The sequence below is a fragment of the Caulobacter endophyticus genome (assembly GCF_003116815.1).
GTDB lineage: Bacteria > Pseudomonadota > Alphaproteobacteria > Caulobacterales > Caulobacteraceae > Caulobacter > Caulobacter endophyticus.
The window spans coordinates 53,712-150,764 of sequence record NZ_QDKQ01000033.1 but is presented as its reverse complement, the minus strand read 5'-3'; the positions used below and the strand labels follow the sequence as shown (position 1 = coordinate 150,764).

The window sequence follows — 97,053 nt, the reverse complement described above, 5'->3', positions numbered from 1 at the left end:
CGCCGCGCCCGCTGATCAGGCCGCGCCTGCCGATCAAGCCGCGCCCGTCGTCCCGGCGCCCGCCGCCGGCACCCCGGAAGCCGCCGCCGCCGCGGCCGCCCCCGAAGCGGTGCGTCCGCCCCCGCCGACCGACCCGGTCTCGGTGAAGATCCTCAGCGTCCTCGACACCATCTGCAAGCCGGCCGTCGTCGGCGGCGACTTCAACGCCCTGGCCAAGGCCGCGGGCTTCAAGAAGAAGAAGGACCTGTGGACCCTGGACCTGGGCAAGCCCTACCAGATCGTCCTCGACAACCCGGGTTCGAACAAGAACGTCTGCACCCTGAACGTCCAGCACGCCCAGGGCCCGGACCAGGCCCAGCACCTGGCCACCGCCCTGCACGACTGGGCGACCTGGGAGAACAGCCCGCAGCTGAAGCTGATCCGCAACGACCAGCTGGTCACCGACGTCAAGCGCCTGACCGTGACCTGGGACAACAACGCCGCCGGCGGCAAGGCCGGCCTGGTCTACGTCCGTATCAAGAAGCTGGACGACAGCTCGGTCGGCAAGAACTTCGAACAGGCCCAGATCCTCTACACCACCCAGTGATGAGGATCGGCTCTCGAAGCTGACAAGACAAAGGCGCGGAGGGAGACCTCCGCGCCTTTTTGTTTTTGATCCTCCCCCCGAAGGGGGAGGTGGCCCGAAGGGCCGGAGGGGGAAGGTCCTGCTGACGTCGAGGCGGCTGTTGGCTCACAGGCCACATCCCCCTCCGTCGGCTTCGCCGACACCTCCCCCTTCAGGGGGAGGATCTTCGGCCTTACGCCGCCGCCCGGTTCTCTTGCGCGATGAAGTCCAGGCACAGCGCCGCCACGGCTTCCCAGCCCGGCTCGCCCGGCAGCCAGTGGCTCATCTCGGGGAATTCGTGGAACACGCCGCCCAGGCGCGCGGCGGTCTGGCGAACGGTGGCGGGCGGGTGGACCACGTCCTGGCCGCCGGCGATGGCCAGCACCGGGGCCTTCACCTGGCCGGGGCTGGTGGTCATGAACGGGTCGAGCCACCAGTTCAGCGTCTCCCACAGCGCCCGCCCGCTTTCCGAGGTCATGCGGGCGTAGAGGGCGCGACGGGTCTCGCGCGGCAGGCGGTCGAGGCTGTAGCGGCGCACGACGCCGTAGTCGGGCGCGATGGCCTGCAGCCAGTAGGGGCCCAGGGCATAGAGACTGACGGCCGAGACCGCCTCCTCCAGGCTCGCGCCATGCACGCCCCAGGGCGGGGAGGGGGCCAGCAGGATCAGGCGCTCCACCGGCGCGCGGCCGGCGGCCAGTTGGGCCACAAGGCCGCCCATCGAATGGCCGATCAGGATCGGCGGGCGCTCGCAAGAGCGGATCAGGCGGGCGATCTCGCGGGCGTAATCGCTCATCGACAGGCCCACGACCGAGCCCCCGGGGCCGCGCCCGGGCAGGTCGGGAGTCAGCACCTGATGGCCGGCGGCCTCGAACGGCTCTCGGAAACTGTCGAACGTCCAGCCGCCGCAGAAGGCGCCGTGGACCATGATCACCGGAGCCTTCACGCCCGCCTCTTAGGTCAACCCCGCCCGTGTGACTGATACGGGCGTTTCAATGGAGCCTACACGCTCTTCTTGCCGCGTGGCGAAGTTTTGGCGGGCGTCGTTGTCGCAGTCTTCGGTTTGCGAGCGGCCTTGGCCTTGGCCGGCTTGGCGGCGGAGGTCTCGGTCGCCTTCATGAGGTCCGGATTGGCGTTGTTGCGCATCTTGGCCGCTGGCGGCTTGCCGGACGCGGCCTTGACCTTAGGCGCCCCTTTGACGGCCTCGGGCTTGGCGGGTGCGGCCGCCGGAGCGGCTTTCGACCTGGCTGGGACCTTGGCAGGAGCCTTCGCAGCGGGCTTGGCGGTCGCCTTTGGCTTGGACGCGGCCTTCGCTGGAGCCGGCTTGGCGGCCGACCTGGTCGCCTTCGCGGCGGAGGCCGGGGCCGGCGCGGCTTCGGGAGCGGCCTTGGCCTTCGCCGGCGTCTTCGACTTGGCTGGAGCCCTGGCGGCGGGCTTGGCGGTCGGTTCGGCGACCACGGCCTTGGCGCGGCTGGGCGTCTTGGCCTTGCCCGGGGCGCGGGGCTTGGTCGCCGCCGGGGTGGCGACGGCGTCCGGCTCGGCTGAAGGCGCTTCAGGCTCGATCGGGACCGCGGCGGGCGCCCGTTCGGCCTTGGCCTTGGCCGGCGGGGCCGAGGACGCCGGGCCCAGGCCCTTTTCCAGCAGCCACGCCTGCACGGCCGCCAGCAGGGCGTCGCTGCCCGGCTCGTCGATCAGCCAGTGGGCGTGGTCGGGGTACTCGCGATAGTCGGCTCCGGCGTACTTGCGACCGACCAGGCGCATGTCCTCGACCGGCGTGGTGCGGTCGCGCGCCCCGGCCAGCACCAGCACGGGCACGGTCACCTTGGCGGCGTCGACGTGGACGGTGCGCGAGGGATCCTTGTCGGGATAGGCCAGGTCCTGCAGCACCCGGCCGGAGTCGTAGACGGCCTTGGCGTAGAGCGCGTCATGGCGGGCGGCGGGTACGGCGTTGACGACGCCGAACTTGAAGCCGGTCTTCCACATCTTCACCGGCTTGGGCGCGCCGCCCTGGGTCAGCACGGCGTTGAGGAAGGTGATCAGCGGCGACAGCTTGGGCTTTCCGCGCGCGTCGGCCGGCGAGGCGGGAGCAAACAGCACGATGCCGGCCGTCAGGCCGCTCTCGGCCAGCTTCTGGGCGATCAGCCCGCCCATGGAGTGTCCGAAGACGATCGGCTTGACCCCGTCGCGGGCCGCCGTCACCGCCGCCGCGGCGCTGAGTTCGGCCACGTAGTCAGCCAGTGACAGGCCAGCCAGCTCGGGCGAGGGCGGCCCGGCCGTGCGCAGGGCGGGCCGGATGGTCGGCGTCTCGACCGCGTAGCCCGCCTTGCGGAAGGTCTCGGCCACGGGCTCCCAGCTGTCGCCAGCCATGCCGTAGCCATGGATCATCAGGATGGTTCTGCTCAAGCCCGCGCCTCCGAACCCCATGAAGGGCCGGCGCGCTGAGCCTTCGGTGTCAGGCGACGCGCGCGAACCCCGAGAAAGCGGCGACCATCTGTTCGTAGACGCCGCGCTTGAAGGGTACGATCAGTTCGGGCGTTTCGTCGAGAGCGCCCCAGCGCCAGGCGTCGAACTCGACCTCGCCATGGGCGGCCAGGTCGATCTCGCTTTCCTCGCCGGTGAAGCGGAAGGCGAACCATACCTGCTTCTGGCCAAGGTACCCGCGCGCGCGTTTTGAGCCCATGAAGTCGGCCGGATAGTCGTAGGTCAGCCAGCCCTCGGTGCGGCCGATCAGGTCGGCCGACTTCACGCCGGTCTCCTCGTAGAGCTCCCGGCGGGCGGCGGCTTCCAGGTCCTCGCCGTCGTCGACGCCGCCCTGCGGCAGCTGCCAGTTGTAGGGCGGCGCCTGATTGTGGCGCATGCCCAGCCACACCCGGCCGTCGGTCGGATGGAAAAGGGCGACGCCCACGTTCGGGCGGTAGAGCGAAAGGTCGTTTTCGGCGGTCATCGCTTGGCGATAGCCGAAGCCGGCGCCAGTTGCACGCCCCGCGCATTGAGGCCGCCGGCCCAGTTGCGCACCTGGCTGATCGTCACGGGATAGGCGAAGCCGACGCCCAGCGACTGGCCCCGGGCGCTGGCGCCCGACTCCAGGGCCCGCAGCTGGCCCTCGATGGCCTCGGCCGACAGGTCGTCGTCGATGCCGCGCTCGGCCGAGGCGCGGGGGATGGGCCCGCCGCGGCGGGCGGCCGCGCCGTCGTCGACGAAGGCCAGGCCCCGGGCCTTCAGGGCCGTGGTGAAGGTGGCCATGGCCGGATCGGAATCGAGGAATTTCGAGCCCAGATAGTTGGTCAGGCCGAAATAGCCGGTGGCCCGCGACATCAGCCATTCCAGCTTGCGCACCGTCTCGTCGGGGCGGTTGGCGGCGATCAGGGTGTAGGGCCCCGGGTCGTTGGCCGGATAGTCGTTGGGCTCCATCGGCGTTTCGAGCAGCACCTCGTGGCCGTGCGAGCGGGCGAGATCGATCCAGCCCTGCAGCCCTTCGGCGTAGGGGGCGAACGAGAGGGTGATCTCGGGCGGCAGGGTCTCGATGGCGGCGCGGGTGGTCTGGGCGTTGAGGCCCAGGCCCCCGATCACCAGGGCCACGCGCGGGCGGCCGTCGGGGGTGAAGGGGCGGGCATAGGCCTCGGCGACCGTGCGGCCGTCGGGCGCGATCACCGGCAGCGGACCACCGCCAGGGCCGGGGGCCGACAGGCCGGGCAGGGGAGCCTGGACTAGGGCGCCGCCGGTCGGGACGGGCGCGGCGGCAAGGTCGGTGAAGGCCTCGGCGGCGTCGTCAGTGGCGGCCTGGCGGGCGAACGGATGATCCGACAGGTCCATCTGGCCGGGCAGCAGCGGGGCTTCCTCGGCGCCTTCCGGCGCCAGGGCCTCGCGCCAGCCGTCGGGCGCGCCCTTGGTGGCGCCGATCTCCGACAGCGACAGGCGGATGGTCGGCGAGCCGGCCTTGGGATCGCCGGTGACCAGCACCAGCACGGCCAGGCTCAGCAGGAACAAGAAGGCCGCGGCGCTGGCGCCGATATAGGGATTGGCCGCGGCCGCCAGCAGGCGCGCGCGCAGGTCCCCGCCGTCGGCGGGTTCGGGCGCGGCGGCGGCATAGGCGGGCTTGCGGGAAAACACGGCGGCCATGGGATGGGCTTAGCGGGCAAGCTTCCAAGATATGGTTAACAGGGTTCGCCCAAGGCTGCGGCGAAATGGCGGACCGCTGCTTTTCTCAGCGAAGCGCGGCGCGGAAATGACCGCCAGGCGAGGTGTGTCACGAAAAGTGTGGCGCAGCGGTTTCCCCGGCCGATCCTCGGACGCAAGCTTCTCGTGAGGAGACCTCGCCATAAGCCTGACCGAGCTGTCCCGCTTTTCCGATCCCGCCGAGGCGGAAGGCCGCGCCGTGTGCCTGGCCGCCGTGCTTCGCGCGGGGGCGGGGTTGGTCATCGGCCTGGCCGTGGTGGTGATCGCGGCGCTGGGGATGGCGGCCTAGAAAACCTCTCCCCCGGAGACGTGTTTGAGAGAGGCGGGAGGCCCCAAGGAAAAAGCCGCCCATCTTTCGACGGGCGGCTCGTCTTCGGAGGCCTTGAAAGGCTCCTATTTCTTCTCGACCGGGGGCTTGCCGCCGGCGGCCGCGGCCTTGGCGGTGACCTCGGCGATCTTCGGCTGCGGCTTGGGCAGCTTCGGCACGGCCTCGACCGAGCCGGCCTTCAGCACGGCCAGGGCGCGCGACAGCTGGAAGTCGTCCTTCTTTTCGTCGAAGCCGGCAGGCGGCGCCTCGGCCGGGACGTGGGCGCCCTTGCGGGTCTTGCCCTCGTCGGCGTTGAGCGCGTTCTTGAAGCTGGCCTCGCTGAACCACACGCGGTTGGCGATGTCCTGGGCCTGGTCCTTGGTCTGGGCCACTTCCAGGTCGGGTTCGATGCCGGTCTTCTGGATCGAGCGGCCCGACGGGGTGAAGTAGCGGGCCGTGGTCAGCTTCAGCGCGCCGTCGGCGCCGCCGCGCAGCGGGATCACGGTCTGCACCGAGCCCTTGCCGAAGCTGGTGATGCCCACCAGTTCCGCGCGGTGGCGGTCCTGCAGGGCGCCGGCGACGATTTCGGCCGCCGAGGCCGAGCCCTGGTTGATCAGCACCACCATCGGCAGGCCGTTGAGGATATCGCCCGGAGTGGCGTTCAGGCGCTGGATATCGCGCGGATTGCGGCCGCGCTGGCTGACGACCTCGCCGCCCTCCAGGAAGAGGTCGGCCACGCCGCGCGCCTGGTCGAGCAGGCCGCCCGGGTTGTTGCGCAGGTCGAAAACCAGGCCCTTCATGTGCGGGTTCTTGGCCTGCAGGTCCTTGATGGACGCGGCCAGGGCGTCGGTCGACTTCTCGTTGAAGCCGGGCAGACGCACATAGCCGTAGTCGCCTTCCATGCGGGCGATGGCGGCCTTGGGCTTGATGACCTCGCGCACCAGCTTCAGTTCGATCGGGTCGGACTTCTCGCGGGCGATGGTGATGGCCACCGTCTCGCCGGCCGGGCCGCGCATCTGCTTGACGGCTTCGTTGACCGTCAGGCCCAGCACCGACTGGCCGTTGACGGCGGTGATGTAGTCGCCGGCCTGGACGCCGGCCCGCGCGGCGGGCGTGCCGTCCATCGGCGAGATGACCTTGACCACGCCCTCTTCGCTGGTGACCTCGATGCCGAGGCCGCCGTATTCGCCGCGGGTGGTGTCCTGCATGTCCTCGAAGCTGTCGGGCGACAGATAGCCCGAGTGCGGGTCGAGGCTGGTCAGCATGCCGTCGAGGGCGGCCTCGATAAGCTTCTTGTCGTCGACCTCGGTGACGTACTGGTCCTCGACGGTGGCGAGCACGTCGCCGAACAGTTCGAGCAGCTTGTAGGTCCTGGCCTTCTGCGAGGGGATGGTCGCTTGGGCGATGGGGCTTACGTAGGCCATGGTCCCCGCGCCGAGGACGAAGGCCGAAACACCGATGAGCAGGTACTTGCGCATAAGGCCAGAATGGCTCCCTGGCGGCGCGGACGCCGCGTTCGATACTCAAGCGGCGCGAACGCCGCCTCTTATACTCCGGCCCCGTCCATCCCCGACGCGGGCCGCGTCATGATGAACACCCATCATTGCTGAAAAAGTCGTCTACCGCGACTCCTGCTTCAGCCAGCGCCCCGGATCGGCCGGAACGCCGTTCTCACGCACCTCAAGATAGAGCTCCGGCTCCAAAGGTCCACGGTCCGTCATGCGTCCGAGGCTGGCGCCGGCTGCGACTGATTGTCCGGGCGCCACCGAAACGTCGGCCAGGCCCGCCATGACCAGGTGGTAGGCGCCCTGGGCGCGGACGATCACCACCATGTCCCAGCCGTTCAGCGGGCCGGCGTATTCGACGACGCCCTGGGCGGGGCTGCCGACGCTCTGGCCCTTGGCGGTGCGGATCGACAGGCCCTCGGCCTTGCCGCCGACGGGCAAGGCGTCGCCCCAGCGGCGCACGACCTCGCCGGGGGCCGGGGTTCGCAGCGCCAGAGGGCCGGTGGCCGATCCGGTCGCCAGGCCGTCGGTCAGGGCGCCGAGGGTCTGGCGTTCCTGGTCGGCGGCGATGGCGTCCTGGGCGTAGGCGCGCTCCAGCTGGGTCTTCTCGACGATCATCCGCTCCAGCTCGCCGCGGCGGTCGGCCATGGCGCTCTCGGCGGTGAACAGCTGCTCGGAGGCGGCGGCGGCCTCGCGGCGCAGGGCCCCGACGGCGCGGGCCTGCCGCGCGTAGGCGTCGGCGCGGGCCTGCAGGTCGGGCGTCATGGCGCGGATCAGGATCGCCGCCCGCACCGCGTCGCGCGCATCCCCCGGATTGACCAGCAGGGCCGGCGGCGGGTTGCGGCGGAACAGCTGCAGGGCGCTGAGCAGGCGGGCCAGCTGCCCCCGGTCGCGGCCCAGCTCGCCGATCAGCGCCGACTCCCGGCGGTGCAGGGTCTCCAGCCGGGCGCGCTTGACGTCGACGTCGGCCCCGGCCGAGACCTGCTGCTGGTTCAGCCTCGTCAGCTCGGCCCGCAGGTCCTCGATCTCGCGGCGGGTGTCGGCGGCCTGCTGCAGGTCGCGGGTGCGCTGGTCGCCGATCTGCTGCGCGACGACGGCTCCCGCTCCGGCGAGGAGCAGGGCGCAGGCGCTGACGGCGAGGATCGCGGGGCGACGGGGCATCGAATCCCCTTCTGCCTCAATCGCGATGATAGGGCGAGCCCGCCAGGATCGTGGCGGCGCGGTAGATCTGTTCGGCCAGCATGGCGCGGGCCAGGGCGTGGGGCCAGGTCTGGGGGCCGAAGGCCAGCAGTTCGTTGGCCTGCGCCAGGATAGACGGGTCCAGCCCGTCGGCGCCGCCGATCAGGAATACGATCCGGCGCTGGCCGTCGTCACGCAGCCGCTCCAGCCGTCCGGCGAAGGCGCGCGATGTGTGGACCTTGCCGTGCTCGTCGCAGGCGACGACATAGGCGCCTTCCAGGTGGGGGCGCAGCACCTCGGCCTCGACGGCCTTGCCGGGCTTGCGGGCTTCCACCTCGAGGATCTCGACCGGACCCAGCGCCAAGGCGCGGCCGGACGCGGTGGCGCGGGACGCGTAGTCCAGCGCCAGCTGCGCCTCGACCATGCGGCCGAGCTTTCCGACGGTGAGGATGGTGATCTTCATTCTGGGAAAGCAGGGCGGAGAACCCCGCTCCGAGCCGAGCTCAGGAGCGGGACCTGCCCACGAGAGATCAGTTCGACGAAGCCGCCGGCATCCGGTGCGGGGCGTCGACAGCCCAGATCTTCTCGATGTTGTAGAAGCTGCGCACTTCGGGGCGGAACAGGTGGACGACGACGTCGCCGGCGTCGATCAGCACCCAGTCGCAGTGCGGCAGGCCTTCGACCCGGGCCTTGCCCAGGCCATGGTCCTTCAGCGCGCGCAGCACGTGGTCGGCGAGAGCGCCGACGTGACGATGCGAGCGGCCCGAAGCCACGATCAGGCTGTCGGCCACGGAGCTCTTGTCCGTAAGGTCGATGTGGACGATGTCCTGGGCCTTGTCGTCGTCGAGGCGGTCCAGGATCAGGCGCTCCAGCGCCTTGATGTTCAGGTCCGTACTGAGCGTCGGATTTTCAGTCGAGGATTCGGCCTTGGCCGTTCCCTCGTGCGCCGTCGGCGCGGGGTCGCTACGCAGCGGAATGCTCCTTATTGGCTTCGCGCAAAGCCCCTCATAGCACGGAAAGACTCGAAACGTGAGGGGGATCGTGGTCGCAGGGGGATAGCGGGCCATTGTCGGCCGCTCCGGGAAGGGGAATGGCGCGTTGGGGCGGTCACATTCGCTACGGCTCGCTTCTTTTCCGCCTTCCTGGGCCTTGTCCCCTGGATCCATTGTGCAGCCGCTCAGATCTTTCGAGCATGATCAAGGTTTGGGCCGTCGCCAGCACGGACCCTCAAGGGCGAGGGAGGCGGTGTTGAAGAGCGCTGCTGGCGGTCTTCCATTGCCATGCCGAGGCCGGGGGGCCTGGCAAAAGCACCCTAGCCCTTGGTCTGACGCGCCCGCAGGGCGGTGGACGAGGCGAAGTTCAGCGGGCCGGTGAGATAGACCCAGGCCGGAACGTCGGCGTCGGCGATGGTCGCCGCGGCGCTGGCCGGGCGGCGTGCGAAGGCGAAGCGGCGGGCGGCCGGCGAACTGCGGGCCTTGAGCGCCGCCCACGGCCGAGAGACCACGGCGACGGGGACCTCGCGCATGATCTGGGTCCAGCCGCGCCAGCGGTGAAAAGTGGCCAGGCTGTCGGCGCCCATCACCCAGACGAACTTCACGCCCGGGAAGCGGGCCTTCAGCACCCGCAGGGTGTCGATCGTGTACTGCGAGCCCAGCCGCGTCTCGGCGTCGGAGACGATCATGGACGAGCCGCGCGCCCAGCGCCGGGCCTCGTCCATGCGCTCGGCCAGGGGCCTGGTCTCGCGCGACGACTTCAGCGGGTTCTGCGGTGAGACCAGCCAGATCACCTTGTCGAGGTTCAGGCGATGCAGGGCGGTCTCGGCCACGTGGGCATGGCCCTCGTGCGCCGGGTTGAAGCTGCCGCCGAACAGCCCGACGCGCATGCCCGGCTCCAGGTGGAAGCCGAGGCGATGGGCGCTGGGGCGGCCGGCCTCAGGGACGAGTCTGGCCGGTCCCGCGAACCACATACTTGAACGTCGTCAGTTGCTCGGCCCCGACCGGGCCGCGGGCGTGAAGCTTGTCGGTGGCGATGCCGATCTCGGCCCCGAAGCCGAACTCGCCGCCGTCGGCGAACTGGGTGGAGGCGTTGACCAGCACGATGGCGCTGTCGACCTTGGCGATGAACGCCTCGGCGGCCGCGCCGTCCTCGGTCACGATGGCGTCGGTATGGCCCGAGCCGTAGGTCGCGATGTGATCGGCCGCGCCCTCGACGCCGTCGACCACGGCCACGGCGATGATCGGGGCCAGGTACTCGGTGGTCCAGTCCTCGACCGTGGCGGCCTTGAGTTCGGGCTCGATGGCGCGGGCGGCCGCGTCGCCGCGGATCTCGCAGCCGGCCTTGATCAGCACGTCGGCGATCGGCGGCAGCAGCTTGGCGGCCGCGGCGCGGTCGATCAGCAGGGTCTCGGCCGAGCCGCACACCGAGACGCGGCGCATCTTGGCGTTCAGCACGATGTCGGCGGCCTTCTTCAGGTCGGCGGCTTCATGCACGAAGACGTGGTTGAGGCCTTCCAGGTGGCCCAGCACCGGGGCCCGGGCCTCGGCCTGGACGCGGGCGACCAGGCTCTTGCCGCCGCGAGGGATGATCAGGTCGATCGTGCGGTCCAGGCCCGACAGGATGGCGCCGACGGCGGCGCGGTCGGTGGTGCGCACCATCTGCACGACCTGCGGCGGCAGACCGGCGGCGGCCAGGCCCTTCAGCACGGCGCCGTGGATGGCGAGGTTGGACTCGATGCACTCCGAGCCGCCGCGCAGGATCACCGCGTTGCCCGACCGCAGGGTCAGGGCGGCGGCGTCGGCCGTCACGTTAGGGCGGCTCTCATAGATCATGGCGATGACGCCGATCGGCGTGCGCACGCGGGCGATGTCCAGGCCGTTCGGCCGGGTCCAGCGCGAGGTTTCCACGCCCAGCGGATCAGGGATCGCGGCCACGGCCGCAACGCCGGCGGCCACGCCTTCCAGGCGGGCTTCGTTCAGCATCAGCCGCTCGATCATCGGCGGGGTCAGGCCGTTCTTGCCGGCCTTTTCCAGGTCGCGGGCGTTGGCGGCCAGGATGGCCGGCGCGTCGGCGCGGATGGCGTCGGCGATGGCGACGAGGGCGGCCGTGCGCTGGGCTGGCGTGGCGAGGCGGAGCGCGCGCGCGCCCTCGCGGGCCGCCTGGCCCATCGCCGTCATCGTCGCCTGCAGGCCCCCGGCCGCGTCGTCCATCGCTCGTCCGTCCCCGGATATGCTCAGATTGAGGCTTACCTAGGCCCTTTGGGCCTCGGGGGGAATGGCCAAACGCTGGCGACGTCGCCAGAAAGCCTGTCAGCTAGCGCGGCGCCTCCACCGTCGACTCCACCCGGAAGGCGCCGATGGTGATCGCCGGACCGCTGGGGGACTCGGGGCCGTCGACGCGGACGAACGACACCTTGACCTCGCGCAGCTGGCCCGGCGGCACGCGGCGCAGGGCTTCGGTGGCCGGCAGCACCAGGCGCACCTTGCCGTCGCCGTGGGCGGCGTGGGGGGCGTCTCCGCCGCCGCTGTGCTGGGCCCCTGCGATCTCGAAGGCGCCGACGGTGCCGATCAGGCGCGACGGATCCAGCGCGCCGCCGGCCGGCAGGTTGACATAGACCTGGTAGAAATAGCCGCCCTGCTTGCCGGCCTCGGTCACCGCGACGTCTTCGAGCACGACGTTGACGGCCACCGGCGGCCGGGCGGCCGCGGCCGCCGCTCCGCGCGGCGGCGGCAGGGTCAGCAGCCGCGTGCGGTTCTGGCCGTCGTCGCCGAGCGGCACGCGCAGGCTGAACGAGCTCTGGTCGAGCGTCAGTCCGGCCTGGGTTTCGCCCAGCGACAGGACCTGGCCGATCAGCCGCTCCTTGCGCAGCGGCACCGCCCGGATCGGCGGGGTGACGGCGGCGCGCGTGCGTCGCGGCGTGGGCAGGCGCTCGTCGTCATAGATGTAGCCCAGGCCTTCGGCGCTGTAGGTCAGGCGCTTGTTCATCTGCGGCTGGCCGCCATAGACGAAGGTCCCGTTCCAGTAGGCGTCGGCCGGGGGCGGATTGGCGCGGCCGGCGCCGGCCTTGACCCAGGCGCACCACAGCCGGTCGATATTGGCGTGGTGAAGCCAGAAGATCGGGTCCTGCGGCGACTGCAGGGTGGGCATGTAGCCGCCGATGATGTTGTGCACCTGGTTGTGCGGCACGCTCTCGACCCGCGGCTCCATGGGCGTGGGCCAGTTGCGCGGCAGCTGCTTCCAGACCGGATCGGTGAAGTCGTAGCCAAGGGCGTTGACGACATTGGTGTTCGTGCGCTGCACGTACAGCGGGTTGCCCGGCGCGGGATTGGTGAACTCGGACGGGATGTTCGGGTCGGCGAAATAGTTCCAGTAGGGCAGGCTGAAGTTGGGATCGCGCGACAGCTCGCGGATCTTCTGCTCGAACTGCAGGATGTAGCCGCGGTGCCAGGCCAGGAAATAGGGCACGCCGTGCGGGCAGAAGTTCTGGTGGATGTTGGCCCAGTAGAACCAGCTGTTCGGATCCGAGGCGTTGGTGTTGCTGCGCATGATCGCCACGGCCCGCGCATAGGACGGCCCCGACGTCGAGGTCCGGAACACCTGCCAGCTTACCCGTCGCCGCAGCGTCTGCGCCGCTGTTTCGCCAGCCGCCGCCATTCCCGCCGCCGCCAGCCCTGTGGCCAGCATCATGCGCCGATCGATCATACCGCCCTCCCGTGCATTTCAGTCAAAGCGCGCAGAGGTTGCATCATCCGGCGAGCGCCAGCAAGGGGCGACTCGCAGCCATATGTCAGGATTTCCCGACATTATGTCAGGTTGACATGACATTTGAGCCATGTCAGGTTTGCCTTACATCAACGGGAGGCGAGCCATGCTGGCGATCGGAAAGTTCCAGACCTCGGCGCACAGGCGCTACGTGATCCGCACCATGGCGTTCATGATCCCCTATGTGCTGGTCAATGTGGGCGCGATCTTCGGCGCCTTCGACGACATCAGGACGCCGGTGGCGGCCTGGATCCTGGCCCTGGTGGTCTCGGCTCCGGTGGTCGGGCAGATCTGGGCGACCCTGGCCCTGATGGCCGAGTCCGACGAGTTCGTCCGCGCCCTGGTCGCCCGGCAGTTCATCGTCGCCTCGGGCGTGGCCATGGCCCTTTTCTCGGTCTGGGGCTTCGGCGAGAGCTACGCCCACGCCCCGCACCTGCCGGGCTGGCTGATCTATCCGCTGTTCTGGGCGGTGTTCGGGGTGGTCTCGCCCTTCATCCGGAGCACGCGATGAAGAACCGCCTGAAGCTGTTGCGCGTCGAGCGCGGCTGGACCCAGGAACAGCTCGGCCAGCAGCTGAACGTCTCGCGCCAGGCGGTCAACGCCCTGGAGACCGAGAAGCACGACCCGTCCCTCGATCTCGCCTACCGCATCGCCGCCATCTTCGAGCGGCCGATCGAAGAAATCTTCGAGAACCCGCACGTCCGCTGAGGACGTTCCCCCAGACCTCAGGAGACCCCAATGTTGCTTGCCTTTCTCGGCGGCCGCGCGGTCGCGCGCGCCCTCGTCATCGTCCTGACCGCCCTTTTGGGCCTCGGAATCGCCGTCTCGGTCGCCCGAGCCCAGCCCGACTACGTCGCCGACCGCCTGACGGTCGAGGTCGTGGGGCAGGGCCCCGACGTGATCCTGGCGCCGGGCCTGGCCTCCTCGCGCGAGGCGTTCCGGCCGCTGGCCGACCGGCTGAAGCCCACGCACCGCGTGCACCTGGTGCAGTTGTCGGGCTTCGCCGGCCAGCCCTGGACCGGCGGCGAGGGGCCGTTCGTCGACCCGGCGGTCGAGGCCCTGGCGACCTACATCCGTTCGGCCGGGCTCAGGCAGCCGGCGGTGATCGGCCATTCGATGGGCGGGCTGTCGGGCCTGCTGCTGGCCCAGCGTCATCCCGAGCTCGTCGGCCGGCTGATGACCATCGACAGCCTGCCGTTCTACAGCGCCATGTTCGGCCCGACCGCCACCTCGGCCAGCGCCAGGCCCTTCGCCGACCGCATGGCCGCCAGCGTTCTGTCGGCCAGCCCCGAAGCCTTCGCCGCCCAGCAGACGGCCGCCGCCAAGGGCCTGTCGCGCACCCCGGCCATGCAAGAGACCATCGTGGCCTGGTCGCTGGCCTCCGACCGCAAGGCCGTGGCCAGGGCGATTTCGGAAGTGATGACGCTGGACGCCCGTCCGGGCCTGGCGGCGATGAAGACCCCTGTCACCGCTCTCTACGCCGTCGACGCCGAGGGCGCGCTGCCGCCGGCCGTGGTCGGGGCGCTGTGGATGCGCGAGTACGATGCCCTGCCCGGGGTGAAGCTCGTCCGCGTCGAGGGCAGCCGCCACTTTATCATGGCCGACCAGCCGGAAGCGTTCGCCAAGGCGGTGGATGGGTTCTTGAAGTAGCGCGGACTGCTCCCTTCCCCGTTGATGGGGAAAGGGCCGGGGGTGGGGGTGACGCGGCGGTTCAGTCGCTGCCGCCCAAACCACCCCGCCCAACCCTCCCCCATCAAGGGGGAGGGCTCAGGCATGGATCAGCTGTTCACCGCCAGATCATCCGCGTGGATCATCGGGCCTTCGGTGAAGCCCAGCTCGGCCTCGATGGCGTCGCTGCGCAGGCCGGCGATCCGCAGGGCGTCGGCGCTGTCGTAGCGCACGAGGCCGCGGGCGACCTCGCGGCCGATCTCGTCGCGGACGCGGACGGCGTCGCCCTTTTCGAACGGGCCCTCGACGGCGCGAACCCCGGCCGAAAGCAGGCTCTTGCCGGTCTTCAGGGCGGCTGCGGCGCCGGCGTCGACCGTCACCCAGCCCTGCGGGGCCAGGGAGCCGGCGATCCAGGCCTTGTAGGCGGCGGCGGGCGAGGCGGCGGCCTCGATCAGGGTGGCGGGCGCGCCCTCCTCGATGGCGGCCAGCGGACGCGGGCGCGAGCCCAGGGTGATCAGGGTGGCGCAGCCGGCGGCCCGGGCGATGCGGGCCGCGGCGATCTTGGTGGCCATGCCGCCGGTGCCGACGCCGGCGGCGGCGTTGGCGCCCTCGGCCATGGCGGCGATCTGCGGGGTGATCTCGGAAACGCGGGGAATGTGGGTGGCGGACGGGTCGCGGCGTGGATCGGCGGTGTAGAGGCCGTCGATGTCGGACAGCAGCACCAGCAGGTCGGCGCCCGCCAGCTGGGCCACGCGCGCGGCCAGCCGGTCGTTGTCGCCATAGCGGATCTCTTCGGTGGCCACGGTGTCGTTCTCGTTGACGACCGGAACCACGCCCAGCGACAGCAGGGTCTCGACCGTGGCGCGGGCGTTCAGCCAGCGGCGGCGGGTCTCGGTGTCGTCGCGCGTCATCAGGATCTGGGCGACGCCGACGCCATGCGGCTCGAACGCCTCCTCCCAGGCCCGCATCAGGAGGCTCTGGCCGGCGGCGGCGGCGGCCTGCTTTTCCGGCAGGGTGATCTTGCGGCCCGACAGGCCAAGCCGGCGCCGTCCCAGCGCGCCTGCGCCGGACGAGACCACCACCACCTGCTTGCCGGCCGCGCGCAGGGCCGCGGCGTCGGCGCAGAACGCCTCCAGCCAAGCCCTGTTGGCCGCGCCGGTGGCGGCGTCGACCAGCAGGGCCGAACCTACCTTGAACACGATCCTCCGGGCCTGGCCCAGAGGTCCCCCGACCCCCAGGTTCACGGCTGCCAGCCCCCCGGCGTCTCCTCGATGTGGTCCTCGTCTTCCTCTATCTCGGCCACCGCGTCGCCGCGGCGCACGCGCACCTGGCGATAGGCCGCGCGCAGCAGCTCGGTCACGCCCTCGCCCGATACGCCCGAGATCAGCAGCGGCTTGACGCCGGCCACCGCTTCCAGCTCGGCCTGCTTGGCCGCGCGGGTCTCGTCGTCCAGGGCGTCGATCTTGTTCAGCGCCAGGATCTCGGACTTGTCGCCCAGCTCGTCGCCATAGGCTTCGAGTTCGCCACGGATGGTGGTCCAGGCGCCGACGATGTCGTCCTGGGTGGCGTCTACCAGGTGGATCAGGGTCGCCGACCGCTCGACGTGGCCCAGGAACCGGGTGCCCAGGCCCGCGCCTTCCGACGCGCCCTCGATCAGGCCGGGAATGTCGGCCAGCACGAAGCGCTCGCTGGTCGACAGGTCCACGACGCCAAGGTTCGGGGTCAGGGTGGTGAAGGGATAGTCGGCGATCTTCGGCTTGGCCGCGCTGGCGGCGGCCAGGAAGGTCGACTTGCCCGCGTTGGGCAGGCCCACCAGGCCGACGTCGGCGATCAGCTTCAGGCGCAGCCACAGCCAGCGCTCCTCGCCGTCCTGGCCGGGATTGGCCCACATCGGGGCCTGGTTCACCGGACCCTTGAAGTGCAGGTTGCCCCAGCCGCCGTTGCCGCCCTTGGCCAGCAGCACGCGCATGCCCGGCTCGTCGAGGTCGACGATCAGGGTCTCCTTGTCTTCTTCCAGCACCTCGGTGCCGACGGGGACCTTCAGCACGATGTCGTCGCCAGCCGCGCCGTGGCGCTGGCGGCCCATGCCGTGCACGCCGGTGCCGGCCTTGAAGTGCTGCTGGTAGCGATAGTCGATCAGGGTGTTGAGGCCCTCGACGGCCTCGATCCAGATGTCGCCGCCGCGGCCGCCGTCCCCGCCGTCGGGGCCGCCGTATTCGATGTACTTCTCGCGTCGGAAAGACACCGACCCGCCGCCGCCGTTTCCGGAGCGGATGAAGATCTTGCATTGATCCAGGAATTTCATGGGCGTCTTTTGTCCCAACACGGGTTTCGCGTCGAGCAAAATGGGCCCGGCGCAACCTGTGGAACGCGCGACCAAGCGCCTCCCGTGTCGATATTGCGACAAACAAGCGCTGCCTTGAACGCTGTTCGGCGTCGTGACGAAATGTTAAACACGGGGTGCGACAAACGGTCTCGGGGCGAAAATTCTCTATTTCTCGTGGGAGGGGAGGCGTCCGTTGTCGACGGAAGCGAACGTCAGGGATGAACTCGATCAGGACCTCAAGGACCTGACGCTGCAGACGCTATGCCGCAAATATGCGGGCGAGGCGTCCATCCATCGCAATATCCTGATGAGCCGCGGCACCGGCGTGACCGGGACGTGGCGCGACTTCCGCGCTTTCCTCGGCGATATCGGCACGCGGCCGTCCGAAAACCACGTGCTGGTGCTGATCAACCGGCTGGAGCGCACCTATGGCCCCGGCCGCGCCCGCTGGATGACGCCCGAAGAGCAGGCCGCGCACGAAGCCGACTTCGACCGCGTCCAGGCCGAGAAGAAGCGCGAGGCCCAGAAGATCGAGCACGAGGCCGCCGCCATCCGTCGCGCCAAGGCCCCCAACGCTCCCAATTTCGGCCAGTTCACGCCGATGGCCGGCCAGCAGGTCAGCTTCACCGACGTGGCGCGCAAGCTGAACATCCCGGTCGCGGCCCTGTCCAAGACCATGGCCGGCGGCCGCAGCGCCGACGAACTGGTCAAGCGCGCGGCCAGCGCCGCCGAGGTGATCAACACCGAAGCCAGCTGGCTGCCGCCGGATCCGGTCCGCAAGGCCAACTTCTTCGAGGCCTTCCGCATCTGGCACATGCAGGTGCAGCCGCAGTTCAGCCGCGCGGCCACACCGACGTTCCTGTTCCTCTACATCGCCCTGCCGGTGATGAAGGAATGCCGCGACGAGCTCGTCGACCTGAACCTGTGGAACCCGCTGGGCCAGCGCGCCCTGACCGCCCGCGACAACCACATCGCCTGGAAGAAGTACTGCGAGTTCATGCCGCGCGCGCAGGTGGCGATGATGGAGATCCCCATCTACGCCACCTATTCGCTGCTGTCGGACCTCGACGCCCTGTGCGAGCGCATCGTCACGGCCGAGAAGCGCTTCCGCGAGGGGCCGCAGAAGGTGATCCACACGCACCGGGCGGCCTGAGGCCGCCCGGGTAGGAACCTCCCCCTGTGGGGGAGGTGATCGCGAAGCGATCGGTGGGGGGAGTAGTCACCCAGACCACCAAGGCCCGGAAAGCTGAAAACGGCCCCCCACCGGCCTTCAGCCGCCTCCCCCAGAGGGGGAGGTTCTCTATTTCGGCGCCTTCAGCCCCTTCTTCACGACCGCCTCGCGGTCCACCGCCAGCCAGCCGTCCTTGACCTGCAGCTCGCCCAGCTGGATCACCGTGCGCTGGTTCCAGACCGGATCGGTCCTTGCTTCCTCTTCCTTGCCCTGGCCGACGAAGTAGTAGAGCAGCGCCCGGCCGTCATTGACGATCACGTCGGGATGATGGCCAAGGTCGCGGTCGGTGGGCTGACTGCCCGGCTTGTCGAGGATGAAGCCCGGCTGGCGCTCCCAGGTCACGGCGTCCTTGGAGCGCAGCACCGCCAGGCCCTTCCAGGCGTCGGCGATCATCCACCAGGATCCCTGAAAGAAGAACACCTTGGGGCCTTCGCCGGCGAAGTCGGCGACGAAACCGGGCTGGCGGGTCCAGGTTTTCAGGTCCGGACTATCGGCGAAGAAGATCCGGCTGTCCTTGCGCTCGTCCTTGAACCACATGCGGTAGCCGCCCTGCGGGGCCTTGATGACCCCGGCGTCGATCACCCGGTCCGAGCCCAGCTCCAGCGTGTCGGCGCAGGTCCAGGCCTTCAGGTCGGTCGAGGTCAGGTGGACGATCTTCGCGCCCGCTTCCGGCAGGTTCCAGCGGTGGAAGACGCCGGGCACCACCGTCAGGAACATGTGGTGGACGCCGTTCTCGGTGAAGATTTCCGGCGCCCAGAGCGTTTCGCCGGTGCAGGCGGCGGGGATGCTGGCCGTGCCGGCGTAGGTCCAGGCCAGGCCGTCCTTGGACGTGGCCACGCCGATCGCGGTGGCGTGCAGCCAGGCGACGTCCTTGGGATCATCCAGCTTAAGGGTGGCGCGACGGTTGGTGTAGAACATCCGCCACAGCTTGTCCGATCTGTCCCAGGCGATGGCGACATCGGCCGCGCCGTCGAACACCGGGTCGCGATAGAGCGGCTTCCTGGCCTCGGCGAGGACGGCGGCGGGCGCCGTCAGGGTCAGAGCGAGCGCCAGACCGGCTAGAACGCGACGATGCATGATGCCTCCCATATTATGGTGTTGCATCTTACATGATGTTGCAGCTTTGCCCACTGCGGGGGCGACGCCGCCGGAGCCCTCTTCCATAGGGAGAGGCTTTTTTCCTAGGCCAGCCAGACCATCATCCGCGTCGCCACGGACGCCCCGCGCGAGACCGAGTCCTTGTCGGTGACGACGCCGGTGTAGAGGAAGCCGGCCTTGACCAGCACCTGGCCCGAGGCGGGGTTGTCGGCGAAGTGGCCCGCGACCACCAGCTTGCGCCGCCAGTCGTGCGCGGCCCAGGACAGCGCGCCTTGCAGGGCCTCGGTGGCCAGGCCCCGGCCCCAGAACGGACGGCCGATCCAGTAGCCGACCTCGAGCCGGCCGTCCTCGTTGGGGAAGAAGCCCAGCACGCCGACGACGCCGGCGTCTTCCAGGTCGATGACGAAGGTGGCGTTGCGGCTCCAGTCCTGGGCATGGACGCGGGCCACGAACTCTTCGGCGTCGGCCTGGCCGTAGGGCCAGGGCATGCGGGTGGTCATCTTGGGGATGGCGTAGTCGGCGCCCAGGCTGGCGATGCGCGGCGCGTCGGACATGTCCGGCGCCCGCAGGGCGAGCCGCCGCGTCTCGATGACGGGACTTCTTTCGATCACGCACATGGCGCGTCTCCCTTTCCCGGCCCTTCTTCACGCGAGGCGCCGATACTGCGACGCGCCTCAGATAGTGCGGGACCGTGACGCTCCAATTGCCTGGATGAGGCTTTTTCTGGAACGTGGACAAAACAAAAGCGGGGAGTCCGGCGTCCGGACTCCCCGCTTCGTATTCGTCGCGTCCGGATCGTCTTCTTGAGGAAGCACGATCCGAAGAGAGACTTCAGATCGTACTATTCGGCGGCCTGGGCCACCGGGGCCACGGTCACGTAGGTACGGTTCTGCTTCTTGGTCACGAAGCCCACGGCGCCTTCGACGAGGGCGAACAGGGTGTGATCCTTACCGATGCCGACGTTGGCGCCCGGGTAGAACTTGGTGCCGCGCTGACGCACGAGGATGTTGCCGGCGAGAACCTTCTCGCCGCCGAACTTCTTTACGCCAAGGCGCTTCGATTCCGAGTCGCGGCCGTTGCTCGACGAACCGCCAGATTTCTTGTGAGCCATGATGCTCTCCTAATCTTTGACCCGGTTTCCGACGCGCGGACCTGGGTCAGATCAATCCAAAAAGATCCTGGCGGATCTTAAGCTTCAGCTTCCGGAGCGGGGGCGGCGGCCTTCTTCGGCGCGGCCTTCTTTTTCGGAGCGGGGGCGGCTTCAGCCTTGGCGGCCGGAGCTTCCGGGATGGTGGCCGGGACAGCGGCGTCGCCGAGACCGCGGGCGCGGGCGTCGAGGATGACCTTCGGGGTCAGGTCGATCGTGCCTTCCCACTTGCTTTCCTTGCCGGCGCCGGCGACCGACGTCACGCGCAGGACCGTTTCGGTCTGGCGGTGACCGCGGGTGCGGCGGTAGCCCTGACGGCGGATCTTCTTGAAGATCTTCACCTTCTCGCCCTTGCGGGTTTCGATCAGGGTGGCGTTGACGACGGCGCCGTCAACGGTGGGGGCGCCGACCGTCACGGCCTCGCCTTCGCCCAGCAGCAGAACTTCGCCAAAGGCGACTTCCGCGCCAGGTTGACCGTCGAGCTTCTCGACGACCAGCAGGTCGCCGGCTTGGACCCGGTACTGCTTGCCGCCGGTTTTGATGACCGCGTACATAGGTTAGCGCCTTAAATAACGTGCTGTTCGCAAAATACGGAACGCCCGCTAGGAAACCCGGCGGGCGAGAGGGGCGCACTTATAGCGCCGAAAGCCTGTGAGTCAACGGCCAAGGGAGCCTCTAAAGTCCTTGACTGGATTCAAGGTGAAGCCTGTGTCGCGCCGCACGCATGACTCCTCTGGCTCGTTATTTTGTAACAGGCTATAGCGCGAGCGTGACGTCCGCTTTCTTCGCCTCGATCGCGGCCACCGGCTTCATGGTGGCCTTCCTGCACGCGGCCCTGCCAACCCATTGGCTGCCGTTCGTGCTGGTCGGCCGCGCGCAGAAATGGTCGGCGGGGCGCACTCTGGGCGTGACCCTGCTGGCGGGCCTTGGCCACGTGGCCCTGACCATCCTGCTGGGCCTTGTGCTGGTGGTCGCAGGCCTGGCGCTGGAGCCGAAGCTTGGCCACCTGTTCCACTGGATCGTCGGCGGGCTGATGGTGGCCGTCGGTCTCTTCTATATAGCGCGCGGCAGGCACAGCCACGCCCTGCCCGAGGCCGGCCGGCGGACCTACGCATCGGACCGCGCGGCGATCACCGCCCTGGTGGTGCTGCTGACCCTGTCGCCGTGCGAGGCCTTCCTTCCCTACTACCTGGCCGGCATGAAGCACGGCTGGGGCGCGTTCCTGCTGCTCAGCGTCGTGCTGCTGGCGGCGACGGCGGCGGGCATGCTGCTGTTTACGGGCCTGTCCCTGGCCGGCGTGCGCCGCCTGAACCTCGACTGGCTGGAGCGCTACGAGGAGACCATCCTGGGCGCGGCCCTGGTGCTGGTCGGCCTGGCGGTGGCGTTCCTGAAGACCTGAGGTGCAGCGCCCGGCCGTGCCTTGGTCCTCATCCTGAGCCTGTCGAAGGACGAGGGCCACGTACTGACGCTTTCGCTTCCGCCCCCGCCGCCCTAAATACCCGCCATGACCCAGACCGCTCCCGCCTCCGGCAAGATCCCCGTCACCGTGCTGACCGGCTATCTCGGCGCCGGCAAGACCACGCTGCTCAACCGCATCCTCACCGAGGAGCACGGCAAGCGCTACGCCGTGATCGTCAACGAGTTCGGCGAGGTCGGCATCGACAACGACCTGGTGGTCGGCGCCGACGAGGAAGTGTTCGAGATGAACAACGGCTGCGTCTGCTGCACGGTGCGCGGCGACCTGATCCGGGTGCTCTCGGGCCTGATGAAGCGCAAGGGCGGCTTCGACGCCATCGTCGTCGAGACCACGGGCCTGGCCGATCCGGGCCCGGTGGCCCAGACCTTCTTCGTCGACGAGGACGTCAAGGCCCGCACCTATCTGGACTCGGTCACGGCCCTGGTCGACGCCAAGCACATCATGCTGCGCCTGAGCGACAGCAAGGAAGCCGTCGAGCAGATCGCCTTCGCCGACCAGATCGTGCTCAACAAGACCGACCTCGTGGGCGAGGACGACCTGCGCCACGTCGAAGCCCGGATCCGCAAGATCAACCCGCTGGCCCCGATCCACCGCGCCGAGCGCTCGAACGTTCCGCTGGATGCGATCATCGGCAAGCACAGCTTCGACCTGGAGCGGATCACCGAGCTGGAGCCGGACTTCCTCAACCCCGCCCACGGCGAGCCGGGCCACGTCCACGACGAGCACTGCGGCCACGATCACGGTCATCACCATCATGACCACGGGCACGACAATGGGCACGTGCATGACGAGCACTGCGGTCACGATCACGACCATGGGCATCACCACCATGGGCACGACCACAAGAGCGACATCCACGACGATGGCGTGAAGGGGATCTCCCTGACCCTGGACCGCCCGGTCGATGGCCAGAAGATCACCGCCTGGCTCAACGAGCTGCTGGCCGCCAAGGGCGTCGACATCCTGCGCGCCAAGGGCATCATCGACGTGAAGGGCGAGGAGCGCCGCCTGGTGTTCCAGGCCGTCCACATGATCCTGGAAGGCGACTTCCAGCGCCCCTGGACCGACAAGGACAACCGCTACAGCCGCATGGTCTTCATCGGCCGCGACCTCGACGAGGCCGCGCTGAAGAAGGGCTTCGAGGCCTGCGCAGCTTGATGAAGATGCTCCCCCTGAAGGGGGAGCTGTCGCGGAGCGACCGAGGGGGAAGTTCCAGCGGCGCGTCAGTAGCCGCTTCCCCCTCCGGCCCTTCGGGCCACCTCCCCCTTCAGGGGGAGGATCTGGAAAGCAAAAGGCCCTCTCCAGCGGAGAGGGCCTTTGTCGTTTCTACTGACCCGGCGCCGGGCGCTGGATGGTCGGTTCGAGGTTCTTGATGATCTCGCGGGCGTCGTAGGCGCGCGGATCGCCCGAGGGCTTGGCGCCCTTGTGCAGGACGATCTCGGTGCTGGCCTCGAACTTCTCGATCGTGCGGACCTCGGCCCGATTGGCGAAGAAGGGGTCGCCCCAGAACGGGTCCCAGGCGCGCCAGCCGCCGTAGCGGGGGCCGTAATAGCGCCAGGACGGACGCCAGTAGCCGTACGGATAGCCGTAGCCGAAGCCCGGCCGCATGAACGGATCCTCGTCGATCACCGTGCGGGCCGTTCGGTCGGTGCGGCGATCGGCCGTCTCGAACCAGTCGTAGCCCTGCTCGACGGTCACCTCGGCGGCGCGGTAAAGCAGGTAGCGCTCGACGGTCTCGCGGCTGGTCAGGCTGTTGCCCGCGAAGCCGACCCGGTAGCGGTCGCCTTCGAGGCGCATTTCGGTGAAGCCGCCCGAGGCCCTCTGGCCCGGAACGGCCGGCTGGTAGGGGGTGGCGGTGGCGCAGGCGCTCAGCGCGGCGGCCACCGCCGCGAGCGCGAGCCATTTGGCCTTCTTGATGGGCATGACGCGTTCCTCTGGGACGACACTATACTCCCGTACCACAATGCATGGCTGAGCTTTGCGGTTTCGCCAAGGCGAACACGTTGCCGCGATGTAAAAAGAGATGTCAGCCGCGTGCGACGATCAGGCCGGCGGCGGTGATCAACAGAATCCCCACCAGTATGCCGAAGCCCTTGCGGAAGGCCGGCTCGTTCATCCGCGAGGCCAGGGCCGCTCCGCCAAGGCCGTAGGCGCTCATGCTGACGAGGTCCATGCCGATGGTGGCGGCCGCGAACATGACGAGCTGTGGGACCAGCGGCCGCTGCACGTCGATGAACGGCGGCAGCACCGCGCCGAAGAACAGCAGGATCTTGGGGTTGGCGATCTGCACGGTGAAGCCGTCGCGGAAGGCCGAGCGGCTGGACGACATCCGCACCCCGGCCAGGGCCGCGCCCTCGGCGCCTGCGGGCTTCAGCGCGCCGCGGATCGACTTGATCCCCAGCCAGACCAGATAGGCGGCGCCGGCCAGGGCCAGGACGTGGAAAGCGGCCGGGAAGGCGGCGATCAGGGCGCCCAGGCCCAGGGCCGCGAACACAAACCACACCAGGCTGGCGGTGTTCATCCCCACCACGCCCAGCAAGGCCGCGCCCTTGCCCTTCTCCATGCCGGTGGCGATGGCGAACAGGTTGGCCGGGCCAGGGGTGATGGCCATGACGAACATGGCCGCCAGGAAGGCGCTGTAGCGGGCGGGATCGACGGGCAAAACCATGGCCGGGGCTATAGGCCTTCGCAGACCTTCCCTCAATTTCCTTCCGACCGAACGAGGCTCGTCACAGCCCCACCGTCACGGCCACCCAGATCGCCCGGCCCAGGGCGCCCAGGAGCAGGACGAAGGTCGCCAGGGCCTGGATGCCGAAGCCGGCGAAGCGCTTCTTGGCGTCGGCGCTGTAGCCGAGGGCGTAGATGATCCGTCCGATGATCCACACCACGCCGACGGCGGCGGCGAACAGGTCGTTCCAGTAGATCGCGAACAGCCACAGCGATGGCAGGAAGATCACCAGCCATTCCAGGGTGTTGGCCTGCACGCGGATGGCGCGTTCCAGGTCCGGGTGGCCGGTCATGGCCGGGGCGTCGATCCTGGTGCGCCGGCGGGCGCCGCCTACTCGCAGCGTCATCCAGACATAGCAGAGCAGGGCGACCAGGGTGACGATGGCGACCAGGGCGTGGGTTTGCATGGGCTGGGCGGTCCTCCCCGGACCTTTGATGCGGCGCAAGGACGGCCGCGCGCGGGAAGCTTAAGCCTATTCACGCACGAAGCTCAAAGCCGTGACGCCGGTGGTCGGAACCGCCAGCCCCGCCCACGCGCTTTCAGCTTCGTAGACCTCGTCCGAACCCTTTCCGAAGAAAGGTCTCGCACATGCTCGTGGACTCCACCGCGATCCGAGCGATCGATTACGAACCCGAACACGGCAAGCTCATCGTCACCTTCATAGACGGCGACGAGTACGTCTATGTCGGCGTGCCCGAGCGGGTGACGGCCGCCTTCACGCGCTCGCGCTCGAAGGGACGGTTCTTCCAGCGGATGATCCGCGACCGCTATCCGTACAACCGGATCTGAGGCGCTTGCCGGCAGAGGGCAGGAAAAAGCCGCCGCCCCTTTTGCGGGCGACGGCTTCAGATGGTCCGCGGTGAGGAGAAGGCCTACGCCTCCTCGTCGCCTTCCTCTTCTTCCTCGGCCGCCACCGGGGCCGCGATCGCGGCCGGCTTGACCTTCCTGGCGCGGCGCGGGGCCGGAACGTCTTCGACCATGCTCGCGGCGGGAGCCGCGTCGGCCAGCGGGGCGGTGAGGCCCGGCAGGGTCGCGCCGTTCAGGCCCACCTCGGCCATCAGCTGGTCGAGCAGGGGCGCCTGGGCCCGATAGCGCAGGGCGCCGCTGACCACCTGGTCGGCCAGGCTGCCGCCGCCCGAACCGCCGGCGCCGGAGTCGTTGGCCGCGGCCCCGCCGGTCGCGCCGTTCAGGCCGTCGACCTGGACGATACGGATCGAGTCGATCGATTCCAGGGGCTTCACGGACTCGGCGATGATGCGGTCGAGGTTCTCGATCAGCTTGATGCGGATGGCCATGGCCACCTGGTCGGCCGACAGCAGGTTGGCGGCCTTGTTGAGGGCCTCCTGACCCGAGGCGTCGACGTCGTAGCGCACGCGGGCGGCCTCGGCGGCCAGGCGCACGGCTTCGGCCGTCGCTTCGGCCTCGATGCGGGTCTTGTCGGCCGCGCCCTTGGCTTCCTCGCGCAGGGCCTCGGCCCGGTCTGAGGCGGCGGTCTTTTCGGCCTCGGCCGCCACCTTGACGGCGATGGCCTCGCGCTCGGCTTCCTTGGTGGCCTCGATCAGCTCGATGATCTTCTGGCGGTCGGCGGCCTCGCGTTCGCGGACGGTCTTGACCTGCTCCTCGGCGGCGACCGCGAGGGCCAGGGCCTTGTCGGCGTCGGCCTGGGCCTCGGACTGGGCGCGCGACTTCTCGGCCACGGCGATGGCGCGGTCCTGCTCCGACAGCTCGATGGCCTTGGCCTTCTCGATGGTCTGGGTCTCGACGGCGCGTTCCTTGGCGATCTCGCGCTCGCCCAGCTCCTGCTCCATGGCGATGCGCTGCTGGGCGACCATGCGGTCAGCCGAGATCTTGGCCTGCTCGATCTGCTGCTCGCTGGCGATCTTGGCCTGCTCGGCTTCCTGCGTCTTCTCGGCCTGCTGGCGAGCGACCTCGGCGGCCTGCTCGGCGCGGCGGGTGGCCAGCTCGCGCTCCTGCTCGAGCTTGGCGTACTCCTCGTCGCGGGTGATCTGCAGGGTCTGGCGCTGTGCCTCCAGGTTCTTGGTGCGGATCTGCACCTGGGTGTCCTGCTCGATGTCGTTGCGCAGCTTCTTGCGCAGCTCGATCTCCTCGGTCAGGCGCGTCAGGCCCTCGGCGTCGAAGGCGTTCGAGGGGTTGAAGTATTCCATGGCGGTCTGGTCGAGGCCGGTCAGCGACACGGTCTCCAGCTCCAGGCCGTTCTTCAGCAGGTCTTCGGACGAGACCTGCTGCACCTTCTGGACGAAGTGGGTGCGCTGTTCGTGCAGCTCGGTCATGGTCAGTTCGGCGGCCACCGAGCGCAGGGCGTCGACGAACTTGCCCTCGACCAGCTCCTTCAGCTGCTCGGGATGCATGGTGCGCTGGCCCAGCGTCTGGGCGGCGCTGGCGATGGCTTCGGAGCTGGGCTGCACCCGCACGTAGAACTCGGCCAGCACGTCGACGCGCATGCGGTCCTTGGTGATCAGGGCCTGCTCGTTGTTGCGCGACACGGCCAGGCGCAGGGTGTTCATGTTGACGGGGATCGTCTCGTGGAACACCGGCAGGATCAGCGCGCCGCCGTTCATGACCACCTTCTCGCCGCCGAAGCCGGTGCGGACGAAGGACGTCTCCTTGGAGGCGCGCTTGTAGAGGCGGGCCAGAAGCAGGCCCAGGATGATGAGGCCGACGAGGCTTACGCCGGCGATGAGAGCGATCTCGATCAGGGCAGGCATGCGGAATTACCCCCGAAGTTTGGGAAAGCGGAAAAGGAAGAACAGCAGGAAGGCGAAGGCGGGCGTCACAGCAGGGCCTCGCTCTCGTTGCGGATGGCCAGGAACCGGGCGCCGGCGTTGCGTATGATGATGACGCTGGTCCCCTGCTCGAAGACCTCGCCGTCGTCGTCGGGCTCGACCATCACGTAGTGGGTCTGGCCATGGGCGTCGCGCACCCGGGCCTGGGCGGGCGAGCCGACCCTGGCGGCGCCGGTGACCACCACGGCCACGCGGCCGACCAGGGTCTCGCGCGAGACGGCGGTGGTCTCGTCGCCCGGCAGGATGCGGGCCAAAAGGCCGCTGAGCACGCGGGTGAAGGGCAGGGCCACGGCGGCGGCCAGCGGCCCGGCGATCCAGATCGGGGCCGGGTGGCGGAAGACGCCGGCGATCAGCTGCTGCAGCACCAGGCCCGTCACCCCGAAGGCGAACAGGAAGATCACGATCACCATCAGCAGCGGCAGGCGGCCGACGTTCAGCCAGCCCAGCAGCGAGGGATGGTCGACGTCGAGCCCGTCATGGCCCAGGGCGCCGCCCAGGCCGGCGGCCTCGACCGCGCCGATCAGCAGCATCAGCAGCAGGGCGGCCAGGAACAGCGTGTTGCCGTCGGCCGAGAGGAACCCCCACATCGGCTCAGTCCCCCGAACGGCCGGCGCGGAGGGCGGCCAGGCGCTCCTCCACGCGATGGCCGCGGGCCAGGCGCTCCAGCTCCGACAGCTTGGCCCCGCGCGCCAGCTCGGCGTCGGTGGGCGGCTGCGGGGCCTTGGCGCGGGCCGCTGTCAGGTCGGTCAGGTCCTCGGCCATCTCGCGGCGGGTGGCCTGCAGGGCGGCCAGGTAGCCTTCCAGCTCGGCCTGGCGCTGGGCGGCGTCGGCGACGGCGGTCTCCAGCACCGGGATCTGGGCCTCGATGTCCAGTTGATGTTCTAGGGCGGCGCGGATCAGGTCTTCGCGGTCCTGGGAAAGGGCCAGATCGATCTGGGCCGACAGGTCGTCGTGGCGGCTGGACTGCTCGGTCAGGCGCTTGGCGGCCAGGTGGCGGGCGGCGATGGCGCGGCCGAGCTCGGCGCGCACCTCGTCGATCGCCTGGTCGACCTCGCGCAGGGCCTGCTGGCCCAACGCGTCGGGCATCACCTCTTCCAGGGCGTCGATCAGGGCATGGGCCCCGCCGCTGACGATGCGTCCCACTCGGGCGCGCAGGGAATCTGCCATCGGGTCCTCGTCAGGCGGCTGACGGCCGGTCGGCCGTGGCGGTGATCAGGCGGGTCAGCTCGCCCAGGGCGGCGACGCGGCGGGAGACGATCGTGGGATCGTAAGCGGGGGCGCTGGGGGTGACGCCCCAGCGCAGCATCTGTTCGGTCAGGCGGGCGGCGCAGTCGACGAGGCGGGCTTCGTGCCGGGCCAGGGCCTGTGGATCCGCGCTCGCCAGCTCGGCCGGGGCGGCCAGCAGAACGGCCAGCATCTCCTCGACGGCGCTGGTCAGCGCCAGGGCGACGGTGGAGTGGCGGTCGGACGCCAGTTCGGCCGTGCGCAGGGCCTTCAGGGCCGGAGCCGCGATATCGTGGGCGGCGGCCAGGGCGGCCTCCCAGCCGGCGGGGGCCTCGGCCCGGCGGCGGGCCTGGCGGATCAGGCCGCGCACCTTGTCGCTGGCCGTGATCGCCCCCTCCAGTTCGAGACCGGCGAGAAAAAGCGCGTCCTCTTCAGACAACCTGACGCTCAGGGGTGTGTTAAGCGCGACCATGAGTGGCAATGTGGGGCGTTGTAATACGTTTGTAAACAGCTGCGCCTTTCAGCTGGAGATTACATCTTTGTCATCTGATCGCCGCGATCGCCGGACTGCCCGGCGGCGAAGCCCAGGTGGCACGGCGCTTGAGTCGCGGTCTCGTTCGCTCTGGATCAAGTTCCTTGGTCCCCCAGTGGGCGAAAGGCGCGCAAGCGGGGGCAAATCATGGGCGTCTCGAACATTTTGAGTGAAATTACAGATGCCGGCCCGGACGTCGGGAACGGGGCGAGGCGATGGTTTCTCCAAGAGGCGTCGCACTGGGGATAACCGCCGAGGGCGGGAGTGCGGCGGTCTTGAACGAGGACCGTCATGTCGAACCAAGGAATGCTGCTCGCGGGCTGTTCCGCCGCCGTTCTGCTCGCCCTGGCCGGCGGCGCCCACGCGGCCGAGCCGGATCCCGTCGCGACCGCGCCGGACGCCGTCGACGAGATCGTGGTCCGGGCCCGCGACAAGGCCGGCCTGATCGAGAAGGAACCCAACAACACCGTCTTCGGCCTCGACAAGCCGCTGATCGAGACGCCGCGCTCGGCCAGCTTCGTCTCCGACCTGACGCTGCAGCGCTATGGCATCGAGACCATCGACGGCCTGACGGCGGTGTCGCCGGGGACCTACACCGCCAGCTTCTACGGCGTGCCCGGCGCCCTCAACATCCGCGGCACCCTGGCCGAGAACTACTTCCGCGGCTTCAAGCGCATCGAGAACCGCGGCACCTACGCCACCCCGATCGGCGCCGCCGACCAGATCCAGATCGTGCGCGGCCCGCCCACCCCGATCTACGGCTCGGGCAAGGTGGGGGGCATGCTCAACTTCATCCCCAAGTCCGGCAAGGGCGAGGGCGGCTATCTGTCGGAGACGCAAGGCGAGGTCACGGCAACCTTCGGCAGCTACAACCGCAAGAACGCCACCGCTCAGGTCGGCCTGCCGGTGAACCTCGGCGACGTGGTCGGCGGCGTGCATGTCTATGGCGAGGTCGAGGACAGCCATAGCTACTATCGCGGCGTCTATCCGCGCCGTCAGACCCTGCAGGTCTCGTCCGACTTCGACCTGGGCAACGGCTGGAGCACCGCCGTCGGCGGCATGCTGTACCGCTCCAAGGGCGACGTGCAGACCCCAGGCTGGAACCGCCTGACCCAGGACCTGATCGACAACGGGACCTACATCACCGGCCGCGATACGAGCCTGGTGGACGCCGACGGCAACGGCCGCCTGACGCCCAGCGAGATCGGCTTCTATCCGTACGCCAGCGCCATGTACCTGGCCTATTACGGCTTCCCCGACAGCGACGCCAAGCACACGCTGGATACCGGCGTGGGCACGACCAAGCTGTCGCCGCGCACGGTCTACATCTCGGGCGCGGACTTCTCGAAAACCGAGACCAACACCCTCTATTTCGACGTCGCCAAGGAGCTGTCGCCGGACAGCTCGATCAAGCTGCAGCTGTTCTACGACGCCCTGGAGAACAAGCGCTTCGTCTCCTACGGCTACCCGGCCTGGTTCGACAGCGACGTCTGGGAAGCCCGTCTGACCTGGAACTTCGCCAACGAAATCCTTGACGGCGCGGTGAAGGCCAAGTCGTTCGTCGGCGCCTCGTACCGCAGCTTCGACGGCCGCCGGCGCGAGAGCTACAACAGCGGCCTGATCGCGCTGGATCGCCGCGATATCGCCTTCGGCGCCACCGCCACCGACCTGATCGGCAGCCCCTTCAACCCGGGCGACGGCGTGGCGTGGGAAAACGACAACCGCTCGGAATGGACGCAGGCCGGCCTCTTCTTCACGACCGACATCATGGTCGGCGAGTCGCTGAACCTGATGCTGGGCGGCCGCTACGACGACTACGACGTCACGTCGGAAGACACCGGCTTCCTTTCTTACACCGTGGCCGGCGTGCAGAAGGCCTCGAAGGGCAAGGGGACCTATACCGCCAGCGCCACCTACAAGGCCCCGTTCGGCCTGATGCCCTACATCACCTACGCCAAGGCCAGCGCCCTGGAGATGAGCCAGGCCGGCGACATCGCCCCGGGCCTGGTGGCCGACGCCGGCGAAGCCTGGCTGTCGGACGGCGACCTGGCCGAGGCCGGGGTCAAGTTCCAGTGGCTGCAAGGCACGCTCGTCGGTTCGCTGGCCGGCTATCGCCAGAACCGCACCCAGCTGACCGGCATCACCCAGACCCCGACCGGCACCCGCGCCAAGGGCGTCGAACTGGAGGTCCGCTGGCTGGCCAGCGAGCACTTCAGCTTCACCTTCTCGGGCAACACCCAGCACACCACGGTCAAGGGTCCCGACACCTCCTTCCAGTACGTGCCGGTGCACACCGTCGGCGTCTCGGGGGTCAACGGCTTTGGCGGTTCCTACGTGGTGTGGAGCTTCGACAGCGTCCGTCCGGGCGACTACGACTACACCCTGATCCCGAAATCGGTGGTCAGCCTCTACGGCGCCTACACCTCCAACGCCTATGCCTGGGGCAAGGTCGCCGCGACGCTGGGCGTAACCCGGGTGACCAAGACCTCGGGCACCGTGCCGGGCGCGGTGGTCTATCCGGACTACGCCGTGGCCAGCGGCTCGGTCGCCTACGAGTACGGGCCGTACACCGCCACGCTCAACGTCGATAACCTTTTCGACAAGCTCTACTTCACGCCGGTGGGCGACACCTACGCCAACCTGGCGGCCCTGCCGTCCAAGGGCCGCGAGTGGCGCGTGACCCTGGCCCGGAAGTTCTAGTTCCCCTGCGGCGCGCTCGCTGCACGGGCGCGCCGCTCCTTGTCCTGTTTTCCAAGGAGCCCTGCCATGTCGACCTCCCCCTGGCGTCCCTGGCTGATCCTGTCGGTCTTCGCCCTGCTGCTGTTCCTGATCACCGCCTCGACCTTCTCGTCGCTGGGCGTGGTGCTGCCGGCGATGATCAAGGAGCAGGGGTGGGGCTTTGGCCCGGCCTTCCTGGGCTTCACCCTGCTGGGCGCCTTCTGCGGCGGCTCGTCGTGGCTGCCGGCCCTGCTGATCCGCAAGTTCGGCGTGCGGCTGACCATCGTCGCCGGCTCGGCGGTGATGGTGGCGGGCTTTGCGTGCCTGGCCGCGACGCCGGGCCTGGCGGTCTACCTGGTCGGTACGGCCCTGCTGGGCGTCGGCTACCAGATGATGGCCCTGATCCCCGGCACCCACGTGCTTGGCATGCTGTTCAAGAAGCGCGCCCTGCCGTTCGGCATCTATTTCACCATCGGCTCGCTGGGCGGGGTCGTCGGACCCTGGATGGCGCTGTCGGGCATGGAGATCGCCAGCGGCGCCTGGCGGCCCTACTGGTGGATGCAGGCGGCCGCCTCGCTGGTCGTGGGCCTGATCTGCACGGCCCTGGTGGGCGACAAGGCCTGGCTGGCCGCCGCCGCCGCCCAGACCGACAAGGCCGTGGCCGAGGAGATCGAGAACGCTCCGGCGACCAGCAAGGTCTATCGCACCGCCGTCGACTGGACGGTGAAAGAGGCCGTCCGCACCGCGCAGTTCTGGGTGATCCTGGCGGCCTATTTCGCCCACCTGCTGGGCGGGGTCACCGCCGTCAGCCTGGCCCCCAGCCACTTCGGCGAGCTGGGCGTGCCGGCCACGGTGGCCATCGCCGCGATCAGCCTGGAGTCGCTGATGCAGGTGGCCGCCCGGGCCGGCGGAGGCCTGGTCGGCGACCGCATCGACCCGCGCTGGCTGCTGGCGGGCGCGCAGGGCGTCATGGCCGTCGGCCTGCTGGCCCTGACCCACGCCACCAGCTGGCCGGTGATGATGGTGTTCGCCGTCGGGGTGGGGATCGGCTTTGGCCTGACCGTGCTGGCCGTCAGCATCCTGCTGCTCAACTACTATGGCCGGAAGAACAATCTCGAGCTCTTCTCGATGGTCTGCCTGGTCGGCGCCGTCTCGGCCCTGGGGCCGGTGATCGGCGGCCTGATGCGCGACCAGCTCGGCGGCTTCGCCCCCACCTTCCAGCTCTTCGCCGCGGTGATCGGCCTGATCTTCGTCGCCGCCCTGTTCATGCGCCCGCCGCGCAAGGCCGCCACGGCCGAGCCCGTCGGCGAGCCCGTTCCCACCCTTCTGCAAGACGCCGCGTAACCAAGGATGTCCGCCATGTTCCACAGCCCTTCCAAGCACAAGGACTTCGGGGTGTTCCTGCCGGTGGCCAACGGCGGCTGGATCATCTCCAAGACCACGCCCGTCCTCGACGGCCTGTATCAGACCAACAAGGCCGCCGCGGTGAAGGCCGACGAGGTCGGCATGGACTTCGTCATGTCGATGGGCAAGTTCCGCGGCTTCGGCGGCGAGACCGACCACTGGGGCACGGCCCTGGAGTCCGTGACGATGATGGCCGGCATCGCCGAGGCCACCAGGAACGTCCGCATCTGGGCCACCATCCACCCGCTGCTGCAGAACCCGGCCGTGGCCGCCAAGATGATCGCCACCCTGGACCACATCAGCGGCGGGCGCGCCGGCCTCAACATCGTCGCCGGCGCCTATCGCGGCGAGTTCGCCCAGATGGGGGCCTGGGACGACGCCCTGACGCACGATGACCGCTACGTCCTGACCGAGGAATGGACCAGGATCGTCAAGCGGCTGTGGAGCGAGGACAGCGTCGATTTCGACGGCAGGTTCTTCACGATGAAGGACTGCCAGTCCAAGCCCAAGCCGCTCAGCAAGCCGCGCCCCGAGCTGATCTGCGCGGGCATGAGCGACCGGGGCTTCCAGTTCTCGGTGCGCCAGGCCGACGTCTGCTTCATCGGCGGCCGCACGCCCGAAGAACGCCGCGACGCCAGCCGCCGGGCCAAGATCGCCGCCGAGGGCATGGGCAAGACCATCAAGACCTACGCCATGTGCACCGTCGTCCACGCCGAGAGCGACGCGGGGGCGCAGGCGCTGGTCGAACGCTACAAGGGCGGGGCCGACATGGGCGCGATCCTGGCCATGCTGGAGAGCTGGGGCGTGCCGGCCGAGAAGCTGTCGACCGTGGCCGCCCAGCAGGGCGCGTTCATGACCCACACCGTGGTCGGCTCGCCCGCCACCTGCGCCGAGCAGGTGCAGGCCTTCGTGACCGACTGCGAACTGGACGGGCTGATGCTGATCTTCCCCGACTATGTGGAAGGGCTCTCCATGTTCGGCTCGGAGATCCTGCCGGGCCTGCGCTCGGTGTTCTCGTGAGCGCGCTGCCGGCCTGGATCGCGCCAGGCCGAACGTCGCTGGCGGTGATCGACATCCAGGTCGATTTCGCCTCGCCGGACGGCCTGCTGGGCCAGTACGGCGTCGATATGGGCATGGCGGCGCCGGCCGTGGACGCGGCCGGCCGTCTGGTCGAGGCGGCGCGCGCGGCGGGCGTGCCCGTCGTCTTCGTCGGCCTGTTCACCGCAGCCGAAACCGACAGCCCGGCCTGGAACGAGCGCATGCGCCGGCGCGGCGGCGATCCCGATAGCGAAGCGGCCCTGTGCCGCGTCGGCCAGCCGGGCAGCGCCTTCTACGGACCCCAGCCCGCCGACGGCGAACTGGTGGTGGCCAAGACCCGCTACAGCGCCTTCGTCGGCACGGATCTCGACGCCCGCCTGAAGGCCATGGGCGTGGATACGCTTGTGGTCTGCGGCCTGACCACCGAGTGCTGCGTGGCGGCCACCGCCGCCGACGCTTTCGATCTCGACTACCACGTCTTCGTCGCCGCCGACGCCTGCGCGGCCTACGAGCCCGACCTGCACGAGGTGGCTCTGAAGACGATGGGGCTCAACACCGCGATCCTCACCGACAGCGTCGAGGTCGCCAAAGCCTGGAAGGAGGCCGCGTGATGGCCGACGGTTTCGCCAACCTCGCGGGCGTCGCCGCCCCCTACGTCGTCACCGAAGCCGACCGCGCCGCCATCGCCGCCGCCATCAGCGAGAGCGAGATCGTCGAGCTGGCCCTGACCCTGGGCAACATCCCCGCGCCCTCGGGCAAGGAACTTGAGGCGGCAAACTACGTCTACGACTGGATGGCGCGCGAAGGTTTCTCGCCGCGCAAGGTGGGGGCCACGCCCGAGCGGCCCAATGTCATCGGCACGCACGGCGGCAAGGGTCCAAACACCATTGGGGGGAAGAACCTGCTCTTCACCGCCCACCTCGACACCGAGGCGCCGACCTGGAACCCGGACCTGGACGCCTACAAGTACAGCCCCGCCACCCTGGCCAATCCCGAGTGGGAGAAGTGCTGGCTGGAGGACGGCAAGCTCTACGGCTATCCGATCGCCAACGACCGCGGGCCGATGGCCTGCTTCCTGATCGCCGCCAAGGCCCTGAAGGCGGCCGGCTACGAGCTGGCCGGCAAGATGTACCTGACCGCTTGTCCCGGCGAGATCGGCCCCGAGCCGATCGAGGAGCATCGCGGCGTCGCCTACATGGGCAAGGATATCGGCGCCCACTACCTGTTCCACCACGGGGGCGTGGCTCCCGACTACGCCATCGCCGCCGAGGGCTGCGATTTTGGCCTCACCTGGGTGGGCTGCGGCTATGCGGTGTTTCGGATCACGGTCTGGGGCGAGGGGGTGTTCACCCCGCTGCTCAGCCATCCGGCCAGCGCCGACCAGCACCCCAACCCGATCTACAGGCTGGGCAGGCTGACCCAGGCGATCCACGCCTGGAGCGGCCAGTGGGAGAAGGCCAGCCTCTATGAGAGTCCCGGCGGCGTCGCCCAGCCCAAGTCGCAGCTGGCATCGGTGCGCGGCGGCATTCCCTATGCCTTCGGGGCGGGGACCGAGCGGGTGAACCTGTATCTGGAGGTGGGCCTCAACCCCCGCCAGCGGGTGGCCGACATCCAGCATTCGCTCGAAGCCATGGTCCGCGAGACGGGCATGACCGGCATCGAGATCGAGCCGGTGGTCGTGCGCCACGGCTTCGAGGCCGATGCGGCCGAGGTGGCGCCGCTGGTCGGGGCCGTCGACGTCGCCACCCAGCTGTCGCTGGGCCACCCGGTGGCCCGCGCGGCCAGCGTCTATTCCAGCATGTGGCGCGACCACAACGTCTTCAACATGCACCGCATCCCGGCCATCACCACGGGCTTTTCCCGCTGGCGGCCGACGCCGAAGGACCTGGTGGACAGCGCTCTGGTCTACGCCCTGACGGCCCTGGCCGTCTGCGGCCGGGCCGAGACGACGGGCGCCGGGAACCGCACGCCGCCGGTCTATGGCGACAACCCGTTCGGGGGCGAGTGATGGGCGCGGCCCAGGCCCGGGAGGTTCCCGACGTCGCCCTGTTCCGCAAGGCCATGGGCGGCTTCGCGGCCGGCGTGACGGTGGTGACCACCGCGCTGGACGGCCGGCTCAGCGGCACGACGGTCAGCGCGTTCTCGTCGCTGTCGATGGACCCGCCGCTGGTGCTGGCCTGCCTCAAGCGCGGCAGCCGCACCCTGGCCGCCGTGCAGGAGGCCGGCGTGTTCTGCGTCAACATCCTGGCCGCCGACCAGGGCGAGCTGGCCTACGCCTTCGCCAGGTCCGGCTGCGACGAGCGCTTCGCCCTGGCCGCCCTGGAGCCCGGCGCCACCGCCGCCCCGGTGCTGTCCGGCTGCGTTGCGGTGGTCGAATGCGACCTGCACGCCGCCCACGACGGCGGCGACCACGAGATCCTCGTCGGCCGGGTCGTTTCCGTCCGCATCGACGAGTCCAAGCCGCCGCTCGTCTACGTGCGCGGCCAGTTCCTGAACACCTGAGAGAAGTCCCGATGGCGTACGACGTTCTGGAAGTGAAGCCGATGACCCGCCGGATCGGCGCCGAGGTGTTCGGCGTCGACCTGGGCCAGCCGCTGTCGAACCGGCAGTTCGAGGAGTTGCACCAGGCCCTGACCCAGTACCAGGTGCTGTTCTTCCGTGACCAGCAGATGACCCACGACGCCCACAAGGCGCTGGGCCGCAAGTTCGGGCCGCTGGCCATCCATTCGGGCGTGCCGGGCTTGGCCGAGCATCCCGAGGTCGTGGCCATCCACGCCGACGAGAATTCGAAGTTCGTGGCCGGCGAGAGCTGGCACTCCGACCTGACCTGCGATCCCGAGCCGCCGCTGGGCAGCATACTGCACATGCCGATCGTGCCCGACGACGGCGGCGACACCGTCTTCGCCAGCATGTACGCGGCCTACGACACCCTGTCGGACCGGATGAAGGCTTATCTGGAGGGCCTGACCGCCGTCCACGACGCCAACCCGATCTACAAGGCGCTCTTTCCCGATATCGACCGCACCTATAACCGCACGGCTCATCCGGTGGTGCGCACCCACCCGGTCAGCGGCAGGAAGAGCCTGTTCGTCAATCCGTCCTACACCACCCATATCGTCGGCCTGCCCAAGGCCGAGAGCGCGGCGATCCTTTCCTATCTCTATCACCACGCCGGCAATCCGGACTTCCAGGTGCGCTTTCGCTGGCGGAAGAATTCTGTGGCCTTCTGGGACAACCGCTGCACCTGGCACCAGGCGATCTGGGACTATTTCCCCGACGTTCGCTCGGGCTTCCGCGTGACGATCGCGGGCGACCGGCCGGTTTGAGTGAAAGATGCTCCCCCTGAAGGGGGAGCTGTCGGCAAAGCCGACTGAGGGGGAAGTATCAGCGGCGCGTCAGCAGCCGCTTCCCCCTCCGGCCCTCGGGGCCACTTCCCCTTAAAGGGGGAGGATCTTGTTGACCCGGCCGATCGTCTCGTCGTTGATGCGCGCCTGGGTTTCAGGGGCTTGCGATGACGAAAAAGGGCGGTGTGGGCTTTGTCCTGGGCGTGTGCGGCGGGATCATCTTCGGCGCGCTGATCGACAACATGGCCATCGGCCTGATCCTGGGCTTCGCGGTCGGCTTCGGCCTGATCAAGCTGGGCGGCAAGAAGGCCTCGGAATAGACCCTACTTCCTGCGGAAATCGGCCGTGCGCTTGCCCATGAAGGCGGCGATGGCCTCCTTGTGGTCGCCGCTGGCGATCAGGGCCGGCAGCTCTTCCTCCACATAGGCCTTGCCGTCGATCACCCGCTTGGTCGCCTCCACCGCCAGCGGGGCGCGTGAGGAGACCGCCTCGGCCAGGCGCATGGCCTCGCGCAGCAGGGTGGCGGGGGTATGGACCGCCGTGACGATGCCGTCGAACAGCGCCCGGGCGGCGTCGAACTGGGCGCCGGTCAGCAGGTGGGCCTTGGCGCGCGAGACGCCGATCAGCCGCGGCAGGCGCGTGGCCGAGGCGACGAGGCCGATATTAACCCCCGAGGCGGCGAACACCGCCCGGTCGCTGGCCAGGCGAATGTCGCAGGCCAGCGCCAGTTCCAGCCCGCCGCCGAAGCACCAGCCGTCGATGGCGGCGATGGTCGGCACCCGCAGGGCCTCCACCCAGTCCATCAGCCGGTTGAAGTCCTCAACGGCCGCCAGGGCGCCCTCGCCGCGCACGGCCGCCTCGCGCAGGTCGTCGCCCGCGCAGAACACCGCGCCCCGGCCGGTCAGCACCACGGCGCGCACGTCGTCGTCGGTGGCGATCTCGTCCAGCGCTTTGACCATCTGGGCCCGCAGCGGCAGGCTCAGCGCATTGGCCGGCGGGGCGTCCAGTTCCAGCAGGATGATCGAGCCCGTCGGGCGCGAGACGTGAAGCATCGGCGTGATCGTCGGCGTCATGGACGCAACCTCGCCCGGCGCGCCGCGAATGGGAAGCGTGCAACCTGCGGGATTGCAGGTCGTTTCATTCGCAACCATGTTGCGTCGCACAAGGATTCTGCTTGCCAGATCGGAAGCCTTGTCTCAGCCTCGCCCATACCAGCCTGCCGAGCGTGGCCGGAGAACACGATAAGAACGACGGGCCGGCGGCGCATTTTTCTCACGCGCCGAACCGTACCGCGGAGCGCAAACAGCCAGTCCGGCGTTCATGTTGCAGCGCCGAAGAGCCGGGGAGTGAGATGACGACCGCGACCCTCGAGACGGCCGGCCCGGCCGTGAAGGACCTGTACGAGATCGGCGAGATCCCGCCGCCGTTCCATGTGCCCAAGTCGATGTACGCCTGGACGATCCGCAAGGAGCGGCACGGCGCGCCGTCCAGCGCCATGCAAGTCGAAGTGGTTCCCACCTGGGAGATCGGCGAGGACGAGGTGCTGGTCCTCGTGATGGCCGCCGGCGTCAACTACAACGGCATCTGGGCCGCGCTCGGCGAGCCGATCAGCCCGCTGGACGGCCACAAGCATCCCTTCCACATCGCCGGTTCCGACGCCTCCGGCATCGTCTGGGCGGTGGGCGCCAAGGTGAAGCGCTGGAAGCTGGGCGACGAGGTCGTCATCCACTGCAATCAGGACGACGGCGACGACGAGGAGTGCAACGGCGGCGACCCGATGTACTCGTCCAGCCAGCGCATCTGGGGTTACGAGACGCCCGACGGCAGCTTCGCCCAGTTCGCCCGCGTGCAGTCGCGCCAGCTGATGCCGCGCCCCCGTCACCTGACCTGGGAAGAGGCGGCCTGCTACACTCTCACCCTCGCCACCGCCTACCGCATGCTGTTCGGCCACAAGCCGCATGAGCTGAAGCCCGGCCAGAACGTGCTGGTCTGGGGCGCTTCCGGGGGCCTCGGCGTCTTCGCCGTGCAGCTGGCGGCCGTGGCGGGAGCCAACGCCATCGGCGTCGTCAGCGACGACGACAAGCGCGAGTTCGTGCTGTCGATGGGCGCCAAGGCGGTGCTGAACCGCAAGGAGTTCGACTGCTGGGGCCAACTGCCCAAAGTCAACGGCCCCGAGTTCGCCGACTACATGAAGGAGAGCCGCAAGTTCGGCAAAGCCATCTGGCAGATCACGGGCAACAAGGACGTCGACCTGGTGTTCGAGCACCCGGGGGAGTCGACCTTTCCGGTCAGCGTGTTCGTGGTCAAGCGCGGCGGCATGGTCGCCATCTGCGCGGGCACCAGCGGCTTCAACCTGACCATGGACGCGCGCTTCCTGTGGATGCGCCAGAAGCGCGTGCAGGGGTCCCACTTCGCCAACCTGATGCAGGCCAGCGCCGCCAACCAGCTGGTCATCGACCGCCGCGTGGACCCCTGCCTGTCGGAAGTGTTCCCCTGGGACCAGATCCCCGCCGCCCACGAGAAGATGCTGGCCAACCAGCACCTGCCCGGAAACATGGGCGTTCTGGTCTGCGCCCAGCGGCCGGGCCTTCGCACCTTCGAGGAGGTGCTGGAGCTGAGCGGGCAGGGGTGACGATTGGGGGCGCGGACACAAAAAGCCGCCTCCCCGTCAAAGACGCCGGCCCGGAACCAGGCCCTTATCCCTTCAGTTTCGAGACCGAAGGAGTTCTCCATGACCGACATCACCTACACCATCGTCGAGCACGACGGCGGCTGGGCCTACAAGCTGGGCGCCGTGTTCTCCGAGACGTTCCCGACCCACGACGCCGCCCTGGCCGCGGCCAAGCGCGTGGCCGGCGAGCAGAAGGTGGCGGGCGATACGGTCGGCATCACCTACGAGGACGACCGCGGCCAGTGGCGCGAGGAACTGTCCGACGGCCACGACCGCCCGACCACGCACGTGAAGGGCTGAGGACTATTTCGATACGTCACGTATCGAAATAGGTCTTGGCAACCGCCCCACCCCGTCGCACAGTCGGTGTCCTGGACATCGGCGGAGGGGCGTCATGGGGTGGAAGAGCAAGGTTGCGCTGGGATCGGTCGGCGTGCTGGCGGTGCTGGCCGGTGTGGTCGTGGTGCGCACCGCGACCTTCAGGGCGCCGGCCCAGCCAGGACAGGTCCCGCTGGCGGCCGCCCGGCCCTTCGATGCGGCCAGGGCCGCCGAGCATCTGGGACAGGCGATCCGCTTCCAGACGGTCAGCCACCAGGACGCCGCTCAGAACGATCTTTCCCAATGGGACGCCCTGCACGCCTGGCTGCAGGCGACCTATCCCGCCGCCCACAAGGCCATGACACGCGAGGTCGTGGGCGGCCACGCCCTGATCTACACCTGGACGGGGTCGGACCCTTCGCTGCCGCCGCTGGTGCTGATGGCCCACCAGGACGTGGTGCCGGTGACGTCCGGCACCGAGAAGGACTGGAAGCATCCCCCGTTCGGCGGGGTGATCGCCGAGGGCGCGGTCTGGGGCCGGGGCGCGATCGATGACAAGGGCTCGCTGATCGGCCTGTTCGAGGCGGTCGAGGGCCTGGCGGCCGGCGGCTTCGTCCCCAAGCGCACCGTGATCATCGCCAGCGGCCATGACGAGGAGGTCGGCGGAGCCGGCGCCCGGGCCGTGGCCGCGACGCTGAAGGCGCGCGGAGTCAAGGCCTGGTTCGTGCTCGACGAGGGCATGGTGGTGGTCGAGAACCATCCGGTGACCAAGGGCCCGGCGGCGATCATCGCCACCGCCGAGAAGGGCTACGCCACGCTGAAGGTCACCGCGCCCGCTGCCGGCGGCCACTCCTCGACCCCGCCCGAGCAGACCGGCGTCACCACCCTGTCCAAGGCCGTGCTGGCCATCGCCGGCAAGCCGTTCCCGATGAAGTTCGAGGGGCCGGGCGCCCAGATGCTGCAGGCTCTGGCGCCCGAGGCCTCGCCGACCCTGAAGATGGCGGCGGCCAACACCTGGCTGTTCTCGCCGCTGCTGATCAAGGAAACGGCCAGGAGCCCGGCGGGCGCGGCCATGCTGCACACGACGATCGCGCCGACCATGCTGAAGGGATCTCCAAAGGAGAACGTCCTGCCGCAGGACGCCACGGCCTGGATCAACTACCGCATCGCGCCGGGCGACACCTCGGCCGACGTGCTGGCCCGGGCCAAGGCGGCGACGGGCGACCTGCCGGTGACCTTCGCCTGGGACCGTCCGCCCAACGAGCCCTCGGCCGTGTCTTCGACCACCTCTGACGCCTGGAAGACCCTGGCCGCCCTGGCCGGCGACGAAAGCAGCGCCCCCGTCGCCCCCGGCCTGATGATCGCCGCCAGCGACAGCCGCTTCATGTCGCCGATCGCCGACGACATCTACCGCTTCCAGCCGATCCGGCTGTCGATGGACGGCACAAAGATGATCCACGGCACCAACGAGCACATGACCCTGGCCAACCTGGAAGAGATGGTGCGGTTCTACCAGCGCCTGGTGGAGACGGCGGGGCGGTAGGTTTTCTCCCGTCCATGTGATATCCTATGAGATATGCATCGAGTGGTGCTCGACACGTCCGTCCTCGTCGCCGCCTTGCGTAGCCGCTTGGGCGCCAGCAACGCACTGTTGCGGCATGTGGCGATGGAAAGGGTGAAGCCGCTGGTCTCGCCGGCGCTGTTTCTCGAGTACGAGGATGTGCTCAAGCGCCCCGAGCAGGTAGCTGCTCACGGCTTTGATCTCGATGCCGTGGATGGCTTCCTGGCTGCTTTCGCCAGCGCTGCGCAGGCGGTGGAATGTCATTTCCGTTGGCGGCCCCAACTGCGCGATCCGGGTGACGAAATGGTGCTTGAGGCGGCGGTCAATGGCTACGCCGATGCGCTCGTGACCCATAACGTTAGGGACTTCGCGGCGGCGAAGGCGTTTTCCCTGCGTGTCATGACGCCTGGCGAATTTCTGAAGGAGTTGGAAGGATGACCAAGGCCGCCTATCCACTGAAGTTGCCCCGGTCTGTGAAAACGGCCGCCGAGCGTCTCGCCAAGGCCGACGGCGTGTCCCTCAACCAATGGATCGCGGTAGCCGTCGCGGAAAAAATCGGTGTCGTGGAGACTGCCGCAAATTTTCTCTCTCGGCGCGCCGGGCAGTCGAAGCCGGCGGATTTGATCGATTTCCTGGACCGTGCGCCTGACGCGGCGCCAATGGAGGGCGACGCGCTGAACAGGGCGTCGTAAGAACCCTCGCTCTCCCTCCAGTGACTCTCATGCCCGCTGACGACGCACCCGCCGCGACCAAGACCGCCAAGGCCCCGCCCGCCAAGTTCGGCAAGGGCTTCCTGTTCGACGCCTGGTATTACGCGGCCCTGTCGCGCGAGGTGAAGACCGGCAAGCTGGTCCGCTACGAGATTCTCGGCGAGCCGGTGCTGGTCAGCCGGGGCAAGGACGGCAAGGTGTTCGCGATCCGCGACGTCTGCCCGCACCGCGCCGCGCCCCTTTCCGGCGGCAAGCTGACCCAGGAGGCCGACGGCCGCTCCAGCGTCGAATGCCCTTATCACGGCTGGCGGTTCGGCTCGGACGGCGTCTGCGCCTCGATCCCGTCGCTGACCAGCGACCAGAGCCTGGAGGTCTCGCGCATCCGCGTGCGGCGCTATCCGGCCGCCGAGAGCCAGGGGATGGTGTTCGTCTGGATCAGCGCCGACCCGCGCTTCGACGGCGAGCCGCCCGAGCCGCCGCCGTCGTTCCCCGGCGTGGTGGGCGGCGACGCCAAGATCGTCGACTCGATGATCTTCGAGACCCACATGGACCATGCTGTGGTCGGGCTGATGGACCCGACCCACGCGCCCTATGTGCACGAGGCCTGGTGGGCCCGCTCGTCCAAGCGCCAGTCGGAGAAGACCAAGGTGTTCGCGCCCTCGCCCGAGGGCTTCGTCATGCGCCGCCACGGCCGCAGCAAGGCCAACCGGCTGTACGACATCCTGGGCGGCGCGCCGGAGATCGAGATCACCTTCCGCCTGCCCGGCTATCGCTGGGAGCACATCGTGGTGGGCAGGCGTCAGGTGCTGGCCCTGACCTGCCTGACGCCGCTGAACGAGACCAATACGCGCATCAGCCAGCTGATCTGGTCGGACCATCCGGTAATGGCCTTCCGCGCCCTGATCGCCCCCTTCGCCCGCGAGTTCCTGCGCCAGGACGGCCGCATGGTGAACCTGCAGAACGAAGGGCTGAAATACGACCCGGCCCTGATCTGGATCGACGATGCCGACACCCAGGCCAAGTGGTACCAGCAGCTCAAGCGCGAATGGACCGCCAGCCGGGCCGAGGGCCGCCCGTTCGTCAATCCGGTCAAGGAAACCACGCTGAAGTGGCGCAGCTGAAGCGGGTCCTTGGCGAGGAGTATGACAGCGATCTGCGGGCCGCCTTGCTCATGGCGCTGCTGGAGAGCGGCGCGACCCTGAAGGACCGCTGGTCTGGCGTCGGCGGATCACAGGATATCTCGCACGAGGAATGGGAGACATCCCACGGCCCGCTTGTCGTCGAGGCCGAGACCTACATGGGCCTGTCGATCGAAGGCTCGGAGCCGGCGGTGGAGGCCGTGGTCGCCCGTCTGTCGCAGGTCCGGGAGCGTCAATCGCGGGAGGCGGCGCGGCCGTCAGGCGGCCTGAAAAGACGCCTGGCCACAGTGCTGAAAACCCTGCCCGACGCGGCCGGCTGGCGGTGGTGCGCCCTGGTCGCCCTGGCCTGTGGGGCGCTGATGTCCGCCATCGGCTTTTGGACCGGCCTCTACCGCCTGACCGACACCGCGCCGGGCCTGCCGCTGCGGCTGCTGACCGTGTGGCTGATCCCGGCGCTGGGCGAGGAAATCCCCTTTCGCGGCGTGCTGCTGCCCGGCCGCGACGAGACCAGACGGCCGGTGCTGTGGATCGCCGTCTCGACCGGGCTCTACGTCGCCTGGCACCCGTTCGAGACCCTGACCTTCCTGCCGCACGCGACGACGTTCCTGCGCTGGGACTTTCTGGTCTGCACGGCGATCCTGGGCCTGGCCTGCGCCCTGATGCGGCTGCGCACGGGATCGCTGTGGCCGGCGGTGCTGCTGCATGGCGGCTTCGTGGTGGCGTGGCAGACCTGGCTGGGCGGGGTCAGCGCGCTGGGGTGAGCGGGCCGGAGCGTCGCCGCCAGGTGTCGATCAACACGATCACGAAGGCGATCAAGCCGGCGAGCGTCATCAGGTAGCCGATCGAGGAGACGGTGTTCCACAGCGCCAAGCGGGCGTCTGGATCCATTGGCAAGGACACCACGACGTTGGGCGTGACTATCAGCAGAGCGCCGCCAGCGGTCAGCGAGAGATGGCCATAGCCCAACCAAGCGTGGAAGTTGGCTCTACCAATGGCAAGGGCCGTATAGGCGGCCGCGAAGGCCAGCAGCATGCCCGACAGGCTGAGGACGTAATGTCCGGCCATGCCGTCCTGGGCGAAGGCGTTGGGCGACGACAGCCAGACTGCGATCGCGGCGAGCGTCCAAAGTAGCGGCAGTGCAAGCCGACGAATGATGCCCATCTGTCCCCCTCGTGGTTCAATCTAGCACGAGGCGGCGCAACGAAAAGCCCGCCTGGTCGGGGGACCAGGCGGGCTTGCACGGAGCGCGCGGGGACGGGGGTTGGGGAGCGCGCCCCGAACCTCGCTTAAGCGCGGTAGACGTAGGCGCTGGAGACGTAGCCGACGCCGACGCCGTTCTGGCCGACCAGGATCCACTGGCCGTCGCTGGTGCGGCCCAGGGCCTGGAAGGTCTCGCCGGCGACCACCGAGCCGACGCGCTGGCCGCGGGTCGAGGCCGAGGCGCGCAGGTTCAGGGTCGAGCGGGCGACGTACTTGCCGTTGACCTTGGTCATCGGCGCGGAGTCGACGTTGTGCGAGATCTTGATGCCGTTGCTGGTCTTGTAGGCGCCGCCGACGTCGTTGGCGGCCTGCTTCTTCTGCATGCTGCAACCGACGTAGGACCCCGCGCCCGCGCCGACGACGGCGCCGATGGCGGTGCCCGTCCCGCGGTCGTTCTTGGCCAGGTTGGAGCCGGCGACGGCGCCCAGCAGGCCGCCGATCAGGGCGCCGGTCTCCTGCTTCTTGCCCGAGGCGTCGCAGCCGACGACGCCGCCCAGGCGCTGTTCGACGGCATTGGCGGCGGGGGCCGAGGCTATGGTGAGGGCGGTGGCGGCGGCGGCGATGGTCAGGCCGATAGTCTTGATCTTGTTGGTCTTTTGCATGGCGGTGGTCTTTCGTCCCGTATGATTGGTTCGGAGCCGTCGGCCCCGTGAGACGCACCATCGCAGGCCGAAGCTGAACCGGGCCGTCAGGTCGTTCGACAGAATTCGTTCATGTTGGAAATTTTTCGGACGACGAGCATTTTTCTCCTGAGGTCGTGGTGCGTAAATTCACAACCTTGAGGCGCGTCTATGGTCTAGGATGCGCCGATGGCGCGGCCTGCAACACCGCGCCGGGGAAGGGGACCACCCATGAGGAAGATCGCGATTGCGACGGCCGCGGCCGCCGCGCTGTGCGCCGGCCTGGCCGGCTGCGATAAGGCGCCGCCGGCGCCCAAGACCGAGGCGCTGCTCGACGTCGCCGTCATCACGCCGGTGCCGCTGCCGACGACGGCCGACTATCCGGTGGCCGCCGCGACCATCAACGGCTGGATCGCCAGCGCCGATACGGCCGCGATGCGCAACCACGCCTGGCAGATCTGGCAGGCCATGGCCCAGCCCTCGGGCCAGTCGTTCAACGGCCAGTCGCTGCCGATCTGGGAAACCTGGGCCGGCACCAGCGACGTCTTCCCGCCCGCGGCGCCGGCCGGAACCGTGGCCGCCGCCGCTACGACGGTGGCCCAGCGCGTGGCCGCCCCGCGCAAGCTGCGCGTCTTCCAGCAGCCCAACCAGTTCCACCATGGTCGCGGCGGGATCACCCCGGCCAAGTTCGACACCACGGTGACCTCGTTCAACAAGTTCAGCCCCGAGGCGGCGACCTTCCTCGACGGCTCGCATCCGGGTCCGGGCGGCGTGTCCTACCGCTACTCCAGCACCTCGGACATGCAGAAGCTGAACACCTCGTGGCCGGCGGGCACGACGCCCCCGGACCGCGGCGTGCAGGAATTCCCGGTGCGCGGAATCGAGCTGAAGCCCGTGTTCGGCCTGGTCCACGCCAAGGGCCTGACCCCGCAGCCGCTGTGGCAGGGGCCGGCGGCCTCGACCAACGCCCAGAACCCCGAGCCCCAGACCTGGACCACCTGCGTGCTGGTGGCGCCGACGGGCCAGGGTCCGGTGCGTCCGGCCACCCCGCGCGAGATCGCCAGCATCCGCGATCCGGGCGCCTGCAAGACCTTCCTGTGGGCTCCGATGAGCACCTTCTATTCGGTCAAGCTCAGCGCCGCCGAGGCCCAGGACTACAACACCGCCAACGGCCTGACCGGCGCCGACGCGGCCGTGGCCGGCGACTTCGCCGTGCTGCAGGCCATGCACGTCAACAGCAAGGAAATCCCGTTCTGGACCTGGCAGACCTTCTGGTGGCAGCCGGGCGCCGACACGCCGAACGGCTTCCCGGGCAGCAAGCAGGGCCAGCCGGCCAGCCTGACCGGCCCGTGGACCAATTACGCCACCTGCACCGCCTACGACCAGACGACCACCCAGGGCGGTTCGACCATGACCGTCTGCTTCAACCCCTATCTGGAGACCAGCACCGGCATCCCCGCCGGCATCACCTCCAACTGCATGAGCTGCCACGGCGTGGCGGTGATTACGGCCGGCAACGCGCCCTATCCGGCCGACTACAAGAAGCCGATCGCGTTCTTCAGCGACCCGCTCTACTTCACGACCAGCAACACCCACGCCGACTTCTCGTGGGCGCTGGCGGGCAATTCCGACCCGAACTGACGACGCGGCGCCCGTCCTTTCGGGGGCGGGCGCACGCCTTCCCGATCCCGGCTCTCGCGCAACCGCATGCTGCGTCGCGGCATTGCTCGCAGGTGCGAAAGGGATCACAGTGCCGGAAAACATAAGTACGGCGCAGGGGAGTTTGAGAGCATGACCGACGCGGTCGCCCAAGAGTCCAAGTCCCTGGTCCTGCCGGGCCTGACGGGCCTGCTGCGCGAGGCGGCGACCAGCGCCCAGACCTTCGTCGCCGAAGCCAGGCCCGCGGTGAAGGCCGCCGTCGCCGGCCCCGACGGCAGGATCGACCGCAAGCTCGCCGACGCCCAGCAGCACGCCGTCCACGGCTTTGGCTGGTACGCCGCCTATGCCGAACTGATGAACCAGGTCGCCGGCTGGGCCGAGCGGCTGGAAGGCGAGGGGCGCTTTTCCGAGATCGAGGCCCTGCTGGCCCAGCTGCTGTTCTCCGAATACGCCGCCCAGCTGATCGGCGGCGTGCCGATGAACCAGGGCGAGATCGTCCGTCCCGCCCACCTGGTCACCGACCGCGCGGTGATGAACCGGCTGTTCTCGAACGGCATCATGAAGCTGATGGTCGAGGGCGGCACGCAGGCGGTGAAGACCCGCATCGCCCAGCGGCTGGCCGAAGCCAGGGGCCGACCGACGCTCGAGCACACCGGTCTCGACGAGACCTTCGAGATGATCCGCGACCAGTTCCACGCCTTCGCCGAGGAGAAGGTCACGCCCTTCGCTCACGAATGGCACCTGAAGGACCAGTTGATCCCGATCGAACTGGTTCAGGAGCTGGGCGAGCTGGGCGTCTTCGGCCTGACCATCCCGGAGGAATATGGCGGCAGCGGCATGGGCAAGACCGCCATGTGCGTGGTCTCCGAGGAGCTGTCGCGGGCCTGGATCGGGGTAGGCTCGCTGGCCACCCGCTCGGAGATCGCCGGCGAACTGATCCTGACCGGCGGGACGGAAGACCAGAAGCAGCAATGGCTGCCGAAGATCGCCAGCGCCGAGATCCTGCCCACCGCCGTCTTCACCGAACCCAACACCGGCTCGGACCTGGGCTCTTTACGCACCCGCGCCGTGCTGGAGGGCGAGGCCTATGTGGTGACCGGCAACAAGACCTGGATCACCCATGCCGCCCGCGCCGACGTCATGATCCTGCTGGTCCGCACCGATCCGGCGACCACCGACTATCGCGGGCTTTCCATGCTGCTGGCGCCCAAGCCGCGCGGCGTCGAGGGCGATGATTTTCCGGCCGAGGGGATGAGCGGCGGCGAGATCGGGGTGATCGGCTATCGCGGCATGAAGGAATACGAGCTCGCCTTCGACGGCTTTTCCGTGCCGGCCGGGAACCTGCTGGGCGGCGTGCCCGGCCAGGGCTTCAAGCAGCTGATGGCCACCTTCGAGAGCGCCCGCATCCAGACGGCGGCGCGCGCGGTGGGCGTGGCCCAGGCGGCGCTGGAGGTCGGGCTGTCCTACGCGCTGGACCGAAAGCAGTTCGGCGATGCGATCTTCGCCTTCCCCCGGGTGCACAACAAGCTGGCCATGATGGCCGCCGAGATCATGGGCGTGCGCCAGCTGACCTATTTCGCCGCCCGCCAGAAGGACGAAGGCAAGCGCTGCGACCTGGAGGCCGGCATGGCCAAGCTGGTCGCCGCCCGTGTCGCCTGGGCCGCCGCCGACAACGCCCTGCAGATCCACGGCGGCAACGGCTTTGCGATGGAGTACGCCGCCAGCCGCCTGCTGGCCGACGCCCGCATCCTCAACATCTTCGAGGGAGCCGGCGAGATCCAGGCCCAGGTCATCGCCCGCCGCCTGCTGGAGGACGGCAACTAGTCATCGCCCGTTCCGGCGGGGTCAGGGGTGGGCCTTGGCCCAGTCCAGCACCTCTTGCAGCGGCGCGACCCACACCTCCTTCGGATTGGCCTTCAGCCAGGCCAGAAGTTCCTGGTGGGCGGGATTGGACACCTGCAGGTAGTCGCCGCCGACGCCGTGGAACAGGAACACCGCCATGCCGCCGCCGGCCGCGGCGCTCTTGGCGAAGTCGATCAGCTGCGGACCGGTGACGCCGTCGGGAAAGCCCCGGGCGGGCACGTGCATCAGGTCGGTGCGGCCGACATCGGCCTTCAGGTCGTCCGGCGTCGTCACCACCCCGCGCGCGTAGGTGACCAGGCCCGAGGCCCGCAGCGCCTCCAGATAGTCGCTCCCGCCGGCCTTGCTGGCCCCGCAGGGCGTGGCGAAGCCGTGCCGCGCCTTGCCGTCGATGGCGGTCAGCAGCACGTTCTGCTGCTCGATCTCCTTGAGCAGGCTGGCCGGCGTGTAGGCCTCGGCGACATAGCGTGGATCGGCCGGATAGTTGGCGGCCGGACAGGCGTGGAAGATCGTGTGGTTGGCCAGCTCGTGGCCCTGCGCGGACGCCGCCCGCCAGCGTGGGACGTCGCCGGCCTTCACGCTGGACAGGAAGAAGGTGCCGCGAAAGCCGGCCGCGTCCAGCGCCGGGATGGCGTTGTCGAGCTGCGAGACCAGGGCGTCGTCATAGGTCAGGGCCACGGCCGCCTTGGCGCCGTTCGGCCACTGCGTCGCGCGGGCGGCGGAAACCCCGCACGCCAGGCCAAGGCCCAGGCTCATGACGATCGCCAGCAGCGCCTTCATCGGACGCGTCCTCCCCCGCTTCGAAGGGGAGGACGCTAGGTGCGGCTTGAGCGGGGCGCAAGCGCCCCATCCCGATCAGCGGAACAGGTTGGCTTCGATCACCGCCAGGGTCATGGCCAGGTGGTCGCCGACGAAGTCCAGGTTCACGATGTTGAGCTTGGACGTCATGACCGGATCCTCGCGGATCAGCCGGTTCAGGGGCGGCTGGATGCGATCGGCCTTGGTCTTGATCGACTCGCCCCCCGGAGCGGCCGGGGCGTTGCAGTGCATCAGCCACAGCGGGCCGCCGGTCGGCGGCTCGACCGCGTCGATCGCCAGCCGCATGTCGTTGGCCGTGGTGCTGTAGCCGTTGATCCACACGCCCGGGCGGTCGAAGTCGATCGCGTAGTGATCGGCCTCGGCGGCCTTGAACGCCCCCTCCCAGGGCTTGTCGCCCGGCGTCTGGTCGACGCCTTCCGGCGTCGCGATCCAGATGTTGTGGTCCTGCCGCAGATCCGCCGGGGCCTTGTCCTTGTTCTTGTCGTTCACCGGCACGACGCCAGTCGGCGGCTTGCCCCAGGAGAACAGGATGATGTTCTTGCCCTGCTCCCGGACGATGTTCTGGTTCACGTTCTGGATGAAGCGGTAATAGACGTGGTCCTGACCACCAGCGTCCTTCTCGACCACGATCCGGGGATAGACCTTGTCGCCCACGGCGGTGAGCACGACGTCCCAGATATCGGGGGCCGGCTTGTAGGGCTGTCCGGCCTGCGCGCAGATGAAGGGAGATATTTGTTCGCCGGGCAGCAGTGAGATGACGAGAATCTCGTCGGGGTTCTCGTGGAGGAAACGCCTGATGTCGGCCAGGACCGACGTCAGTTCGGCGGTGGTTCCGTCGGAGCCGTGATTGCCCCGCCAGACGCCGCCGCAGTCGGGGCGGAACCTCAGGTCCAGATAGCGCGATCCGGCGCGCAGCTGGCCGTAGATGTCGCGCGACTGGGTCTGGCTGCGCTGGTCGCCGCCGGCGATCGGAATGTCCCAGCTGGCCGCGTCGTGGCTGCCGGGAATGACCAGCTCGGACAGAGCCCTGCCGCCGATGACGCCCTTCAGGTCGCCCATCCAGCTGAAGGTGTCGATCTTTTGCCAGTTGCTGTGCTTGGACTTCAGCGAGGGCTCGTATGAGCCCCTGGTCGGATCGAACGACTGGACAGGCACGAACTCGAACAGGAACGGCTCGGTCGTGAAATCCAGATAGACCTCCTGCCGGCTGAACAGTTCGTCGGGGCCGTTCGGCGTGTCCTGGAAACTGATCCAGACGACGTCCTCGTTGATCTCGTAGTTGGTCGACAGCGCGAAGGGCTTGCCGCCGCGCGTCTGGGAGAGCGTGCCGCTGAAGGCGCCCGGCACGGGGCTTTCCAGGTTCACGCCGGGCACGGGGTTCAGGGTCAGGGTGTAGGCGTCATCGGCCCAATGCCAGTAGGCGTCGACGCCGTCGTTGTTCTTGCCGCCCAGGCCCCAGTCGCCCTTGGGATCCGGCGCGATCAGCGTCCCTTGGTTCGAACCGCTCGGCGCGCGCCACTGCACGGCCACGACGTTGTCGAGCTTCAGGGGATTGCAATAGACGCCCGCCGGAATGCACGCCGCGTAGCTGTCGTTGACGCCGAGCCAGCCGAAGACCTTGTCCCCCGCCAGGTTCCACAGCCGCACGACATAGTTCTGATAGTTCGCCATCGAGGCCCCTTCCGATTGCCGAAAGGCCTGGATAGTCGTGGGGGTTGAAAGTCTCAAATCACAATGTCAGGTCGTCGACATTGTTCTCACGCGGCCACCCGTTCCTCGTCGCGGACGCTGCGGCGGAAGTCGCGCGGCGAGCAGCCGTACTGGTCGCGGAAGGCGCGGCTGAAATGGGCGCTGCCGTTGAAGCCCCAGCGGAAGCAGATCTCCGAGATCGACAGCCGGGCGAACTGCGGGCTGGCCAGGTCGTTGCGGCAGCGCTCCAGCCGGCGGGTGCGCAGATAGTGGCTGAAGGTCTCTTCCACGCCCTCGAACAGCTTCTGCACGTAGCGCGGCGAGACGCCCTCCTCGTCGGCCACCCGGCGGATGGTCAGGTTGGGGTCGGGCAGCAGGGTCTCGATGGTCTGGCGCAGGCGCTGCAGGTGGGCGCTGCGGGCGTCGGTCGGCCAGGCCGCGCCGCGCTCCTCGCCGGCCTCCAGCAGGCACAGGCCCAGGAACTCGGCGAGAGCCAGCTCGACGGGCCGCAATTGGTCGACGGTCAGGTCCTCCAGCGAGTCCGCCGTCGAGCGCAGCAGGCCCGACAGGATGTGCTTGACCCCGCCTTCGCCGCGCAGACGGCCCACCCGCAGGGCGCGCGGCGCCACCAGGCGATGGTTCAACGCGACGCGTGGCGCCCGGACGAACATCAGCCGGCAGCGGGTGGCAAGGCGCAGGGCCGCCGCCTGGCCGGTAGGGCCGAAGGCGATGTCGCCCACGGTCAGGTCTTCGGCCAGGTCGTCGCTGACCACCGCGGCCTGGCCGTCGAGCAGCACCGCCATCCACACCGCCGCTGGCTGGTTGGTCAGGCGCCCCGAAATGGTCTGTGCTCCGGCGTTGACCAAGGCGAACTCGATGCCCAGGGGGCTGGTCAGGCAGACCACCGAGGTCGAGGCCGGCTCCAGCTCCGACAGCCCCTCGACCGGCAGGCCCAGGCGCGACATGGCCTCGCGCCAGGCGTCCGAGCGTTCGGCGCGGGGATAGCTGTCGGTGCTGAACGACCAGGCCCGCAAGGCGGATCAGGCCCTGGACGGGAAGATGTCGCGCGGGACGCGCACGTGGCAGCCCTGCTTGCCGTCGACCACCTGGGTGACCCCGAAGTCGGAGGCCACGCTCATCAGCGAATAGGCGTCGTTCTTCGAAAGCCCGACGTGATCGGACAGCAGGCTCAGCATGTTGAGGGAAGCTTGCTTCATGGCCACGTTGAGGTCCTCGTCGAACCCGTGGACGATCCACCACTTGGGGGTCTCCAGCAAAGGCCCGGGGGTCTCGAAATCCTTGCGAAGCACGATCTGCATCAGGACGTTGAGCGAACTTTCGATCGCGGTGCCTGAAAGTTCGCCATCGCCCTGGCTGACGTGGGGATCTCCGATGGAGAACAGGCCGCCCTCCACCTGCACGGGATAGTACATCGTCGCCCCGGCCCCAATCCGCCAGTTGTCGATATTGCCGCCGTGCAGGCCGGGCGGGATGGTGCTGACGCGGCCGTCGACGGCCGGCGCCACGCCGGCGGTGCCCAGGTGCGGACGGGCCGGGATGCGCACGCCGGGCAGGGCGCTTTGGCGATCGCACTCGGGGCAGTTGGTGATCGTGCCGGGCGTCAGGTACTTGCCCGGGAAGTCGTAGGCGTAGAGGGCGCTGGCGGTGTTGAAGTCGGCGTCCAGCTCGTAGATCGTCACCCGCTCCTTCTCGCCGAACTCCTTGTAGAGATAGCCCCAGTTGGCCGCGAGGTTGGAGCCGTAGCGGTTGCGCGGAACCATGCGCAGGTAGCGCACTTCCAGCACGTCGCCGGGCTTGGCGTCGTCCACATAGATCGGGCCGGTCATGATGTGGACGCCGGGGTTGCGGTCGTCTTCCGGCACTTCGGTGAAGATCCGCGTCACCGCCTCGTCCATCATCAGCTCGGGGGCGTCGCCGGCGTGGTGGGTGACAGCCTCGGCCTGGATCAGGTCGCCGCTCCTGATGCGCAGGGCCGGCTTGATCGACGGGTCGAAGTATCCCCAGTGGATGGTCTCGGGCGTGGCCTTCAGGTGGTGCAGGGCGCCGGGCGCGACGTCTGGGCGGACCTGGCCGGGTTCGCAGATGAAGGGCATCGGAATCTCCGTTCAGGCCGCGGCCAGCGTGACGCTGGTCATGCTCAGCGAGCCATGCTCGATGTGGTCGGGGGAAAAGCGGGCGACGTCGCCGGGCAGGCGCGCGCCCAGCACGTAGAGCAGCGGCCAGTAGTGGTCGGGCGTCGGAACCGACCGACGCGCGTCCTCGCCCAACTTCTCGAACTCGACAGCCTGCGAAGGCCGGTCCTCGGCGATCGCCGTCTTGATCGCCTCGTTGAAGCGCTGCGACCAGTCGTAGGGCGCGCAGTGCCGGGCGCCCCAGTCCATGGCCGGCAGGTTGTGGACGATGTTGCCGGTGCCGACGATCAGCACGCCCTCGTCGCGCAACGGAGCCAGCCGCTGGCCCATCTCGTAGTGCCATTGAGGAGACTTCGCGCCGTCCATCGACAGCTGGATCACCGGCACGTCGGCGTCCGGATACGCCTTGCACAGCACCGACCAGGTTCCGTGGTCCAGGCCCCACTGGCGGTCGTCCAGCATCACCGGGATCTCGGGCGACAGCAGGTCGCGCACCCGGGCGGCCAGCTCGGGCGAACCCGGCGCGGGGTACTGCACCTCGAACAGCGCGCGCGGGAACGAGGCGCCGAAGTCATGGATGGTGCGGGGCTGGGTCATCGCCGTGACCCCGACGCCCCGGGTGATCCAGTGAGCCGAAACGCAGAGGATGGCCTTGGGCTTGCCGTGCGCGGCCTCTATCTCTTCGGCCATGGCGCGCCAGGCCTTGGTGGTGTCGTTGGTCTCCAGGGCGATCATCGGGCTGCCGTGACCGAAGAAGACGACGGGAAGGCGCGAGGTCATCTCAGGCGGCCTCCACCGGCGCGGCGGGAGCTTCAAGTCCCTTTATCCGCGCCCACTGGGCCTGGTAGCGCGGGGCGAGCCAGCGGTTGAACTGCACCTGCGCCCCCTCCTGCCAGCTGTAGCGGCCCCGGATGGCGAAGCGCGAGCGCAGGCCCTTCTGGACCAGCTCGTCCACATGCATGTCCTGGGCGATGATCTGGCCGGCCGAGGTCATGATCATCTCCAGCCGCTCCTGGAAGCCGTAGGAGTCCCGTGCGCCGGGGGCGACCAGGATGCCGGTGTCCTGGGCCATGGTCTCGGGACCCGTGGGCCGCAGGATCAGGTAGATGACCATGTCGCTGGTCATCACGAGCGACAGGGTCGGCGGGATGTTGGCGAAGGTCGCCCGGCCGCGGTCCTCGTCCGACAGCTTGGGAAAGATCGGCAGCACCGCCTTCTGGGTCGGGTTGAAGCTGGCGTCGGGATGGAGCGTGCCGTTGTAGCGCAGGAAGCCCGCGTCGCCGGGCGCGGCTTCCGGGAAGCTGGCCAGCTCGCTGGGAATGAAGTCGTGCAGCACGCCGCGATGCAGCTTGCTGGCGTGGTAGCCGTCGTTGTTGTTCTCGAACATCACCTTCCAGTTCCAGGCGAACTGGCCGGTCATGGGCTCGAGCGCCTCGGCGGTCTCGAGGTCGAAATTGGCGATGGCGGCTTCGACGGCGGCCAGGCGCGGGGCCAAGGGCTCTGCGTTGGCGTCGAAATTGACGAAGATGAAGCCCAGCCAGATCTCGACCTTGAAGGTCGGCAGGCTGATCTTCTTCTTGTCGAAGCCGCAGGTGCGGTCCATGGCTGGGGCGTTCACCAGGTCGCCGTTCAGCGAATAGACCCAGTGGTGATAGGGGCAGACGAAGCCGCGGGCGTTGCCCTTGCCCTCGGCCACCAGCATGGCGCGGTGCTGGCACACCGACGACATCGCCTTGATCTCGCCGGCCCGGTTGCGGGTGACCAGGATCGGCTCGCCGACGATCTCGGTGGTGAAGAAGTCGCCGGGCTCGCGCACCTGGTCCACCCGGCCCACGCACAGCCATTCGCGGTCGAACAGGGCGGCCTTCTCGAAATCGTAGAAGGCCGCGTCGGTGTAGCAGGCCGGCGGCAGGGTCTCGGCCGCGCCCACCTCGTGGGTGGAGCTGGACAGCCCGTCGAAGAAGGCGTCGCTGAACAGGGTCACGGCCGGGCGCTCGCTTTTGGGAGAAGACCCCTCAAGGCTGGCGCCGGCCCGTGCTTCGGTCTTGCTCCAGCGCGCACGAAAACTTGGTCGGCGGCCGGCCTGGGCGGCATGGTCGCCCGCCGATCGGGCGTTGCTGTCGCCGCCCTGCGCAAGGACCTCGCTTTTGACCATACGCGCACGAGGGGCGGGCAAGAGAGGGTGCGCGCTGAGGCAAGACCGTGATTTTTCAGCCGCCTAGGTTTGCCGCAACAACGCCACCCGAAGGTCGATCCCATGCTCGCCGACGCGCCGCCCGCCCTGGCCAAAAAGCCCCTGAAAGACGACTTCGGCACCGAGATCCTGAACATCGACCTGCCGACCGCCTCGGACGCCGAGCTCGACGGCGTGGTCGCCGCCTTCCACGCCCACGGCGCGGTGCTGGTGCGCGACCAGAAGATGACCCCCGACGACCTGATGGCCTTCATCGGCCGGTTCGGCGATCCGGAAGATCACACCCAGACCCGCTTCACCCTGCCGGGCTATCCGAAGATCTTCATCCTCTCCAACCGCGTGGTCGACGGAAAGCCGATCGGGGCCCACAACGACGGCGTCGGCTGGCACACCGACTACAGCTACAAGCCGCAGCCGGTGATGCTGACCATGCTCTACTGCGTGGAGGCGCCGGAGGAGGGCTCCGACACCCTGCTGGCCGACGGCTGCGCGGCCTGGGAGGCGCTGGGCGCTGAGAAGCAGGCCGAGCTGCTGCCCCTGCGCCTGCACCACAGCTACAAGCACTTCATGGCCACCCGCGAGTTCGGCGCCCAGATCCTGTCGCCCGAGATGGAGGCGGCCAATCCCGACGTCGAGCACCCGCTGATCCGCACCCACCCCGCCGACGGCCGCAAGGCGCTGTGGCCCTCGACCGGCACGGTGACCGAGGTGATCGGCAAGCCGGGGCCGGAGGGCCTGGCGCTGCTCGACGAGCTGGTGGACTTCATGACGCAGGAGCGCTTCGTCCACGCCCACAAGTGGCGGCCCGGCGACATCCTGATGTGGGACAACCGCTGCACCCTGCACACCGGCACCCTGTACGACGACAAGAAATACTTCCGGACGATGCACCGCCTGTGGGTGAAGGGCGACGCGCCGTTCTAGCAAGACGCTCCCCCTGAAGGGGGAGCTGTCGGCGAAGCCGACTGAGGGGAAGTGTCTGCTGAAGACGGCCGATACCTGGTCAGCTGATAACGTCCCCCCTCCGGCCCTTCGGGCCACCTCCCCCAGAGGGGGAGGATCTAGTTGGACAGGATCACTCCATGACCCAGACCTGGCTGATCACCGGCGTGTCCGGCGGGCTCGGGCGCGAGATCGCCGCGGCGGCGCTGGCGCGAGGCGACGTCGTGGCCGGCACGGTGCGCAGGGCCGCTGACGTCGCCGCCTTCGAGACCCTGGCGCCAGGCCGCGCCCACGGCCTGGTCATGGACGTCACCGATCCGGTCGCGGTCGAAAGCGCGGTCAAGGCCGCCGAAAGCCTCACCGGCCAGGTCGACGTGCTGGTCAACAATGCCGGCTACGGACTGGTCGGCGCGGTCGAGGAGGCCTCGCTGGAAGAGGTCCGCGCCCAGTTCGAGACCAACGTCTTCGGGCCGCTGTCCGTACTGAAGGCCGTTCTGCCGGCCATGCGGGCGCGGCGCTCGGGGCGGATCGTCAACATCACCTCGGTTTCGGGCCTGGCGGTCTGGGCCGGCACCGGCGTCTACTGCGCCAGCAAGTGGGCGCTGGAAGGCCTGACCCAGTCGCTGGCCGCCGAGGTCGCCGAGTTGGGGATCAAGCTCACCAATGTTGCGCCCGGCGGTCTGCGCACCAGCTTCGCCAAGGGCTCCAAGACCATCGTCGCCAGCAAGATCGCCGATTACGACGGCCTGGCCCGCGACGCCGAGCGGATCATGGCCGACCACGCCGGATCCGAGCCCGGGGATCCGAGGAAGGCCGCCCTGGCCGTGCTGGCGGTCGTCGACGCCGAAAACCCGCCCCTGCACCTGCTGCTGGGCGAAGACGCCCTGAAATACGCCGCCTACGCCGCCGACGGACTGAAGGCCGACATCGACGCCTGGCGCGACCTCTCCCTTTCCATCGCCTTCGACTGACCCAAAGGACCACGCCGTGACCAACACCCTGATCTTCGTCGACCTGGCCAGCGACGACCCCGCCAAGGCCGGCGAGTTCTATGCGCAGGTGTTCGGCTGGCAGAACGACGCCCGGCCGCAGGGCGTCTATCACCGCATGGTCCCTGGCGGTCAGTTCAAGAACCCCGACGGCAGCGACAGCCAGATCGGCAACCTGCACCTGGGGATTTTCGACGCCGCCAACGCCCGCCCCCATCCGGAGCCCGCCGGCGTCGAGCCCCGCGCCCTGTCGACCGATGGCCGCAAGCCGCGCATCTGGATCCTGATCGGCGACGACGACAGCGCCGACCGGATCTTGGGAACCGCCGAGGGCCTGGGGGCGAGCGTGCTGTGGCGCGATCACTACTGGGCGGAGTTCAACGGCTACAACCACGCGTTCCGGGATCCGTGGGGGAACGAGATCGTGCTGTGGGGCAAGGCGGGGGCGGACCCCCAGGTGCCGGAGAGCTTTACGCGGGAGTAAGGATCCTCCCCCTGAAGGGGGAGGTGTCGGCAAGGCCGACGGAGGGGGACGTGACTGCGGCGTTCAGGAGGACGGAAAGGTTCGAGGCTCTTCCCCCTCCGGCCCTCCGGGCCACCTCCCCCCTCGGGGGGAGGATCTGACAACGCACCTGCGAAGCCTCATATTGCACCGCACCCAACACGGGCGCATCATCCGGCGATAATCAGAAAAGACCGCCGGGAGCGCGAGGATGTCGGACAAGGCCTATCAGCACGCGCCCGATCCGCCGTGGATCTTCCGCACCTATGCCGGCCATTCCACGGCGCAGAAATCCAACGCGCTCTATCGCTCGAACCTGGCGCGCGGCCAGACCGGCCTGTCGGTGGCCTTCGACCTGCCCACCCAGACCGGCTACGACCCCGACCACATCCTGTCGCGCGGCGAGGTCGGCAAGGTGGGCGTGCCGATTTCGCACCTCGGCGACATGCGCGCCCTCTTCAGTGAGATCCCGCTGGAGAAGATGAACACCTCCATGACCATCAACGCCCCGGCCGCCTGGCTGCTGGCGATGTACGTGGCGCTGGCCGACGAGCAGGGGGCGGACCGGCGCTTGCTTCAGGGCACCACCCAGAACGACCTGATCAAGGAATATCTGTCGCGCGGCACCTACATCTTCCCGCCGGGGCCATCCTTGCGGCTCATCGGCGACATGATCGCCTGGTGCTATCGCGAGGTTCCGAAATGGAACCCGATGAACGTCTGCAGCTACCACCTGCAGGAGGCCGGGGCGACGCCGGAGCAGGAGCTGGCCTTCGCCCTGGCCACCGCCATTTCGGTGCTGGACACCGTCCGCGCCGGCGGCCAGGTGCCGGAGGAGGACTTCGAGATCGTCGCCTCGCGGATCAGCTTCTTCGTCAATGCCGGGGTGCGGTTCGTCACCGAGCTGTGCAAGATGCGCAGCTTCACCAAGCTGTGGGACGAAATCCTGCTGGAGCGCTACGGCGTGCAGGACAGCAAGGCGAGGCGCTTCCGCTATGGCGTGCAGGTCAACTCGCTGGGCCTCACCGAGCCGCAGCCCGAGAACAACGTCTACCGCATCCTGATCGAGGCCCTGGCGGTGACGCTCAGCAAGGACGCCCGCTGCCGGGCCTTGCAGCTGCCGGCCTGGAACGAGGCGCTGGGCCTGCCGCGTCCTTGGGACCAGCAGTGGTCGCTGCGGCTGCAGCAGGTGCTGGCCTATGAGACCGACCTGCTGGAATACGAAGACCTGTTCGCCGGCTCCCATGTGGTCGAGGCCAAGGTCGCCGAGCTGTCGAAGGGCGCCCTGGAGCAGCTCGCCCTGATCGACGAAATGGGCGGGGCGGCCAGCGCCATCGACTACATGAAGGCGCAGCTGGTCGGCTCCAACGCCAGGCGGGTGAGGGCGGTCGAGACGGGCGAGCTGACCGTGGTCGGCGTCAACCGCTGGACCGACAGCGAGCCCTCGCCCCTGTCGGCCGGCGAAGGAAGCATCGAGACGATCGATCCGAAGCTGGAGGCCGAGGTCGTCGCCCGCATCCAGGCCTGGCGCGCCGATCGCGACGCCGCCGCCGTCGAGGCCGCTCTGGCCGACCTCAAGGCCGCCGCGACGGATGGCCGAAACGTCATGGAACCCTCGATCGCCGCCGCCAAGGTGGGCGTCACCACCGGCGAGTGGGCCGGCGCCCTGCGTGAAGTGTTCGGCGAGTATCGTGGCCCTACGGGCGTGGCCGTCGTCGTCTCCACCGGCGAGGCCGAGGACGTCGAGGCGGTGAAGGCCGAGGTCGAGCGGGTTTCCGAACTGCTGGGCCGCACCCTGACCTATCTCGTCGGCAAGCCGGGCCTGGACGGCCACTCCAACGGCGCCGAGCAGATCGCCACCCGGGCCCGGGCCTGCGGCATGGAGGTGGTCTATGACGGCATCCGCTCCACGCCCGAGGAGATCGTCCGCCGCGCCAAGGAAAGCCGCGCTCACGTCGTGGGCCTGTCGATCCTGTCGGGCTCGCACCTCGACTTGGTGCAGGAAGTCGTGCGGCTGATGCGGGCCGAGGGACTGGACCACGTGCCGGTCGTGGCCGGCGGCATCATCCCCGAGGCCGACGCCCTGATCCTGAAACAGATGGGCGTGGCGCGGATCTACACCCCCAAGGATTTCCGGATCACCGAAATCATGGGCGACGTCGTGCGGCTGGTCGAGGCGACGGCGCTGGAGCAGGCTTGAGCGACATGTTTCGTGCTATGATAATCGCATGACCCTCGACGAGGCCCTCACCAAACTGCGCGCGGCTAAGCCGCTGCTCGACCGCTACGGCGTCGCGCGCGTCGGCGTCTTCGGTTCCACGGCGCGCGGCGAGGCTGGTCCGGACAGCGACGTGGACGTGCTGGTGGAATATGAGCCCTCGGTGTTGCCGGGCTTCGGGTTCTTCCGCCTGGAGCGTGATCTGGTGGAACTGCTGGGTCGACCGGTCGATCTGGTGACCGAGGATGGCCTGCATCGCCTCGTCAAGGAGCCCGTGTTGCGAGAGGTCGTCTTTGCCTGACGCTTCTGCTCGAACCCACGCGACCGAGCTGCTGGAGGTTATCGTAAAGATCGAGAGCTTCTCGCCGACGTCGACCAGGCTGCGTTTCTGTCGGATGTGATGCGTCGCGACGCCGTCGCCATGAATTTGCTGGTGATCGGTGAAAGCGCGGCCCGACTGCCGTCCGAAGTACGCGACCTTGAACCTGAGGTCGACTGGGTTGCGTCCATAGGCCTCCGCAACCGTATCGCCCACGGCTATTCCAGCATCAGCTTCACGATCGTCTGGTCCATCGTCGTCGTGGAGTTGCCGGGTTTGCGCGCCGCTATCGAGCGGATCATCATCCGGCTCTAGCGCCTGACCAGCCGCCAGGCCGCCGCGAAGCCGACCAGCGCCAGCGGCGCGAAGGCGGCGAATAGCCAGGGGCCGTGGGCGAAGGCGGCGGCCGGGTCGATGCCGTGGCCGAAACCCAGCAGGTTGGCCATGGCCCCGGCGGCGGCCGAGCCGGCCGCCCCGCCGATCAGCTGCACCGTGGGTACGGCGGACGAGGCCAGGGCCTGCTCTTCTGTTGGCGCGCCCGCGATGGTCCGGCGGGCCAGGAACGCCCAGCAGAGGCCAAAGCCGCAGCCGACCGCCAGCAGCGACAGGCCCGTGCTCCACAGCCCGCCGCGCGTGACCGCCAGGGCGGCCACGGCGACGCCCGCCAGGATCACGAAGGCTCCGCCGCGGATGGCCAGCGGTTCGTGCTCGGCCTTCAGGCGGGCCACCAGCATGGCGCAGACCGTCCAGCCGGCCGCGATGCCGCCGGTCACGTAGCCGGCGACCAGGGGCGAGGCGCCGTGGCGGGCCTGGATGAAGGCGGGGCCATAGACGGTGAAGGCGATGGCGGCGGCCTCGCAGGCGAACATGGTCAGCAGGCCAAGGCCGGTGGCGGTCGACAGGTCGGCGGCCGAGCGCGGCAGCAGGCGGTCGGGCGAGGCGCGGTTGACGGCCAGCATCGCGGCCATGGCCACGACGCCGAGTGCGGCGCAGGCGCCCGCCAGCGCCGGCGAGGCTGCGACCCCGGCCGCGCCGATCAGGCCGACGCCGACGACCAGCAGCAGCAGCTGTCGACTGGGGATGCGGGTGCGGCCGGCCTGCCGCTTCTCGCCGGGCAGCATCGCCAGCACCGCGACGACGAAGACGATCCCCTGGATCACGAAGGCCCAGAACGCCCCGCGCCAGAAACCGGCGGCGGCGAACACCCCGCCCAGCATGGGCCCCAGCAGGGTCGCCCCGCCCCACACCCCGGCCACGGCCCCATAGACGCGCGGCCACAGGCTTTCGGGGAAGAGGGCGGTGATCGCCACGTAGCACAGGGCCACCACGGCGCCCGCGCCCAGGCCTTGCACCAGCCGGCCGGTGACGAAGGTGACGAAGTCGGGCGCCAGCGCGCTCATGGCGCAGCCGATCGCATAGACCACGCCGGCGAAGGCGGTGGCGCGGCGCAGGCCCAGCCCCTGCGAGAGCTTGCCGCTGCAGGCGCCGGCGACGATCGAGCCGATCAGATAGGCCGCCACCGACCAGCCGAAATACTGATGACCGCCGATCTCGCGGGCGACGCTGGGCATGATGGTGGCCGTGACCAGGGTGTCGGCGGCGTTCAGCCAGATGCCCAGGCACAGCAGTCCAAAGCGCGGCAGCAGGGCGCGGTCGAGCAGGGCGGTGCGTTCGACGGACATCGACGGTCTCTGGGCGGTCGCTGGCCGACCGGGCAGGCGGTCATGCCCGTTTCCGTCCGGCTCGCCAAGCCGGCGCGGCGAACCGGACGGCTCGCCTGGCCGTTGCAGCCTGCGTGAAACCCGCTTCGCCCCAGGCCCTGGCGCTGGCCGAGATCGGCGGCTTCCTGCTGGACGCCGTCCTCGCGGGCCTGCTGCTTGCGGCCCTCGTCGACCGCATCGCCCCGCCGCAGGACCTGGCCTGGAAGCCGTTTTCGCTCGACCAGCCGCTGGGCCTGGCCACGGAGACCAAGCTGGCGCGGATCGGCGCCGACCCGGCCGCCTGCCGCGCCGCCATGCGGGCCGGCGGGATCACCCCCGTCGACCAGCCCGTCCGCGAGGAGGGCTTCTGCTCGACTCGCGACGCGGTGCGGGCGCCAAGCCGCCTGTCGCCCGCCGCCCCGGTCATGACCTGCCCGCTGGCCCTGCGCTATGCGGTATGGGAGCGGCAGGTGCTCTCGCCCGCCGCCGAACGGCTGCTGGATACGCAGCTTGTGCGCGTCGAGCACCTGGGGACCTATGCCTGCCGCACGATCTACGGCCGCTCCGGCGCGCGGCCCAGCCAGCACGCCAGCGCCTCGGCGCTGGACGTTTCCGGCGTGCGCTTGGCCGACGGCCGGCGGCTGACCATCGCCGGCGACTTCCGCGACCAGGGGCCGGAGGGCCGCTTCCTGCGGGTGGCCCGCGCCGGGGGCTGCGAGCTGTTCGGCGCGGTTCTGAGCCCAGACTACAACGCCGCCCACGCCGACCACCTGCACCTGGACCTCAGCCCCTACCGCCTCTGCCGCTGATCCCGCGACAATAAGCGCGCGCTTCCCACGCACGCGGGGGTGCGACAGACGCGCGGCGCGCGCTATAGTTGGTCGAGTACCCGACGCGTCCCGAGCCGCCCATGCCCCATTCCATCCTGGTGATCGACGACGACTTGCTGATCCGCGAGTTTGTCGACCTGGTGCTCAGCCAGGCGGGTCATCGCGTCACCGCCGCGCCCAACGGGACGATCGGCCTGGAAGCCCTCAGCCACGTCCGCGCCGATCTCGTGCTGCTCGACATCCAGATGCCGGGCATGAGCGGGCTGGAGGTGCTGCGGCTGATGCGCAGGCATCGCAAGCTGCGCACGCCGGTGATGATGATCACCGCCCGCGGCGATATCGACACCGTCAAGCTGGCCCTGAACGAGGGCGCCAACGGCTATATCGTCAAGCCGTTCACCGCCGCCGACCTGTCCAAGCGGGTCAGCGCCTTGCTGGCGCCCGAGCCCCGCGCCGCAACGCCTGCCCCGCCGCCGGCCGCCAAGCCCGCAGCTCCGCACCAGCCCGACACCTTCGAGATCGACTAGGAGAACTCTAGCCGGCCGCGACCTTGCGCGAGCGCGTCTCCGTTCGCGCCTGGGCGGCGACCACCACCTGGGCCAGGATGGTCAGCAGGTTGCGCATGTCGATCGGCTTGGCGACGTGGGCGTCCATGCCCGCCTCCAGGCAGGTGCGGATCTGGGTGCTCATCACGTCGGCGGTCAGGGCGACGATCGGCAGGCTGCGCCAGCGCGGATCCGCCCGCAGGCGGCGCGTGGCCTCCAGCCCGTCCATCACCGGCATGTTGACGTCCATCAGCACGATGTCGAAGGCCTCGGCCTCGACGGCGGCCAGGGCCTCCTGGCCGTTTTCGACCTCGACCAGCTCGCAGCCGAACGGCTCCAGGAACAGGCGGATGACCCGGCGATTGATCGGGTGGTCGTCGACCACCAGCACCCGCCGCCCGCCCAGCGAGGCCAGGGCGTCCAGCTCGAAGGTCGCGGCCGGCGCCTCGGTCGGCAAGGCGGCGGAGGAGGCCTCGGCCGCGTCGGCCATGAAGCGCAGGGTGAACAGCGAGCCCTCGCCCTCGCGGCTGCGCACATTGACCGAGCCGCCCATCAGCTCGGCCAGCCGCCGGGTGATGTTGAGGCCAAGGCCCGAGCCGCCGTAGTTGCGGGTGGTCGAGGCGTCGGCCTGGGTGAAGGCGCCGAACAGCTTGTCCAGCGTGGCCGCGCTCATGCCGATGCCGGTGTCGCTGACGGTCAGCTTCACGGATTGGCGTCCGCTGTTTGGCTCCAGCGCGCAGGCCAGGGTCACGTCGACCCGGCCCTCGCTGGTGAATTTCAGGGCGTTGGACACCAGGTTGGCGACGCACTGGCGCACCCGCACCACGTCGAACATCAGGCACGGCGGCGGGTTGCCGTCGATGTTGAACGACAGGACGATGCCCTTCTCGCGGGCGGTGGGCTGGAAGCCGTTGACCAACCGGCCGACGGCCTGGGTCAGGTCGCCAGCGGTGGGGGCGATCTCCAGCTTGCCGGCCTCGATCTTCGACAGGTCGAGGATGTCGTTCAGCAGCACCAGCAGGGTTTCGCCGGAATCGATCAGCAGGTCGACCTGCTCGCGCTGGCCGGAGCCCAGCTCGTTGGCGCGCAGGGCCTGGGCCATGCCCAGCATGCCGTTCAGCGGCGTACGCAGCTCGTGGCTCATCACCGCCAGGAACGAGGACTTGGCGTCGCTGGCCGCCTCGGCCCGGCCGCGAGCGTCCTTCAGGTGGGCCTGGGTCCGACGCATGTAGAGCGCCCAGGCCACGCCCCCGACCACCAGCAGGGCCATCAGGGCGGCGATGACGCCGGCGGCCTGCACCAGGCGGCGGGTCAGTTCGACCTCGGCGGTCAGGCGGCGGCTCTCGCTGCGCTTGGCCCGCAGTTCGGCCTCCAGGGCCGACGAGATCTGGGCGGCGGTGGCGGCCTGGGTGGCGCTGGCCTCGCGGGCGTGGGTGGCGCGCCAGCGGTCGAACAGGGCGAAGGCGTCCTTGCCGCGCCCCTCGGCGTTGGCGATGTAGGCCTCGACCAGCACCCGGCCCACCGGATCCGGGCGCGCCGCGCGCGGCGGCGCCTGGTCCAGCACGGCCAGATCGTTGCGGGCCTGGGCCGCATAGCCCGTCCGGGCCAGGGCCTTGGCCCGCAGCCGCAGTATCGACACCGACACCCGGTCGCGCGGGGCGGCGAGGGCCGGGCCTGCATCGACGAGGCAGCGCAGCACGGCGCGCGGGTCGTCGCGGGCGTCGGCGATCACCGCGCACAGGTTCTGGTCCCAGGTCAGCAGGTCCTGGTCGCCGGTGGCTTCGCTCATGCGGTGGTGCATGTCGGCGAACCGTTCGGCAGCCTGGATCTCGCCCAGCTCGGCGGCGGTGTAGGCGATGTCGTACAGCCGCTCGATCTTGCGCATGTAGAAGGCGTCGCGCTCGTCCAGCCGCGCGGCCTCGGCCATGTGGTCGAGGGCGCCGTCCTTGTCGCCGATTTCCGACAGCGTGTAGGAGTGCACCTGGTGGGCCTCGGCCAGCAGCGGCCGGGCGACCGAGCCGCGTTCTTCCAGGTCCTCGAACAGCTCGCCGGCGAACTGGCTGGCCTGGGTCCAGCGGCCGCTGCGCGCCAGGAGGCGGATGCGTTCGACGCCGGCCATCAGGCCGATCTCGCGGCCCGAGCCCTCCAGGAACCGCGCCCAGCGGGCGTCGTCGACGCCGCTCGGACCCCGGGTCTCCAGCTCGTAGGCGGCCTCCATCATCTCGGCCAGGGTCGACAGTTCGCTGTCGCCGTCCGCGCGGGCGGTGGCGCGCACCGTGGCGATCCAGTCCTTGAAGGCCTGGTCGACGTGGTTGCTCTTGTAGGCGTAGAGCACTCGCCACAGGGCGTAGAGCCGCGTGTCGCCCCGCTGGCGCAGGGCCCGGCGGCCGGCGCGCTCGACGTCTTCGTTGGCGTGGGGGGCGGGCCCGGCCCGCTGGACGCCGATCTCGCGATAGAGGGTCTGCAGCTTGCTGGCCTGGCCGCCGATCTCCGGCGAGGCGGCGCGGGCCGGCAGGGCGCCGGTCAGGGCGACGAGCGCGAGCAGCAGGGGCAGGATGCGCTTCAAGCGGCGGGTCCTCGATTGACCCTCATCTCCTAGCGGCAACCTCTTGTGCTGACGGTTAATTTCGGCGGGGCGCGACCCTGGGCCGCACAGGAAATCGCCGCCGTCGCGCCAGGGGCGAGCCCGCCCTAGATGGTCGCCCCGCCGTCCACCACCAGGGCTTGTCCGGTCATGAAGCTGCCCGCGCTGGACGCGAGATAGACCGCCGCCCCGGCGATCTCGTCCGGTTCGCCGATCCGGCGCAGGGGCACGCCGGCGGTCGAGCGCTCCAGGGTCTTGGGATCGTCCCACAGCGCCTTGGCGAAGTCGGTCTTGATCAGGCCAGGCGCGATGCAGTTGACCCGCACGTTGTCGGGGCCGAACTCGTGGGCCAGGTTGCGGGCCAGCTGGAAATCGGCGGCCTTGGAGATGTTGTAGGCCCCGATGATGGCGTTGCCGCGCAGGCCGCCGATCGAGCTGACGATGATGATCGCGCCGTCCTTCCGCTCGCGCATCTCGGGGGCGACCATCGAGATCAGCCAGTGATTGCTGATGATGTTGTTGTCGAGAATCTTGCGGAACTGGTCGTCGCTGATCCCGGCCAGCGGGCCGTAGTAGGGATTGCTGGCGGCGTTGCAGACGCAGACGTCGACGCGGCCGAAGGCGGCGCGGGTCTCGTCGACCAGACGCTGCAGGTCCTCCTTGGAGGCGATGTTGGCCGGTACGGCGATGGCGGTTCCCGCGCCGTGCTTTTCATTGAGGGCGGCGGCGACCTCTTCGCAGGGGCCGGCCTTGCGCGACGAGATCACCACCCTGGCACCATGCTCGGCCATGCGCTCGGCGATGGCCTTGCCGATCCCGCGCGAGGATCCGGTGATGATGGCCACCTTGCCGGAAAGGTCGAACAGGCTCACGGCGCGCTCCCTAAACAGTTGTTTGAATTGCCGGCACAGTGGCCTCGGGGGAGAGGCGGGTCAACCGGCTTCGAAAAAATGCCCGGCGCGTGTCGGGACGGGTCGACCCGCGCCGTCCTTGGGCCGAACACTGCTTCCAACGATACGGAGAAAACGCCATGGCTCTCGACGCCGCTCCCGCCGCCGCTCACGAACTGGTCCTGACCCGGATCATCGACCAGCCGGCCGAGAAGCTCTTCAAGTGCTGGACCACGCCCGAGCTGCTGCCCGAGTGGTTCTGCCCGCCGCCCTGGCGCGTGTCGCACGCCGAGATGGACGTGCGCACTGGCGGCTCCAGCCTGATCGTCATGAGTGGCCCGAACGGCGAGGAGATGCCCAATCGCGGCGTCTATCTGGAGGTGGTCGAGAACGAGCTGATCGTCTTCACCGACGCCTTCACCAGCGCCTGGGTCCCGTCCGAAAAGCCGTTCATGGTCGGCGTCGTCCGCTTCGAGGACATCGGCGAGGGCAAGACCCGCTACACCGCCATCGCCCGCCACTGGTCGGCCGAGGACAAGGCCATGCACGAGCAGATGGGCTTCCACGAAGGCTGGGGCGTCGCCGCCGACCAGATGGCCGCCCTGGCGGCGAGGCTCTAGGGCGCGAAAGCCCCTACCGCGCTTCCCCCGCCAGCTTCTCGTAGTAGTCGGCCAGCACCTTGAAGGCGGCCTTGCGCCGCCCGGTGGGCGAGATCAGGCCCTTGCGGTTCCAGCCCTGCTGGTAGACGGGGTGCTGGCGGCGCGGCGAGCGGAAGTCCTTGAGGATCCAGGGCGACATGCCGCGCAGGGACGGGGCGTTGGCCGCCATGGCCAGGGTCTGGACATAGTAGCGGGCCTGGAAGTCCTCGGAGAACTTGCGCATCAGGGCCGGATCGCTGAAGCCGGCCAGGGCGTCGGCGCCGAATTCGGAAAACACCATCGGCTTGTCGGTGGGCCGCCAGGCGATCTGGGCGACGGCGTCGAGGCTGTCGTCGGAGTACCAGCCGGCATAGGTGTTGACCGCCAGCACGTCGAGCTTGGCGGCCAGGGGGTCGTCGACGCCCATAACCTGCTTGCCATCCACGATCTTGCGGTCGGCCAGCAGGGCGGCGGTGACCAGGCGCGTGTCGTCCAGAGCCCGCACGTCGTCGGCCAGGGTCCCGAGGAAGGCGTTGCGGGCGTCGCTGACGGGGGTCTCGTTGGCCACGCTCCACAGCACGATCGAGGCGCGGTTGCGGTCGCGGCGGATGGAATCTTCCAGCATGCCGCGCGCCAGCGTCAGGGTGCGGGCGTTGCTAAAATCGACCAGCCAGTAGATCGGGATCTCGCTCCAGACCAGCAGGCCCATTTCGTCGGCCAGGCGCGTGGTCACCTCCGAATGAGGATAGTGGGCCAGGCGCACGAAATTGGCGTGCAGGCCGTCGCGCGCCTCGGCCAGCAGGGCGTGGGCGGAGGCCTGCGTGATGGTGCGGGCCGGGTTCTCGCCCAGCTCCTCCTCGTGCAGGCAGACGCCGCGCAGGAACACCGGCTTTCCGTTGACCAGGATCTCGCCGCCGCGCACCTCGACCGTGCGGAAGCCGACGCGGTCGGTCAGCACGTCGTCGCCGGCCCGGACGCGGACGTCATAGAGCACGGGCGCGCCGGGCGCCCAGCGTCTGAGCCCCCTGGGCGCAGGCGCCGACAGCCTGGCCACCCCATCGGCGCCGGCCTGGCCGGAGAGCGTGAGGTTGAGGCCGGCGACCTCGACCTTGACCGCCTGGCCGGCGGCGGCCGGACCGTCCAGGCGCACGTCGGCGGCGATCGCCTTGCCGTCGCGGGTCAGGCGCACCCAGGCCTCGTCGACGAAGGTGGCCGGCGTGATCACCAGCCGGACCGGCCGGGTGAGGCCGCCATAGGTCTCCCAGTCGGTGACCGGCGGCGGCGCGCCGTCGACGGCGGGAGTGGAGTCGACGCCGACCGTCACCTGGTTCTGGCCGGCGCGCAGCAGCCTGGTCACCTCCAGCGAGAACGGCGTGAAGCCGCCCTCGTGCTCGCCCACGGCCTGGCCGTTCAGATAGACCCTGGCGGTGTAGTTGGCGGCCTCGAACCGCAGGAAGGCCCGCTGGCCGGGCTTCAAGGCCGGCGTTTCGAACCGCCGCTGGTACCAGACCAGGCCCTGGTAGTGGCGCATCTCGGGCGCATGGGTCAGCCACGAGGCCGGCAGGGTCGCGGTCGGCGAACGCTGCATGTCGTATTCGTAGAGCGCCTTGGGATCGGCGCGGGTCACCTGCTCGACGTCGCTGTCGTCATAGCGGCGGTGGCCGGTTCCGGGCGGACCGCGATGGAAGCCGGCGATCCCGTCGCGATAGGGGTCGACCGAATAGTTCCAGGTTCCCGACAGGTCCTGGCCGTCGCGCCGGTCGGCCCGGGTCAGGGTCGGCCCCGCCTGCGCCGCCGAAGCCGCCATGGCCAGCATGGCCGCGGCCGCCAGAACGCGCTCGAACATCCGCCGCATCGACCTCTCCCTGTCCCGCAACGCTGGTAATGCCAACGTTGTCATTGGTCGGGATATTGGTCAGGCCGATCGCGGGTTGTCCAGGCGTCTCATGCCTTCGGGCACTTGGCCCCGGTGTCGATCCACGCCTTGATGATCTCGCCGAACTGGGCCTGCGTACCGGGAGCGGGCTTGCGGCCTTCGCCCGGGTTCCAGCCCCAGCCGACCAGATGGTCGCGGGCCATGTGCTCGTGGATCTGGGCCAGGGTCTTGCCGCCGTTGCGGGCCGGGTCCTTCAGCTGGGCGCAGATCTGCCCCAGCGACTTGCCCTGCCAGGCCATCTCGGCCGGGGCCAGCGCCCAGTGCGGGTCGCCAGGGATGCTTTTCACCTGCTGGCCGAAGGTCCTGACGTTGGCCGGTCCGTGGCACGACAGGCAGGGCATGCCGGTGGGACCATGGCCGCTCTGGCCGGCGACCATCGGCGGGTTGTGCGGATGCAGGTCGTCGCCCTGGGTGGGCGCGCGCTCGACCGGGTGGCAGTTCAGGCAGCGGGGGCTCTGGATCACCTTGCCCGCCTCGGTGAACAGCGCGACCGAGCGGGCGGCCGGGTCCTTGATCGACTGAAAGCTGGCGGCGGTCTTCAGGTCCTCGGCCGGCGGGGAGGCCGGTGCGGGACTGGCCGCGCCCTGGGTCATGGCGATCACGGCGCCGCCCGCCAGGGTCAGGCCGGCGGCGAGCATCACGGTGGCGAGACGCATGGCCTTGTTCTCCCGCTTGTCCAGCCGCAACGGCCAAGTCAGGCCTTGGTTGCCTCCCCAAGGAAGGCGCCGATCCAGCCGGCGATGCGCCTGCTGTCGTTGGGCGCGGCCAGGGAGGCCACGGCCGCGTCGGCCTGTTCCTCGGAAAACCGCGTGCCGCGCCGGCTTTCGATCAGGGCCGTGGCGTAGGCCGGGTCGAACTCCGGGTGGAACTGCATCGAGATGGCCTTGTCGCCATAGGCCAGCACGCCGAACGGGGTGAAGTCGCTGCCGGCCAGCACCTGGCCGCCCGGCGCCAGGGTCACGACCTGGTCCTGGTGCGAACCGGGCGCGCTGACATGGGCGACATCGTCCATCCAGGCCGCCGGCTTCGACACCGAATAGCTCTGCAGGCCGATGCCCCAGCCCTTGTCGGACTTCACCGCGCTGCCGCCGAAAGCCTCGGCCATCACCTGGTGGCCAAAGCACACCCCGACCAGCGGAACCTGGTCGCGGGCTGAGGCCAGAAAGCCCTTCAGCGGCTCGATCCACGGCAGGTCGTCATAGACCCCCGCCGAGCTGCCGGTGACGATGTAGGCGTCGCAGGCGTCGAGCGTCCTGGGCAGAACGCCGGCCTGGACGTCGAAGGTCGCGTAGTCGTGGCCAGGCCCCAGCAGGCGCTGGAACATGCCGCCGTAGCGGCCGTGGTCGGAGATCAGGCTTTCGGGCGGTTCGCCCGTTTCCAGGAGGCCGATGCGCATCGAAGAGGTCCTATCGCGTCGCGCCGGGCTTCCACAGCACGTCGCTCGCGCCGTCGGAATTGGCGCGTCGGGCGGCCACGAACAAGAGGTCCGACAGGCGATTGAGATATTTAAGCGCCGGCTGGCCGACGATCTCGCCATCCGTTGCGGCCAGCGCCACGCAGGTGCGCTCGGCCCGGCGGCAGACGGTGCGGGCCACATGCAGCGCCGCCGACAGCGGCGAGCCGGCCGGCAGCACGAACGAGGTCAGGGGCGAGAGGCGTTCGTTGACCAGGTCGATCTCCGCCTCCAGCCGCGCGACCTGGGCCTCGACCACGCGCAGCGGCTCCCACTCGGGCTTTTCGTTCTGCTCGGGCGTAGCCAGGTCGGCGCCCAGGTCGAAGAGGTCGTTCTGGATCCGCTCGAGCATGGCGTCGAGCTCGGGGTCGCCGCTGGCGTGCTGGCGGGCCACGCCGATGAAGGCGTTGGTCTCGTCGACGCCGCCATAGGCCTCGACGCGCAGGGAGGCCTTGCTGACCGGCTCGCCCGTCGACAGCCGGGTCGAGCCCTTGTCGCCGGTGCGCGTATAGATGCGGTTGAGCACGACCACGCCGTTATCTCCTGAAACAAAGCTGCAAAATCAGCCGGCTAGAGCTTTACCGGTGGCTCCACCAGAAGGCGGCCACCAAGACCAGTACGGCGACGAACTGCAGCACCACGCGCAGGCGCATCAGCCGGTTGGAATAGGAGCGGCCGAAGTCGCCGCCGCGGAAGAGGGCGTAGATCCCGACGCACAGCGTCGCCAGCACGGCGAACAGGGCGATGGGGATGGCGATTTGGAACAGGTTGGCCATGGCGCTCAACCTAGGCTGCTCGCTTCATGAACGCCAGCGCCGCCCCGCTCGCCTCAAGATCGCAAAACATGTTCGGCGAGTATGTTCGTTGAGCGCATTTGACGCATCGACGAATGAGCAGCGCTACCATAGAACGATTTCCAGCAAAGTTTGACAGACTTTGATACGATTTGTGGGTTGAAATCCCTTGTTTACAAGGGTAGACGGCCCCACCTGAATTCACAGTGCGCGTTCGTTGAACATGATCGACGCCAAGCCGCGGATCGTTCAGCGCAGTTTGTTCCCCGCGGCCGGCCTGGAGAGAGAAGTCATGTCGCAGAGCGCCCGGCTCGCCGCGATCCCTTCCGAGAGAGACGAAGCGCTCGCGGAAGTCCGCCAACTGATCACCGACCTTCGAGACGCCGCCCAGGATGGGCGCGATCTCGCCCGCCGCTACGCCGACGTCCTGCAAAATGTCGTCGACGAGTACTGCATCGAATTTGAAAAGCGCGCCGAAGCCGCGCTCGCCCGCCTGGAGGCCGCCGCATGAGCTTTGTTTCCGTCAACATCGAGTCCGGTTCTGAAACCCCGGTGAAGCTGACCCGCCGGGCGCTGGCCAAGCAGCGCACCCGCGAACGCGTGCTGTCGGCCGCCCGCCGCCTGTTCAGCGAGCGCGGCTACGAGGGCGCCACGATCCGTGACATCGCCCAGGCCGCCGGCATGTCGACCGGCGCCGTGTTCGCGTCGTTCTCGGACAAGTCGGAGCTGTTCGACGAGATCCTGACCGCCGACTACGAAGTCATCTACGCCCAGATGAAGCAGGCCGCCCGCGAAGGCGAAACCGTCGCCGACGCCCTGCTGGGCCTGTTCGGCGTGGCCTACAGCTTCCACCTGGAGCAACTGCCGCTGCTGCAGGCCAGCATCGCCGTCAGCTGGACCCGTTCGGACGCCGCCGAAAAGCGCGCCCGCACGGATATCAAGCACCTGTTCGCCCTGATCACCGACGCTCTGGAGCGTGGCGTGCAGGCCGGCGAGCTGAAGGCCGACGTGGACGCGAAACTCGTGGCCGAGATCGCTTGGGACGTGTATGTCGCCAACTACCGCCGCGCCGTCTACGACGGCTGGACGGTCGAAAACCTGGTGGCTCACCTGCGTGAACAGCTGAAGCTGATCCTCGCCGGCGTCCGCGCCTAAGGACGGTTCCGCCGGGGGGCGGAGACGTCCCCCGGTCGTCCAGGTCAACGACAATAGGAACGAGACATGCGCCCGTTGGGGTCGGGCGTGCGTTTCGATGTGTTGAAATCAGCGCTGCGTGTCCGGAGGGGGAACTGCGTGGGCGTACGCGACGAACAGAAACAGGCGACGCGCGAGCGCGTGCTCGTTGCCGCGCGAGACCTGTTCAACGAGACCGGTTACGAAGAGACCACGATCCGCGCCATCGCCGAACGGGCGGGCGTGTCGGTGGGCAGCGTCTTCACGACCTTCGCTTCAAAGGCCGAGGTGCTCAGCCACGTGATGGAACGGCGCCTGGGCGATCTCTATGCCGAATTCGACCGGGTGCTGCCGTTCCTGCGCGGCTCCACGGGCGACCGGCTGTGCTCGATCTTCGCTATCCACTACGAGTTCGAGACCCGGCGGGTGCGCCTGTTCCTGGCCCACATCGCGGCCTCCTACAGTCCCAGCAACGACCCGGGCGTAAAGCCGTACGGCCGTAACGAGCGGCTGTCGGACATGCTCGAGCAGGTGCTGCAGGAGGGCGTGGCGCGCGGCGACGTGCGTGGCGACCTCGACCTGGCCTTGACCGTGGAAGTGCTGAAGGCCTGCTATGCCTCCAACTACCGGATGGCCGCCGCTCGCGGCGCCTCCGCCGAGGAGATGTCGGCGGCCATGGACAAGCAGGTGGCCCTGATCGCCGCCGGCTGGGCGCCGCGCTAGAGCAAGGTCTCTAGCCGGCGCGGGCCCTGGCCAGCCGCTCCACCGCCGCGTCCAGCACCGCGTCGGTCTTGGCGAAGCACAGCCGCAGCACGCTCGTCACCGGATCCTGCGCGTAGAAGGCCGAGACAGGGATCGCCGCCACCCCGTGCTCGCGCACGGCCCGCAGGGCGAAGGCGCGGTCGGCCTCTTCGACGCCCGACGCCGGCAGGTCGATGTTGAGGAAGTAGGTGCCGGCGCTGTCGAGCACTGCAAAGCCCGCCTGCCGCAGGCCGGCCGCCAGCCGGTCGCGCGAGCGCTGCAGGCCCGCGGGCATGGCTTCGAACCAGTCGCCGGGCTCGTCCAGGCCGAAGGCGACGGCCGCCTGCAGGTTGGGCGGGGTGGTGAAGGTCAGGAACTGGTGGGCGCCGGCCAATGCACGGGCCAGGGGCGGGGCCGCGCACAGGAAGCCGACCTTCCAGCCGGTCATGCCGAACATCTTGCCGGCCGAACCGATCTTCACCGTCCGCTCGCGCATGCCGGGGAAAGACATCAGCGGCCGGTGGGCGCGGCCGTCGAACACCACGGCCTCCCAGACCTCGTCGCACACCGCGATCGCGTCGTGGCGCACGCAGAACTGCGCCAGCAGGGCCAGGTCCTCGTCGGCCATCACGACGCCGGCCGGGTTCAGCGGGCTGTTGAGCACCACGAGCCTGGTCCTGTCGCTGAACGCCGCCTCCAGCATCGCCTGGTCGAACCGCCAGTGCGGCGGCGACAGGCGCACCAGGCGCGGGATCCCGCCGGCCCGCCGCACCATCGGCAGATAGGCGTCGTAGAGCGGCTGGAACAGCACCACCTCGTCGCCGGGCGAGATCAGGGAAAGGAACGCCGCCGCCAGGGCCTCGGTGGCCCCCGAGGTGACGATGATCTCATTGTCGGGGTCGAGGTCCAGCCCCTGGTCGCGGCCATAGTGGCCGGCCACCGCGCGGCGCAGCTGCGGCAGGCCGCGCATCGGCGGATACTGGTTGGAACCTTCGATCAGCGCCTCGCCGGCCTTGCGCCGCAGCGCGATCGGCCCCTGGTCGTCGGGAAACCCTTGGCCCAGGTTGATCGCCCCCAGCTCGCGGGCGAGGCCGCTCATCTCCTCGAACACGGTGACGGGCAGGTCGGCGAAGACGGGGTGGACCATGGCTTGCTCGCGGATACGGGCGGGGACCATGGCGTGGGCCGGCGTTGGAGCCAAGACCTTCCGCCGCGCCGGCCCCCACCGATCGCTTCGCGATCGCCTCCCTCACAGGGGGAGGTTCCTGAGCGCCAGGCAACCTGCGCCGCCCCCCGCGCATTCCCCTGACGCCAAGGGCTACAGGAGGACGACGGCATGAACGGCGTGGGTTTCATCGGTGCGATCATCATCGGCATCTTCGCCGGCTGGCTGGCCGAGAAGATCATGAAGCGCGACCACGGGCTGCTGACCAATCTGGTGGTCGGCCTGGTCGGTTCGCTGATCGGCGCCTTCCTGGCCAGCATGCTGGGCCTGGGCGCGACGGGCTGGGTGGGCAGCCTGGTGGTCTCGACCATCGGCGCGGTGGTGCTTCTGGCCCTGCTGGGCCTGTTCCGTCGACGCGCCTGATGCGGCGTCTGCTGATCGCCGCCGCCGGCGTGGCGGCGCTGAGCGTGGCGGCCTGCGGCGAGCGAGCCAACCTCGACGTCGCCGCCGGCACGGGCGCGAACCCGCAGCTGCCGGCGCCCAAGAAGACGCTGCTGCCGACGCTGCACATCGCGCCGGCCAAGGGCTGGCCGTCGGGCGGCGCGCCCAATCCGGCCGAGGGCCTGACCGTACAGGCCTTCGCCGACAAGCTGGACCATCCGCGCTGGATCCACGTGCTGCCCAACGGCGACGTGCTGGTGGCCGAGACCAACGCCCCGCCCAAGCCCGAGGACCAGAAGGGCCTCCGCGCCAAGATCCAGGGCATGGTCATGAAGCGGGCGGGCGCGGTGACCAAGAGCGCCAACCGCATCACCCTGCTGCGCGACACCAATGGCGACGGCGTGGCCGACCTGCGCTCGACCTTCCTGTCGGGCCTGAACTCGCCGTTCGGCATGGCCCTGGTCGGCGACACCTTCTACGTGGCCGACACCGATGCGGTGCTGGCCTTCCCCTACAAGGAGGGCGAGACCGCCATCACCGCGCCGCGCCGGCGGGTGACCGACCTGCCGGGCGGGCCGCGCAACCACCACTGGACCAAAGCGCTGATCGCCAGCCCTGACGGCCAGCACCTCTATGCGACCGTCGGCTCCAACAGCAACGTCGCCGAGAACGGCATGGCCGAGGAGGAGGGCAGGGCCGCCATCTGGGAGATCGACGTGGCCACCGGCGCCAAGCGACTGTTCGCCACCGGCCTGCGCAATCCCAACGGCATGGGCTGGGAGCCGACCTCCGGCGCCCTGTGGACCGTGGTCAACGAGCGCGACGAGATCGGCAGCGACCTTGTGCCCGACTACATGACCTCGGTGAAGGACGGCGGCTTCTACGGCTGGCCCTACAGCTATTACGGCCAGCACGTGGACGAGCGGGTCAAGCCGCCGCGGCCCGATCTCGTAGCCAGGGCCATCAAGCCCGACTACGCCCTGGGCCCGCATACCGCCTCGCTGGGCCTGACCTTCGATGCGGCCTCGAGCCTGCCGGGGCCGTTCAAGGGCGGAGCGTTCATCGGCCAGCATGGCTCGTGGAACCGCAAGCCCCACAGCGGCTACAAGGTGATCTTCGTGCCGTTCGCCGGCGGCAAGCCCTCCGGGCCGCCTCTCGACGTGCTGACGGGCTTCCTCAATGGCGAGGGCGAGGCCCTGGGTCGTCCGGTGGGCGTGGAGTTCGACAAACGCGGCGCCCTGCTGGTGGCCGACGACGTCGGCAACATCATCTGGCGGGTGGCCAGGCGCTGATCCGATTCCGGGGAGCGGACGCGGCGCCCAAAAGCCGGGCGTCCGTCCGCGCCTCCAATCGGCCGCTCGTCGCGAAGCGTTGTCATCAGCAACCGCTGAGACGAGTAATATATCTGCCGATATCGGCGTATTTCTAAAGTGAACTGATAAAACTATTAAATAGAATACATGTGCTTGGGTCGAGAGATAACGGCCGAACTGTGACGAACTAATGTCCTGTCCATGATCTTCGGCGGCTAACTATTGCTGTCGAAGGCGGCTTTGTCAGGGAATTTAGGTGAAAAGCCGGTTGACGGGGCGTGTTCGCGCTTCGCGGCCGTTTTCTCCGGCCTAAAGACCCCGTCAGGGCGGGAGCTTCGCGAGGGGCGAAGTTTCCACGCAAACCTATTCATGGGGGCATATTCTACATGCTTGACCGCAAGTTGCTGCTGGCCTCGTCGGTGATCGCCGGCCTGGGGCTGGGGCCCGTCGGCGCCTGGGCGCAAACTCAGACTCAAAGCCAGACCAAGTCCGACAAGGCTGCCTCGTCCGACGACGCCGTCGACGTCGAGGCCGTCGTCGTCACCGGCTCGCGCATCAAGCGCAACGCCTACAACAGCGCCTCGCCGATCCAGGTGATCACCTCCGAGCAGAGTGAACTGGAGGGCTTGGTCAACACCACCGAGATCATCCAGAGCTCGTCGCTGGCCAGCGGCTCGTTCCAGGTCGCCGACGAGATGACGGGCTACAACGTCACCGGCGGTCCGGGCGTCAACACCATCTCGCTGCGCGGTCTGGGCGCCAACCGCACCCTGGTGCTGCTGAACGGCCGCCGCCTGACGCCGTCGGGCGTGCGCGGCACGGTCGGCCCGGTGGACCTGAACACCATCCCCAACGCGATGATCGACCGCGTCGAGATCCTCAAGGACGGCGCCTCGTCGATCTATGGCTCGGACGCCGTCGCCGGCGTCGTCAACTACATCACCAAGACCGACTATGACGGCGGCCGCGTGCGGGTCTACGGCAACGCCCCGTTCGCCAAGGGCGGCGGCGGCCAGGAATATTCGGCCGAAGCCTCGTGGGGCAGGACCTTCGATCGCGGCTATCTCAGCGCCTCGGCCAGCTACTACAAACAGATGGCCCTGCGCCGCGGCGACCGCGACTACACCAGCTGCTCGGCCGACAACTATTACAGCACCACCACCGGCGCCCGCGTCGACCTGACCGATCCGGCCACCGGCGACTACAAGTGCTTCAACCAGATCAACAACGTCGCCTATACGAGCGGCTACGGCGGCTACTTCCAGTACATGCAGCCGGGCACGAGCTATTCGTACACGGGCAACACCGCTCCGGGCTTCGTGGCCAGCAACGCCGCCTTCGCCAACCTGGCCCGCGTGGCGCGCGCCAACTATCCCGAGACCTACCGCGTCGCCAACTACGACTCGTCGGTCTGGCAGCGGGCCACGGTCATCAGCCCGGTGGAGCGCGCCAGCTTCTACGTCACCGGCGGCTATGACCTGGGCGCCGGCGTCGAGGCCTATGGCGAGTTCCTCTACAACCGCCGCAACTCCGAACAGAACGGCGCGCGCCAGCTGTTCCCGACTGTCGCCACCACCAACCCGAACAACATCTTCGGCGCGGCCGGCGGCACGGCCTATCCGGTCATCGCGGTGGCCTACGACTCGATCCAGAAGGTCGAATACTACCGTGGCCTGGGCGGCCTGCGCGGCGACTTCAAGTTCCTGGAAGGCTCAAGGCTCGGCTTCCTGAGCGGCTGGGACTGGGACGTCTACGGCCAGTACGGCAAGTCGGACGGGACCTATTCGGTCAGCTCGATCAACAGCGACGCCATCGCCGCCACCACCTCGGCGGGCTCGTACTGCAACCAGTCGCTGGTGACGATCTCGGGCGGCGACTGCTCGACCCTGCCCACCGGCATTCCGTGGTTCAGCTCGCGCGTGATGGCCGGCCAGTTCACCGACGCCGAAAAGGCCTTCCTGTTCGGCGTCGACGTCGGCCACACCACCTACGAGCAGTCGCTGGTCGAGGCCAGCTTCTCGGGCGAGCTGTTCAGCCTGCCGGCCGGCAAGGTCGGGGCGGCCTTCGGCTTCACCTGGCGCCATGACGACTTCGACGACAGCCCGGGCACGGCGTCGCTGAACAACAACAACTGGAACCTGACCCGCGCCGGCCACACCTTCGGCACGGACACCACGACCGAGGCCTTCGCCGAGATCGACGTGCCGGTGCTGAAGGACCTGTTCCTGGTCAAGAGCCTGGACCTGCAGGTCTCGGGCCGCCACACCGAGGTCGACAGCTACGGCGACAGCGACACCTACAAGATCGGCCTGAACTGGCAGATCACCCCGACCTGGCGCCTGCGCATGAGCGACGGCACCTCGTTCCGCGCCCCGTCGCTGTACGAGCTCTACCTCGCCGACCAGACCGGCTACAGCGTCGCCGACCCCTGCATCCTCTACGGCAGCAGCGGCGCCAGCCAGACCATCGTCGCCAACTGCGCCGCCCAGGGCGTGTCGGCCACCCAGGCCAGCTACTCCACCCTGGTCACGGCCGGCGGCGGCAAGGGCATCCTGAAGGCCGAAACCTCGGAATCGAAGACCATCGGCGTGGTGTTCACCCCGGGCTTCATCAACCTGAAGGTCGCGGTCGACTACGCCGATATCGACATCAGCAACGAGATCACCCAGTTCGGCGCCGCCAAGATCGCTTCGCGCTGCTACGAGTCCGTGGGCCTCTCCAGCCCCTTCTGCCAGCTGGTGACGCGCGATCCGACCACGCATCTCCTGACGCTGGTCAAGAACGACTACGTCAACGTCGCCTCGCAGAAGAGCCGCGCGATCGACCTGACCACCGACTACCGCCACGACTTCGACAACGGCGGGCAGCTCTATTTCAACAGCCAGTTCAGCTGGCAGCTGCAGGACACCTCGAACCTCTTCGGTGAAACCGAGGAGGACGACTATAACGGCACGACCTACATCTACGACGGTCCCGACTTCTCGGGTAAGGCCAGCCTGTCTTATCGCCAGGGCCCATGGACCTATACCTGGTCGTCGACCATCACCGGCAAGGCCTCGGACGCCGAGATCCTGGGCGACACCGTCGGCAGCGCCAAGTACGCCACCTCCACGAGCTACGACTACGTGGTCGGTTCGACGTACTACAAGTACGTCCACGTGAAGTACCACACCGAGTTCATGGTCTATCACAACGTCTCGGCCCGCAAGGTGATCGACGACAAGACCACCATGACCTTCGGCGTGCAGAACCTGTTCGACGAGGCCCCGCCCTCGATCTCGAGCAGCTATCGCGTCGGCAATTCGGAAGTCTGGGGCTACGAGCTGCGGGGCCGCCGCGGCTTCCTCAGCATCGAGCGCAGCTGGTAAGCCGCGTTTCGCCTTGGAAGGCGGAAAGGCCGTCGCCCTCGCGGGCGGCGGCCTTTCTTTTGGTCACAGACCCAAGCTCCTCCCTCGTGCAACGGGGGAGGTGGCGCGCTGCGGATACGCAGCGTGACGGAGGGGGCGAGGGACGGAGCGCCGAGCCCAGTCTCGCCCCCTCCACCACTTCGTGGTCCCCCTCCCCCGTTTTACGGGGGAGGAGCTGGCGTCGCCCACGAAAAAGGCCGCCGACCCGAAGGTCGGCGGCCCGTTTCAGATCCCGAAGGAGCCTGGGAAGAACTAGTCTTCCTTGACGCGCTTCTTGCGGAACGACGGGTTCAGGGTCTGCTTGCGCAGGCGGATGTTCTTCGGGGTCACTTCCACCAGCTCGTCTTCCTCGATGTAGGCGATGGCCTGCTCGAGGGTCATCTTGCGCGGCGGGGTCAGGCGGATCGACTCGTCCTTGCCCGAGGCGCGGACGTTGGTCAGCTGCTTGGCCTTCATCGGGTTGACGTCCATGTCATCCGAGCGGGCGTTTTCGCCGATGATCATGCCCTGGTAGGTCTTCTCGCCGGCGCCGACGAACATGGTGCCGCGCTCTTCCAGGTTCCACAGCGCGTAGGCGGCGGTTTCACCGTCAGAGTTCGAGATCAGCACGCCCTTGCGCTGCTGGTCGATGGCGCCCTTGTAGGGTTCGTAGTGGCTGAACACGCGGTTCAGCACGCCCGAACCGCGCGTGTCGGTCAGGAACTCGCCCTGGTAGCCGATCAGCGAGCGCGACGGAGCGGTCAGCTGGATGCGGGTCTTGCCCGCGCCCGACGGGCCCATGTCCTTCAGCTCGGCCTTACGCAGCGAGAGCTTCTCGATGACGATGCCCGAGAACTCGTCGTCGACGTCGATCATGACGTCTTCCATCGGCTCGAGGCGCTTGCCGGTTTCCGGGTCGGCCTGGAACACGACGCGCGGACGCGAGATCGAGACCTCGAAGCCTTCGCGGCGCATGTTCTCGATCAGGACGCCCAGCTGCAGTTCGCCGCGGCCCGAGACTTCGTAGGCGTCGCCTTCGGTGCTCTCGGTCACCCGGATGGCGACGTTGCTCTCGGCTTCCTTCAGCAGGCGGTCGCGGATGACGCGCGACTGGACCTTGTCGCCTTCGCGGCCGGCCAGCGGGCTGTCGTTGACCGAAACGGTCATCGAGATGGTCGGCGGGTCGATCGGCTGCGAGGGCAGGGCGTCGGTGACTTCCAGGGCGCACAGGGTGTCGGCCACGGTCGCCTTGCTCATGCCGGCGATGGCGACGATGTCGCCAGCTTCCGCGCCCTCGTCGATCGGCTGGCGCTTCAGGCCGCGGAAGGCCAGCACCTTGGTGATGCGGCCGCGCTCGATTTCCTTGCCGTTACGGTCCAGGGCGTGGATGGCCATGCCGGGGACGGCGCGGCCGCTCTCGATGCGGCCGGTCAGCAGGCGGCCCAGGAACGGGTCGCTTTCGATCAGCACGTTCAGGATCTGGAAGGGCTCGTCGCGCTTGGCGATCTGCTTGGGTTCCGGCACGTGGCGGACGATCAGGTCGAACAGCGGGGCGAGGTTGTCGCTGGGCACGTTCATGTCCAGCGTGGCCCAGCCCGAACGGCCCGAGGCGTAGATGTGCGGGAAGTCCAGCTGCTCGTCCGTCGCGCCGATGGCGGCGAACAGGTCGAAGGCGGCGTTGTGGACGCGGTCCGGGTCGGCGTGGGCGCGGTCGACCTTGTTGATGCAGAGGATCGGGCGCAGGCCCATCTTCAGCGCCTTGGTCAGCACGAACTTGGTCTGCGGCATGACGCCTTCTTCGGCGTCGATCAGCAGGACGCAGCCGTCCACCATGCCGAGGATGCGCTCGACCTCGCCGCCGAAGTCGGCGTGTCCGGGGGTGTCGATGATGTTGATGCGGGTTTCGCCCGCCTCACCGTTCCACAGGACGCTGGTGCACTTGGCCAGGATGGTGATGCCGCGTTCGCGCTCCTGGTCATTGGAGTCCATGGCGCGTTCGGTCGTCGCCTCGTTGGCGCGGAACACGCCCGACTGGGCCAGCAGCTGGTCGACGAGGGTGGTCTTGCCATGATCGACGTGCGCGATGATGGCGATATTTCGCATGGACATGGGAGGACGGCGGGCTTTCGGAGAAAATCGGATGAGACGCTGCGCGCGTCAGGCGCGCGGCTTTTACGCGACTGCGCTGCGTTTATCCACCCCGTGCGTAAGGCGCCTTATGTCGCGGTTACCGGTGTCATCTCGCAAACCCTTATTCCTACCGGGTTTGAGGTGGTTTCTGGCGGTTGTCGTTTCTTGGGCAACTAATGCTGCAGCGCAGCAATGCCTATTTTATGGTCAAGCTTGCAGATCAGCGTTCTCCGATCCTTGCTGTGCAAAGGGTTGCTACAGGTTGACGCAGAAAATTCGACAACGCTGTCCAACTTTCCGCTTGCTCGATTTCGCAGCGCACCCTATAAGGAAGGTGTGAGGCGGCGCTGCCGCTTCTGCCCTTCCTGGGCGTTTCCTCCCTAATGAACTAGCCCGGCCTTACCGCCGGGCTTTTTTTTGGCCTGAGCCCGACGGGCGGCCAGTTTGCAGCCCTTTGCGGCGGTTTGCGGGCGCGTGGCCGTTCCGAGGCCCCCATCGTTCCTACTTCAGCGCCGTCCAGTCCATCCGCGTCAGCCGCTCGGTCAGTTGCTCGACGTGCGCCTTCAGCGCCGCCAGGCCCTCGGTGGGCTCGCGAGTCGCCTCGTTCATGTAGAGCGCGCGGTTGATCTCCACCTGCAGGGCATGGGTGCGGCGGCTGGGGCGGCCGTAGTGCTCGGTGGTGTAGCCGCCGGCATAGGGGCTGTTGCGGGCCACGCGATAGCCCATGTCCTCCAGCGCCTCCTCGACCAGCCTGGTCAGGCCCGGCGCGCAAGCCGCCCCGAAGCGGTCGCCCAGCACGATGTCGCACGGACCGCCCGCTCTCGCCCGCGTGCCGCGCGTGGCCGCCGCCGGCATCGAGTGCCAGTCGATCAGCACCGCCACGCCATGGGCGGCGCGGGCCTGGGCCAGCAGGCGGTCGAGCATGTCGTGATAGGGGCGGTGGCCGTACTCGACGCGGGCCTTGGCCTCCTCGAAGGTCAGCTTGCGCATATAGATCGGCCGGCCGTCGGCCACGCGGGCGATCGCGCCCAGACCGGCGGCGACCCGCGCCGTGCGGCCGCGCGCGAACTCGGGCAGGGCCTCGTCCTCGAACATCGCCGGATCCAGCTCCCACGGGTCGCGGTTGAGGTCGATGTAGGACCTGGCCAGCCGCGAGCGGATCGTGGCTGCGCCCAGGTCGGGGGCGCCGGCGATCAGCCGGTCGACGAAGGCGTCCTCCGAGCCCTTCAGCACCTCCTCGGGCAGGCGGGAGGCGGCCATCATCTCCGGCGGGTAGAGGCCGCCCGAATGCGGCGAGGCGAACACCACGGGGGTGGGCGGCGGGCGCCCGTCCGGCGCGGCCCGCACGGCCTCGAACGCCGGCCCGCGTCCGCTCGCGGCGTTCTGGCCGCTGGAGGAGGCGGCCGTTTCCGGCGTGATCGGGTCCCATGCGTTCATGAGTCACATAGTCGAGGGCGCCGGGCTTGCGGTCAAATGGCCTCGCGCCCTGTCGTATCTGTGGACGGACCGCGCCGGTTCACCGGCGATTTACCGTCCCAGACTTAAGATTCGGCTTTCCAGAGACGAGCTCCAACGGACACGTAAGCGACATGGCCCGCATCCTCCTCGCCGAAGACGACGACTCGCTGCGTGGCTTCCTCGCCCGGGCGCTCGAACGGGCCGGTTTCGAAGTCACCGCCTGCGCCGACGGCGAAGAGGCCGTCAGCCACCTCGAGCACCCGTGGGACCTGCTGCTGACCGACATCGTCATGCCCGGCATGGACGGCATCGAGGTCGCCCGCCAGGCCGCCGCCCGCGACCCGGCCCTGCGCATCATGTTCATCACCGGCTTCGCCGCCGTCGCCCTCTCGGCCCAGGACCGCGCCCCGGCCGGCGCCAAGGTGCTGTCCAAGCCCGTCCACCTGCGCGACCTCGTCTCCGAAGTCGAAAAGATGATGGCGGCGTAAGGGCTCCACAGCTTTCGGAAAACTTCTCCGAAAAAGTTTTCGAGGCGGCTTGCGCCCCGGCCAAGCCGCCGCTATACCCCCACACCTTCCCGGCCGGGACGTCTTCACGAAGACGCTTCGGATCGCTTTGGCGGACGCGTAGCTCAGCGGGAGAGCACTACGTTGACATCGTAGGGGTCACAGGTTCAATCCCTGTCGCGTCCACCATTCCTTCCCTGAAAATCAAGCACTTGCGCCAAGCGCCCTGACGGGCGGCGACGCCGTTGGCGCGTGTGTTGCCAGGCGATAGCGCCTCTCGTGCGTGAGCGGGCTCGTTTCCAAGGCCCGAGAGGAAGAAGGGTTCTACCTCTCGAAGGCGGTTGGGAATGTCCGCGTTCCAACGGACTTGTATCAGGCCGAGCGGCTTGGTCGGATCGAGGTTCAAGATTCCCAGGTCTGAGAACATTCGATCCACAGGAGTTCGTTCTTTGGACGGAGCCCTGTCGATCTCGGCCAAGTGGTACGAGCTGAACCTGATCCAGTGGGCCTACCCCAGCTCGCCCAGCCAGCTGTCCCAGCGCTTCTTGCTGACGCCGGGGTCGTCGTGGGGCTTGTCGGCCAGGGCGGCGCGGTAGGCGTCGAGGGTGTCGCCGTAGGTCTCGGCGAACAGGCGGGCCATCTGGGCGGGGCTGGCGAAGCCGAGGCGGTCGGCCAAGGCCGCGTCGTCGGGGGCGGCGGGGTCCTGGGCGTCGAGGGCGCGGCGCAGGGCGTCCAGCCGGGTCAGCTGGATGAAGCGGGCCACGCCCCCCTGTTTCTCGAACAGCCGGTAAAGCGACGAGCGCGAGACGCCCGCACCGGCAGCTATGGCGTCCACCGACAGGGCCTTGTCGGCCAGGCGTGGAATGACGAAGCGCCGCACGGCCTCGCGGCGGCCAAGGTCGCGGCGCTGGTCCTCGCGGCCGGCCCGGGCCGCATCCCCGCCCACGGAAGAGAGAATGTCGACAAGGGCCCGGCCGAGCGCGGGCAGGGCGGACGAGGCCAGGGTGTCGCCGTGGCGGGCCAGGGAGGCCAGGAAGTCGGCCAGCACCCGGTTGTCGGGCGGCCCCAGCACCTGGCCGTGCAGGCGGCCGGCCGGACCCAGCGCCGCCTCGATCATGTCGCGGGCGATGCTGGTGGTCAGGATCAGGGCGTCGTCGTGCTCGGTGCGCATCGGTCGGCGCGTGTCGAGCAGCACGCTCTGGCCGGGTCCCAGCAGGCGGGGCGGGCCGGGGGCCTGCAGCCGCACCTGGCCCTCCAGCACGTGGGTCAGCACGAAGTGATCGAAGCCGTCGCCGGCGATCCGCTCGCGGCGGGCGTGGATCACCCCCGAAAGGCGGCGCTCGAACAGCAGCACCTTGTCCAGCCGCCAGGCGCGCACCTGGGCGAAGAACGGGCCCGCGCCGCGGCTGACGTCGGAGCCGCGCGAATAGAGCCTGGCGTAGAGGGCGAAGGCCTCGTCGGCGGGATGGTCGTCGCTGGAGAAGCGGAAGCTGTCGGCGGCGGCTGAGGACATGTCAGGCCAGGGCCTCGCGGGTCTCGCGGGCCAGGGTGCGCCAGGGACGGGCTCCGAGCACGGCGGCCAGGACCGCCAGGGCGGCGGCCAGGGCGCTGACCACGGCGAGCGCTGCGGCCAGGCCGTGCGGCCCCGCGAACAGGCGGTCGCTGACCACGCCGGTCAGCAGCGGGCCGAAACCCAGGCCGGCGATGGTGACGAAGGCCAGGTAGAGTCCGTTCATCGGCGGGCGCAGGGCGGCCGGGCTCAGGGGCTGCAGGCCGGCCAGCGCCGCCAGGGCCGCTCCGCCGCCGCCGGCGGTGATCAGGAAGAGCGCCGCGGCGGCCATGGCCGGATCGCCGGCCCGCGCCAGCAGTGCGGTCCCCAGCACGGCCAGGGCAAGGCCGCCGGCCAGCACCGCCGCCGGGCCGCCGCCGGCGCGCAGGCGGCGGTCCATCAGCCAGCCGGCCGCCAGGTGTCCGCTGGGGGCGGCGACCAGCACCACGACGCCGACCAGCAGGGCGCTGGCGGCGGGCGTCAGGCCGCAGGCGCGGTTGACGATCGACGGCGCCCAGGCGCCAGCCGACTGCACCACCAGGATCACCGCGCCCGACGCCAGGAAATGCAGGCCAAGGCCGGCGCGATTGGCGGCGATGCGGGCCAGGGCCGCGCCCAGTCCCGGTCCGCCGGCCCCGGCGGGCTTCAGCCCGCGCAGCCGCCAGGCCAGCAGCGCGGTCACCGCCAGGCTCGGAACGGTCAGCAGGATGATGGCCGCCCGCCAGGGGGCGTGGCCGAAGGCGTGCAGCGTCCCCGACGAGAAAGCGCCCAGCGCCAGGCCGCCGGCCAGCAGGGCGCCGCTGCGGCCCATCGACGAGCCGGAGGTGAACATCGACACCCAGCGCGACAGCCGCTCGGGCGGGGCGGCCGCGACGATCAGGGCGAGGGCCGCGGGGGCGAAGGCGGCCTGGGAAAAGCCCAGCGTCAGGCGGGCGGCCAGCAGGGACCCGTAGTTCGGCGCGAAGGCCAGGGCGGCCGTGGCGGCGGTCCACAGGGCGGCCGCGCCGGCCAGCAGGGGCGCTGGCCGCAAATGATGGCCCCGATGGCCGGCCAGCAGGGTGGCGGCGACGTAGAGCGCGACGAAGGCGGGTCCCTGCAGGGCGCCCAGCTGGGTGTCGGTGAGCTGGAACTCGGCCTTCAGCAGCGGCGCGTAGACGCTGGGCACGGCCCGGTCGACGAAGGCCATGAAATGCCCGACCGCCAGCAACGCCACGCCGGAGACGTCGAGCAGGGAAGACTGGTCCGGACGCGACCGCACGCTCTTCAAGACACCCGTTCCGGTGACCGCGCCACCCCGCGCGGGCCTTGCCCATTCGTAGTTAACGGAACGTCGGCGCCTGTCCAACCCCCAGAAGCTTCCGGCGACAACGGAATGTTCCAGGTTTGGAACGCGACATTTCTCGGATCGCAATGTTAGCGGTCGCGCCGAGAACCCGCCGTTTCCGCCGGCGGGGTCCAGGCTCTCTGCGCCGCGACGGGTCGTCGATCCGTCGAACCCCGGCGGCGCGAAAGGGGGGGCGGCTCGACGCCGTCGCGCACTCCACAGGCGGGGGCGGCGTCGAGGCGAACCGTCCCGAGGGCTTCGCTGCGACCTCCAACGCGGCGAGGACGTGAGGGTGGCCGGGCCGAGGGTCGTGGGGGCGATCGCGGCCGGTCCGTGACCAGCGGCGCGCCAGATGCGCCGCTGGTCGCCTCCGCAGCGCCTGAACAATGCTCAATGGTCGCCGTTATTTGAAATAATCGCCAGGGTTGACCTGGATTTTAGGCCCGAAATACGCGACTTATATCCCTCGGCGCCAAGGGCCTGCGCCATGCGGCGGCTACGTCCGTGTTCCGATCGTCGTGGGGTCTTTTTGTCGAGAATTCGACGAAACTCCCTCACTGTGGCGCTGGCGCCACATCCGATTTGCGAGGTCGTGCGTTTGTCGTCGTGGAAGCCGCCCCGCGGGGGGCGTCCAGGCTAACTTTTTTAGAGGGTTCTCATCATGAAATTCGGGTTGCTGGCTGGCGTTGCAGCCGTCGCGCTCAGCGCGGCGTCTGGCGCCTCCGCCCAAAGCGCGCTGAGCGGATGGTATGTGGCCGGCGACGTCGGGTACCACTCGGCCGAGGGCATCGAAGCGAGCTCGTCGGTCAACGCGTCCGACAGCCGTCCCTACGACTGGACCTTCTCGACGGATGAAGACTGGGCGGGCTTTGCTCGTATCGGCTACCGCATCTCGCCGAACTGGCGCGTGGAAGGCGAATACGGCTACCGCGGCAGCGACATCTCGGGCGTCCGCTCGGAGAACGCCTCGCGTCCGCAGCCGCTCGGTCTCTGCACCGCCGGTCCGATCCGTTCGGCCACCAACCCCACCTGCGGCGCGCCGAACGGTGAGGTGAAGGCCACCACCCTGATGGCCAACGTCATCTATGACTTCCTGCCCGACTCGTCGTGGCGTCCGTTCGTCGGCGCCGGCGTCGGTACGGCCTGGGTCCACAACAAGGTGTACGGCCAGCTGAGCGGCGTCCCCGCCGGCGCCGCCCCGATCCAGAACGTCAGCTTCGACGACACCGATCAGGGCTTCGCCTACCAGGGCCTGCTGGGCCTGGCCTGGGACCTGACCCCGAACTGGTCGCTCGACCTGACCGGCCGCTACCTGGTCGCCAAGAGCCTCAACTGGGGTTCGGTGAGCAGCAACGTCGGCGCCGCCGGCCCCGGCGTGACCAACGTCGGCACCTTCGAAGGCGACTACAAGGACACGTCGATCACCCTCGGCGTGCGCTACACCTTCGGCTCGCCGCCGCCGCCTCCGCCTCCGCCTCCGCCGCCGCCGCCTCCCCCGCCGCCGCCGCCGCCTCCGCCCCCGCCGCCGCCTCCCCCGCCACCTCCGCCGGCGTATGAGGCCCGCGAGTTCGTGGTCTACTTCCCGTTCGATCAGTACGTGCTGACGCCGGAAGCCCAGGCCGTGGTGCAGCAGGCCGCCGACTACGCCAAGGGCGGCAACGCGACCAAGATCACGGTCGTGGGCCACACCGACACCTCGGGCTCGCCGAAGTACAACGTCCGCCTGTCGGAACGTCGTGCGAAGGCCGTGGCCGATGGTCTGGTTTCGCTGGGCGTCCCCGGCACGACCCTGGCCGTCGACTGGAAGGGTGAAACCGCCCCGGCCGTCGCCACCGGCGACGGCGTGAAGGAACCGCTGAACCGTCGTTCGACCATCTCGATCAACTTCTAAGATCGAGGTCGAACGGAGGCTTCACGCTTCCCGACGAATGCGAAGGCCCCGGAGGAAACTCCGGGGCCTTTTGCTTTTCCTGCCCTACCCTCCCCCATCAAGGGGAGGGCTACCTCTTGGAATCCACCAGCGCCGCCAGGTCGCGCGGCAGGGGCGAGGGAAGGTCCAGCATCAGGGCGACCACGTGCTCGGCCAGCAGGGGCGCGGTGGCGAAGCCGCGACCGCCCAGGCCGCCCAGCACGTAGAGGCCCGCGGGCGCGCCGGGAACCGCCCCGGCCAGCGGCAGGTGATCGGCGGTCGTCGCCCGCACCGCGGCGCGGCCCTCGAGCGGGGTGTCGGCCAGGCGGGCGGCGAGGGCGGGGCGGCCCTTGGCCAGGGCGGCGCGGTTGCGATCGTGGTCGGCGTCGCGCAGGTCGCTCGCCGTCTCGCCCCGGTCATGGGTGGCGCCGAACAGCACCCCGCCCTCGCGCGTGGGCGCGGCGTAGCCTCCGAAGGCGGCGGGGGCCGCAGCTTCTCCGGCTGGACCGGTCCAGCTGGTCTGGCCGCGCACCGGGCGGATCGGGGCTTCGGGCCACAGGCGGGCGAGATCCGCGCCGCCGGCCAGGACCACCGCGTCGGCCACGGCCAGTTCGCCGCCGCCGCCGTCCAGCAGGCGCCAGCCGTCCTGCGTCCGCTCGAGACGGGCGACCTCGGCCGCGACCGTCTGGCCGCGCCAGGCGGCCAGGACGGCGGCGGGCTCGACCACGCGGGCGAGAGCCATGCGCAGGGCGCCGGCGGCGGGTTCGCCCAGGGCCGTCGCGGCGCCCTCGGCGTCGAGCACCGTCATCTCGTTCTCGTCGAAAAGGTCCTGCCCGGCGACGGCGGCGAAGCGGTCGGAATCGCGCGGGCCGGTCGCCAGCCGCAGCACGCCCCGCGCCAGCACCGCGCCCGGCAGGGCGTCATAGAGGGCCGCCGCGCGGGCCAGGGCCTGGGCGGGAAAGGCCGCGCGCGGACCGCCGCCGGCGTCCAGCGCCGGGGTGACCAGGGCGGCGGGATTGCCGGAGGCCTTGGCCTGGTCGGCGTCGAGCACCGTGACGGCCAGGCCCTCGGCGCGGGCGGCGCGAGCCAGGGCGGCGGCCGCGATCCCGCCGCCGACGATGGCCAGGCGGCGTGGACGGACGGGGGCGGGGCGCTCGCCCGGAAAGGTCGCCTCCAGCCGCTCGCGCTTGCGGCCGAAGCCCGGACGCTTTTCCCAGGCGAAGCCGGCCGCCGCCAGGCCCCGGCGCACGGCCCCGGCGACGGTGAAGGTGGCCGCGCGGCCGCCGGGCGCGGTGCGGGCGGCGACGGCGGCGAGGATCTCCTGGCTCCACATCGCCGGGTTCAGCGCCGGGGAGAAGCCGTCCAGGAACCAGGCGTCGGCCCGGCCGTCCCAGGCGTCCAGGGCCTGGGCGACGTCCATCACGGCCAGGTCCAGCGTCGCGTCGAAGCCGGGCAGGTCGATGCGGTGGAAGCCCCGCGCGGCGCTGGGCCAGTGGTCGAGCAGCACCTGGGCGGCTTCACCCAGCTCCGGCCATACCGCCAGGGCGCGGGCGGCCTCGTCGCGGGTGATCGGATGAGCCTCGATCGAGAACACATGCAGCCTGGAGCCAGCCGGCCTTTCGCGCCGCCACAGGTCCAGAAGGGCGGCGATGTTCAGGCCGGTGCCGAAACCCAGCTCCCCGACCACGAAATGGTCGCGCCCGTCCCAGGCGGCGGGCAGGCCGCAGCCCTCCAGGAACACCGCCCGGGTCTCGGCCAGGCCGTCGGCGCTGGAGAAATAGACGTCGCCGTACAGCCGCGACTGCGGCAGGCCGTCCTCGCGCCAGACGAGCGGGGATTGGGAAGAGTCGGAAGTCATGCGGCCATCATAGAAGAAGGGCCGCCCTCGCGGACGGCCCTTCGATCGTGCGAAGACGGAAAGAAGGCTCAGTGGCCCTCGGTCTTCTTCTCTTCGGCCGGGGCGGCCGGCGCGGTTCCGGGGGCTTCGGCGGCCGAGACGGCGTCCGGCTCGGCGGCGGCGTCGGCGGCGGCCTTGTTGGCGTCGGCCATGGCCTGACCCTCGGCGCCGGCGGCGTCGGCGGCGGTCACTTCGCTGGCGCCGGCGGCGGCCGCGGCGGCGGCCTTCTCGTCAGCGGCCGGAGCCTCGTCCTTCTTGCCGCAGGCGGCCAGCGACAGGGCGGTCATGGCCGCGCCGGCGATGAGGATCTTGCGGAGGACTTGGGTGGTCATAGGGGCTTTCCTTGCGACTGGCCTTGCGACCTGAAACGGCGACGGCCCGGCCTCGAAGGCCGGGCCGCACCATGGCAAGGAACCGCTTTTCACGCGCCGTGGCAAGTCAAAGATCACGGCGGCGTGATCGTGACGTGTACGGATGAAGCGGCCCGATCAGGCCTCGTTCGGGATCTGCGTCAGGGCCTCTTCCAGCTCGATGAAGCTGGGCTGGTGGACGCTGGGGACGTTGCCGCGGCCGATCTCGACGCTGATCTGGGCGGCGTTGCCGTGCAGGTGGGCGACCAGGACGGCCTGGATGATCTTGTAGAAGGCGCCGTCCTCGTTGACGACGGCCTGCAGGCGGGCGGCCATCGGGCCGACCAGGCCATAGGCCATGAACACGCCGAGGAAGGTGCCGACCAGGGCGCCGCCGATCATGCCGCCGAGCACGGCGGGCGGCTCGGTGATCGAGCCCATGGTCTTGATGACGCCCAGCACGGCGGCGACGATGCCGAGGGCCGGCAGGGCGTCGGCCATCGACTGCAGGGCATGGGCCGGCTCGAGCGCCTCGTGGTGGTGCTTTTCGAGCCGCTTTTCCATCGCATCCTCGACCTGGTGGGGATCTTCCAGGTTCATGGTCATCATCCGCAGGGTGTCGCAGATGAAGTCGACGGCGAAGTGGTCCTTCGAGATCTTGGGATAGCGCGAGAAGATCGAGCTCTCGTGCGGCTTTTCGATGTGGCTTTCCAGAGCGATGACGCCCTTGGACTTCATCGTCTTGGTCAGCAGGAACAGCAGGCTGAGCAGGTCGCGATAGTCGCTGGCCTTCCATTTGGGGCCGGCGAAGATCTTGCCGAAGCCGCCGGCCGTGGCCTTGATCACCGTCATCGAGTTGGAGATCAGGAAGGCGGCGATGCCCGCGCCCAGGATGGCCATCAGCTCGTGCGGCGCGGCGTGAAGGATCACGTCCATCTTGCCGCCGCCCATCAGGTAGCTGCCGAACACCAGCGCGAAGAGCAGCACGATGCCGATGATCTGGAACATGACGAAAGAGAGCCCCGCGGATTTCAGCCGGCATCATCGCCGTTAATGCTTAATCCAAGGTATCGGACCCTGGGGACGAACCCGCGACCGGATGGCGCGGGGCGTCGAAGGCGAAAGCGGGGCCTTCCCCTGCGCGCGAACCCCCTCTAACGTTTGTTCGATGTCTGCCGCCGCTCAAGATCAACAGGTCAACCGGCGGGCCTTCGCCATCCTGTTCGGGGTGTCGGCGGCCACGGCGCTGGGCAATACGGGCATGCTGTCCGTCCTTCCCGCCATCGGCCGGCAGATCGGCATCCCTGACGCCATGGTGGCGGCGATCTTCTCGCTGTCGGCGCTGCTGTGGGCGATCTCATCGCCGTTCTGGGCCAAGCGGTCGGACGTGCGCGGCCGCAAGCCGCTGATCCTGCTGGGGCTGGGCGGGTTCTGCGTGTCGATGACGCTGTGCGCCTTCGTGGTCAGCGCGGGCCTGCGCCACCTCTTCCCGCCGATGCTGGTCTTCGTGCTGTTCCTGCTGGCGCGGGCGCTGTTTGGCCTGTTCGGTTCGGCCGCCAATCCGGCCACCCAGGCCTATCTGGCCGATCGCACCAAGCGCGAGGAGCGCACCCAGGCCATGGCCACCCTGGCCGGGGCCTTCGGCCTGGGCACCGTGGTGGGGCCGCTGCTGGCGCCGCTGTTCGTGCTGCCGGTGGTGGGTCTGGCCGGGCCGATGTTCGCCTTCGCGGGGCTGGCGGCCGTAATGATGTGGATCGTCAAGCGGGGCCTGGACGAGACGACACCGCCGGCGACGGCGGGCGAGCCGCAGCCCCGCGCGCGGCTGGCCTTCCCGTCGCTGCGGCGGGGCGACAGCCTGTGGCGCGATCCGCGCCTGGCGCCGTTCCTGCTGTTCGGCTTTCTCGTGGCCACCTGCCAGACCGCCCAGACCCAGACGCTAGGCTTTCTGATCATCGACAAGCTGGGCGTGGCCCCGATCAAGGCCCAGGGCTTCATCACCCTGGCCATGGCCGCGGGCGCGGTTGCGGGCCTGCTGGCTCAGTGGGGCCTGATCCGGATGTTCTCGATGGGCCCGCGCGAGCTGATGCGCTGGGGCGTGGGGGTGGCGGCGCTGGGCAATGTGGTCGTCGCCTTCGCCCCCGACTACGCGGCGGTGGCCATCGGCTATGCGGTCTCGTCGCTGGGCTACGGTTTCGCGCGGCCGGGCTTCACGGCCGGCGCCTCGCTCTCGGTCGGCGCCAAGGACCAGGCCGGCGCGGCCGGCGCCATCGCGGCCATAAACGGTCTCAACGTGGTGGTAGCCCCGCTGTTCGTGCTGCTTTACGAGGCGATCGGCTGGGCGCCGTTCGTGCTCAACGCCCTGATCCTGGCGGCCATGCTGGCCTACGCCCTGCGCCAGGCCGTGCTCAGCAAGGTCAGCACCGCCGACGCCTCGGACGAAGCGACCCTGGCCGGCCTGGAACGCGGCGACGAAGGGGGAGTCTAGGAATGACGGTGCGCCGGATAGCCCTGGCCGTGGCGCTGTCGGCGGCTTTCGCCGGTCAGGCCGTGGCCCAGGACGGACGTTTCGAGGTCGGCGGCGGGCGGATGATCCGCCTCGCCTGCCAAGGCCAGGGCGCGCCGACCGTGGTGGTCGACGCCGGCATGGGCCTCGCGCCGGTCGAGGACGAGGCCTGGCGCCGGATCGCGGCGCGGGTGTCGCAAGTCGCCCGGATCTGCCTTTACGACCGCGCCGGCCTGGGCGGCAGCGACCCGGCGCCTCCGGGCGGGCCTCGCACCAGCGCCGACGCGGCGGCCGACCTCAGGGCCGCCCTGCACGCGGCCAAGGTCGCGCCGCCGTTCCTGCTGGCCGGCCACTCGATCGGCGGCCTGCACGCCCAGGTCTTCGCCGCCCGCTATCCCGACGAGACCGCCGGGCTGGTGCTGATCTCCTCGACCCATCCCGACCAGATGGAAGCCTGGCTGGCCAGGCTGCCGGCCGCGACGCCGGACGAGCCGAAGGCGCTGACGGACGCGCGCGGCTTTCTCACGCGGATGCCGCGCGATCCCAGCCTCAATCCGGAAAATCTCGACGTCGCCGCCAGCAGCGCCCAGGCCCGCGCCCTTCGCTCGCTCGGCGACAAGCCGGTGGTGGTGGCCACCCATAGCCCCAAATGGCGGATGGTCCCGGAGCTGGGCGAACCCCTGGCCGTCGAGTTGGAAGCCGTGACCCAGGACCTGCAGAAACAGTTCCTGACCCTGTCGTCCCGCGCGACCCAGACCATCGCCCCCTCGGCCGGCCACGGCCTGCCGCACGAGGACCCCGGCTTCGTGACCGAGGCGATCCTGAGCGGGGTGAAGGCGGCGCGCAAAGGGCGGTAGGCGCTGCACGAGCATTGGGATATACTGATTGTATATCCAGGAGGCCGCCATGGTCCGAACGACGCTTTTTCAGTCCAACCGATCTCAGGCGGTTCGCCTGCCGAAAGACGTGGCGTTTCCGGACGGCGTCCGCTCGGTGACGGTGCTGCGGGAGGGGAAGCGGCGGGTCATCGTGCCGTCGGACGCTGCCTGGGATGATTTCTTCGCCGAGCCAGGCGTCGACCTGGGCGTCCGCGATCAACCCGAGCCGCAAGCGCGCGAAGCCTTCTGATGCTGCGCTATATGCTCGACACCAACCTGTGCATCCGCGTGCTCAGGGATCGGCCGGCAGGTCTACGCGATCGCTTCAACCTGAATGCGGACGCGCTTTGCATTTCGACGGTCGTTCTGACTGAACTGCTGCACGGCGCGGCCAAGTCAGCGCGGCCCGAGCATCACCGCAATGCGGTCGAGCAGTTCGCGGCGCGACTGGAGGTTCTGCCCTTCGACGCCCCGGCCGCTGATCACGCCGCGGATGTTCGCGCGGTGCTGGAGCGGCTTGGCCGCCCGATCGGCGGTTACGACGTGCTGATCGCCGGTCACGCGCGATCGCGCGGCCTCGTGGTGGTCACGGGAAACCTCAGCGAGTTCGAGCGCGTCGAGGGTCTGCGCTGCGAGGACTGGCTGGCGGGTGGGGACTAGCCCCGCCCGTCTGACCTCAGCCCTTGCGGATGATCCGCGCGGCGGCGGCGTGGAAGGCCGCGTCGCTTTCGGCCAGGGCGGCCACGGCGCCGTGGCGGTCGGCGGCGACGCTCATGTTGGTGGCCACGTAGGACTTCGACACCCGGCGGGCCTCTTCGCCGCGCAGGGCGGCGTTGGCGGCGGCGGTCTCGTGCCACTCGGCCAGTTCGGCGGCGGTCAGCGGGTGGTCCTCGGCCGCGCTCGGGTGATGCACCACGTCGCCGAAGCCGATGGCCACGAAGCCGTGGATGACGCCGTAGTCCTCTTCCGACAGCAGGAAGGTGATCTGACGCTCTTCGGTCTGGCCGGTGTAGACGTCCTGTTCCGGATCGAATTCGCGCAGCACCAGCACGTCGCCGACCTTGAATTCGCGGTCGTTGCGGCGGATCTCGAAGCGCTTCTTGCCCGAGCGCACGGCGGCGAAATACTGCGGCCAGGTCTTCAGTTCGTGACGGGTCATGGGAAGTCTTTGAATTTGGGCCGGCAGGACGCCGGAAAAATCGGAGGCGAGGCTCTTAGAGCGCGTCGGCGGCGAGGAAAAGGCGTTTTGTGACCGACCGGTGACGGCGCGGTCCGCAAACGATGGAAGATCATAGCAGAGCCCGACGGGCCGCGCCGCATCCCCTTGATCGGCATCGAAGGATCGCGTCAACCTCGCTCTCTACCTTGGCGAGAGATTTTACGTGACGCGTCTTTACGGATGGCTGCCGCTCTGCTTGGCGCTGGGCCTGACGCAGGCGGCGTTGGCCGGTGAGGCCCATGACGAGTGGCGCCATGTTCCCGCGCGCGGCGCGACGACGGCCCGGGCCGAAATGGTGCGGGAGGGTTTTCCGCCGATCTTCGTCGCCTCCTGCGAGGCGCCGAAGGTGCTGAAGTTCGTCTTCTCCACAAAGGGCGACGACGAACCTGACCCTCGCCGATGGAGCGCGGGCTCCTATCTCGACATTGACCTGATCCTGACCGAGCCGGGCGTCGATCGCGAGGAGCGACTGGTGATGAAGGGGCAATTGAAGAGGGGGAGCATCACCGGCCGCCTGACCCTGACCCCGGTGCTGGCCAGGCATATCGCTTCGGCTTCGATGATCGCCCTCTATGCCGAGAACGGCCCGACCAACAATTTCGACGGAGGCGAGGCCAGGGCGCTGCGGCGGCTCGTGCTGGAATGCGCCGGCGAGCCGGTCTCGCGGCCAGCCCAGTAGCGAACCGCGCAAGAAAAAGGCCGCCGCGGGGGAGCGCGACGGCCTCTCTTCAGGCTGAGCTTGGGGGACGGGCCCTACGCTTCGACCATGTTCTTGGCGATCGCCGCCTCGCGCATGGACTTCTGCAGCTTCTCGAAGGCGCGAACCTCGATCTGGCGGACCCGCTCGCGGCTG

Annotated in this window: 97 protein-coding genes, 1 tRNA gene and 1 pseudogene (1 of these 99 cut by a window edge); 48 read left to right on the top strand and 51 right to left on the bottom strand. The window is 69.2% G+C overall.

What is annotated here, in order from left to right:
* Positions 1-586, top strand: a 586-nt coding sequence (locus DDF67_RS08785; protein ID WP_199229189.1) for a hypothetical protein, incomplete at its 5' end; no start/stop codon positions are given.
* A gap of 211 nt (positions 587-797) precedes the next feature.
* Here DDF67_RS08785 and DDF67_RS08780 read toward each other — a convergent pair.
* The 11 genes from DDF67_RS08780 to DDF67_RS08730 all read right to left on the bottom strand — a co-directional run bounded on the left by DDF67_RS08780 (position 798) and on the right by DDF67_RS08730 (position 12,466).
* Positions 798-1,547 (bottom strand): alpha/beta fold hydrolase, encoded by a 750-nt coding sequence (locus DDF67_RS08780; RefSeq protein WP_109100501.1) that lies wholly within the window; start codon positions 1,545-1,547, stop codon positions 798-800.
* Between the two features lie 56 nt (positions 1,548-1,603).
* Complete coding sequence (locus DDF67_RS08775; protein ID WP_109100500.1) at positions 1,604-3,004, bottom strand: alpha/beta hydrolase; 1,401 nt, start codon at positions 3,002-3,004, stop codon at positions 1,604-1,606.
* A 49-nt stretch (positions 3,005-3,053) separates the two neighbouring features.
* Positions 3,054-3,545 (bottom strand): RNA pyrophosphohydrolase, encoded by a 492-nt coding sequence (locus DDF67_RS08770; protein WP_109100499.1) that lies wholly within the window; start codon positions 3,543-3,545, stop codon positions 3,054-3,056.
* Positions 3,542-4,720, bottom strand: a complete 1,179-nt coding sequence (locus DDF67_RS08765) for a divergent polysaccharide deacetylase family protein (protein ID WP_109100498.1) — start codon at positions 4,718-4,720, stop codon at positions 3,542-3,544. Before DDF67_RS08765 ends, DDF67_RS08770 begins: the two co-directional genes overlap by 4 nt.
* A 450-nt stretch (positions 4,721-5,170) precedes the next feature.
* Entirely contained in the window at positions 5,171-6,562 is a 1,392-nt protein-coding gene (locus DDF67_RS08760) for a S41 family peptidase (RefSeq protein ID WP_109100497.1), read from the bottom strand.
* 141 nt (positions 6,563-6,703) lie between these two features.
* Complete coding sequence (locus DDF67_RS08755; protein ID WP_109100496.1) at positions 6,704-7,750, bottom strand: murein hydrolase activator EnvC family protein; 1,047 nt, start codon at positions 7,748-7,750, stop codon at positions 6,704-6,706.
* A 16-nt stretch (positions 7,751-7,766) separates the two neighbouring features.
* Entirely contained in the window at positions 7,767-8,231 is a 465-nt protein-coding gene (gene rlmH, locus DDF67_RS08750) for a 23S rRNA (pseudouridine(1915)-N(3))-methyltransferase RlmH (RefSeq protein WP_109100495.1), read from the bottom strand.
* A 67-nt stretch (positions 8,232-8,298) separates the two neighbouring features.
* The gene (rsfS, locus tag DDF67_RS08745; protein ID WP_164467475.1) at positions 8,299-8,739 is read right to left on the bottom strand and encodes a ribosome silencing factor; all 441 of its coding nucleotides are present in this window, start codon (positions 8,737-8,739) and stop codon (positions 8,299-8,301) included.
* Between the two features lie 341 nt (positions 8,740-9,080).
* Positions 9,081-9,734, bottom strand: coding sequence for a nicotinate-nucleotide adenylyltransferase (locus DDF67_RS08740; protein ID WP_058347737.1), 654 nt, complete (start codon positions 9,732-9,734; stop codon positions 9,081-9,083).
* The gene (locus DDF67_RS08735; RefSeq protein ID WP_109100494.1) at positions 9,700-10,974 is read right to left on the bottom strand and encodes a glutamate-5-semialdehyde dehydrogenase; all 1,275 of its coding nucleotides are present in this window, start codon (positions 10,972-10,974) and stop codon (positions 9,700-9,702) included. Before DDF67_RS08735 ends, DDF67_RS08740 begins: the two co-directional genes overlap by 35 nt.
* A gap of 103 nt (positions 10,975-11,077) precedes the next feature.
* Positions 11,078-12,466 carry a tyrosinase family protein gene (locus DDF67_RS08730; protein ID WP_109100493.1) on the bottom strand — a complete coding sequence of 463 codons (1,389 nt, stop codon included), beginning with the start codon at positions 12,464-12,466 and terminating at the stop codon, positions 11,078-11,080.
* Positions 12,467-12,632: 166 nt separating this feature from the next.
* On the opposite strand from DDF67_RS08730, the gene DDF67_RS08725 reads away from it, so the two are divergent.
* Genes DDF67_RS08725 through DDF67_RS08715 form a run of 3 tightly spaced genes read left to right on the top strand, consistent with a single transcriptional unit; the run spans position 12,633 to position 14,176 of the window.
* Entirely contained in the window at positions 12,633-13,037 is a 405-nt protein-coding gene (locus DDF67_RS08725; protein WP_109100492.1) for a hypothetical protein, read from the top strand.
* Entirely contained in the window at positions 13,034-13,234 is a 201-nt protein-coding gene (locus tag DDF67_RS08720; protein ID WP_109100491.1) for a helix-turn-helix transcriptional regulator, read from the top strand. Before DDF67_RS08725 ends, DDF67_RS08720 begins: the two co-directional genes overlap by 4 nt.
* 30 nt (positions 13,235-13,264) lie before the next feature.
* Positions 13,265-14,176, top strand: a complete 912-nt coding sequence (locus DDF67_RS08715; protein WP_109100490.1) for an alpha/beta fold hydrolase — start codon at positions 13,265-13,267, stop codon at positions 14,174-14,176.
* A gap of 128 nt (positions 14,177-14,304) precedes the next feature.
* On the opposite strand, the gene proB is transcribed toward DDF67_RS08715, so the two are convergent.
* Positions 14,305-15,438, bottom strand: a complete 1,134-nt coding sequence (proB, locus tag DDF67_RS08710; RefSeq protein WP_109100489.1) for a glutamate 5-kinase — start codon at positions 15,436-15,438, stop codon at positions 14,305-14,307.
* A complete protein-coding gene (gene obgE, locus DDF67_RS08705; protein ID WP_109100488.1) occupies positions 15,435-16,499 on the bottom strand; it encodes a GTPase ObgE in 1,065 nt (354 codons plus the stop codon). The genes proB and obgE overlap by 4 nt, the downstream gene beginning before the upstream one ends.
* A 214-nt stretch (positions 16,500-16,713) precedes the next feature.
* On the opposite strand from obgE, the gene DDF67_RS08700 reads away from it, so the two are divergent.
* Complete coding sequence (locus DDF67_RS08700; RefSeq protein ID WP_109100487.1) at positions 16,714-17,673, top strand: hypothetical protein; 960 nt, start codon at positions 16,714-16,716, stop codon at positions 17,671-17,673.
* A 147-nt stretch (positions 17,674-17,820) separates the two neighbouring features.
* Here the strand turns inward: DDF67_RS08700 and DDF67_RS08695 are convergent, their stop codons facing one another.
* The 4 genes from DDF67_RS08695 to rplU form a co-directional block, all read right to left on the bottom strand.
* Complete coding sequence (locus DDF67_RS08695; protein WP_199229188.1) at positions 17,821-18,828, bottom strand: glycoside hydrolase family protein; 1,008 nt, start codon at positions 18,826-18,828, stop codon at positions 17,821-17,823.
* Between the two features lie 104 nt (positions 18,829-18,932).
* Entirely contained in the window at positions 18,933-19,466 is a 534-nt protein-coding gene (locus DDF67_RS08690; RefSeq protein ID WP_109100486.1) for a GNAT family N-acetyltransferase, read from the bottom strand.
* Between the two features lie 224 nt (positions 19,467-19,690).
* Positions 19,691-19,960, bottom strand: a complete 270-nt coding sequence (gene rpmA / locus DDF67_RS08685; RefSeq protein ID WP_101717037.1) for a 50S ribosomal protein L27 — start codon at positions 19,958-19,960, stop codon at positions 19,691-19,693.
* 77 nt (positions 19,961-20,037) lie between these two features.
* Complete coding sequence (gene rplU / locus DDF67_RS08680; RefSeq protein WP_058347749.1) at positions 20,038-20,550, bottom strand: 50S ribosomal protein L21; 513 nt, start codon at positions 20,548-20,550, stop codon at positions 20,038-20,040.
* Positions 20,551-20,765: 215 nt separating this feature from the next.
* On the opposite strand from rplU, the gene DDF67_RS08675 reads away from it, so the two are divergent.
* Positions 20,766-21,395 (top strand): hypothetical protein, encoded by a 630-nt coding sequence (locus DDF67_RS08675; protein ID WP_109100485.1) that lies wholly within the window; start codon positions 20,766-20,768, stop codon positions 21,393-21,395.
* Between the two features lie 105 nt (positions 21,396-21,500).
* Entirely contained in the window at positions 21,501-22,631 is a 1,131-nt protein-coding gene (locus tag DDF67_RS08670) for a CobW family GTP-binding protein (protein WP_109100484.1), read from the top strand.
* A gap of 168 nt (positions 22,632-22,799) precedes the next feature.
* Here DDF67_RS08670 and DDF67_RS08665 read toward each other — a convergent pair whose 3' ends face one another.
* From DDF67_RS08665 to DDF67_RS08655, 3 genes are all read right to left on the bottom strand, one after another.
* Positions 22,800-23,396, bottom strand: coding sequence for a CC0125/CC1285 family lipoprotein (locus tag DDF67_RS08665; protein WP_109100483.1), 597 nt, complete (start codon positions 23,394-23,396; stop codon positions 22,800-22,802).
* Between the two features lie 103 nt (positions 23,397-23,499).
* Complete coding sequence (locus DDF67_RS08660; protein ID WP_109100482.1) at positions 23,500-24,141, bottom strand: LysE family translocator; 642 nt, start codon at positions 24,139-24,141, stop codon at positions 23,500-23,502.
* A 61-nt stretch (positions 24,142-24,202) separates the two neighbouring features.
* Complete coding sequence (locus tag DDF67_RS08655) at positions 24,203-24,607, bottom strand: MAPEG family protein (RefSeq protein ID WP_109100481.1); 405 nt, start codon at positions 24,605-24,607, stop codon at positions 24,203-24,205.
* Positions 24,608-24,789: 182 nt separating this feature from the next.
* Here DDF67_RS08655 and DDF67_RS08650 point away from each other — a divergent pair, with 182 nt between their 5' ends.
* On the top strand, positions 24,790-24,990 hold the full coding sequence (locus tag DDF67_RS08650) for a KTSC domain-containing protein (protein ID WP_058347756.1): 201 nt from the start codon (positions 24,790-24,792) through the stop codon (positions 24,988-24,990).
* Positions 24,991-25,073: 83 nt separating this feature from the next.
* Here DDF67_RS08650 and DDF67_RS08645 read toward each other — a convergent pair whose 3' ends face one another.
* The 4 genes from DDF67_RS08645 to DDF67_RS08630 form a co-directional block, all read right to left on the bottom strand.
* On the bottom strand, positions 25,074-26,927 hold the full coding sequence (locus DDF67_RS08645) for a flotillin domain-containing protein (RefSeq protein ID WP_109100480.1): 1,854 nt from the start codon (positions 26,925-26,927) through the stop codon (positions 25,074-25,076).
* Between the two features lie 65 nt (positions 26,928-26,992).
* Positions 26,993-27,592, bottom strand: a complete 600-nt coding sequence (locus DDF67_RS08640) for a YqiJ family protein (protein WP_109100479.1) — start codon at positions 27,590-27,592, stop codon at positions 26,993-26,995.
* A gap of 4 nt (positions 27,593-27,596) precedes the next feature.
* Positions 27,597-28,172: a PspA/IM30 family protein gene (locus DDF67_RS08635; RefSeq protein ID WP_109100478.1), complete on the bottom strand. Its 576-nt coding sequence runs from the start codon at positions 28,170-28,172 to the stop codon at positions 27,597-27,599.
* 10 nt (positions 28,173-28,182) lie between these two features.
* Positions 28,183-28,668, bottom strand: a complete 486-nt coding sequence (locus tag DDF67_RS08630) for a hypothetical protein (protein WP_233247581.1) — start codon at positions 28,666-28,668, stop codon at positions 28,183-28,185.
* Positions 28,669-29,052: 384 nt separating this feature from the next.
* Here DDF67_RS08630 and DDF67_RS08625 point away from each other — a divergent pair, with 384 nt between their 5' ends.
* From DDF67_RS08625 to DDF67_RS25720, 8 genes are all read left to right on the top strand, one after another.
* On the top strand, positions 29,053-31,461 hold the full coding sequence (locus DDF67_RS08625; RefSeq protein ID WP_109100476.1) for a TonB-dependent siderophore receptor: 2,409 nt from the start codon (positions 29,053-29,055) through the stop codon (positions 31,459-31,461).
* 66 nt (positions 31,462-31,527) lie between these two features.
* The gene (locus DDF67_RS08620; RefSeq protein ID WP_109100475.1) at positions 31,528-32,823 is read left to right on the top strand and encodes an MFS transporter; all 1,296 of its coding nucleotides are present in this window, start codon (positions 31,528-31,530) and stop codon (positions 32,821-32,823) included.
* 15 nt (positions 32,824-32,838) lie between these two features.
* Positions 32,839-33,903 carry an LLM class flavin-dependent oxidoreductase gene (locus DDF67_RS08615; RefSeq protein WP_109100516.1) on the top strand — a complete coding sequence of 355 codons (1,065 nt, stop codon included), beginning with the start codon at positions 32,839-32,841 and terminating at the stop codon, positions 33,901-33,903.
* A complete protein-coding gene (locus DDF67_RS08610) occupies positions 33,900-34,532 on the top strand; it encodes a cysteine hydrolase family protein (RefSeq protein ID WP_109100474.1) in 633 nt (210 codons plus the stop codon). Before DDF67_RS08615 ends, DDF67_RS08610 begins: the two co-directional genes overlap by 4 nt.
* The gene (locus DDF67_RS08605) at positions 34,532-35,929 is read left to right on the top strand and encodes a zinc-binding metallopeptidase family protein (protein WP_109100473.1); all 1,398 of its coding nucleotides are present in this window, start codon (positions 34,532-34,534) and stop codon (positions 35,927-35,929) included. Before DDF67_RS08610 ends, DDF67_RS08605 begins: the two co-directional genes overlap by 1 nt.
* On the top strand, positions 35,929-36,423 hold the full coding sequence (locus DDF67_RS08600) for a flavin reductase family protein (RefSeq protein ID WP_109100472.1): 495 nt from the start codon (positions 35,929-35,931) through the stop codon (positions 36,421-36,423). Before DDF67_RS08605 ends, DDF67_RS08600 begins: the two co-directional genes overlap by 1 nt.
* Positions 36,424-36,434: 11 nt before the next feature.
* Positions 36,435-37,247 carry a TauD/TfdA dioxygenase family protein gene (locus DDF67_RS08595; protein ID WP_109100471.1) on the top strand — a complete coding sequence of 271 codons (813 nt, stop codon included), beginning with the start codon at positions 36,435-36,437 and terminating at the stop codon, positions 37,245-37,247.
* A gap of 185 nt (positions 37,248-37,432) precedes the next feature.
* On the top strand, positions 37,433-37,585 hold the full coding sequence (locus DDF67_RS25720) for a hypothetical protein (protein ID WP_165260644.1): 153 nt from the start codon (positions 37,433-37,435) through the stop codon (positions 37,583-37,585).
* Between the two features lie 3 nt (positions 37,586-37,588).
* Here DDF67_RS25720 and DDF67_RS08590 read toward each other — a convergent pair whose 3' ends face one another.
* Complete coding sequence (locus tag DDF67_RS08590) at positions 37,589-38,317, bottom strand: enoyl-CoA hydratase/isomerase family protein (protein WP_109100515.1); 729 nt, start codon at positions 38,315-38,317, stop codon at positions 37,589-37,591.
* A gap of 299 nt (positions 38,318-38,616) precedes the next feature.
* Here DDF67_RS08590 and ccrA point away from each other — a divergent pair, with 299 nt between their 5' ends.
* From ccrA to DDF67_RS08555, 7 genes are all read left to right on the top strand, one after another.
* Complete coding sequence (ccrA, locus tag DDF67_RS08585) at positions 38,617-39,897, top strand: crotonyl-CoA carboxylase/reductase (RefSeq protein ID WP_109100470.1); 1,281 nt, start codon at positions 38,617-38,619, stop codon at positions 39,895-39,897.
* Positions 39,898-39,996: 99 nt separating this feature from the next.
* Positions 39,997-40,236 carry a DUF2188 domain-containing protein gene (locus tag DDF67_RS08580; RefSeq protein WP_109100469.1) on the top strand — a complete coding sequence of 80 codons (240 nt, stop codon included), beginning with the start codon at positions 39,997-39,999 and terminating at the stop codon, positions 40,234-40,236.
* A 94-nt stretch (positions 40,237-40,330) separates the two neighbouring features.
* Positions 40,331-41,797, top strand: a complete 1,467-nt coding sequence (locus DDF67_RS08575; protein WP_109100468.1) for a M20 family peptidase — start codon at positions 40,331-40,333, stop codon at positions 41,795-41,797.
* 42 nt (positions 41,798-41,839) lie between these two features.
* On the top strand, positions 41,840-42,253 hold the full coding sequence (locus DDF67_RS08570) for a putative toxin-antitoxin system toxin component, PIN family (RefSeq protein ID WP_408608599.1): 414 nt from the start codon (positions 41,840-41,842) through the stop codon (positions 42,251-42,253).
* Positions 42,250-42,507, top strand: a complete 258-nt coding sequence (locus tag DDF67_RS08565) for a pilus assembly protein HicB (RefSeq protein WP_109100466.1) — start codon at positions 42,250-42,252, stop codon at positions 42,505-42,507. Before DDF67_RS08570 ends, DDF67_RS08565 begins: the two co-directional genes overlap by 4 nt.
* 29 nt (positions 42,508-42,536) lie before the next feature.
* Positions 42,537-43,646, top strand: a complete 1,110-nt coding sequence (locus DDF67_RS08560; protein WP_109100465.1) for an aromatic ring-hydroxylating oxygenase subunit alpha — start codon at positions 42,537-42,539, stop codon at positions 43,644-43,646.
* Entirely contained in the window at positions 43,634-44,425 is a 792-nt protein-coding gene (locus DDF67_RS08555) for a CPBP family glutamic-type intramembrane protease (RefSeq protein ID WP_233247580.1), read from the top strand. Before DDF67_RS08560 ends, DDF67_RS08555 begins: the two co-directional genes overlap by 13 nt.
* Here DDF67_RS08555 and DDF67_RS08550 read toward each other — a convergent pair.
* The gene (locus tag DDF67_RS08550) at positions 44,409-44,825 is read right to left on the bottom strand and encodes a hypothetical protein (protein ID WP_109100464.1); all 417 of its coding nucleotides are present in this window, start codon (positions 44,823-44,825) and stop codon (positions 44,409-44,411) included. The two genes, DDF67_RS08555 and DDF67_RS08550, sit on opposite strands and share 17 nt — an antisense overlap.
* 125 nt (positions 44,826-44,950) lie before the next feature.
* On the bottom strand, positions 44,951-45,526 hold the full coding sequence (locus DDF67_RS08545) for an SH3 domain-containing protein (RefSeq protein WP_109100463.1): 576 nt from the start codon (positions 45,524-45,526) through the stop codon (positions 44,951-44,953).
* Between the two features lie 249 nt (positions 45,527-45,775).
* On the opposite strand from DDF67_RS08545, the gene DDF67_RS08540 reads away from it, so the two are divergent.
* Together DDF67_RS08540 and DDF67_RS08535 are read left to right on the top strand one after the other, a co-directional pair.
* Complete coding sequence (locus DDF67_RS08540) at positions 45,776-47,185, top strand: hypothetical protein (protein WP_109100462.1); 1,410 nt, start codon at positions 45,776-45,778, stop codon at positions 47,183-47,185.
* A gap of 150 nt (positions 47,186-47,335) precedes the next feature.
* Entirely contained in the window at positions 47,336-49,027 is a 1,692-nt protein-coding gene (locus tag DDF67_RS08535; protein ID WP_109100461.1) for an acyl-CoA dehydrogenase family protein, read from the top strand.
* A gap of 21 nt (positions 49,028-49,048) precedes the next feature.
* On the opposite strand, the gene DDF67_RS08530 is transcribed toward DDF67_RS08535, so the two are convergent.
* The 6 genes from DDF67_RS08530 to DDF67_RS08505 all read right to left on the bottom strand — a co-directional run bounded on the left by DDF67_RS08530 (position 49,049) and on the right by DDF67_RS08505 (position 55,708).
* On the bottom strand, positions 49,049-49,843 hold the full coding sequence (locus tag DDF67_RS08530; protein ID WP_109100460.1) for a polysaccharide deacetylase family protein: 795 nt from the start codon (positions 49,841-49,843) through the stop codon (positions 49,049-49,051).
* A gap of 75 nt (positions 49,844-49,918) precedes the next feature.
* Positions 49,919-51,553, bottom strand: coding sequence for a PI-PLC domain-containing protein (locus DDF67_RS08525; protein ID WP_109100459.1), 1,635 nt, complete (start codon positions 51,551-51,553; stop codon positions 49,919-49,921).
* 86 nt (positions 51,554-51,639) lie between these two features.
* A complete protein-coding gene (locus DDF67_RS08520; protein ID WP_109100458.1) occupies positions 51,640-52,605 on the bottom strand; it encodes a helix-turn-helix domain-containing protein in 966 nt (321 codons plus the stop codon).
* 6 nt (positions 52,606-52,611) lie between these two features.
* Positions 52,612-53,685 carry an acetamidase/formamidase family protein gene (locus DDF67_RS08515; RefSeq protein WP_109100457.1) on the bottom strand — a complete coding sequence of 358 codons (1,074 nt, stop codon included), beginning with the start codon at positions 53,683-53,685 and terminating at the stop codon, positions 52,612-52,614.
* 12 nt (positions 53,686-53,697) lie between these two features.
* The gene (ygiD, locus tag DDF67_RS08510; protein WP_109100456.1) at positions 53,698-54,504 is read right to left on the bottom strand and encodes a 4,5-DOPA-extradiol-dioxygenase; all 807 of its coding nucleotides are present in this window, start codon (positions 54,502-54,504) and stop codon (positions 53,698-53,700) included.
* Position 54,505: 1 nt separating this feature from the next.
* The gene (locus tag DDF67_RS08505; protein ID WP_109100513.1) at positions 54,506-55,708 is read right to left on the bottom strand and encodes an aromatic ring-hydroxylating oxygenase subunit alpha; all 1,203 of its coding nucleotides are present in this window, start codon (positions 55,706-55,708) and stop codon (positions 54,506-54,508) included.
* A 273-nt stretch (positions 55,709-55,981) separates the two neighbouring features.
* Between DDF67_RS08505 and DDF67_RS08500 the strand changes: the two genes are divergently transcribed.
* The 6 genes and pseudogenes from DDF67_RS08500 to DDF67_RS08475 form a co-directional block, all read left to right on the top strand.
* A complete protein-coding gene (locus tag DDF67_RS08500) occupies positions 55,982-56,842 on the top strand; it encodes a TauD/TfdA dioxygenase family protein (protein ID WP_109100455.1) in 861 nt (286 codons plus the stop codon).
* 158 nt (positions 56,843-57,000) lie between these two features.
* Entirely contained in the window at positions 57,001-57,831 is an 831-nt protein-coding gene (locus tag DDF67_RS08495; protein WP_109100454.1) for an oxidoreductase, read from the top strand.
* Between the two features lie 16 nt (positions 57,832-57,847).
* A complete protein-coding gene (locus tag DDF67_RS08490) occupies positions 57,848-58,333 on the top strand; it encodes a VOC family protein (RefSeq protein WP_109100453.1) in 486 nt (161 codons plus the stop codon).
* Positions 58,334-58,562: 229 nt separating this feature from the next.
* Positions 58,563-60,551, top strand: a complete 1,989-nt coding sequence (locus tag DDF67_RS08485) for a protein meaA (RefSeq protein WP_109100452.1) — start codon at positions 58,563-58,565, stop codon at positions 60,549-60,551.
* A gap of 28 nt (positions 60,552-60,579) precedes the next feature.
* A complete protein-coding gene (locus tag DDF67_RS08480; RefSeq protein WP_109100451.1) occupies positions 60,580-60,870 on the top strand; it encodes a nucleotidyltransferase family protein in 291 nt (96 codons plus the stop codon).
* Between the two features lie 63 nt (positions 60,871-60,933).
* Positions 60,934-61,203: pseudogene (locus DDF67_RS08475) on the top strand (HepT-like ribonuclease domain-containing protein); the annotation flags it as partial.
* On the opposite strand, the gene DDF67_RS08470 reads toward DDF67_RS08475, so the two are convergent.
* Positions 61,200-62,570, bottom strand: coding sequence for an MFS transporter (locus tag DDF67_RS08470; RefSeq protein ID WP_109100449.1), 1,371 nt, complete (start codon positions 62,568-62,570; stop codon positions 61,200-61,202). The pseudogene DDF67_RS08475 and the gene DDF67_RS08470 overlap by 4 nt on opposite strands.
* 113 nt (positions 62,571-62,683) lie before the next feature.
* Between DDF67_RS08470 and DDF67_RS08465 the strand changes: the two genes are divergently transcribed.
* Both DDF67_RS08465 and DDF67_RS08460 read left to right on the top strand, forming a co-directional pair.
* Complete coding sequence (locus DDF67_RS08465; protein WP_109100448.1) at positions 62,684-63,397, top strand: extensin-like domain-containing protein; 714 nt, start codon at positions 62,684-62,686, stop codon at positions 63,395-63,397.
* A 101-nt stretch (positions 63,398-63,498) separates the two neighbouring features.
* Positions 63,499-63,945: a response regulator transcription factor gene (locus DDF67_RS08460; RefSeq protein ID WP_109100447.1), complete on the top strand. Its 447-nt coding sequence runs from the start codon at positions 63,499-63,501 to the stop codon at positions 63,943-63,945.
* A 7-nt stretch (positions 63,946-63,952) separates the two neighbouring features.
* On the opposite strand, the gene DDF67_RS08455 is transcribed toward DDF67_RS08460, so the two are convergent.
* The gene (locus DDF67_RS08455) at positions 63,953-66,529 is read right to left on the bottom strand and encodes a response regulator (protein WP_109100446.1); all 2,577 of its coding nucleotides are present in this window, start codon (positions 66,527-66,529) and stop codon (positions 63,953-63,955) included.
* Between the two features lie 125 nt (positions 66,530-66,654).
* The gene (locus DDF67_RS08450) at positions 66,655-67,419 is read right to left on the bottom strand and encodes an SDR family oxidoreductase (RefSeq protein WP_109100445.1); all 765 of its coding nucleotides are present in this window, start codon (positions 67,417-67,419) and stop codon (positions 66,655-66,657) included.
* A gap of 158 nt (positions 67,420-67,577) precedes the next feature.
* Between DDF67_RS08450 and DDF67_RS08445 the strand changes: the two genes are divergently transcribed.
* Positions 67,578-68,057, top strand: a complete 480-nt coding sequence (locus DDF67_RS08445; protein WP_109100444.1) for an SRPBCC family protein — start codon at positions 67,578-67,580, stop codon at positions 68,055-68,057.
* A 13-nt stretch (positions 68,058-68,070) separates the two neighbouring features.
* Here DDF67_RS08445 and DDF67_RS08440 read toward each other — a convergent pair whose 3' ends face one another.
* From DDF67_RS08440 to DDF67_RS08420, 5 genes are all read right to left on the bottom strand, one after another.
* Positions 68,071-69,930, bottom strand: a complete 1,860-nt coding sequence (locus DDF67_RS08440) for a glycoside hydrolase family 2 protein (protein WP_109100443.1) — start codon at positions 69,928-69,930, stop codon at positions 68,071-68,073.
* A gap of 89 nt (positions 69,931-70,019) precedes the next feature.
* Positions 70,020-70,667 (bottom strand): Isoquinoline 1-oxidoreductase subunit, encoded by a 648-nt coding sequence (locus DDF67_RS08435; RefSeq protein WP_109100512.1) that lies wholly within the window; start codon positions 70,665-70,667, stop codon positions 70,020-70,022.
* A gap of 38 nt (positions 70,668-70,705) precedes the next feature.
* Positions 70,706-71,407 (bottom strand): type 1 glutamine amidotransferase, encoded by a 702-nt coding sequence (locus DDF67_RS08430; RefSeq protein WP_109100442.1) that lies wholly within the window; start codon positions 71,405-71,407, stop codon positions 70,706-70,708.
* A 10-nt stretch (positions 71,408-71,417) separates the two neighbouring features.
* Positions 71,418-71,996, bottom strand: coding sequence for a cob(I)yrinic acid a,c-diamide adenosyltransferase (locus DDF67_RS08425; protein ID WP_109100441.1), 579 nt, complete (start codon positions 71,994-71,996; stop codon positions 71,418-71,420).
* A gap of 46 nt (positions 71,997-72,042) precedes the next feature.
* Complete coding sequence (locus DDF67_RS08420; protein WP_058347782.1) at positions 72,043-72,240, bottom strand: twin transmembrane helix small protein; 198 nt, start codon at positions 72,238-72,240, stop codon at positions 72,043-72,045.
* A gap of 310 nt (positions 72,241-72,550) precedes the next feature.
* Between DDF67_RS08420 and DDF67_RS08415 the strand changes: the two genes are divergently transcribed.
* The 3 genes from DDF67_RS08415 to DDF67_RS08405 all read left to right on the top strand — a co-directional run bounded on the left by DDF67_RS08415 (position 72,551) and on the right by DDF67_RS08405 (position 74,154).
* Positions 72,551-72,769: a hypothetical protein gene (locus DDF67_RS08415; RefSeq protein WP_058347790.1), complete on the top strand. Its 219-nt coding sequence runs from the start codon at positions 72,551-72,553 to the stop codon at positions 72,767-72,769.
* Complete coding sequence (locus DDF67_RS08410; protein WP_058347781.1) at positions 72,766-73,413, top strand: TetR/AcrR family transcriptional regulator; 648 nt, start codon at positions 72,766-72,768, stop codon at positions 73,411-73,413. Before DDF67_RS08415 ends, DDF67_RS08410 begins: the two co-directional genes overlap by 4 nt.
* Before the next feature lie 138 nt (positions 73,414-73,551).
* Positions 73,552-74,154 carry a TetR/AcrR family transcriptional regulator gene (locus tag DDF67_RS08405; protein WP_109100440.1) on the top strand — a complete coding sequence of 201 codons (603 nt, stop codon included), beginning with the start codon at positions 73,552-73,554 and terminating at the stop codon, positions 74,152-74,154.
* 10 nt (positions 74,155-74,164) lie between these two features.
* Here DDF67_RS08405 and DDF67_RS08400 read toward each other — a convergent pair whose 3' ends face one another.
* Positions 74,165-75,319 (bottom strand): aminotransferase, encoded by a 1,155-nt coding sequence (locus tag DDF67_RS08400; RefSeq protein WP_109100439.1) that lies wholly within the window; start codon positions 75,317-75,319, stop codon positions 74,165-74,167.
* 189 nt (positions 75,320-75,508) lie between these two features.
* Here DDF67_RS08400 and DDF67_RS08395 point away from each other — a divergent pair, with 189 nt between their 5' ends.
* The 3 genes from DDF67_RS08395 (at position 75,509) to DDF67_RS08385 (ending at position 80,459) form a co-directional block, all read left to right on the top strand.
* Positions 75,509-75,760 carry a GlsB/YeaQ/YmgE family stress response membrane protein gene (locus DDF67_RS08395; RefSeq protein WP_109100438.1) on the top strand — a complete coding sequence of 84 codons (252 nt, stop codon included), beginning with the start codon at positions 75,509-75,511 and terminating at the stop codon, positions 75,758-75,760.
* Positions 75,760-77,070, top strand: a complete 1,311-nt coding sequence (locus tag DDF67_RS08390) for a PQQ-dependent sugar dehydrogenase (RefSeq protein ID WP_109100437.1) — start codon at positions 75,760-75,762, stop codon at positions 77,068-77,070. The genes DDF67_RS08395 and DDF67_RS08390 overlap by 1 nt, the downstream gene beginning before the upstream one ends.
* Before the next feature lie 407 nt (positions 77,071-77,477).
* Positions 77,478-80,459 carry a TonB-dependent receptor plug domain-containing protein gene (locus tag DDF67_RS08385; RefSeq protein ID WP_109100436.1) on the top strand — a complete coding sequence of 994 codons (2,982 nt, stop codon included), beginning with the start codon at positions 77,478-77,480 and terminating at the stop codon, positions 80,457-80,459.
* A 291-nt stretch (positions 80,460-80,750) separates the two neighbouring features.
* Here the strand turns inward: DDF67_RS08385 and typA are convergent, their stop codons facing one another.
* On the bottom strand, positions 80,751-82,586 hold the full coding sequence (gene typA, locus DDF67_RS08380) for a translational GTPase TypA (protein ID WP_109100435.1): 1,836 nt from the start codon (positions 82,584-82,586) through the stop codon (positions 80,751-80,753).
* Between the two features lie 522 nt (positions 82,587-83,108).
* Positions 83,109-84,044: an N-formylglutamate amidohydrolase gene (locus DDF67_RS08375; RefSeq protein WP_109100434.1), complete on the bottom strand. Its 936-nt coding sequence runs from the start codon at positions 84,042-84,044 to the stop codon at positions 83,109-83,111.
* 152 nt (positions 84,045-84,196) lie between these two features.
* Here DDF67_RS08375 and cpdR point away from each other — a divergent pair, with 152 nt between their 5' ends.
* Both cpdR and DDF67_RS08365 read left to right on the top strand, forming a co-directional pair.
* Positions 84,197-84,553, top strand: coding sequence for a cell cycle two-component system response regulator CpdR (gene cpdR, locus DDF67_RS08370; RefSeq protein WP_058350243.1), 357 nt, complete (start codon positions 84,197-84,199; stop codon positions 84,551-84,553).
* A gap of 132 nt (positions 84,554-84,685) precedes the next feature.
* Positions 84,686-84,760 (top strand) — tRNA-Val (locus DDF67_RS08365).
* Positions 84,761-85,079: 319 nt separating this feature from the next.
* Here the strand turns inward: DDF67_RS08365 and DDF67_RS08360 are convergent.
* Both DDF67_RS08360 and DDF67_RS08355 read right to left on the bottom strand, forming a co-directional pair.
* The gene (locus tag DDF67_RS08360; protein WP_109100433.1) at positions 85,080-86,084 is read right to left on the bottom strand and encodes an AraC-like ligand-binding domain-containing protein; all 1,005 of its coding nucleotides are present in this window, start codon (positions 86,082-86,084) and stop codon (positions 85,080-85,082) included.
* A 1-nt stretch (position 86,085) separates the two neighbouring features.
* Positions 86,086-87,378: an MFS transporter gene (locus DDF67_RS08355; protein WP_146197979.1), complete on the bottom strand. Its 1,293-nt coding sequence runs from the start codon at positions 87,376-87,378 to the stop codon at positions 86,086-86,088.
* Positions 87,379-88,105: 727 nt separating this feature from the next.
* Between DDF67_RS08355 and DDF67_RS26240 the strand changes: the two genes are divergently transcribed.
* On the top strand, positions 88,106-89,335 hold the full coding sequence (locus DDF67_RS26240; protein WP_109100431.1) for an OmpA family protein: 1,230 nt from the start codon (positions 88,106-88,108) through the stop codon (positions 89,333-89,335).
* Between the two features lie 109 nt (positions 89,336-89,444).
* On the opposite strand, the gene mnmD is transcribed toward DDF67_RS26240, so the two are convergent.
* From mnmD to motA, 3 genes are all read right to left on the bottom strand, one after another.
* Positions 89,445-91,211, bottom strand: a complete 1,767-nt coding sequence (mnmD, locus tag DDF67_RS08345) for a tRNA (5-methylaminomethyl-2-thiouridine)(34)-methyltransferase MnmD (RefSeq protein WP_109100430.1) — start codon at positions 91,209-91,211, stop codon at positions 89,445-89,447.
* A gap of 68 nt (positions 91,212-91,279) precedes the next feature.
* A complete protein-coding gene (locus tag DDF67_RS08340; RefSeq protein ID WP_109100429.1) occupies positions 91,280-91,582 on the bottom strand; it encodes a hypothetical protein in 303 nt (100 codons plus the stop codon).
* A 156-nt stretch (positions 91,583-91,738) separates the two neighbouring features.
* Entirely contained in the window at positions 91,739-92,608 is an 870-nt protein-coding gene (gene motA / locus DDF67_RS08335) for a flagellar motor stator protein MotA (protein ID WP_109100428.1), read from the bottom strand.
* Between the two features lie 160 nt (positions 92,609-92,768).
* Between motA and DDF67_RS08330 the strand changes: the two genes are divergently transcribed.
* From DDF67_RS08330 to vapC, 4 genes are read left to right on the top strand one after another with little or no spacing between them, the layout of a single operon-like run.
* Positions 92,769-94,085, top strand: coding sequence for an MFS transporter (locus DDF67_RS08330; protein WP_109100427.1), 1,317 nt, complete (start codon positions 92,769-92,771; stop codon positions 94,083-94,085).
* Between the two features lie 2 nt (positions 94,086-94,087).
* Positions 94,088-94,960: an alpha/beta fold hydrolase gene (locus DDF67_RS08325; protein ID WP_109100426.1), complete on the top strand. Its 873-nt coding sequence runs from the start codon at positions 94,088-94,090 to the stop codon at positions 94,958-94,960.
* Positions 94,961-95,009: 49 nt separating this feature from the next.
* Complete coding sequence (gene vapB / locus DDF67_RS08320; protein WP_109100511.1) at positions 95,010-95,231, top strand: type II toxin-antitoxin system VapB family antitoxin; 222 nt, start codon at positions 95,010-95,012, stop codon at positions 95,229-95,231.
* Positions 95,231-95,641, top strand: a complete 411-nt coding sequence (vapC, locus tag DDF67_RS08315) for a type II toxin-antitoxin system tRNA(fMet)-specific endonuclease VapC (RefSeq protein ID WP_109100425.1) — start codon at positions 95,231-95,233, stop codon at positions 95,639-95,641. The genes vapB and vapC overlap by 1 nt, the downstream gene beginning before the upstream one ends.
* Positions 95,642-95,657: 16 nt before the next feature.
* Here vapC and DDF67_RS08310 read toward each other — a convergent pair whose 3' ends face one another.
* On the bottom strand, positions 95,658-96,140 hold the full coding sequence (locus DDF67_RS08310) for an ASCH/PUA domain-containing protein (RefSeq protein WP_109100424.1): 483 nt from the start codon (positions 96,138-96,140) through the stop codon (positions 95,658-95,660).
* Between the two features lie 223 nt (positions 96,141-96,363).
* On the opposite strand from DDF67_RS08310, the gene DDF67_RS08305 reads away from it, so the two are divergent.
* On the top strand, positions 96,364-96,879 hold the full coding sequence (locus tag DDF67_RS08305) for a hypothetical protein (RefSeq protein WP_109100423.1): 516 nt from the start codon (positions 96,364-96,366) through the stop codon (positions 96,877-96,879).
* A 74-nt stretch (positions 96,880-96,953) separates the two neighbouring features.
* Here DDF67_RS08305 and rpoH read toward each other — a convergent pair whose 3' ends face one another.
* Positions 96,954-97,053: the 3' portion of an RNA polymerase sigma factor RpoH gene (gene rpoH / locus DDF67_RS08300; protein WP_109100510.1), read on the bottom strand. 797 nt of this gene lie beyond the right edge of the window; only the last 100 of its 897 coding nucleotides appear in the window; its start codon lies beyond the right edge, outside the window — the gene reads right to left on this strand; its stop codon occupies positions 96,954-96,956.

Bases quoted from the DNA above. Each gene is read 5' to 3' on its own strand.
- DDF67_RS08485 (WP_109100452.1), top strand. From the start codon at position 58,563: ATGTCGGACAAGGCCTATCAGCACGCGCCCGATCCGCCGTGGATCTTC.
- DDF67_RS08660 (WP_109100482.1), bottom strand. From the start codon at position 24,141: ATGGTTTTGCCCGTCGATCCCGCCCGCTACAGCGCCTTCCTGGCGGCC.
- DDF67_RS08665 (WP_109100483.1), bottom strand. From the start codon at position 23,396: ATGCCCATCAAGAAGGCCAAATGGCTCGCGCTCGCGGCGGTGGCCGCC.
- DDF67_RS08310 (WP_109100424.1), bottom strand. From the start codon at position 96,140: ATGACCCGTCACGAACTGAAGACCTGGCCGCAGTATTTCGCCGCCGTG.
- motA (WP_109100428.1), bottom strand. From the start codon at position 92,608: ATGTTCCAGATCATCGGCATCGTGCTGCTCTTCGCGCTGGTGTTCGGC.
- DDF67_RS08730 (WP_109100493.1), bottom strand. From the start codon at position 12,466: ATGATCGATCGGCGCATGATGCTGGCCACAGGGCTGGCGGCGGCGGGA.
- vapC (WP_109100425.1), top strand. From the start codon at position 95,231: ATGCTGCGCTATATGCTCGACACCAACCTGTGCATCCGCGTGCTCAGG.
- DDF67_RS08325 (WP_109100426.1), top strand. From the start codon at position 94,088: ATGACGGTGCGCCGGATAGCCCTGGCCGTGGCGCTGTCGGCGGCTTTC.
- DDF67_RS08435 (WP_109100512.1), bottom strand. From the start codon at position 70,667: ATGCGTCTCGCCACCGTGATGCTCGCCGCCGGCCTGACCCTGGCGGGC.
- DDF67_RS08765 (WP_109100498.1), bottom strand. From the start codon at position 4,720: ATGGCCGCCGTGTTTTCCCGCAAGCCCGCCTATGCCGCCGCCGCGCCC.
- DDF67_RS08560 (WP_109100465.1), top strand. From the start codon at position 42,537: ATGCCCGCTGACGACGCACCCGCCGCGACCAAGACCGCCAAGGCCCCG.
- cpdR (WP_058350243.1), top strand. From the start codon at position 84,197: ATGGCCCGCATCCTCCTCGCCGAAGACGACGACTCGCTGCGTGGCTTC.
- obgE (WP_109100488.1), bottom strand. From the start codon at position 16,499: ATGAAATTCCTGGATCAATGCAAGATCTTCATCCGCTCCGGAAACGGC.
- DDF67_RS08395 (WP_109100438.1), top strand. From the start codon at position 75,509: ATGAACGGCGTGGGTTTCATCGGTGCGATCATCATCGGCATCTTCGCC.
- DDF67_RS08565 (WP_109100466.1), top strand. From the start codon at position 42,250: ATGACCAAGGCCGCCTATCCACTGAAGTTGCCCCGGTCTGTGAAAACG.
- DDF67_RS08330 (WP_109100427.1), top strand. From the start codon at position 92,769: ATGTCTGCCGCCGCTCAAGATCAACAGGTCAACCGGCGGGCCTTCGCC.
- DDF67_RS08415 (WP_058347790.1), top strand. From the start codon at position 72,551: ATGTCGCAGAGCGCCCGGCTCGCCGCGATCCCTTCCGAGAGAGACGAA.
- DDF67_RS08755 (WP_109100496.1), bottom strand. From the start codon at position 7,750: ATGCCCCGTCGCCCCGCGATCCTCGCCGTCAGCGCCTGCGCCCTGCTC.
- DDF67_RS08695 (WP_199229188.1), bottom strand. From the start codon at position 18,828: ATGCATCGTCGCGTTCTAGCCGGTCTGGCGCTCGCTCTGACCCTGACG.
- DDF67_RS08535 (WP_109100461.1), top strand. From the start codon at position 47,336: ATGACCGACGCGGTCGCCCAAGAGTCCAAGTCCCTGGTCCTGCCGGGC.
- DDF67_RS08670 (WP_109100484.1), top strand. From the start codon at position 21,501: ATGACCCAGACCGCTCCCGCCTCCGGCAAGATCCCCGTCACCGTGCTG.
- DDF67_RS08385 (WP_109100436.1), top strand. From the start codon at position 77,478: ATGCTTGACCGCAAGTTGCTGCTGGCCTCGTCGGTGATCGCCGGCCTG.
- DDF67_RS08360 (WP_109100433.1), bottom strand. From the start codon at position 86,084: ATGTCCTCAGCCGCCGCCGACAGCTTCCGCTTCTCCAGCGACGACCAT.
- ccrA (WP_109100470.1), top strand. From the start codon at position 38,617: ATGACGACCGCGACCCTCGAGACGGCCGGCCCGGCCGTGAAGGACCTG.
- DDF67_RS08580 (WP_109100469.1), top strand. From the start codon at position 39,997: ATGACCGACATCACCTACACCATCGTCGAGCACGACGGCGGCTGGGCC.
- DDF67_RS08595 (WP_109100471.1), top strand. From the start codon at position 36,435: ATGGCGTACGACGTTCTGGAAGTGAAGCCGATGACCCGCCGGATCGGC.
- DDF67_RS26240 (WP_109100431.1), top strand. From the start codon at position 88,106: ATGAAATTCGGGTTGCTGGCTGGCGTTGCAGCCGTCGCGCTCAGCGCG.
- vapB (WP_109100511.1), top strand. From the start codon at position 95,010: ATGGTCCGAACGACGCTTTTTCAGTCCAACCGATCTCAGGCGGTTCGC.
- DDF67_RS08430 (WP_109100442.1), bottom strand. From the start codon at position 71,407: ATGCGCATCGGCCTCCTGGAAACGGGCGAACCGCCCGAAAGCCTGATC.
- DDF67_RS08545 (WP_109100463.1), bottom strand. From the start codon at position 45,526: ATGCAAAAGACCAACAAGATCAAGACTATCGGCCTGACCATCGCCGCC.
- rpmA (WP_101717037.1), bottom strand. From the start codon at position 19,960: ATGGCTCACAAGAAATCTGGCGGTTCGTCGAGCAACGGCCGCGACTCG.
- DDF67_RS08715 (WP_109100490.1), top strand. From the start codon at position 13,265: ATGTTGCTTGCCTTTCTCGGCGGCCGCGCGGTCGCGCGCGCCCTCGTC.
- DDF67_RS08720 (WP_109100491.1), top strand. From the start codon at position 13,034: ATGAAGAACCGCCTGAAGCTGTTGCGCGTCGAGCGCGGCTGGACCCAG.
- DDF67_RS08390 (WP_109100437.1), top strand. From the start codon at position 75,760: ATGCGGCGTCTGCTGATCGCCGCCGCCGGCGTGGCGGCGCTGAGCGTG.
- DDF67_RS08400 (WP_109100439.1), bottom strand. From the start codon at position 75,319: ATGGTCCACCCCGTCTTCGCCGACCTGCCCGTCACCGTGTTCGAGGAG.
- DDF67_RS08605 (WP_109100473.1), top strand. From the start codon at position 34,532: ATGGCCGACGGTTTCGCCAACCTCGCGGGCGTCGCCGCCCCCTACGTC.
- DDF67_RS08770 (WP_109100499.1), bottom strand. From the start codon at position 3,545: ATGACCGCCGAAAACGACCTTTCGCTCTACCGCCCGAACGTGGGCGTC.
- DDF67_RS25720 (WP_165260644.1), top strand. From the start codon at position 37,433: ATGACGAAAAAGGGCGGTGTGGGCTTTGTCCTGGGCGTGTGCGGCGGG.
- DDF67_RS08725 (WP_109100492.1), top strand. From the start codon at position 12,633: ATGCTGGCGATCGGAAAGTTCCAGACCTCGGCGCACAGGCGCTACGTG.
- DDF67_RS08615 (WP_109100516.1), top strand. From the start codon at position 32,839: ATGTTCCACAGCCCTTCCAAGCACAAGGACTTCGGGGTGTTCCTGCCG.
- rlmH (WP_109100495.1), bottom strand. From the start codon at position 8,231: ATGAAGATCACCATCCTCACCGTCGGAAAGCTCGGCCGCATGGTCGAG.
- DDF67_RS08575 (WP_109100468.1), top strand. From the start codon at position 40,331: ATGGGGTGGAAGAGCAAGGTTGCGCTGGGATCGGTCGGCGTGCTGGCG.
- DDF67_RS08525 (WP_109100459.1), bottom strand. From the start codon at position 51,553: ATGGCGAACTATCAGAACTATGTCGTGCGGCTGTGGAACCTGGCGGGG.
- DDF67_RS08375 (WP_109100434.1), bottom strand. From the start codon at position 84,044: ATGAACGCATGGGACCCGATCACGCCGGAAACGGCCGCCTCCTCCAGC.
- DDF67_RS08340 (WP_109100429.1), bottom strand. From the start codon at position 91,582: ATGACCACCCAAGTCCTCCGCAAGATCCTCATCGCCGGCGCGGCCATG.
- DDF67_RS08600 (WP_109100472.1), top strand. From the start codon at position 35,929: ATGGGCGCGGCCCAGGCCCGGGAGGTTCCCGACGTCGCCCTGTTCCGC.
- DDF67_RS08550 (WP_109100464.1), bottom strand. From the start codon at position 44,825: ATGGGCATCATTCGTCGGCTTGCACTGCCGCTACTTTGGACGCTCGCC.
- DDF67_RS08495 (WP_109100454.1), top strand. From the start codon at position 57,001: ATGACCCAGACCTGGCTGATCACCGGCGTGTCCGGCGGGCTCGGGCGC.
- DDF67_RS08420 (WP_058347782.1), bottom strand. From the start codon at position 72,240: ATGGCCAACCTGTTCCAAATCGCCATCCCCATCGCCCTGTTCGCCGTG.
- DDF67_RS08625 (WP_109100476.1), top strand. From the start codon at position 29,053: ATGTCGAACCAAGGAATGCTGCTCGCGGGCTGTTCCGCCGCCGTTCTG.
- DDF67_RS08530 (WP_109100460.1), bottom strand. From the start codon at position 49,843: ATGAAGGCGCTGCTGGCGATCGTCATGAGCCTGGGCCTTGGCCTGGCG.
- mnmD (WP_109100430.1), bottom strand. From the start codon at position 91,211: ATGACTTCCGACTCTTCCCAATCCCCGCTCGTCTGGCGCGAGGACGGC.
- DDF67_RS08500 (WP_109100455.1), top strand. From the start codon at position 55,982: ATGCTCGCCGACGCGCCGCCCGCCCTGGCCAAAAAGCCCCTGAAAGAC.
- DDF67_RS08650 (WP_058347756.1), top strand. From the start codon at position 24,790: ATGCTCGTGGACTCCACCGCGATCCGAGCGATCGATTACGAACCCGAA.
- DDF67_RS08760 (WP_109100497.1), bottom strand. From the start codon at position 6,562: ATGCGCAAGTACCTGCTCATCGGTGTTTCGGCCTTCGTCCTCGGCGCG.
- DDF67_RS08740 (WP_058347737.1), bottom strand. From the start codon at position 9,734: ATGTGGTTCGCGGGACCGGCCAGACTCGTCCCTGAGGCCGGCCGCCCC.
- DDF67_RS08540 (WP_109100462.1), top strand. From the start codon at position 45,776: ATGAGGAAGATCGCGATTGCGACGGCCGCGGCCGCCGCGCTGTGCGCC.
- ygiD (WP_109100456.1), bottom strand. From the start codon at position 54,504: ATGACCTCGCGCCTTCCCGTCGTCTTCTTCGGTCACGGCAGCCCGATG.
- DDF67_RS08620 (WP_109100475.1), top strand. From the start codon at position 31,528: ATGTCGACCTCCCCCTGGCGTCCCTGGCTGATCCTGTCGGTCTTCGCC.
- DDF67_RS08460 (WP_109100447.1), top strand. From the start codon at position 63,499: ATGCCCCATTCCATCCTGGTGATCGACGACGACTTGCTGATCCGCGAG.
- DDF67_RS08735 (WP_109100494.1), bottom strand. From the start codon at position 10,974: ATGGACGACGCGGCCGGGGGCCTGCAGGCGACGATGACGGCGATGGGC.
- typA (WP_109100435.1), bottom strand. From the start codon at position 82,586: ATGTCCATGCGAAATATCGCCATCATCGCGCACGTCGATCATGGCAAG.
- DDF67_RS08590 (WP_109100515.1), bottom strand. From the start codon at position 38,317: ATGCTTCACGTCTCGCGCCCGACGGGCTCGATCATCCTGCTGGAACTG.
- DDF67_RS08515 (WP_109100457.1), bottom strand. From the start codon at position 53,685: ATGCCCTTCATCTGCGAACCCGGCCAGGTCCGCCCAGACGTCGCGCCC.
- DDF67_RS08480 (WP_109100451.1), top strand. From the start codon at position 60,580: ATGACCCTCGACGAGGCCCTCACCAAACTGCGCGCGGCTAAGCCGCTG.
- DDF67_RS08635 (WP_109100478.1), bottom strand. From the start codon at position 28,172: ATGGCAGATTCCCTGCGCGCCCGAGTGGGACGCATCGTCAGCGGCGGG.
- DDF67_RS08410 (WP_058347781.1), top strand. From the start codon at position 72,766: ATGAGCTTTGTTTCCGTCAACATCGAGTCCGGTTCTGAAACCCCGGTG.
- DDF67_RS08440 (WP_109100443.1), bottom strand. From the start codon at position 69,930: ATGCGGCGGATGTTCGAGCGCGTTCTGGCGGCCGCGGCCATGCTGGCC.
- DDF67_RS08445 (WP_109100444.1), top strand. From the start codon at position 67,578: ATGGCTCTCGACGCCGCTCCCGCCGCCGCTCACGAACTGGTCCTGACC.
- DDF67_RS08645 (WP_109100480.1), bottom strand. From the start codon at position 26,927: ATGCCTGCCCTGATCGAGATCGCTCTCATCGCCGGCGTAAGCCTCGTC.
- rplU (WP_058347749.1), bottom strand. From the start codon at position 20,550: ATGTACGCGGTCATCAAAACCGGCGGCAAGCAGTACCGGGTCCAAGCC.
- DDF67_RS08640 (WP_109100479.1), bottom strand. From the start codon at position 27,592: ATGTGGGGGTTCCTCTCGGCCGACGGCAACACGCTGTTCCTGGCCGCC.
- DDF67_RS08690 (WP_109100486.1), bottom strand. From the start codon at position 19,466: ATGTGCGTGATCGAAAGAAGTCCCGTCATCGAGACGCGGCGGCTCGCC.
- DDF67_RS08655 (WP_109100481.1), bottom strand. From the start codon at position 24,607: ATGCAAACCCACGCCCTGGTCGCCATCGTCACCCTGGTCGCCCTGCTC.
- DDF67_RS08470 (WP_109100449.1), bottom strand. From the start codon at position 62,570: ATGTCCGTCGAACGCACCGCCCTGCTCGACCGCGCCCTGCTGCCGCGC.